At 65.9% G+C, this 115,343-nt stretch carries 96 protein-coding genes and 2 pseudogenes (1 of these 98 running past the window's edge); 52 read left to right on the forward strand and 46 right to left on the reverse strand.

What is annotated here, in order from left to right; all coding sequences use genetic code 11:
• On the forward strand, positions 1-580 hold a 580-nt coding region (locus tag BCO18175_RS13360; protein ID WP_254608059.1), incomplete at its 5' end, for a hypothetical protein.
• Positions 581-960: 380 nt separating this feature from the next.
• Here the strand turns inward: BCO18175_RS13360 and BCO18175_RS13365 are convergent.
• Positions 961-2,406, reverse strand: a complete 1,446-nt coding sequence (locus tag BCO18175_RS13365) for a DEAD/DEAH box helicase (protein WP_174981452.1) — start codon at positions 2,404-2,406, stop codon at positions 961-963.
• Between the two features lie 372 nt (positions 2,407-2,778).
• Here BCO18175_RS13365 and BCO18175_RS13370 point away from each other — a divergent pair, with 372 nt between their 5' ends.
• Positions 2,779-3,507 (forward strand): ABC transporter substrate-binding protein, encoded by a 729-nt coding sequence (locus tag BCO18175_RS13370; protein WP_174981455.1) that lies wholly within the window; start codon positions 2,779-2,781, stop codon positions 3,505-3,507.
• A 51-nt stretch (positions 3,508-3,558) separates the two neighbouring features.
• Here BCO18175_RS13370 and BCO18175_RS13375 read toward each other — a convergent pair whose 3' ends face one another.
• Positions 3,559-4,512: a LysR family transcriptional regulator gene (locus BCO18175_RS13375; protein ID WP_174981458.1), complete on the reverse strand. Its 954-nt coding sequence runs from the start codon at positions 4,510-4,512 to the stop codon at positions 3,559-3,561.
• Positions 4,513-4,664: 152 nt separating this feature from the next.
• Here BCO18175_RS13375 and BCO18175_RS13380 point away from each other — a divergent pair, with 152 nt between their 5' ends.
• Both BCO18175_RS13380 and BCO18175_RS13385 read left to right on the forward strand, forming a co-directional pair.
• Entirely contained in the window at positions 4,665-5,585 is a 921-nt protein-coding gene (locus tag BCO18175_RS13380; protein WP_174981460.1) for an alpha/beta hydrolase, read from the forward strand.
• A gap of 88 nt (positions 5,586-5,673) precedes the next feature.
• A complete protein-coding gene (locus BCO18175_RS13385; RefSeq protein WP_174981461.1) occupies positions 5,674-6,309 on the forward strand; it encodes an SDR family oxidoreductase in 636 nt (211 codons plus the stop codon).
• Positions 6,310-6,362: 53 nt separating this feature from the next.
• On the opposite strand, the gene BCO18175_RS13390 is transcribed toward BCO18175_RS13385, so the two are convergent.
• The 4 genes from BCO18175_RS13390 to BCO18175_RS13405 form a co-directional block, all read right to left on the reverse strand.
• A complete protein-coding gene (locus tag BCO18175_RS13390; RefSeq protein WP_174982219.1) occupies positions 6,363-7,280 on the reverse strand; it encodes a LysR family transcriptional regulator in 918 nt (305 codons plus the stop codon).
• Between the two features lie 217 nt (positions 7,281-7,497).
• Positions 7,498-8,811 carry an MFS transporter gene (locus BCO18175_RS13395; RefSeq protein ID WP_174981463.1) on the reverse strand — a complete coding sequence of 438 codons (1,314 nt, stop codon included), beginning with the start codon at positions 8,809-8,811 and terminating at the stop codon, positions 7,498-7,500.
• A 378-nt stretch (positions 8,812-9,189) separates the two neighbouring features.
• Positions 9,190-10,107 (reverse strand): LysR family transcriptional regulator, encoded by a 918-nt coding sequence (locus tag BCO18175_RS13400; RefSeq protein ID WP_174981465.1) that lies wholly within the window; start codon positions 10,105-10,107, stop codon positions 9,190-9,192.
• 166 nt (positions 10,108-10,273) lie between these two features.
• Entirely contained in the window at positions 10,274-11,527 is a 1,254-nt protein-coding gene (locus BCO18175_RS13405) for a CaiB/BaiF CoA transferase family protein (RefSeq protein WP_254608060.1), read from the reverse strand.
• 478 nt (positions 11,528-12,005) lie between these two features.
• On the opposite strand from BCO18175_RS13405, the gene BCO18175_RS13410 reads away from it, so the two are divergent.
• The 3 genes from BCO18175_RS13410 to BCO18175_RS13420 all read left to right on the forward strand — a co-directional run bounded on the left by BCO18175_RS13410 (position 12,006) and on the right by BCO18175_RS13420 (position 15,502).
• Entirely contained in the window at positions 12,006-12,806 is an 801-nt protein-coding gene (locus tag BCO18175_RS13410; protein WP_174981470.1) for an SDR family NAD(P)-dependent oxidoreductase, read from the forward strand.
• A gap of 114 nt (positions 12,807-12,920) precedes the next feature.
• Positions 12,921-13,976, forward strand: coding sequence for a zinc-dependent alcohol dehydrogenase family protein (locus BCO18175_RS13415; RefSeq protein ID WP_174981471.1), 1,056 nt, complete (start codon positions 12,921-12,923; stop codon positions 13,974-13,976).
• Positions 13,977-14,041: 65 nt separating this feature from the next.
• On the forward strand, positions 14,042-15,502 hold the full coding sequence (locus BCO18175_RS13420) for an aldehyde dehydrogenase (RefSeq protein ID WP_174981473.1): 1,461 nt from the start codon (positions 14,042-14,044) through the stop codon (positions 15,500-15,502).
• Between the two features lie 274 nt (positions 15,503-15,776).
• Here BCO18175_RS13420 and BCO18175_RS13425 read toward each other — a convergent pair whose 3' ends face one another.
• Positions 15,777-17,069, reverse strand: a complete 1,293-nt coding sequence (locus BCO18175_RS13425) for an acetyl-CoA hydrolase/transferase family protein (RefSeq protein ID WP_174981475.1) — start codon at positions 17,067-17,069, stop codon at positions 15,777-15,779.
• Positions 17,066-17,911 carry an enoyl-CoA hydratase/isomerase family protein gene (locus tag BCO18175_RS13430; protein ID WP_174949441.1) on the reverse strand — a complete coding sequence of 282 codons (846 nt, stop codon included), beginning with the start codon at positions 17,909-17,911 and terminating at the stop codon, positions 17,066-17,068. The genes BCO18175_RS13425 and BCO18175_RS13430 overlap by 4 nt, the downstream gene beginning before the upstream one ends.
• A gap of 119 nt (positions 17,912-18,030) precedes the next feature.
• Between BCO18175_RS13430 and BCO18175_RS40560 the strand changes: the two genes are divergently transcribed.
• Positions 18,031-18,681 carry a hypothetical protein gene (locus BCO18175_RS40560; RefSeq protein ID WP_254608061.1) on the forward strand — a complete coding sequence of 217 codons (651 nt, stop codon included), beginning with the start codon at positions 18,031-18,033 and terminating at the stop codon, positions 18,679-18,681.
• A 443-nt stretch (positions 18,682-19,124) separates the two neighbouring features.
• Entirely contained in the window at positions 19,125-20,306 is a 1,182-nt protein-coding gene (locus tag BCO18175_RS13440; RefSeq protein WP_174981477.1) for a porin, read from the forward strand.
• Positions 20,307-20,487: 181 nt separating this feature from the next.
• Here BCO18175_RS13440 and BCO18175_RS13445 read toward each other — a convergent pair whose 3' ends face one another.
• Complete coding sequence (locus BCO18175_RS13445; protein ID WP_174967008.1) at positions 20,488-21,132, reverse strand: carbonic anhydrase; 645 nt, start codon at positions 21,130-21,132, stop codon at positions 20,488-20,490.
• 363 nt (positions 21,133-21,495) lie between these two features.
• Between BCO18175_RS13445 and BCO18175_RS13450 the strand changes: the two genes are divergently transcribed.
• Positions 21,496-22,287, forward strand: coding sequence for an MHYT domain-containing protein (locus tag BCO18175_RS13450; RefSeq protein WP_174981479.1), 792 nt, complete (start codon positions 21,496-21,498; stop codon positions 22,285-22,287).
• Between the two features lie 161 nt (positions 22,288-22,448).
• Here BCO18175_RS13450 and BCO18175_RS13455 read toward each other — a convergent pair whose 3' ends face one another.
• Both BCO18175_RS13455 and BCO18175_RS13460 read right to left on the reverse strand, forming a co-directional pair.
• Complete coding sequence (locus BCO18175_RS13455; RefSeq protein WP_174981480.1) at positions 22,449-22,772, reverse strand: hypothetical protein; 324 nt, start codon at positions 22,770-22,772, stop codon at positions 22,449-22,451.
• Between the two features lie 120 nt (positions 22,773-22,892).
• Positions 22,893-24,047, reverse strand: coding sequence for an NADH-dependent flavin oxidoreductase (locus tag BCO18175_RS13460; protein ID WP_174981482.1), 1,155 nt, complete (start codon positions 24,045-24,047; stop codon positions 22,893-22,895).
• A 384-nt stretch (positions 24,048-24,431) separates the two neighbouring features.
• Between BCO18175_RS13460 and BCO18175_RS13465 the strand changes: the two genes are divergently transcribed.
• The 9 genes from BCO18175_RS13465 to BCO18175_RS13505 all read left to right on the forward strand — a co-directional run bounded on the left by BCO18175_RS13465 (position 24,432) and on the right by BCO18175_RS13505 (position 33,970).
• Complete coding sequence (locus BCO18175_RS13465) at positions 24,432-25,346, forward strand: alpha/beta hydrolase (protein ID WP_174981484.1); 915 nt, start codon at positions 24,432-24,434, stop codon at positions 25,344-25,346.
• A gap of 364 nt (positions 25,347-25,710) precedes the next feature.
• The gene (locus BCO18175_RS13470) at positions 25,711-26,598 is read left to right on the forward strand and encodes an HpcH/HpaI aldolase/citrate lyase family protein (RefSeq protein WP_174981486.1); all 888 of its coding nucleotides are present in this window, start codon (positions 25,711-25,713) and stop codon (positions 26,596-26,598) included.
• A 32-nt stretch (positions 26,599-26,630) separates the two neighbouring features.
• Entirely contained in the window at positions 26,631-27,092 is a 462-nt protein-coding gene (locus BCO18175_RS13475; RefSeq protein WP_174933234.1) for a MaoC family dehydratase, read from the forward strand.
• Between the two features lie 25 nt (positions 27,093-27,117).
• Positions 27,118-28,284, forward strand: a complete 1,167-nt coding sequence (locus tag BCO18175_RS13480; protein ID WP_174967014.1) for an acyl-CoA dehydrogenase family protein — start codon at positions 27,118-27,120, stop codon at positions 28,282-28,284.
• A 105-nt stretch (positions 28,285-28,389) separates the two neighbouring features.
• Positions 28,390-29,628, forward strand: coding sequence for a CaiB/BaiF CoA transferase family protein (locus BCO18175_RS13485; RefSeq protein WP_174981488.1), 1,239 nt, complete (start codon positions 28,390-28,392; stop codon positions 29,626-29,628).
• Positions 29,629-29,630: 2 nt separating this feature from the next.
• On the forward strand, positions 29,631-30,797 hold the full coding sequence (locus BCO18175_RS13490; RefSeq protein ID WP_174981490.1) for a CaiB/BaiF CoA transferase family protein: 1,167 nt from the start codon (positions 29,631-29,633) through the stop codon (positions 30,795-30,797).
• Between the two features lie 12 nt (positions 30,798-30,809).
• Positions 30,810-31,496, forward strand: a complete 687-nt coding sequence (locus BCO18175_RS13495; RefSeq protein ID WP_174981493.1) for a nitroreductase family protein — start codon at positions 30,810-30,812, stop codon at positions 31,494-31,496.
• 47 nt (positions 31,497-31,543) lie between these two features.
• A complete protein-coding gene (locus BCO18175_RS13500; protein WP_174981495.1) occupies positions 31,544-33,040 on the forward strand; it encodes a class I adenylate-forming enzyme family protein in 1,497 nt (498 codons plus the stop codon).
• 96 nt (positions 33,041-33,136) lie between these two features.
• The gene (locus BCO18175_RS13505; RefSeq protein WP_174981498.1) at positions 33,137-33,970 is read left to right on the forward strand and encodes an AraC family transcriptional regulator; all 834 of its coding nucleotides are present in this window, start codon (positions 33,137-33,139) and stop codon (positions 33,968-33,970) included.
• A 126-nt stretch (positions 33,971-34,096) separates the two neighbouring features.
• Here the strand turns inward: BCO18175_RS13505 and BCO18175_RS13510 are convergent, their stop codons facing one another.
• Complete coding sequence (locus tag BCO18175_RS13510) at positions 34,097-35,026, reverse strand: LysR family transcriptional regulator (protein WP_174933248.1); 930 nt, start codon at positions 35,024-35,026, stop codon at positions 34,097-34,099.
• Positions 35,027-35,138: 112 nt separating this feature from the next.
• Here BCO18175_RS13510 and BCO18175_RS13515 point away from each other — a divergent pair, with 112 nt between their 5' ends.
• The 6 genes from BCO18175_RS13515 (at position 35,139) to BCO18175_RS13540 (ending at position 41,020) form a co-directional block, all read left to right on the forward strand.
• Complete coding sequence (locus BCO18175_RS13515; RefSeq protein WP_011349984.1) at positions 35,139-36,311, forward strand: acyl-CoA dehydrogenase family protein; 1,173 nt, start codon at positions 35,139-35,141, stop codon at positions 36,309-36,311.
• Positions 36,312-36,331: 20 nt separating this feature from the next.
• Positions 36,332-37,081 (forward strand): electron transfer flavoprotein subunit beta/FixA family protein, encoded by a 750-nt coding sequence (locus BCO18175_RS13520; protein ID WP_174981501.1) that lies wholly within the window; start codon positions 36,332-36,334, stop codon positions 37,079-37,081.
• A 15-nt stretch (positions 37,082-37,096) separates the two neighbouring features.
• Positions 37,097-38,029, forward strand: a complete 933-nt coding sequence (locus tag BCO18175_RS13525; protein ID WP_174981504.1) for an electron transfer flavoprotein subunit alpha/FixB family protein — start codon at positions 37,097-37,099, stop codon at positions 38,027-38,029.
• Positions 38,030-38,106: 77 nt separating this feature from the next.
• Positions 38,107-38,964 carry an FAS1-like dehydratase domain-containing protein gene (locus BCO18175_RS13530; RefSeq protein WP_174981507.1) on the forward strand — a complete coding sequence of 286 codons (858 nt, stop codon included), beginning with the start codon at positions 38,107-38,109 and terminating at the stop codon, positions 38,962-38,964.
• A gap of 10 nt (positions 38,965-38,974) precedes the next feature.
• On the forward strand, positions 38,975-40,165 hold the full coding sequence (locus BCO18175_RS13535; RefSeq protein WP_174981510.1) for a CaiB/BaiF CoA transferase family protein: 1,191 nt from the start codon (positions 38,975-38,977) through the stop codon (positions 40,163-40,165).
• Positions 40,166-40,168: 3 nt separating this feature from the next.
• Positions 40,169-41,020: an HpcH/HpaI aldolase/citrate lyase family protein gene (locus BCO18175_RS13540; protein WP_174981513.1), complete on the forward strand. Its 852-nt coding sequence runs from the start codon at positions 40,169-40,171 to the stop codon at positions 41,018-41,020.
• 190 nt (positions 41,021-41,210) lie between these two features.
• On the opposite strand, the gene BCO18175_RS13545 is transcribed toward BCO18175_RS13540, so the two are convergent.
• The 3 genes from BCO18175_RS13545 to BCO18175_RS13555 all read right to left on the reverse strand — a co-directional run bounded on the left by BCO18175_RS13545 (position 41,211) and on the right by BCO18175_RS13555 (position 45,307).
• Positions 41,211-42,635: an MmgE/PrpD family protein gene (locus BCO18175_RS13545; RefSeq protein WP_174981516.1), complete on the reverse strand. Its 1,425-nt coding sequence runs from the start codon at positions 42,633-42,635 to the stop codon at positions 41,211-41,213.
• A gap of 80 nt (positions 42,636-42,715) precedes the next feature.
• A complete protein-coding gene (locus BCO18175_RS13550; protein WP_174981518.1) occupies positions 42,716-43,786 on the reverse strand; it encodes a zinc-dependent alcohol dehydrogenase family protein in 1,071 nt (356 codons plus the stop codon).
• Positions 43,787-43,837: 51 nt separating this feature from the next.
• Positions 43,838-45,307, reverse strand: coding sequence for an aldehyde dehydrogenase family protein (locus BCO18175_RS13555; RefSeq protein WP_254608062.1), 1,470 nt, complete (start codon positions 45,305-45,307; stop codon positions 43,838-43,840).
• A 457-nt stretch (positions 45,308-45,764) separates the two neighbouring features.
• On the opposite strand from BCO18175_RS13555, the gene BCO18175_RS13560 reads away from it, so the two are divergent.
• From BCO18175_RS13560 to BCO18175_RS13575, 4 genes are all read left to right on the forward strand, one after another.
• The gene (locus BCO18175_RS13560; protein WP_174981525.1) at positions 45,765-47,219 is read left to right on the forward strand and encodes an MmgE/PrpD family protein; all 1,455 of its coding nucleotides are present in this window, start codon (positions 45,765-45,767) and stop codon (positions 47,217-47,219) included.
• 358 nt (positions 47,220-47,577) lie between these two features.
• Entirely contained in the window at positions 47,578-47,820 is a 243-nt protein-coding gene (locus BCO18175_RS13565; protein ID WP_174981528.1) for a hypothetical protein, read from the forward strand.
• A 163-nt stretch (positions 47,821-47,983) separates the two neighbouring features.
• The gene (locus BCO18175_RS13570) at positions 47,984-49,093 is read left to right on the forward strand and encodes a porin (protein WP_174981532.1); all 1,110 of its coding nucleotides are present in this window, start codon (positions 47,984-47,986) and stop codon (positions 49,091-49,093) included.
• Between the two features lie 133 nt (positions 49,094-49,226).
• Complete coding sequence (locus BCO18175_RS13575; RefSeq protein ID WP_174981535.1) at positions 49,227-50,141, forward strand: alpha/beta fold hydrolase; 915 nt, start codon at positions 49,227-49,229, stop codon at positions 50,139-50,141.
• Positions 50,142-50,169: 28 nt separating this feature from the next.
• Here BCO18175_RS13575 and BCO18175_RS13580 read toward each other — a convergent pair whose 3' ends face one another.
• Both BCO18175_RS13580 and BCO18175_RS13585 read right to left on the reverse strand, forming a co-directional pair.
• Entirely contained in the window at positions 50,170-50,847 is a 678-nt protein-coding gene (locus BCO18175_RS13580; protein ID WP_302480651.1) for a TetR/AcrR family transcriptional regulator, read from the reverse strand.
• Between the two features lie 145 nt (positions 50,848-50,992).
• Entirely contained in the window at positions 50,993-51,307 is a 315-nt protein-coding gene (locus tag BCO18175_RS13585) for a hypothetical protein (RefSeq protein WP_174981538.1), read from the reverse strand.
• Positions 51,308-51,337: 30 nt separating this feature from the next.
• On the opposite strand from BCO18175_RS13585, the gene BCO18175_RS13590 reads away from it, so the two are divergent.
• On the forward strand, positions 51,338-52,213 hold the full coding sequence (locus BCO18175_RS13590) for an alpha/beta fold hydrolase (protein WP_174981540.1): 876 nt from the start codon (positions 51,338-51,340) through the stop codon (positions 52,211-52,213).
• A gap of 40 nt (positions 52,214-52,253) precedes the next feature.
• On the opposite strand, the gene BCO18175_RS13595 is transcribed toward BCO18175_RS13590, so the two are convergent.
• From BCO18175_RS13595 to BCO18175_RS13625, 7 genes are all read right to left on the reverse strand, one after another.
• Positions 52,254-52,667 (reverse strand): YybH family protein, encoded by a 414-nt coding sequence (locus BCO18175_RS13595; RefSeq protein ID WP_174967034.1) that lies wholly within the window; start codon positions 52,665-52,667, stop codon positions 52,254-52,256.
• 112 nt (positions 52,668-52,779) lie between these two features.
• Positions 52,780-53,568 (reverse strand): IclR family transcriptional regulator, encoded by a 789-nt coding sequence (locus BCO18175_RS13600; RefSeq protein WP_174981544.1) that lies wholly within the window; start codon positions 53,566-53,568, stop codon positions 52,780-52,782.
• 7 nt (positions 53,569-53,575) lie between these two features.
• Positions 53,576-54,412 (reverse strand): IclR family transcriptional regulator, encoded by an 837-nt coding sequence (locus tag BCO18175_RS13605; protein ID WP_041492639.1) that lies wholly within the window; start codon positions 54,410-54,412, stop codon positions 53,576-53,578.
• A 765-nt stretch (positions 54,413-55,177) separates the two neighbouring features.
• Positions 55,178-56,236 carry an LLM class flavin-dependent oxidoreductase gene (locus tag BCO18175_RS13610; RefSeq protein ID WP_217483915.1) on the reverse strand — a complete coding sequence of 353 codons (1,059 nt, stop codon included), beginning with the start codon at positions 56,234-56,236 and terminating at the stop codon, positions 55,178-55,180.
• Between the two features lie 606 nt (positions 56,237-56,842).
• On the reverse strand, positions 56,843-60,361 hold the full coding sequence (locus BCO18175_RS13615; RefSeq protein ID WP_174981547.1) for a pyruvate carboxylase: 3,519 nt from the start codon (positions 60,359-60,361) through the stop codon (positions 56,843-56,845).
• A 314-nt stretch (positions 60,362-60,675) separates the two neighbouring features.
• A complete protein-coding gene (locus BCO18175_RS13620; RefSeq protein ID WP_174981550.1) occupies positions 60,676-60,879 on the reverse strand; it encodes a hypothetical protein in 204 nt (67 codons plus the stop codon).
• A gap of 20 nt (positions 60,880-60,899) precedes the next feature.
• Complete coding sequence (locus BCO18175_RS13625) at positions 60,900-62,051, reverse strand: acyl-CoA dehydrogenase family protein (protein WP_011350016.1); 1,152 nt, start codon at positions 62,049-62,051, stop codon at positions 60,900-60,902.
• Between the two features lie 242 nt (positions 62,052-62,293).
• Between BCO18175_RS13625 and BCO18175_RS13630 the strand changes: the two genes are divergently transcribed.
• From BCO18175_RS13630 to BCO18175_RS13655, 6 genes are all read left to right on the forward strand, one after another.
• A complete protein-coding gene (locus tag BCO18175_RS13630) occupies positions 62,294-63,169 on the forward strand; it encodes a MaoC family dehydratase (protein ID WP_174981553.1) in 876 nt (291 codons plus the stop codon).
• Positions 63,170-63,193: 24 nt separating this feature from the next.
• Positions 63,194-63,943: an SDR family NAD(P)-dependent oxidoreductase gene (locus tag BCO18175_RS13635; protein ID WP_174981555.1), complete on the forward strand. Its 750-nt coding sequence runs from the start codon at positions 63,194-63,196 to the stop codon at positions 63,941-63,943.
• A gap of 92 nt (positions 63,944-64,035) precedes the next feature.
• On the forward strand, positions 64,036-65,241 hold the full coding sequence (locus tag BCO18175_RS13640) for an acetyl-CoA C-acetyltransferase (protein WP_174981559.1): 1,206 nt from the start codon (positions 64,036-64,038) through the stop codon (positions 65,239-65,241).
• A 15-nt stretch (positions 65,242-65,256) separates the two neighbouring features.
• On the forward strand, positions 65,257-67,209 hold the full coding sequence (locus BCO18175_RS13645; protein ID WP_174981562.1) for an AMP-binding protein: 1,953 nt from the start codon (positions 65,257-65,259) through the stop codon (positions 67,207-67,209).
• A gap of 148 nt (positions 67,210-67,357) precedes the next feature.
• A complete protein-coding gene (locus BCO18175_RS13650; protein WP_174981564.1) occupies positions 67,358-68,539 on the forward strand; it encodes a CaiB/BaiF CoA transferase family protein in 1,182 nt (393 codons plus the stop codon).
• A 477-nt stretch (positions 68,540-69,016) separates the two neighbouring features.
• Positions 69,017-70,000, forward strand: coding sequence for a LysR family transcriptional regulator (locus tag BCO18175_RS13655; protein ID WP_174981567.1), 984 nt, complete (start codon positions 69,017-69,019; stop codon positions 69,998-70,000).
• Positions 70,001-70,068: 68 nt separating this feature from the next.
• Here BCO18175_RS13655 and BCO18175_RS40990 read toward each other — a convergent pair.
• Positions 70,069-70,425: pseudogene (locus BCO18175_RS40990) on the reverse strand (enoyl-CoA hydratase/isomerase family protein); the annotation flags it as partial.
• Positions 70,426-70,819: 394 nt separating this feature from the next.
• Between BCO18175_RS40990 and BCO18175_RS13665 the strand changes: the two are divergent.
• The 3 genes from BCO18175_RS13665 to BCO18175_RS13675 are packed head-to-tail and all read left to right on the forward strand — an operon-like array spanning position 70,820 to position 74,866.
• Positions 70,820-71,713, forward strand: coding sequence for an MBL fold metallo-hydrolase (locus BCO18175_RS13665; RefSeq protein WP_174981570.1), 894 nt, complete (start codon positions 70,820-70,822; stop codon positions 71,711-71,713).
• A gap of 18 nt (positions 71,714-71,731) precedes the next feature.
• Positions 71,732-73,228: an aldehyde dehydrogenase family protein gene (locus tag BCO18175_RS13670; protein WP_174981573.1), complete on the forward strand. Its 1,497-nt coding sequence runs from the start codon at positions 71,732-71,734 to the stop codon at positions 73,226-73,228.
• Positions 73,229-73,231: 3 nt separating this feature from the next.
• Positions 73,232-74,866 carry a GMC family oxidoreductase gene (locus BCO18175_RS13675; RefSeq protein ID WP_174981576.1) on the forward strand — a complete coding sequence of 545 codons (1,635 nt, stop codon included), beginning with the start codon at positions 73,232-73,234 and terminating at the stop codon, positions 74,864-74,866.
• Between the two features lie 182 nt (positions 74,867-75,048).
• Here the strand turns inward: BCO18175_RS13675 and BCO18175_RS13680 are convergent, their stop codons facing one another.
• Positions 75,049-75,336: a DUF1330 domain-containing protein gene (locus BCO18175_RS13680; RefSeq protein ID WP_174981579.1), complete on the reverse strand. Its 288-nt coding sequence runs from the start codon at positions 75,334-75,336 to the stop codon at positions 75,049-75,051.
• Between the two features lie 566 nt (positions 75,337-75,902).
• Here BCO18175_RS13680 and BCO18175_RS13685 point away from each other — a divergent pair.
• Positions 75,903-77,285 (forward strand): spinster family MFS transporter, encoded by a 1,383-nt coding sequence (locus BCO18175_RS13685; RefSeq protein ID WP_254608064.1) that lies wholly within the window; start codon positions 75,903-75,905, stop codon positions 77,283-77,285.
• A gap of 226 nt (positions 77,286-77,511) precedes the next feature.
• On the opposite strand, the gene uvrA is transcribed toward BCO18175_RS13685, so the two are convergent.
• On the reverse strand, positions 77,512-83,415 hold the full coding sequence (gene uvrA, locus BCO18175_RS13690; protein ID WP_174981584.1) for an excinuclease ABC subunit UvrA: 5,904 nt from the start codon (positions 83,413-83,415) through the stop codon (positions 77,512-77,514).
• A gap of 158 nt (positions 83,416-83,573) precedes the next feature.
• Here uvrA and BCO18175_RS13695 point away from each other — a divergent pair, with 158 nt between their 5' ends.
• On the forward strand, positions 83,574-83,816 hold the full coding sequence (locus BCO18175_RS13695; protein WP_174981587.1) for a hypothetical protein: 243 nt from the start codon (positions 83,574-83,576) through the stop codon (positions 83,814-83,816).
• Between the two features lie 106 nt (positions 83,817-83,922).
• Here BCO18175_RS13695 and BCO18175_RS13700 read toward each other — a convergent pair whose 3' ends face one another.
• Genes BCO18175_RS13700 through BCO18175_RS13710 form a run of 3 tightly spaced genes read right to left on the reverse strand, consistent with a single transcriptional unit; the run spans position 83,923 to position 85,685 of the window.
• The gene (locus tag BCO18175_RS13700) at positions 83,923-84,108 is read right to left on the reverse strand and encodes a DUF1289 domain-containing protein (RefSeq protein ID WP_174981589.1); all 186 of its coding nucleotides are present in this window, start codon (positions 84,106-84,108) and stop codon (positions 83,923-83,925) included.
• 2 nt (positions 84,109-84,110) lie between these two features.
• Positions 84,111-85,400: a CDF family Co(II)/Ni(II) efflux transporter DmeF gene (gene dmeF / locus BCO18175_RS13705; protein WP_174981592.1), complete on the reverse strand. Its 1,290-nt coding sequence runs from the start codon at positions 85,398-85,400 to the stop codon at positions 84,111-84,113.
• Between the two features lie 12 nt (positions 85,401-85,412).
• Positions 85,413-85,685 carry a metal/formaldehyde-sensitive transcriptional repressor gene (locus tag BCO18175_RS13710; RefSeq protein WP_059573241.1) on the reverse strand — a complete coding sequence of 91 codons (273 nt, stop codon included), beginning with the start codon at positions 85,683-85,685 and terminating at the stop codon, positions 85,413-85,415.
• A gap of 384 nt (positions 85,686-86,069) precedes the next feature.
• On the opposite strand from BCO18175_RS13710, the gene BCO18175_RS13715 reads away from it, so the two are divergent.
• The 3 genes from BCO18175_RS13715 (at position 86,070) to BCO18175_RS13725 (ending at position 89,019) form a co-directional block, all read left to right on the forward strand.
• Entirely contained in the window at positions 86,070-86,486 is a 417-nt protein-coding gene (locus BCO18175_RS13715) for a plastocyanin/azurin family copper-binding protein (protein ID WP_174981595.1), read from the forward strand.
• A 380-nt stretch (positions 86,487-86,866) separates the two neighbouring features.
• Positions 86,867-87,844, forward strand: a complete 978-nt coding sequence (locus BCO18175_RS13720) for a chromate resistance protein ChrB domain-containing protein (protein ID WP_174982227.1) — start codon at positions 86,867-86,869, stop codon at positions 87,842-87,844.
• A complete protein-coding gene (locus BCO18175_RS13725; RefSeq protein WP_174981598.1) occupies positions 87,841-89,019 on the forward strand; it encodes a chromate transporter in 1,179 nt (392 codons plus the stop codon). Before BCO18175_RS13720 ends, BCO18175_RS13725 begins: the two co-directional genes overlap by 4 nt.
• A gap of 268 nt (positions 89,020-89,287) precedes the next feature.
• On the opposite strand, the gene BCO18175_RS13730 is transcribed toward BCO18175_RS13725, so the two are convergent.
• Positions 89,288-89,683 (reverse strand): winged helix-turn-helix transcriptional regulator, encoded by a 396-nt coding sequence (locus BCO18175_RS13730; protein ID WP_174981601.1) that lies wholly within the window; start codon positions 89,681-89,683, stop codon positions 89,288-89,290.
• A gap of 96 nt (positions 89,684-89,779) precedes the next feature.
• Here BCO18175_RS13730 and BCO18175_RS13735 point away from each other — a divergent pair, with 96 nt between their 5' ends.
• The 3 genes from BCO18175_RS13735 (at position 89,780) to BCO18175_RS13745 (ending at position 92,112) form a co-directional block, all read left to right on the forward strand.
• A complete protein-coding gene (locus BCO18175_RS13735) occupies positions 89,780-90,187 on the forward strand; it encodes a DoxX family protein (RefSeq protein ID WP_174981603.1) in 408 nt (135 codons plus the stop codon).
• 11 nt (positions 90,188-90,198) lie between these two features.
• Positions 90,199-90,942, forward strand: coding sequence for an SDR family NAD(P)-dependent oxidoreductase (locus BCO18175_RS13740; RefSeq protein ID WP_174981604.1), 744 nt, complete (start codon positions 90,199-90,201; stop codon positions 90,940-90,942).
• A 207-nt stretch (positions 90,943-91,149) separates the two neighbouring features.
• Positions 91,150-92,112, forward strand: coding sequence for a D-alanyl-D-alanine carboxypeptidase family protein (locus tag BCO18175_RS13745; protein WP_174981607.1), 963 nt, complete (start codon positions 91,150-91,152; stop codon positions 92,110-92,112).
• Positions 92,113-92,180: 68 nt separating this feature from the next.
• Here BCO18175_RS13745 and BCO18175_RS13750 read toward each other — a convergent pair whose 3' ends face one another.
• The 12 genes from BCO18175_RS13750 to BCO18175_RS13805 form a co-directional block, all read right to left on the reverse strand.
• Positions 92,181-93,638: an amino acid racemase gene (locus BCO18175_RS13750; RefSeq protein ID WP_174982229.1), complete on the reverse strand. Its 1,458-nt coding sequence runs from the start codon at positions 93,636-93,638 to the stop codon at positions 92,181-92,183.
• Positions 93,638-94,912 (reverse strand): dicarboxylate/amino acid:cation symporter, encoded by a 1,275-nt coding sequence (locus tag BCO18175_RS13755; protein ID WP_174981610.1) that lies wholly within the window; start codon positions 94,910-94,912, stop codon positions 93,638-93,640. Before BCO18175_RS13755 ends, BCO18175_RS13750 begins: the two co-directional genes overlap by 1 nt.
• Positions 94,913-95,096: 184 nt before the next feature.
• Positions 95,097-96,011 carry a LysR substrate-binding domain-containing protein gene (locus BCO18175_RS13760; RefSeq protein WP_174981613.1) on the reverse strand — a complete coding sequence of 305 codons (915 nt, stop codon included), beginning with the start codon at positions 96,009-96,011 and terminating at the stop codon, positions 95,097-95,099.
• A 242-nt stretch (positions 96,012-96,253) separates the two neighbouring features.
• Positions 96,254-96,574 carry a high-potential iron-sulfur protein gene (locus BCO18175_RS13765; RefSeq protein ID WP_174981616.1) on the reverse strand — a complete coding sequence of 107 codons (321 nt, stop codon included), beginning with the start codon at positions 96,572-96,574 and terminating at the stop codon, positions 96,254-96,256.
• Between the two features lie 74 nt (positions 96,575-96,648).
• Positions 96,649-96,990, reverse strand: coding sequence for a cytochrome C oxidase subunit IV family protein (locus tag BCO18175_RS13770; protein ID WP_174981618.1), 342 nt, complete (start codon positions 96,988-96,990; stop codon positions 96,649-96,651).
• Between the two features lie 7 nt (positions 96,991-96,997).
• A complete protein-coding gene (locus tag BCO18175_RS13775) occupies positions 96,998-97,717 on the reverse strand; it encodes a heme-copper oxidase subunit III family protein (RefSeq protein ID WP_174967069.1) in 720 nt (239 codons plus the stop codon).
• Entirely contained in the window at positions 97,714-98,325 is a 612-nt protein-coding gene (locus tag BCO18175_RS13780; protein ID WP_174981622.1) for a cytochrome c oxidase subunit 3, read from the reverse strand. Before BCO18175_RS13780 ends, BCO18175_RS13775 begins: the two co-directional genes overlap by 4 nt.
• Positions 98,322-100,082: a cytochrome c oxidase subunit I gene (gene ctaD, locus BCO18175_RS13785; RefSeq protein ID WP_174981625.1), complete on the reverse strand. Its 1,761-nt coding sequence runs from the start codon at positions 100,080-100,082 to the stop codon at positions 98,322-98,324. The genes BCO18175_RS13780 and ctaD overlap by 4 nt, the downstream gene beginning before the upstream one ends.
• Before the next feature lie 31 nt (positions 100,083-100,113).
• On the reverse strand, positions 100,114-101,262 hold the full coding sequence (locus BCO18175_RS13790) for a cytochrome c oxidase subunit II (protein ID WP_174981627.1): 1,149 nt from the start codon (positions 101,260-101,262) through the stop codon (positions 100,114-100,116).
• 104 nt (positions 101,263-101,366) lie between these two features.
• Complete coding sequence (locus BCO18175_RS13795; RefSeq protein ID WP_174981629.1) at positions 101,367-101,882, reverse strand: hypothetical protein; 516 nt, start codon at positions 101,880-101,882, stop codon at positions 101,367-101,369.
• Between the two features lie 216 nt (positions 101,883-102,098).
• A complete protein-coding gene (locus tag BCO18175_RS13800) occupies positions 102,099-102,608 on the reverse strand; it encodes a hypothetical protein (RefSeq protein WP_043184322.1) in 510 nt (169 codons plus the stop codon).
• Between the two features lie 216 nt (positions 102,609-102,824).
• Positions 102,825-103,040 carry a DUF3820 family protein gene (locus tag BCO18175_RS13805; protein ID WP_043184321.1) on the reverse strand — a complete coding sequence of 72 codons (216 nt, stop codon included), beginning with the start codon at positions 103,038-103,040 and terminating at the stop codon, positions 102,825-102,827.
• A 127-nt stretch (positions 103,041-103,167) separates the two neighbouring features.
• On the opposite strand from BCO18175_RS13805, the gene BCO18175_RS13810 reads away from it, so the two are divergent.
• Positions 103,168-103,356 (forward strand): hypothetical protein, encoded by a 189-nt coding sequence (locus BCO18175_RS13810; RefSeq protein ID WP_174982231.1) that lies wholly within the window; start codon positions 103,168-103,170, stop codon positions 103,354-103,356.
• Between the two features lie 287 nt (positions 103,357-103,643).
• On the opposite strand, the gene BCO18175_RS13815 is transcribed toward BCO18175_RS13810, so the two are convergent.
• On the reverse strand, positions 103,644-103,973 hold the full coding sequence (locus BCO18175_RS13815; RefSeq protein WP_174981631.1) for a hypothetical protein: 330 nt from the start codon (positions 103,971-103,973) through the stop codon (positions 103,644-103,646).
• Positions 103,974-104,447: 474 nt separating this feature from the next.
• Between BCO18175_RS13815 and BCO18175_RS13820 the strand changes: the two genes are divergently transcribed.
• From BCO18175_RS13820 to BCO18175_RS40570, 3 genes and pseudogenes are all read left to right on the forward strand, one after another.
• Positions 104,448-104,744, forward strand: coding sequence for a hypothetical protein (locus BCO18175_RS13820; protein ID WP_174981633.1), 297 nt, complete (start codon positions 104,448-104,450; stop codon positions 104,742-104,744).
• A gap of 425 nt (positions 104,745-105,169) precedes the next feature.
• Positions 105,170-106,894: an ABC-F family ATP-binding cassette domain-containing protein gene (locus tag BCO18175_RS13825; protein WP_174981635.1), complete on the forward strand. Its 1,725-nt coding sequence runs from the start codon at positions 105,170-105,172 to the stop codon at positions 106,892-106,894.
• Positions 106,895-107,113: 219 nt separating this feature from the next.
• Positions 107,114-107,296: pseudogene (locus BCO18175_RS40570) on the forward strand (IS5/IS1182 family transposase); the annotation flags it as partial.
• 423 nt (positions 107,297-107,719) lie between these two features.
• Here the strand turns inward: BCO18175_RS40570 and BCO18175_RS13835 are convergent.
• Entirely contained in the window at positions 107,720-108,379 is a 660-nt protein-coding gene (locus BCO18175_RS13835; RefSeq protein ID WP_174981639.1) for an OmpA family protein, read from the reverse strand.
• Positions 108,380-108,504: 125 nt separating this feature from the next.
• A complete protein-coding gene (locus tag BCO18175_RS40870; protein ID WP_174981641.1) occupies positions 108,505-113,328 on the reverse strand; it encodes a YadA-like family protein in 4,824 nt (1,607 codons plus the stop codon).
• Between the two features lie 1,445 nt (positions 113,329-114,773).
• Between BCO18175_RS40870 and BCO18175_RS13845 the strand changes: the two genes are divergently transcribed.
• Positions 114,774-115,343: the 5' portion of a response regulator transcription factor gene (locus BCO18175_RS13845; RefSeq protein ID WP_174967082.1), read on the forward strand. It continues 267 nt past the right edge of the window; the window shows 570 of its 837 coding nt (coding positions 1-570); it begins with the start codon at positions 114,774-114,776; the stop codon falls past the right edge of the window.

The raw sequence follows: 115,343 nt of genomic DNA on the forward strand, positions 1-115,343 counted from the left end.
GGCATTCAATCACGTGGGTCAAAATTCGATGAAAATTTTCAGCTCTAGTGGGTCAGTTCTGTGCGGACATCAACACTATTGCGGCTCGCGTCGTCGCAAACGCGCACATGCCATAATTCGCCTGTTCCTGAACTACCGAACACATCGTGTCATCCGCGAAATGATTTTGATCAGATCACTTGCCGCCTACCTGTTGCTTGCTGGATGTATTGCTACCGCGCACGCCGAAACGTATTCACCAGAAGTGTCGAGAAACATCGACAAGCTCCAGTCCAAATGTGCCCGCAAGTCCAGCGATCCCAAGGCGCCAGCCTGCATCGAATACAAGGCCACGTTAGCCCGCACCATTCCATCTGCCGTCCAGGCACTGATGCATCAGGAAGAAGTGGTCGATGCCAAATGCCGGAACGGCCCGGCACCGAAATTATTGCCTAGCGGCCAATACGCTCCGGGCAGCGCCTGCGCAGAACGCGAACAGGTGATGAAGACCATTCACCAGCACGACTGGTGCTGGGGTCATACGGACATGGATAGCTACCTTCCGGGTTGGGTGATCTGTCATCCCGGTGAATGGCAGTAAGGCCGCACCCATAGCAGGACAAGATTCCGCCAGGCTGCGAACGCGAATTGCCGCGGTTCAGATTCTGGCCTTCGCCGGCGATGCCCGCGCCCGCTGTTGCCGCAGCAAACAGTCGAACAGGTTTCCCGGCAATCCGTCCAGTCGCCCGATCTGTCCTGGCCGCGCTAACCCTGGCCGCCGCCCCGGCACCACCAGCAGGCTCGTGTCCAGGTGGACCTTCGTGAACTCGCGCTTTCAGCCTGACGGGGTGGTTCTGAAAATTGCGTCGACGGGCCGCTCGTGGCTGCAGATTCAACCCGTCGACGCAACACACTCGAGGCTGTCAGCAGCCCCCGAGCCGCCAGCCATGTTCGATGGCCGGCGCGCCTCATCCCCACCAATCAAGACGGGCGCTTTCCGCGGCCACCAGCAGGTTTGCCAGCCGGCTTGCGCGCTCCCGCAGCCGGCTTGCCGGCGGATTTTCCGCGCGGCTTCTGCACACTGAACGGACTACCACTGGACAAGCTCTTGCCCTGACCCGCAGCCCCGGCGCGCGGTGCCGCGGGCTTGCGCTTGTTCTCGCCATTTTGCGGACGCGGCTTTTTGCCCGGCGCAGGCATCGCACCGGCCACGGCTTGCGGCACTTTGGGTTTCTTCGGCTTTTTGGGCTTCTTGATGATCTGGCCCGTCGCGCTGGTTTCCGGCACACGGTGTTCGGCCTCGAAACCCGGCTCCTCTTCGCGCCGAAGCGTTTGCTTGATCAGCGCTTCGATCGCGGCCAGCTGCGGCGCTTCGTCGGCACACACCAGGGACACCGCCACACCGCTGGCGCCCGCGCGGCCGGTACGGCCGATACGGTGCACATAGTCTTGCGCCACGATCGGCAGATCCACGTTGATGACCAGCGGCAGATCGTCGATATCCAGCCCGCGCGCCGCCACGTCGGTCGCCACCAGCATCTGTACTTCACGCGACTTGAAGCGCTCCAGCGCACGCAGACGCGCGGGTTGCGGCTTGTCGCCGTGGATGGTATCGACCGCATAGCCCGCTTCGTCCAGCATGGCCGCCAGGTAATCCACGCCAATGCGCGTCTTGACGAACACCAGCGCATGCTCCCACTTGTTCTCGGCCACGAGGTGCATGAAAAGGTCGGGCTTGTTCCGCTTGTCGACCGTCACCACCCACTGCTTGATCTTGCTGGCCGTGGCATTGGGCGGACTGACGCTGATATTGACCGGCTCGCGCAGAATGCCCGCCGCCATCGCGCGGATATCGTCGGTAAACGTGGCGGAAAACAGCAATGTCTGGCGCTGGGTAGGCAGCGCGGCAAAGACGGCGTTGAGTTCGCGCGCAAAGCCGAGATCCAGCATGCGGTCGGCTTCGTCCAGCACCAGCGTTTGTACCTGATCGAACTGCACCGCGTTCTGGCGATTGAGATCCAGCAAACGGCCCGGCGTGGCCACGAGCACATCCACGCCCTTGCGCAGCTTCATCATCTGCGGGTTGATACTCACGCCGCCGTAAGCAGCCAGAAATCGCAGGTCGAGGCCCTTGCCGTAAGCGACGAAACTCTGCAGCACCTGTTCAGCCAGTTCGCGCGTAGGCACCAGCACCAGAACGCGCGCGCGGTTGCTGGACACCGCCGGGCCGTGCTGCACCAGCCGCTGCAACAGCGGCAGCGCAAAACCCGCCGTCTTGCCCGTGCCGGTCTGGGCGCCCGCCATCACGTCCTTGCCTCCAAGCACGGCAGGAATCGCCTTGGTCTGCACCGGCGTGGGGGTCTGATAATTGAGTTCCTGCAGATTACGCAGCAAGGGTTCGATCAGGCCGAGCGAGGCAAAAGACATGGACGTATTCCGGGCTAAAACCGCAATTCTAGCGGTTGCCGGGCGGATCAAGGCCCGCCGCTCCCGGCTGGACGCTGCCGGCGAGGAACGACGACACGGCCAACCGGTAGCCGCCGTTGGTGCGAAGCAGGCAAATCAAACCCCTGTCCCCGCATCAAATCGCGTCTCGCAGCCCCTTTGCCCGTCTATAAGTGTTCGGGCCACGAGATGAGGTGAAGGCACATATATCGCGTCTCCCGGTTGACGACGAAGGCAGGCTTGCGCCGCTCGACGCCGCTCCATGACAAAAGCCAGGTGATAAGCTCGATGCCAACACACCGTCGCGCATCGACGCGCCCCGAACCCCGACCCTACGACCGCAACGAGCCTGCCATGCCCCTCGCCCCCTCCGTCCTCTCCGCGTTCACGCCGACCGGCAAGCTGCGCGCGTCGATCAATCTCGGCAACCCGATCCTTGCGAACCGCGACCCAGCGACCGGCGAACCGTTCGGCGTGTCGATCGATCTCGCACGCGCGTTCGCCGAACGCCTGTCGGCCGAGCTGGAGCTCGTCGTATTCGACGCCGCCGGTAAATCGGTGCAGGCATTGACCGACGAGCGTGCCGATTTCGGCTTCTTCGCGGTGGATCCGCTGCGCGGCGAAACGGTCGCGTTCACGGCACCGTACGTGCTGATCGAGGGGTTCTATCTGGTACGCGACGCGTCGCCGATCCGCACGAACGCGGACGTCGACCAGCCCGACAACCGCGTGACCGTCGGCAAAGGCAGCGCGTACGACCTGTTCCTCACGCGCGAACTGAAGGCCGCGCAGATCGTGCGTGCGCCGACGTCGCAAACCGTCGTGCAGACCTTCATCGAACAGCAACTGGAAGTGGCGGCGGGCGTGAAGCAGCAGCTCGAGGCCGACGCTGCGAAAACGCCCGGCCTGCGCCTGCTCGACGAGCGGTTCATGGTGATCCGGCAGGCCATGGGTGTGCCGAAGAGCCGCGGCGAAGCGGCCGCGGCGGCGCTGAATGCGTTCGTCGACGAAATGAAGGCGTCGGGCTTCGTCGCGGATTCGTTGCGGCGGCATGGGATCACCGGCGCATCCGTCGCGCCGTAAGCGTGATTGCATGGGGCGTGACGCAGCGATCCAGGACTGCGATCGCCCCGCTTACCGGCCGCCCGGCTTCACACGGCCGCCTCGGGTGCGGGAAGCCACGATCGCTTCCCGCTTTTCCACCAGAAAATCGATCAGCGCCCTGATCTTCATCGGCATTTGCGCACGAGTCGGCGCGTACACGTAAAAGCCGGCGAACGGTTTGCACCACGGCTGCAACACCCGCACCAGCGCGCCGGAATCCAGATGCGGCTGCACAGCGATGTCGATGTGCTGGATCAGCCCGACGCCCTGCAATGCCGCGCGGATCATCCCGTCGTCGTCATTGGTGGTGATGCTGCCAAGCGGCTCCACCGTGAAGCCGTGCCCCGACGCGTCCGGCGACGCAAACTCCCACGGATGGATGGCCCCGCTGACCTGCCGGAATCGCAGGCAATTGTGCCGGGTCAGATCGGCCGGCGTCTCCGGCTTGCCGTGGCGCTTGAAGTAGGCCGGCGTGCCGACGACCGCCATTTCCAGCGACGGCGTAATCGGCACGGCCACCATGTGCGGCGCGAGGCTCTCGCCGATCCGGATGCCGACATCGCACCCGTCGGCCACGATGTTGGCCAGGCCGTCGTCCATCACCAATTCCAGGCCGAGCCCCGGAAAGCGGGTGCTGAACTCCTCCAGGTGCGGCTCGATCAGCGTCTTGGCGGCGACGCGCGACGTGTTCATGCGAATCAGCCCGGTCGGCTCGTCGCGCGCCTCGTGCAACGCGTCGACGGTCCGCTCGACGGCGACCAGCGCCGGATACCACACGTCGTAGAGCCGCTGCCCTTCCTCGGTCAGCGACATGTCGCGGGTCGTCCGGTACAGCAGCTTGACGTTCAGCCGGCGCTCGAGCGCCTTCACGTTCTGGGAAAGGTTCGCGCGAGAAACGCCCATCTCGGCGGCCGCCTTCGTGAAGCTCCGGTGATGAGCGACGTGGGCAAACCATGCGAGCGACGGAAGCAATGAAGGGTCCATGCCGATGTCATTGTCAATTTCAAAATACCACTGTAGTCCGGATTGCGATCTTTCGTAACGCCAATCGGCTCTCTATATTCGAGTCATTGCCCCGGTTGCCAAAGCGTCACCCGGCCCGGCGAACCTCGAACTGCCCCCTGATAGGAGCTGTCATGAAAAGTGTGAAGATCAAGAATCTGTACTGGGACATTGCCGCCAACGTCTACTTCCCGCCGAATTTCGATGAGGGCAAGCAGTACCCCGCCATCATCAGCGCGCATCCGATCGGCAGCTGCAAGGAGCAAACGTCCGGGAACGTATACGGCGAGGCGCTGGCGAAGGAAGGCTTCGTGGTCGTCGCATTCGACGCCAGCTTCCAGGGCGACAGCGGCGGCGAGCCGCGCTACATCGAAGATCCGACGGTGCGGGTCGAGGATTTCCGCGTCGTCTGCGACTACCTCGTGACGCTGCCGTACGTCGACGAAGCGCGCATCGGCGTGCTGGGTATCTGCGGCGGCGGCGGCTACTCGATCAATGCGGCGATGACCGAGCGTCGCATCAAGGCGGTGGCCACCGTGACGGGCGCCAACTACGGCCGCCTGATGCGCGAAGGGTTCAGCAACTACAACCCCATTGCCGCGCTCGAGGCCATGGCGAAGCAACGGACCGCGGAAGCGCGCGGCGCGGCGCTGCGCGTGGACGACCTGCTGCCGCCGTCGCCCGAAGCGGCCAGGGAAGCCGGCATCACGGAAGTCGACGTGTACGGCGCGACCGAGTACTACCGCTCGGATCGCGGCCGCGCGCCGAACGGCGTCAACCGCTCGCTGTTCTCGCACCAGGCCGTCGCCGTGGGCTGGGACGCGTTCCATCTGTGTGAAACGCTGCTCACCCAGCCGCTGATGGTGGTGGTGGGTGATCAGGTCGGTGCGTTCGGCGCTTATCGCGACGGTTGCGAAATCATCGGCCGCGCGGCATCGAAGCAGAAGGAACTGGTGGTGATCGAAGGCTGGTCGCACTACGACCTGTATGACAAGCCGGAGCCGGTCGGCAAGGCGCTCGCCAAGCTGATCCCCTTCTACAAGGAAAACCTGTAATCCCCGTTGCGGGGACCGCACCGGCCATCTCTTGCGCCGAGGAGCCCGTCCCGGGTTTCTCATTTTTTCGGAATCCAGAACAAACATCATGACCAACGTATTGATCCTCGGCGCCAGCGGGCAGATTGCCCGCTGGGTAGTGCAGATGCTGGGCGAGCACCAGGACGTCAGACAAACTCTGCTCGTGCGCAATCCTGCGAAGCTGGCCGGCAACGAACCCGCCAACGCGAGCGTGGTGATCGGCGACGTCCTGGACAAGAGACTCCTGCCCCGGATCATGGACGGGCAGGACATCGTCTATGCCAACCTGGCCGGAGACGTCGACGTGCAGACCGAACATGTGCTTGCCGCGATGAAGGCCGCGAACGTCAAGCGGCTGATCTTCGTCAATTCCCTCGGCATTTACGACGAGGTGCCCGGCAAGTTCGGCGACTGGAACCGCCGGGAAATCGGCCAGTACCTGCCGCCGTATCGCCGGTCCGCCGACCTGATCGAGGCATCCGATGCCGACTACACCATCCTTCGCGCCGCGTGGCTCCAGGACAAGGACGAGGTCAGCTACGAGATCACCGGTCGCGACGCGCCGTTCAAGGGCACCGAGGTTTCGCGCAAAAGCGTCGCCGCGCTGGTCACCGAGCTGGTCGCACATCCGGACAGGCTTGTTGACGCCAACGTCGGCGTCAACAAGCCGGGGACCGACGGCGATCGACCGGCTTTCGGCTGACGTTCCCGGGCAGTCATGCCGGGCGTCGGCAGGCCTGGCGCCCGATTCACCCGTCAGTCGCGCGGCCGGTCGAGCAGTTGCTTGACCAGCGCGCGCACGATCGGATTCTGTTCGCGACCGCGCGCCGTCGCGATATGAATGCGTCGCACCGCCCACGGTTCGGCCAGCTCCACCACGGCCACCCGGCTGAACAGCTCATGACTGACCAGGCATTCCGGCTGAATCGTCACACCCAGCCCGGCCTCGACGAGACTGACCGCGACGCCCGCACTCCGGACGCCGTAGCGTGGCTTGAATTCCTCCCCCAGACGCCGCGCGGCCGCACGCATCACGCCGACCATCGCCGTGACGGCAATGACGTTCTCCGGTAGAAGATCCTTGAAGGTCACGCTCGCGCGTCCGCTCAGGTGATGCTCTTTCGGGACGACTGCGATCAGCCGGTCCTCGCGGTACGGCGTGATGTCGACGCCGCCCAGGTCGATCTCGTGGGCGGCGGCAAATACGCCTACATCGGCTTCGCCGCGGGCCACCGCGTGCACGATCTCCGCGTTCTCCAGCTCCTGGACCACGAGATCCACGCGCGGATACTCGCGGCTGAACTCGCCGACTTCACGCGCGATGAACGGCACGATGATCGACCGTGCCGACGCGACGGTCAGCTCGCCCTGCATGCCCTCGGTAAAGGAAGCGATCTCGGATCGCATGTCGTCCAGATCGTCGAACATCTTGCGGATATAGCGCAGCAGGACTTCGCCCGCCGGGCTCGGCGACACGCCTTTCGGGCCGCGTTCGAGCAGCTTGACGCCGGCGATGTCCTCGAGATCCTGGATGCGCTTGGTCGCCGTTGACGCAGCGATATTCTCGCGGATCGCGGCCAGGCCGATCTGCTGCTCTTCAACCGCAGACACGAACAGTTTCAGCGTGAACAGATCGACCTGCCGAATCAGGTGCAATCGGTTGAATGTACTCATGTCTCCTCGCATGCACTTGTTCATGACGTTGTCGGGCGTCATGCCGCACGGTGCGCGGGTTCGTGCCCGCTCATCCCGCCATGGCAACGCGTCGAGCCAGTCCATGCCTGCTGCGGCAGCGATGCCGTGTTTCACCGGCGTGCGATGCCGCCCTCCGCGATCGTACACCTGTGCCCTGCCGCATGTTGTGCGAACGCACGATCTCGCCGACGGTACGTCACGCCTTCGCATACGACGCGTCGATGCGTGCCGCTTTAGGAATCCGCGTCACCACGATCGCGGCAATGACGGACGGTATCGCGAACACGTAGAAATTCCATTGATGCCCGAGGGTCGACCCGACGACCCATCCGCCGATCATCGGCCCCAGCACCGAGCCGATTCGCCCCAGACCCTGCGCCGTCCCGATGGCCGAGCCGCGACACGAAGCCGGGAAATACGCGGCGATGAAGCCGTACCCGAGCGTCGTCGATCCGATCGAACCGAGGCCCGCGCCGAACACCGCCAGCATCAGCCACGCGTAGCCGGGCTTCTGGCTCATGACCAGCAGCGAAAGCGCGCACACGAGAAAAAGTGAAATGAGGATTTTCCGGGCGCCCACGCGATCGGCAAGCCACGCCCCGATCAGGTTGCCGGCAACGGCACCGAACTGCATGACCAGCAGAAAGTGCAGCGACGATCCCAGCGGATAGCCGGCCTTGCGCATCAGCGTGGGCAGCCACACGTTCATTCCGTAGACGACGATCTGCCCGCAAAAGAACAGAACCGCAAACAGCAGCACCTTCGATCGCCAGTCGGCCGACATCGCGAGCCTGAAGCCGCGCGCATGGACCGACGCCGCATGGAGCTGCCGCTGGTGCGCGTGATCGGCCAGCACGCGATCGAGATCGATCGAATAACGGACCGCCAATTCGCGTGCCTCGTCCATCCGGTTGCGTTCGACGAGAAAACTGACCGATTCCGGCAGGAAGAAAACCATGACGGGCAGCATGAACACGTACAGCGCACCGGCGCCGTAGAGCACTCGCCAGCCATGGCTCTGCAGCAATGCGATGGCCAGCAGTGCACAGACCACGCCGCCTACCGCATAACCCGTGAGGGCAAGCGCGTTGTAGAGCTGCCGGCGATTTCTCGGCGCGTACTCGATCGTCAGCGCCACTGACGACGGCACCACGCTTCCGAGCCCGACGCCCGTGAGGAAACGGGCGATACCGAGTTGCGTCGGCGAATGGGCCAGTGCGCAAAGCAGCGAGCCGACGGAGAACCACAGCACGCCGGCCATGATCAGGTTGCGCCGGCCGATCCGGTCCGACAGCGATCCGGCACCGAACAGGCCCAGCATCAGGCCGGCCAGTGTCCAGCTTCCGATCATGCCGGCACCGCTTGCACTCAAGCCCCATCCGGGCTCTGCGAATAGCGCCGATACCGTTGCGCCGTACACGATGAGGTCGTAGCCGTCGACGGCAATCGTCATGAAACACAGTAGTACTACGAACAGGCTGCTGCGAGAGGGAATGGATGAATCGTTCACGTCGTCTCCTGGTTACTCGTGATCGCCCGTTGTCGAGCGGGCTTTTTTTATGTTCTCGCCCACTATAGGGAGGCGAAATTTTTCGACCAAGTGCCGGATTTCGAAACGACGTTTGACCAAATTCGAATCGCGCTTCGTGAGATAGAAACCCCCATTTTTACGAGGAAGGGAATGTGTTCGACGCACGTCGCCAAGCGCGCATTCGACCTTCGTTACTCGGGGGGTTCAGCGAGATTCGTCGTGCGGGAAGTCATGGCGGCACGGCCTCGACGAAGCGGCCGTATCGGGGGCGAACACATCGTTCGGCGAGATGGCGAAGACGCGACGTACGCGCCGCCCCGACCGAATGTCGAAGCCGCTGCGTCAGTGAGCGCGTTGCTAGTGATCAGTCAACTGCGCGACAAACGCCCTCGTTGCCGCGGTCAACGCGTCGCCGCGCCGCATACCGACGCACAGCCGGCGCAATGCCCACGGTTCGTCGAGCGACACCAGCGTTACCTTGTTGACGTCCTCGACCGGCAGCATGCTTTCGGGGTGGATCATCACACCCAGGCCGGCCTTGACCAGGCTGCGCGCCGCCTCGATCGAGCTGACCCGGTACTTGACGCGCAGCTCGCGCCCGAGGGCGGATGCCGCATCGTGCAGTTGCGTCATCAGCAAGGTCGTCGGCGCGAGGCCGATGATGTTCTCGTCGACGAGATCCTGAGTCGTGACGCTCGTGCGCGCGCCGAGACAGTGCCCGTGCGGCAAGACCGCAACCAGGCGATCGGTCCTGAACTCGATGATGTCGAGCGCGTCGCGGTCGACATCGGCGGTGGCATAGAACATCGCGACGTCGGCCTTGCCGGTCACGACCGCGCCGATCACGGCGGCATTGGTGTCCTCTTGCAGCTCGATCTCGACGAGCGGAAAGTCCCGCGTGAATTCGGCGATCTCCCGCGCGAGGAAATGGACGATGATCGTGCTCGTGGAACTGATGCGGATCTGCCCGCGCACACCCTCGGTGAATTCGGCGACCTCCCGGCGCATCACGTCGAGATTCTCGAACAGCAAACGCAAGTGGCGCGCCAGCACTTCGCCGGCCGGGCTCGGCACCATGCCGCCCGGCAACCGCTCGAACAGGTCGATTCCGGCAATCTCCTCGAGATCCTGAATGCGCCGCGTCGCGGCCGACGGCGTGATGTTTTCCCGCACCGCCGCGCGACGCATCTGCTGCTCCTCCACGACCGTGAGAAACAGCCTCAACGTGAACAGGTCGACGCGCCTCGTCAGATTGTGGAGACTGAGCCCCGCCATTTCTCCTCTCCTGTCTTCGTGCCCGGCCGGATCGCAAGCATGCGCGATAGAGACTAAGCCGGGGGTCGGCGTGCGTCAATCGGGAATCGAAGACAGGTCGACCGTGGCAGTCGCGGCGATGCCGCCCGCTTTGCGCAACGCGATCGCACACCGCGAACCGGCAGGTTCAGATCACGTTCAGGTCCCGCAATGTCGTGATCTCGCGTTCATCCAGCCCCAGCCATTCGTGCAGCACGTCCGCACTGTGCTCGCCAAGAACCGGCGGCGTCTTCGCGTCCGGTTCAGGCACGTCCGACATCTTCACCGGATTGCCCGCGACCTGAATGGGACCCCAGGCCGGATCGTCGAGCGTCATGAGCATCTTCCGGGCGGCAACGTGCGGGCATTCGAACAGGTCCGGTACGTCATTCACGTTCGAACACGGCACGCCGCCTGCGCGCAGCGCCGTCAGCGCCGCTTCGCGTGACCGGTCGCCGAGCCATGCGTCGATCTCGACGTTCAGCGCGTCCACATGCTGCTTGCGCAATATGCCGTCGGCGAATCGCGGATCGTCGGCCAGGCCCGGCCGGCCGATCACTTCCGCGAACCGCTTCCAGATGTGTTCGCCCAGCACCGCGATCACGATATAGCCGTCTTTCGCGCGATACGTGCCGAACGGCGCGGTGACGGCATGCACGCCGGGCGGCGACGTGCGTTTCGTCGCCGAGTACATCGCGACCGAGATTTCGTTGAGGATCAACGAGGCATCGACCATCGAAATATCGATCTTCTTGCCCTTGCCGGTCGTGTGCCGGTGCAGCAGCGCCAGCACGATGCCGTAGAGCGCCAGGATCCCGCATTCGATGTCGGCCAGCGAGAAGCCGAGATAGGTCGGACGATCGTCGCCGCGCTCGGGGCGGTACATCAGCCCGCTCATCGCCTGCCCCACGATGTCGAACGCGGGGAAGTCGCCGTACGGGCTCGGCAGGATGTCATCGTGGCCGAAACCGGAAATGGCGCCGTAAATCAGGCGCGGATTGATCCGGCTCAGATCCGCATAGCCGAGCCCCAGCCGGTCCATCACGTTCGGCCGCAGATTCTCGAGCACCACGTCGGCATGCGCGGCAAGCTCGGTGAAGATGCGCCGCCCCTCCGGGTGCTTGAGATCGAGCGTGACGCTCTTCTTGTTCCGATTCGTCCGCAGAAAGGCGAGCCCGCTCGGCCGGCCGTCAGCGCCCGGCCGGACCGGATCCGTACTCCGGGCATAATCGCCGCCTTCGCGCGCTTCGATCTTGACGACTTCCGCACCGGCATCCGCCAGCCACATCGAAGCAAACGGCGCCGCGATGAAATTCTCGACTGTCAGCACGCGAATACCGGCCAGCGGTCGTCCCGCGCCGATCGTCGTTCCGGCGCGCGACTCATGAAACACCTCCTTCATCTCCTCTCCTTTTCCGTCGTCTCCTGACACTGCGGTTCGCATGCGACGTTGCGCAGGCTTCGTGGCGATCCCGTCACGGGCAGCACCGGCGCCATGCACACGCGGGCCCCGGCTGCGCATTCACCGGAGCAACACCGACACGGCCCATGCTAGGTGCGCGGCTGGCGCCGTTCAATTGCCGATTCATGAACGCGGGATTGCGGTCTCGCGAACGTCGACATCGGTCCGCACACAGCCGGCACGCCAGGCCGCGCGACCATCACGCACCGATTCGAAAAACGTCAACCGGGCATTCGAGAAACGGCACTCGAATTGACGCCTTCGCGTCCCTACTATTAGCCGGACAGCGAGGCAGCGGCGCGTCCGTCATGCGCGATTCGCCAGCCCGGCCCACGCAATCAGCACGATCGGCACTGTCCCGCGCCACGCCAGGAACGCGAGTCCGACCGATTTTTTCAACGAACTGAAGGCATTTTCGATGAGCAGTCTTGAAGGGAAAGTAGCCATCGTCACCGGCGGCACCGGCGGGATCGGCAAAGGCATTGCATTGCAGCTCGCCGCGCGCGGCGCCACGGTCGTCGTCAGCGGGCGCAACGCGGCCAAGGCCGAATCGATCATCGCCGAACTGCGGCAAACCGGCGGCCAGGCGGACTTCCTGCCGGGTGACGTGCGGAACAAGGCCGACATGGACGCGCTGGCCGCGGAAACCGCCCGCCGCCACGGCGGCATCGACATCGTCGTCGCCAATGCCGGCGGCAACGACGACGAAGCGCGCTCGCCCGACGTGCGCGGCCCGTTTGCCAACATCGATCTCGCGCGTGTCGCGGCGGTGGTGGCGGAAAATACGGCCGCGAAACTCTTCCCGGTCCAGGCCGCGTTGCCCTACATGCGCCCTCGGGGCGGCGGCAGCGTGATCTTCGTGACGTCGGAGGGCGGCCGGGTGCCGACGCCCGGCCAGACCGCCGTATCGACGTTTGCCGGCGGCCTGATCCGCGCAAGCAAGGTGATCGCGAAGGAACTGGCGCGAGACAGGATCCGGGTCAATTGCGTGTGCGTAACGGTGGTGCGCGACAGCCCGTCATGGGAAGCCGTGTTCGGTGTCGACAGCCAGGTATCGACGCAGCATCGCAAACAGTACGAGAAGATCGTCGCCGGCTGCCCGCTCGGGGTGGCGGCCCCGCCCGACATCGGCCAGGTCGTCGCGTTCCTCGCATCGGACGAGTCGGCCTACCTGACCGGCGCCACGCTCAGTCCGACCGGCGGATTGACCATTCATTGACCACGCCGCGCGTGGTGCCCCGGCTCACCGCAACAGGATCGGCATCTCGTCGCCTTGCGCGCACGAGCTGAAACGCACACGCCGGCTCAAGAACACGCAGTCGGAGGAGATTTCATGCGCGGCATGGTCTTTCAAGGGGAGTGCAAGGTCGATGTGCTCGATTTCGACGATCCCGTTCCGGGATACGGCGAAGCCGTGATCGAGATGAAGGCATCGGGCATGTGCGGGACCGACCTTCACTATTACCGCCACGGCATGGCGGAATCGCTGAGCATGCTCGGCATGCGCGACCGGATGGAATCCGCACAGGTGATCGGCGGCCACGAGCCGTGCGGCGTCGTGGCCGCGCTGGGCCCCGGAGTCGATCCGAAATCGTTCCGGGTGGGCGATCGCGTCATGGTGTTTCACTACGCGGGTTGCAGTTGCTGCGACTCGTGCCGCACCGGCTGGACCCAGCTCTGCGATCACGGCGCGCGCATCTACGGCGTGTTGAGCCACGGCGGGCATGCGAACTACATGAAGGTGCCGGTCTCGTCGCTGGTCCACCTGCCGCAGGAAGTGTCGTTCAAGGGCGGCGCGGCCATCGCATGCGGCACCGGCACCGCGTACGGCGCGCTGCTGCGCCTCGATATCAGCGCGCGCGACACATTGGCCGTCTACGGTCTTGGCCCCGTCGGCCTGTCGACGGCCCAGCTCGCGGCCGCGATGGGTGTCGAGGTGATCGGTGTCGACATCAACCCGCACCGCGTCGAGCGCGCAAAGGCGTTCGGCGTGACGCACGGCATCGATGCCAGCCAGTGCGACCCGGTCGACGCGATCCACCGGCTGACCGGCGGCCAGGGCGTGTCCTGCGCGGTCGAATGTGCGGGCGGCGAATTGCCGCGTGCGCAAGCGATTCGCAGCACGAAGGTTTGGGGCCGTGTGGTGCTCGTCGCCGTCGGCGGCAACGTGACCATCGACGCGATGAAGGACCTGATCGGCAAGCAACGCACGCTGATCGGCTCCTTCACCTTCTCCGAGCCGGGCATGAAGGAGTGTGCCCACTTCATTGCCGATCACGGCGTCGAGGTCGACAGGCTGTTCACCGACGAATGGCGCCTCGAGCAAGCCGGTGACGCCTACGCTCACTTCAATCAGCAAACGAGCGGCAAGGGCGTCATCGTATTTTGACGGCACGCACGACGATGCCGTCCGGAATCTGGAAAGCGCCGTCAATGACGGCCATGGAGAATGACATGACCAAGAGAACGATCGAACTCAAGCATCCTCGAGAGTTCTACATCGGCGGACAGTGGGTCGCCCCGTCCACTCCGGAAACGTTCGACGTGCTCGATTGCGCGACGGAAGAAGTCGTGGCGACGGTGGCGAAAGCCGCGTCGGCCGACATGCAGCGCGCGATCGGCGCGGCGCGCGACGCCTTCGACAACGGCCCGTGGCCGCGCATGACGCCGCAGGAACGCGCGGGCTATCTGGAGAAGTTCGCGCAGCGCCTGGAAGCGCTGAATGACGATTTCGCGCGCATCTGGGCGATCGAGACCGGGATCGTCTACAAGGTCGCGCAACCCCGGATCGGGCTATTCATCAGCGGCGCATTCCGCCAGTATGCGGCGATGGCCGCGACGTTCCCGTTCGTCGAGGAACATCGATCGGTAACGGGCAATCTCGGCTATCGCGTCTACGAGCCGGTCGGCGTGGTCGGCGAGATCATCCCGTGGAACGGCCCCGCCGGCCTGATGGCGTACAAGACCGCACCGGCGCTGCTCGCGGGCTGCACGCTGGTCATCAAGTCGTCGCCCGAAGCGCCCTGCTCGGCCTACCTGTTCGCCGAGATCTGCGAGGAAATCGGTTTGCCGCCCGGCGTCGTCAATGTCGTGACGGCCGATCGCGACGTGTCCGAGGAACTGGTTCGCCATCCCGGCGTCGACAAGATCACGTTCACGGGATCGACGGGCGCCGGCCGCCGGATCGCATCGATCACCGGCGACCGGATCGCCCGCGTCACGCTCGAACTGGGCGGCAAGTCGCCCGCGGTCATCCTCGACGACTACGACATCGAAACCGCGGCGAACGTGCTGGGCCCGTCCTATTTCGGCTACAACACCGGGCAGATCTGCCATAGCCTGACGCGCGTGATCGTGCCGCGGGCCAAACACGATGCGATGGTCGAAGCGTTGTCGGCCATCGCGAAGCAGATCGTGGTCGGCGATCCGTTCGCACCGGAGACGACGTCCGGCCCGCTCGCGAGTGCACGGCAGCGCGAGACGGTCGAACGATTCGTCGCGACGGGCATCGCGGAAGGCGCGACGCTGGCCACCGGCGGCAAGCGGCCGGAGCAACTGTCGCGCGGGTTCTTCTTCGAGCCGACCGTATTCGGCAACGTCGACAACCGTTCGACGATCGCGCAGGACGAGATCTTCGGGCCGGTGCTGAGCGTCATTCCCGCCGACGACGAAGCCAGCGCGATACGGATGGCGAACGATACGCCGTTCGGGCTGAACGCGGCGGTCTTCACGAACGACCCCGCTCGCGCGTTGCACGTGGCGCGGCAGATCCGCTCGGGCACGGTCGGCCACAATGGCCCGCGCACCGATTTCTCGATCGGGTTCGGCGGCTTCAAGCAGTCCGGCATCGGCCGCGAAGGCGGTGTCGAAGGGCTGACCGCGTTCATGGAATCGAAGACGATCGTCATGGCCTGACGGTCGCGGGGCCTGGCGCTTCGCGTCGGGTCGAGTCGAAGAAGCGCCGACGTCGTGCCGGCGCTTCACTTTGCCCCCCGGCCATCGACGTCGACTCATGCCCCTTCGGCGGAACCGGAGAGTAGATGCTGGCGCGCCTCAACGGCGCGCTTGTCGGGCATGGCGTGCATCGGCATGCAAGCGTGCGGCGAGTTGCTACAGGGATTCCCGCATATCCGCGCCGGCATTCGCAGTCCGCTCCCGCACGATTGCGTAGCGGACGTGCGTTGCCCGCTCACCCGCCTCCTTTAAACTCCCGTTCCAGCTGCTCGCGATGATCCGGATGCGCAACGGCGATCATCCTCGGAATGCGCTGCGCAAGCGACAAGCCGCGCAGATCGGCGATCCCGTACTCGGTGACGATCACGCACGCATCGCTTCGCGGTATCGTGACGGGCCCCGACACGCGCGGGACGATACGACTGTGCCGGCCGGCAGTCGACGGCAACGCGACGACAGGCACACCGCCCCGGCTGGCCTGCGCCGCACGCAGGAAATCCCCCACGCCGCCGACCGCACCGACATACGTGCCGCCGATCGCCTCGGCGTTGATCTGCCCGGTCAGGTCGACCTCCACCGCCGAATTGATCGCGACGAAGCGGTCGATCCGGCGCAGCACGTACGGGTTGTGCGTGTACTCGGTGCCGCGCAGCTCGAGCGCGGGGTTGCGGTGCGCAAAGCGCCGCACGCGTTCGGAGCCGATGATCACGCCGCCAACTGTGACCCCCGCATCGATCGTCTTGCGTGCATTCGTCACGACGCCGGCTTCGCACAACGCCGCGATGCCGTCCCCGATGCTGCCGGTATGCACGCCGAGATCGCGCTTGTCGTGCAGTGCCGCCATCACCGCGTCCGGAATCGAACCGATGCCCGTCTGCAACGTCGCGCCATCCTCGACGAGCGACGCGACGTGCCGCCCGATCGCCAGCTCGACCGGCCCCGGCGCAGTAGCCGCGGCCTCGGGAAACGACGCATCCGATTCAACCAGCAGGTCGATGTCGGCCGCGCCGAGCGTCGGACTGCCGTAGGTCCACGGCACGTCCGGATGCACTTCGGCAACGATCGCACGCGCGTGCTTCACCGCTTCGACCAGGTATTCACGCGCCAGCCCGAGGCTGTAGCGGCCCTGTTCGTCCGGCGGCGACACCTGCAGCATCACGACGTCGATCCGCAGCCGGCCGTCGCGGATCAGCTCCGGCAGTTGCGAATAGTGCGCCGGAAGAATGTCGAGCACCCCGGCGCGTGCGAGCGCGCGATTCGATCCGCTGCCGCAGTAGGCGAGGAAGTCGAACGCATCGGCATGCTCGGGCGCAAGCACGTCGGCGAGACCGATCCCGAGGAAGATGCGGATCCGCTTCAGGTGCTCGCGCTGCGCGACGAGTGCGCGCATCAGCGTTACCGGCTCGGCGTGCGACTGGCCCCACATCACGGTATCGCCGGGGCGAATGAACGCGGCAAGATCGACGCTGCCGCCAGCCGCGCCGGCAGCGCACGCGCGGCCCGGAAGCTCCTGTGCGATGTCGCTCATGCAGATCGAGCCGGCGACACCGGCGTATCCACGGGAAACTCGGGTGCGCGCTTCTCACGGAACGATTTCACGCCTTCGCGCACCTCGGCCCCGCCGAAGCCGAACATCTCCAGTGCGAGCGACGCGTCGAACGTCGGCCCGGCCTGGCGCAGCCAGTTGTTGAGCGCGTACTTGGTCCAGCGCGTCGCCGACGGCGCGCCGTTCGCGAGCCGCACGGCGATCGACAGTGCGGTTTCCTGCACGTCCGCGTCGTCCACCGCGACGGAGACGAGGCCGATCTGCTCGGCCTTCTCGCCGTTCACCGGCTCGCACAGCATCAGGTGATACTTCGCCTTCGCCATCCCGCACAGCAGCGGCCAGATGATCGCCGCATGGTCGCCGGCGGCGACGCCGAGCCGCGTGTGGCCGTCGACCAGGCGCGCGGTCCGGCCGGCCACCGAAATGTCCGCGAGCAGCGCCGCCACCAGGCCGGCGCCGACGGCCGAGCCGTGGATCGCCGACACGATCGGCTTCGAGCAATTGATGATGTTGTAGACGAGATCCTTCGATTCGCGCCACACGCGCACGCGTGCATCGAACGAATCGATCATTTCCTCGACCATGTCGAAGTCGCCGCCGGCGGAAAACGCCTTGCCCGCGCCGCACAGGATCACGGCGGAGACGCTCGGATCCTCGTCGACTTCCCGCCATACGCGCGCCAGTTCGTCATGGCCGCGCGCATCGAGCGCATTGAGCCGCTCCGGCCGGTTGAGCGTGATGCGCAAGACGCCTTTCGCGGGGCGGTCGAACGCGAGGCTTGAATACGACGCGTAGTCGGACGCGTGCTGACTGCTTTCGGACATGATGCTTCCCTTTCCATGTTGGGCTCGCCGGGCGGCGTGGCGATCGTTCCGGACGCATCGGCCGGCCGGCGTCCGGGGACCTCCCTGAACGCAGCCGACGACATCGCGAAACCCGATCGGTGTCGATACCCATCGTGTGCGCCGCCGCTGAACGCGTCAATGCGCGCACGGGCGTTGTTCCGTACGTCGGAACGGCCGCATGCCGTGTGCTCGTCGGCCCATCGCGATCCGGCACGCGCGACGCGTTCCACTGGCTTCGCGCGCTTTTCAAAGTACGGAATCGTCGGGCACGCGGTCTTGACGTCACGACGGTCGAACCGACACTGTGGGTTCTCGCCGAGTGCCGCGGTTTTTTTGCGTGGCTGGCGGTGAGTGGTCGAATGGAAAGGAGACGCAGAATGAAGGTATCGCTCGCGATCGAACGTGTCGCAGACGCGAACGTCACGGCCGGCGCGGCCGACCGCAGGACGGACACCGTGCAGAAGCGGCGTGCGGAAAGCTGCGCACCGAACATGCGGGTCGCACGCGCGGCGGCACGCGACAGCGCCAACGCGGAAGACGCGGCGCTGTGGCGATGGTTTGCCGAACTGCTGGATGATCGGCGGATCCGCTGGTGCCACAGCGGTCGCGGCTGGCTGATCAGCGTGGATCATCGTCATGTTGCGACCGGTACGCAATTCGATCAGGCGATGCGCATCGCGAAGGCCAATGTCGAAGCCGACGACATCGCACACGTGGGCGCTGCCCGGAAGCGCAAGCGCATCCAGTAATCGGCCGCGATCTGCCTGCTGTACGGAACACGAATCAGCAATGCTTCAAGCGCGACAGGCCCATAAATAATCATGACAGGGCCGACCGCGAATGCGCCGATGCGCATGTCTCAGCCAGCCTCTGCGCCGCGAACGTCTCCGCTCGCCCTGCCCTCATGCGGCTTTACCCTTAAGGGTCTCCACGCTGATTTCCGCACCCGCGACGCCGTCGTTTTCAATGCACGGAATCTCTCGGCCCAAGCGGTTGACCGGCGACATTCGCCCCGAATCTAATCAACCAACGCTGCGATGGCATGACGTTCCGGGTTCGGTTGAATTGAGCAGGATGTGCGTTTCACCTGGCCTTCGATCCGATTCCATTGATCTGCTGTACTGATCAAATGTCAGACGACAAATCGCGGCGTCAGAAAACATGAATCGAGAAGAAACTTTGGAGACGTTCAATGAGAAAGACGATTGCGCTTTGCGCAGCAGCCGGGTTCGTCAGTGGGACAGCGCATGCGCAAAGCACCGTGCAGCTCTACGGCATTCTTGACGAAGGGGTCAACTACGTCAGCAACGCATCGGGCAACCACCAGTACGCGATGGCGAGCGGCGTGCTGAACGGCAGCCGCTGGGGGTTGCGCGTCAAGGAAGACCTCGGTGCGGGCTATGGTGTGGTCGCCGTGATGGAAAACGGCTTCGACGTCAATACCGGCAAGCTCGGCCAGGGCGGGCTCGGGTTCGGGCGGCAAGTCTATGTCGGCCTGTCCAGCCCTTACGGCACGATGACGCTCGGGCGCCAGTACGACTCCGTCGTCGATTCGCTCGGCCTGTTCGAGGCAGGCGATCAATGGGGCGGCTACCTGGCCGCCCATCCGTCCGACAACGACAACTTCAACAACACCAACCGCGTCAACAACGCGATCAAGTACACCAGCCCCGTCTTTCACGGCCTGACCGCGACTGCCCTCTACTCGTTGGGCGGCGTGCCGGGGCGCACCGGCCGCAACCAGATCTGGTCGGCCGGTGCCAGCTACACGAACGGCCCGCTCGCGCTGGCCGCGGGCTACCTCAATGTCCGGAATCCGAATACGTCGTTCTATGGTTCCGGCGGCACCGTCGCCGCGACCGTCAATGAAGTGCCCGGCTCGAACTTCGGCGCATCGCCGGTGATTTCGGGCTATGCATCGGCGCATACGCTGCAGGTCATCGGCACGGGCGCCGCGTACACGATCGGTGCGTTCACCGTGGGCGCGACCTATTCGAACACGCAGTTTCGCGGCCTCGGCGATACGACGACGGGCCCGGTACCGGCAGGCGGCATCGCCGGCACGGCGAAATTCAACAACGCCGAGCTGAACGTGAAGTATCAGGTCACGCCGGCCTTCCTCGTCGGCGCCGCGTATGTCTACACGAAGAACAGCGGTGCCGATGGCCAGAGCGGCGCGCACTACAACCAGGCATCGTTCGGGGCCGACTACTTCCTGTCGAAGCGTACCGACGTGTACTTCGTCGGCACGTATCAGCGCGCCAGCGGGCGGGATTCAACCGGCCGTATCGCGGTCGCGTCCATCAACCAGTTGACGCCGTCGACGTCCAATCACCAGACGGCGCTGCGCGTCGCCATTCGACACCGGTTCTGATCCGCCGCGATCGCGTCGATCGCGTCGATCAAGGTCCGGGCGCGCCGCAACGCGCTGCGAACCCGCTGGAGCGACATGATCCGGCGGGGGCGCGGCGGTTGCGATGCGCGCTCCGCCGCCCTGTCGGGACGCGCGCCCACTTTGCGGCTTGCGTCGACCTGCCGGAACAACATCCCGGCGCTCAGTACGACTTGACCGCCACCGTGGCAGGCGACTCGCTCAACGGGACGAACTGGCGCGTCGCCCCGTCGAGCGCGTCGATGCGCCCCATCTCGATGTCATAGACCCAACCGTGCAGATTCATTCGTCCTTGCTCGAGCGCGAGGGCGACCGACGGATGCGTGCGCAGGTTGGCGAGCTGCGCGATCACGTTCTCGCGCACCAGGCCGTCGAGCTTGGCCCGCGGGGAGTCGAACTGATGCGCGGCATTGATGGCTTTCGCGGCATCGGAATGGCGCAACCAGTTCGCCACAGCCGGCATATGGTCCAGGCACGTACACCGTGAGATCGCGCCCATCGCGCCGCAATCCGAGTGCCCGCAAATGACGATATCCCGCACACCGAGCACGGCGACCGCATACTCGACCGTGGCCGACACGCCCCCCGGTTCCGGTCCGTACGACGGGACGATGTTGCCCGCGTTGCGAATCACGAACAGTTCGCCCGGCTCGCGCTGCGTCAGCAGTTCCGGCACCACGCGGCTGTCCGAGCACGTCACGAACAGCGCCTTGGGATTCTGGGTGGTCGCGAGCTGCTTGAACAGCTCGATACGTTGCGGATAGACCTCGCGCTGAAAGCGCAGGAAGCCGTCGATGATGTCGCGCAAGGGACTCTCCTGATACGAATACACGGTGGGCGGCAACGCGATCGTACGCTGCGTCCGCCAAGGCGGGCGCCATTATCGCAGATCGACGGCGTCGTGATCCAGTTGGCGCGGACGTCGGCCGGCCGGACTACTTCGACGCGCCCTCATGCGCGCACCGCACATCCGGCCCGGTCTGCCCGCGACCGGAAACACCGCACGATACGGGGGCGTTCGTCGTATCGACGCACCACCCTAAGCCGGCAGCGGCACCCTTGATTCGATCCCGGGTTTCGGTATATTTGCGAGACACACGAGGGGGCGGCGCTCTCGCAAAGGAATGGCGCCGTCAAGACGACCAAAAACATATAACCGAGAAAAACGATCATGTCCGGCACCTACGACCCTACGCTTGTCGTACTTTCCTGCTTGCTTTCGATCCTCGCATCGTTCACGGCACTCAATATCTCCGATCGACTGAACCTCATCGGGAATCGTTCGATCTGGCCTTGGATCGTTTTCGGCGGGTGCATCATGGGGCTCGGCATCTGGTCGATGCATTTCGTCGCCATGCTGGCATTTCACCTGCCTGTCGCTGTTGGATACGATATTCCCACCACAATCGCCTCCTTGCTCATCGCGATTGCCGCTTCGGCGGTCGGCTTCATACCGCTCTCCCGCTTCGCCCTGCACTGGCCGCAACTCATTGCCAGCGCGATCGTCATGGGACTGGGCGTCGCCGGCATGCACTATCTTGGCATGCAGGCCATGAATATCTGCTCCGGCATTCGATACCAGCCCTGGCTGGTTGCGCTGTCCGTCGTCATCGCGATCCTGGCAAGTGGCGCCGCCTTATTGCTTGCCTTCGATCTGCGCCGTCCGAGCACATTCGGCAGAACGCGCCAGATCGGTTCGGCAATCGTCATGGGCGTTGCCGTGTGCGGGATGCATTATTGCGGCATGGCAGCGGCCAGTTTCGAACAAGGCAGCTACTCGACGGCCAACTTCTCCGATCTACCCGCACCGTGGCTGGCCGGTATCGTCGTGACTTTCAGTCTGGTGATTTTCGTGGTCACCACCGCGATCATGCTTCTGGATGCCAGAACCAACACCCAGGCGCGGGTACGCGCTCAGGCGACATTGAGCGCCCATCTCGATCAACGGAATCCCACTCGCTAACAGGGCGTGATCGATTTCATCCGAACACGTGAAACGTGATGTTCAAGCTGAATCCGGCGCATTTCGGCGGGTGGCAGCAGTTGCGCCCGAGTCAGCGTCCGGCGCCTGCCGGGCGGAGCGTTTGTCATTGAAGGGTGAAACAGGACGATCCGAGTTGCCGGTCAATGAGCGGTATCGGTTCCGCCCAGATCGAGCAAACCCGCTGCGCCGAATGCACTGCGGTACTCGACGAACGCACTCTCCACGCTTTCGATGGCAAGGAGATTGAGGATCACCGTTTCATGTTCGATGGTCGTCAATGTGACGGTCGCCAGAATCCCGGAGCCGACCTTCGCCCGGTCAAGAATACTGACGAGTCCGACGATGTTGCTGCCGCGCGGAAGGTGAACCTTGACAAGCCCGCCGAACAAATTGGACATCAACCGGTCGACGTGAGCAATTTCTTCGGGGGACGCTGCGACACGGCCGTTCAAATTTTCAGTCATTTATTTCCTTTCGACACGAGCGCGCCAACCTGTGTACACCATCGACTGTCGGCAGTGCGGGATGGCGCCAGCCAGCCTGCCTGCCGCCGCCTAAATCGACCGGCGGCGGCAGGGTCGCGCTCAAGCGGCCGCCGGTTCGTCGCGATGCACCGGGAACCAACCCTTCATCGCATCGATGACACCCCAGAGCTTGTCGGGAATGACAAGCTGCGGCACATCAACCGGATTCAGCTGCGTACGAATCGCCGCGGCGTCCCCACGCATTGCCTGCTCGACCCACGCGGGATTCATCACGAGCCCTTTCCCGACCGCCACCACCGACAGGCCGAGCGCGAGCGCAGCTTCCGCCTGAGCGGGCGTGCGGATCTGGCCGGCGGCGATCACCGGCACGCGCTGCTGCACGGCCTCCACCACACGCTCGATCGTGCGGCACTCGTCGGTCGAGTCGAGCGGCTTCGCGTCGAGCAGGTCGGTTAGCGACACATGGATGTAATCGATGCCCGCGACGATCAGCCGGTCGATCAGCGTCAGCGCATCGTCGACGCGCAGCCCGCCCGCATCGGGCTCTTCCGGCGAGATCCGGTAGCCGAGCAGGAACGGACGATCCGCATGCTGCGCGATCACGCGCCGGACTTCGGCGACCAGCGCGAGCGGAAAGCGCATCCGGTTCTCGAGCGAGCCGCCCCATGCATCGGTGCGCCGGTTGAACAGCGGCGAGAAGAAATTCTGGATCAGGAAGCCGTGTGCGCCGTGCAGCTCGATGCCATCGAAGCCCGCTTCGATCGCGCGGCGCGTGGTTTCGCCGAACGCGCGAATCATCTCGCCGACCTCGTCGTGCGTCAGCGCGCGGCTTTCGAGTTCGCCATTGTTGAACGGCCCCGGCGGCGCCTTCATCGCGCTCGCGCTGACGAGCACGCCGTCCGGCACGAGCGCCGGCACCGCCTTGCTCCCGGCATGGAAGATCTGCAGGATCGCCGGCGCTCCGCCGCTTTTCGCGGCCTGCGCCAGTGCGCGCAGGCTCGGCATGTAGCGATCGTCATGCGCGGCAAATTCGTCGGTAAAGCCGATGCCGTTTTCCGTCACGTGCGTGCATCCGGTCAGTACCGCGCCGACACCGTTCACGCGACGACGGTAGTACGCGAGTTCCTGATCGGACACCGTGCCGTCCGGATTGGACGACCACGTGGTCATCGGCGCCATCAGCACGCGGTTGCGCAGCGTGATGCCGTTCGGGAACGTGAACGGCTGAAACAGGGAAGCAAATTGCTGGGTCATGGGGATTCCTCGGGGGCCATCGCAACGGAACGCATCGCGTTCGCGGGACGGCACGTACATGAAAGGCGCGGCTCGGGGCCGCCATTGCATCGCGGTCGCTTCCGGCGGGCGGCGGGACGCCGCCGCGCACCGGTTCCTTCGCGAACCCTCCTATCGTAGGGCCCGATTTGCATTACTCAAGCGCACAAAACTGACAACAGTTGTATGCCGGCCTTAACAATCAACGCGTCATGCCGCGCTGCCGGCGCGCTCGCACGTCGCATCGATCTGTAAAGCATGGCTTAACACTGAAGTTGCCTTTAGGTGATATATCCGGATCAATTTCCTGCCTATGATGGTTTCGTACCGCTTCACTTGGGCCACCTACCACCGGAGTCATCGATCATGCAGAAAGTCAGCTTCAAGAACCTGAACGGCCAGGGCGTCACGATTGCCGCAGTCATCCACTTCCCGGAAGGTTTCGATCAAGGCAAGCGTTACCCGGCCGTGGTCGTCGCTCACCCGGGCGGCGGCGTGAAGGAGCAAACGGCCGGCCTGTACGCGAAGAAGCTGGCCGAGCACGGCCTCGTCGCGATCGCGTTCGACGCGTCGTACCAGGGCGAAAGCACCGGCGAGCCGCGCCAGCTCGAAAATCCGTATATCCGTACCGAAGACGTCAGCGCCGTGGTCGACTACCTGACCACGCTGCCGTCTGTCGATGTCGAACGGATCGGCGCGATGGGTATCTGCGCGGGCGGCGGCTATGCGGCCAACGCGGCCATCAACGACCGGCGCATCAAGGCGCTCGGCGCGGTCAGCGCGGTGAACATCGGCTCGATGTTTCGCAACGGCTGGGAAAACACCGTGAAGGATGCCGAAGCGATTCCGTACGTCGCGGCCGGTTCGCAGGCACGCACCAGCGATGCATCCGGCGCGCAACTCGCGACGCTGCCGCTCGCGCCGATGCGCAAGGAAGACTCGCCGAACAAGGAACTGGAAGAAGCATGGGAGTACTACCATACGCCGCGCTGCGAGCATCCGAACGCGCCCGGCTTCATGACCGCCCGCAGCCTCAACCAGATCATCACGTACGACGCATACAACAAGGCCGAAGCGTTCCTCACGCAGCCGCTGCAGATCGTGGCCGGCAGCGTCGCGGGCAGCAAATGGATGAGCGACGACCTGCTCGCCCGCGCGGCCAGCGCCGACAAGCACCTCCATGTGGTCGAAGGCGCGAACCACATGTCGCTGTACGACGTGCCGCAGTACGTCGACGAAGCGGTTTCCGTGCTTGCGCCGTTCTTCAACAGCAAGCTGTAACCCACGACTGCGCACGGCGCGGTACGCACCGTGCAACGTGAACGACGGCCGGCTCGCCTTTCCCGGGATGAGTCGGCCGTATGCGTTTGCACCGTCATGCTGGCGAATCGGCGTCGCGACAGACTCTACTTCGACATGCGTTCGCGGCAGCAACGTGCTTGACCACCTTCAATCCGCACGTTGCGGACAGCGCACGCAGCACGCGTCCTGCCCCCGTCTCACGCCACGCCCTGTCTTCCGCTCGCACAGCCCCCCGTATAAACCCCAATGACGGTCTCGCGATTTGAGCGCCAAACTAACTACCAGTTGTTAGGTTGATGCCTAACGATGAATCAGGCGACCCCTTCAACAGGCCGAAACCATCATGACGACGCAGATGAAACCGATCCGTTCCTTCCTCTTCGTTCCAGGCAACAAGCCGACCTGGATCGAAAAGTCCATTCAATCGAAAGCCGATGCGCTGATCCTCGATCTCGAGGACAGCGTGCCGCCCGCACAGAAAGTCGAGGCGCGCGAAATCGTCCGCTCGAAGCTCGCGTGGCTGGCCGAGCAGAAGCAGCGCATCTGGGTGCGCATCAACCGCAGCGCGCACCTGTACGACTTCGACGACATCCTCGCGATCGTGAACCCGGTGGTCGAAGGCATCGTGATTTCGAAGCCCTGCGGCCCGGAAGACATCCACACGGTAGCGTCGATGCTGGCCGAAGCCGAGTACCGCGCGGGCGTCCCGGTCGGTCACACGAAGGTGATTCCGCTGCTGGAAACCGCGCGCTCGCTGGAGCTCGCGTACGAGATCGCACAGCACGAGCGCGTGCCGGCGATCGTCGGCGCCACCGCGAAGAACGCCGACGTAGCCCGCGCACTGAAGACCGTGTGGTCGCTCGAAGGCCGCGAAACCCAGTACCTGAAATCGCGCATCGTGATGGCCGCGCGCGCGGCCGGCAAGCTGCCGATCGGCGGCGTCTGGCAGCAGGTGCATGACCTCGACGGGCTCAAGGTGTCGTCGGCGAACGACCGCCAGCTCGGCATGAGCGGCGAACTCGTGCTGCATCCGTCGAACGTCGAGATCGTCAACCGCACCTACAGCCCGACCGAAGAGGAAGTGGCGTTCTACCAGGGCATGATCGACGCGCTGGACAAGGCCCAGGCCGAAGGGCGCGCATCGTGCATCTATGACGGCGAGCACATCGACATCGCCCACGCGAAGACGGCGCGCGAAATCATCGAACTCGCGCAGTCGTTCAACCGCTGATCGCTTACCCGAACACCCCAGGAGACAGACAAATGGCAGGCCTTTACTTCGAAGAATTCAAGCCCGGCATGGTGATCGAGCATGCGATCCGCCGCACCGTGACCGAAACGGACAACGTGCTGTTCTCGGCGATGACCTACAACTGCGCGCCGCTGCACATCGATGCCGAATACAGCAAGAACACGATGTATGGCCAGCGTCTCGTGAACAGCATGTTCCTGCTCGCGCTGGTGGCCGGCATCACCGTGTACGAAACCACGCTCGGCACGACGCTGGGCAATCTCGGCTTCGGCGAAATCGCGTTCCCCAAGCCTACTTTTCACGGCGACACGATTCGCGTGGAAACCGAAATCGTCGACACGCGGCTGTCGAAGAGCCGCAACGATTCGGGCATCGTCACGTTCAAGCATGTGGCGAAGAACCAGCGCGACGAGATCGTGTGCACGGCCGTGCGCACGGGCCTGATGATGTTGCGCCCGGCCGGCAACGCGTGACGGCACCGCTGCAGGAGAATCGATCATGAACTACCAGCTCACAGCCGACCAGCAGGCGATCGTCGACGCCGCGCAAAAAATCTGTGCGGATTTTCCGCTCGAATACTGGCGCAAGAAAGACAAGCACCACGAGTTCCCGCATGAGTTCTTCGACGCGGTCGCGAGCGGCGGCTGGCTCGGCATCTGCATGCCGGAAGACGTCGGCGGCGCGAATCTCGGCGTGACGGAGGCCGCGCTCTTCATGCGCACGGTCGCCGAATGCGGCGGCCAGGCCGCGGCGTCCACCATCCACATGAACATCTTCGGCCTGCAGCCGGTCGTGCACTTCGGCTCGGACGCGCAGAAGAAAGCGTGGCTGCCGCCGTTCACCCGCGGCGAGCACAAGGCGTGCTTCGCCGTGACCGAGCCGGACACCGGCCTCGACACCACGAAGCTGAAGGTCGTCGCGAAGAAGCAGCCCGACGGCAACTACCTGATCTCGGGCAAGAAGGTCTTCATCTCGACCGCTCAAGTGGCTGATCACATGCTGATCCTCGCGCGCACCACGCCGATCGAGCAGGTGAAAAAACACAGCGAAGGGCTGAGCCTGTTCTACACGAAGCTCGACCGCAGGTATGTCGACATCCGCGAGATCGACAAGCTCGGTCGCGCCGCAGTCGATACGAACGAACTCTTCATCGACGACCTGCCGGTGTCGAAGGACGAGCTGATCGGCGAGGAAGGCAAGGGCCTGAGCTACATCTTCCACGGGATGAACGCCGAACGTGTGCTGGTGGCGGTCGAGCAGGTCGGCATCGGCCGCGCGGTGCTCAACCTCGCGACGCAGTACGCGAAGGAACGCGTGGTGTTCGGCCGCCCGATCGGCCAGAACCAGGGCGTCCAGCATCCGCTGGCCCGCAACTGGGCCGAGCTGGAAGCGGCGAACCATATGATCTTTGCGGCCGCCGACCTGTACGACCGCGGGCAGTCATGCGGCTCCGAGGCGAACGCCGCGAAGCTGCTCGCGTCCGAGGCGTGCATGAATGCATGCCAGACCGCGATCCTCACGCACGGCGGCTTCGGCTACGCGAAGGAGTATCACGTCGAACGGTTCATGCGGGAAGCGTGGATCGGCTACATTGCCCCTGTCACCCCGCAACTCATTCTGTCGAATATCGCTGAACGCAAGCTCGGATTGCCGAAGTCCTACTAAGCACGGCTTTCCGCCGACGGTTCCCGCACCGGGCATCGCCGGACCGCGGCCGGTGCCGGCCATGCAGGCCAGGCGCCGGCCGCACACAAGATTCAGGAGACAAGCATGTCAGTTGCAAGACCTCTGGACGGCATTCGCGTCCTCGATTTGACCGTGGCGTTGGCCGGCCCGTACGGATCGCTGTTGCTGGGTGGGATGGGCGCCGAAGTCATTCGTGTCGAGTCACCCGGCGGCGGCGATATTGCGCGCAACAATCCCCCTTACGTCGGCAAGGACGGCGTCCACTTCGGCGTGAAGGGCGACGACGAAGTGTCGCTGACCATCCTCAACCGCGCACGCAACAAGAAGAGCATCACGCTCGACCTGAAATCCGAACAGGGCCGCGCGCTGTTCATGGAGCTGGTCAAGGAATCCGACGTCGTCATCGAAAACGCGAGCGAAGGCGTCACGGCACGCCTGGGCGTGGACTACGAGAGCGTGCGCCACGTCAATCCGAAGATCGTCTATGCGTCGATCAAGGCGTTCGGCGAACCGAGCCCGTACAAGAACCTGAAAGGCATGGACATCATCGTCCAGGCGCTGTCGGGGATCATGGACGTGACCGGCTTCGCCGACGGACCGCCGACGCGCTCGGGCCTGCCGATCGCCGACCTGATCGCGCCGCTGTATGCGGTCAACGGCATCCTCGCGGCATTGATTCATCGAGGCCGGACGGGCGTCGGCCAGTGCGTGCAGGTATCGATGCTCGATTGCCTCGCATCGCTGGTGGCAGAGGAGCATTTCGACGTGTTCCTCGAGCACGGTTACGCGAAGCGCTCGGGCAATTTCCAGGATCGCCTGGTGCCGTTCGGCGTGTACGGCACGCGCGACGGCTACGTGGCGATGGTGGCTTTCCAGCCGGACTGGTTCCAGAACCTGATGGAAGCCGTGGGCCGGCCCGAGATCGCCACCGATCCGCGTTATGCAACGCGCGGCCCGCGCATGAAGCACGCGACCGAGATCAACGCGATCATCGAGGAATGGACACGCGGGCACAGCACGGAAGAAGTGATCGCAGAACTGCAGGTCAAGCGCGGCGTGCCGGCCGCCCCGGTGCGCTCGCCGCTCGACGTACTCAAGGATCCGGTGCTGCAGGCACGCGGCGCCGTGGTGCGGCTCGAGCACCCGGGCCTTGCCGGCGTCGATGCGATGGGCATGGGCCTGCCGATCAAGCTGTCGGGGACGCCCGTGCAGTTCGACCAGCCCGCGCAGGCACTCGGGGCCGCCAACGACGAGATCTACCAGGGGCTGCTCAAGCTGCCGGAGGATCGCCTGCAGCAACTGCGCGACGCGGGAGTGATCTGATCATGTCCGCCGCCCCCTCCCGTTGCGGCCCGCTCGCGGGCATCAAGATCGTCGAGATCGCGGGCATCGGCCCCGGGCCGCTGGCCGCGATGTTCCTCGCCGACCTCGGCGCGACCGTCATCCGTGTCGATCGCAAGGAGCCGTCCGGCCTCGGCGCGCCGCGCCCGGTGCAGTTCGATCTCGGGCTGCGCAACCGCAAGTCGATTCGCGTTGACCTGAAGGATCCGGCCGCCGTCGAGATGGTGCTCGACCTGATCGCCGAAGCCGACGCGCTGATCGAAGGGTTTCGCCCCGGCGTGATGGAGCGCCTCGGCCTCGGGCCCGAGCCCTGTCTCGCGCGCAACCCGCGCCTCGTCTACGGCCGCGTGACGGGCTGGGGGCAGGACGGCCCGCTGTCGCAGGTGGCCGGGCACGACCTGAACTACATCTCGATCACCGGCGCGCTGCATGCGATGGGCCGCGCCGGACAGGCGCCGACGCCGCCGCTCAACGTGCTCGGCGACTACGCGGGCGGCTCGCTGTACCTCGCGTTCGGGCTGCTCGCGGGCATCCTCGAAGCGCGTGGCTCCGGTAAGGGCCAGGTAGTGGACGCCGCGATGGTGGACGGCGTCGCGTCGATCATGACGGTGACGATGGGCCTGCATGCGGCCGGCATGCTCGACAAGGCACGCGGCACCAACCTGCTCGACACCGGCGCGCCGTTCTACGAGGTCTACGCCTGCGCCGACGGCAAGTACGTGAGCGTCGGCCCCATCGAGGGCAAGTTTTATCGGCTGCTGCTCGAACAGCTCGACCTGCAGGACCACCCGCTGCTGCAGGCGCAAATGGATCGCGCACAGTGGCCGCAGGGGAAGCAAGTGCTCGCCGAGAAATTCAGGGAGCGCACGCGCGACGAATGGGCGCAACGGCTCGGCCATCTCGACGTGTGCGTAGCGCCCGTGCTCGACTTCGACGAAGCGCCGAGCCATCCGCATATCCATGCGCGCGGCACGTTCGTCGACCTGGACGGCGTGACGCACCCGGCGCCCGGCCCGCGCTTTTCGCGCACGCCGGCCGCACGGCCCGAAGCGCCCGCGGCACCGACGACCGACAACGCGATCGCCGCGCTGCAGGGCTGGCTGCCCGACGCGCGGATCGAAGCCTGTCGTGCGCGAGGCACCTTCATCTGAGACCTGACTGACATGACAACCCCTACCCCCGAGCTCGCGGCGCTGGACCGCCTGACGAGCGGCCGCTCCACCTGTCGCGCATACCGGCACGAAGCGCTGGACCTCGACCTGATCCGCAGCATCGTCGCGATGGCCAGCCGCTCGGCATCGTGGTGCAACGTGCAACCGTGGCAACTCGTGATCACCGAAACCACGGAGAGCACCGAACGCTTTCGCGAAGCATTGATGCAGCGGGTCAAGGATCATCCGGAGAACGAATCGGACCTGCCGTTCCCGCCGAGCTACCAGGGCATCTACGGCGAGCGCCGGCGCGGCGCCGGCATCGCGCTCTATTCGTCGCTCGGAATCGGCCCGAAGGACAGCGAGCGCAGCGCCGAGCAGGCGTTCCGCAACTTCCGCATGTTCGACGCGCCGCACGTGGCGATCGTCACGGTGCCGGCGGAGCTGGGCCCGTATGCACTCGTCGATGCGGGCGGCTTCGTGTCGTCGTTCCTGCTCGCGGCCTATGCGCACGGCGTCGCCACCACGCCGCAGGGCGCGCTGGCCCGCCATGCGCATTTCGTCCGCGACTATTTCGGCATTCCCGATACGCAGCACATGATCTGCGCGATCTCGTTCGGTTACGCGCAAGACGAGCACCCGGTCAACCGGTTCCGCACCTCACGCGCCGGCGTGGACGATCTCGCGCGCTTCGCGTGAGCGTGGCACGCTGTGAACGATCGCGAACGACGCAAGGAGAATCGAGCGTGGCCGAACGCATTCACGAACTGCTGGATCGCTGGCTGACCGACGCCCCCGAGCGGCCGTTCATCCATCTCGCCGACCGCACGCTGAGCTATGCGGACGTCGGCGCGCTGGCCGATGCGCTCGCGTGCGAGTTGCGCGCCGACGGCGTGCGCGCAGGCGACCGCGTGCTGGTGGTGGCCGAGAACTGCCCCGAGCACGCGGCGCTGCTGATCGCATGCAGCCGTGTCGGCGCGTGGTCGTGCGGTGTCAATGCGCGCATGGCGCCGGGCGAGATCGATGCGTTCGCCGCGAAGGCCGACGCACGTGTGCTGTATTTCACGTCGGCGGTTTCGCCTGCCGCCAGCGCGCATGCCGCGCGGCACGATGCCTGCCCGTCCTGCGTGGGCGGCCTCGCGCGCAGCGCCGTGCGCGCCGCCGCGCAGGTCGAACCCGAACCGCTGGCGAGCGACGTCGCGGCGATCATCTTCACGTCCGGCACGACGGGCGCGCCCAAGGGCGTGATGATGACGCACCGCGGCGTGCTGCATTTCGCACAGGTCTCCGCGCAATCGCGCGCGCTGGGGCCCGGCGACAAGGTCTACGCGTATGCGCCGATGACGCACATCTTCGGGCTGGGCACGGTGCTGCTCGCGTCGCTGCATGCGGGCGCCGCGCTGGAGATGCGCTCGCGGTTCGAGCCGGCGGAGCTGTTCGACGCGCTCGCGCACCGACGCGTGAGCCAGGTGCAAGGCCCGCCGATGCTGTTTGCCCGCCTGCTTCAGCACACCGAGGAACACCACATCGCGCACCCCGACGCTCCGCACCTGCGCTACCTGTACGCCGGCGCCGGGCCGCTCGACAGCGCGCTCAAGCAGAAGGTCGAGGCAAAGTTCGGCCAGACCCTGCATCACGGCTACGGGCTGTCGGAATACGCCGGCTCGCTGCACGCGACGCGCCTGGGCGAAACGCGCCAGGACACCAGCGCGGGCTACGCGTTTCCGGGCGCCGAACTGCGCATCGTCGATCCGGCCAGCGGCCGCACGCTGCCGGCCGGCGAGCGCGGCGAAATCTGGCTGCGCGGCACGGGCCTGATGCCCGGCTATTTCCGCGACCCGGCCGCCACGGCCGACGTGATGCGCGACGGCGGCTGGTACGCGTCGGGCGACCTGGGCGAGCTGCACGACGACGGCGCGCTGTTCATCGTCGGGCGGCTCAAGGACATGATCATCCGCTCGGGATTCAACGTGTATCCGGGCGAAGTGGAACAGGCGCTCAACGGGTTCCCCGGCATCCGGAACTCGGCCGTGGTCGGCCAGAAGGAAGCGGACGGCAACGAGGCCGTCATCGCGTTCGTCGAGCTCGATCCCGCGCATCCGCTCGACGAAGCCGCGTTGCGCCGGTACTTGCGCGAACGGCTCGCCGCCTACAAGCACCCGGCGCGCATCATCCCCATCGACGCGCTACCGTTCAACGGTAACGGCAAGCTCATGCGGCGGGAATTGCTGGCGCGGCTGTAACGCGCGAAACGGTGCCGGCGCGGTTTCCCCTTCCCCGAAAAAACCGCAAAATCTGCAAACCCGCCGACCCTACATTGCTCCCCCAGGAGCCCGCAATTGAAAACCCGAACCCTGACCCAATACGCCCGGCGCATGGACCCCGTCCTGCGCTGGCTGGCAAGCCACCCCGACGCCGACCCGGATCTGTATCTGCTGGCCGACCTCGCGTGCTTGTCGCCGTATCACTTTCATCGCGTCTACCGCGCGATGCTCGGTGAGACGGTGAACGCCACCGTGCAGCGCATTCGCATGCACCGTGCGGCGGTCGCGTTGGGCGGGACCGGGCTGCCATTGCGCGATGTTGCGCAGCAAGCCGGCTATACGTCGGACGCTGCCTTCAACCGCGCGTTCGGCGCGACCTTCGGCATATCGCCGGGGCGCTACCGCGCGGCCCGCTCCGTTCCGTTCAATCCACAGGAGCTCGGCATGTATCCCGTTACCATCGAAACCTTCCCCGGCGCCGTACTGGCCGCATTGCCGCACCACGGCAGCTATCAGGAAATCGGCCCGGTCTTCACCCGGGCGTTCATGCTGGCCGCCGCCCGCGGGCTGGCGCGCCCCGAGGCGATCGGCTTCGGCGTGTATTTCGACGATCCCGAGCAGGTGCCGGCCGACCGGCTGCGCTCGATGGCCGGCATGTCCGTCGCGCCCGACGCCGAGGTGGGCGACGAGCTGCAACGCTTCGAGATCCCCGCCGGCCGCTGCGCGATCCTGACCTACACGGGGCCGTACAACGAAATGGACCGGCCGTATAACTGGATGTTCTCCGAATGGCTGCCCGCGAGCGGCATGGTGCCGGCCGACTTCCCGATGTTCGAGCAGTACCTGAACGACCCGCGCAGCACGCCGCCCGCGCAGTTGCAGACGCGCATCTGCATGCCGTTGAAGTAAGCGCCGCGCGGCCCCGGCCGATGCAGGCCGGGGCCTGCCGGCGTTGGCCTGTCCCGGCCGCGCACGCTCGCCGGGGCAGGCTGCGATCGCCCTGGCGCGTGTGCGCACCCACGGGATGGTCACACCCTAGCCCAGCCAACGCGCATCGGGCCAGTCGCCCTGGTCGAACGTCGCCTTCACGCAGTCGAGCAGCACGGCGACCACGCAGCGCACCGGCGCCGTGGCCTGCCGGCTGCTCGGCGCCGCGAGCACGATCGTGCGCCTGACGCCCGGCGACGCGAGCGGCGCCGCGGTCAGGATGCCGCGCTCGACCTCCTGCGTCACGCCGACGGCCGGCAGGATCGTCCAGCCGTGGCCTTGTGCGACCAGTTCCTTCTGCACGCTCAGCGCATTGGTTTCGGCGAAGACCTGCAGCGTCACGCCCGCCTCGGCCGCCGCATGCTCGATCGCGGCCCGCAGGCCCTGCGGCGCGGAAGGCAGGATGAACGGCTCGCGCGCGACCCGCTCGAGCGACAACGGCCGCTTGCGCGACAGCCCGGCCGACGGCGCCGCGACGGCCCACAGACTCTCGTCGATCAGCGCCTTCACGTGCAGCGCGGGCGTCTCCTTCTGCCCGTACAGCAGCGCCGCATCGACATCCCCCGCTTCGAGCCAGTCCTGCAGGTGGCCCGCATAGCCGATCGTGAGCCGCAGGCGGATATGCGGGTAGCGCCGCGCCACCTCGCCCGCCAGCCGCGTGGCCAGCAGATCCGACGTGCTGGCCAGCAGCCCGATGCTCACGATGCCCGCCACCGGCCCCTCGGTCGGCTGGATCTCAGCCTTGGCCCGCGCCACCTCGTTGAGGATGCGGCGCGCGTATTCGAGCATCGTCTTGCCCGACGGCGTGAGCTGCATGCCATGGCGGCTGCGGTCGAACAGTTCCGTCCCCATGTCCTCCTCGAGCAGGCGCAGCTGGCGTGACACGGCCGGCTGCACGAGATTCAACAGGCTCGACGCGCGAGTGACGTTGCCCGTTTCGGCCACGGTGACGAACGCGCGCAGTTGCTTGAGATCCATCGCGGGTACCTCGATGCCAAAAACTGATTTGGCGATCAGAAAATTCTATTGTTTAAGAAATCCATCAAAACTTATTATGGACTCAACCCATGCCAATGACGAGACACGATTCATGAGCGCCTCCGTTTTCTCCGCCCCCGACCAGTACCAGGAAATCCGCGACGCGGTACGCGGCCTGTGCAATCAGTATCCGGCCGAATATCACCGCAAGATCGACGAGGCGCGCGGCTACCCCGAAGCGTTCGTCACGGCCCTCACGCAGGCCGGCTGGCTGGCCGCGCTGATTCCGCAGGAATACGGCGGCCCGGGCCTGTCGATGGCCGAGGCGTCGGTCATCATGGAAGAGATCAACCGCTCCGGCGGCAATTCGGGCGCGTGCCACGGCCAGATGTACGTGATGAACACCATCGTGTTCAGCGGCACCGAAGCGCAGAAGCAGCGCTACCTGCCGCGCATCGCGGCCGGCGAACTGCGCGTGCAGTCGATGGGCGTGACCGAGCCGACCACCGGCAGCGACACCACCAAGCTCAAGACCACGGCCGTGAAGAAGGACGGCCGCTGGGTCATCAACGGCCAGAAGGTGTGGATCTCGCGGGTCCAGCACAGCGACCTGCTGATCCTGCTCGCGCGCACCACGCCGCTCGACCAGGTGCAGAAGAAGAGCGACGGGCTATCGTGCTTCATCGTCGAGCTGGACAAGGCGATCGGCAACGGCCTCACGGTGCGTCCGATCCTCAACATGGTCAACCACGAGACCAACGAGCTGTTCTTCGACAACCTGGAGCTGCCGGAAGACGCGCTGCTCGGCACCGAAGGCAAGGGGCTCAAGGTGATCTTCGACGGCCTGAACGCCGAGCGCACGCTGATCGCGGCCGAGTGCATCGGCGACGGCTACTGGTTCCTCGAGAAAGCGCGCGACTACGCGAGCGAGCGCAAGGTGTTCGGCCGCCCGATCGGGCAGAACCAGGGCATCCAGTTTCCGCTGGCCGAATCGTTCATCGAGCTGGAGGCCGCGAACCTGATGCGCTGGCGCGCCTGCGAGAAGATCGATGCGCGCCAGAACGCGGGGGTCGAGGCCAACATGGCCAAGTACCTGGCCGCGAAGGCAAGCTGGGAAGCGGCCAATGCGTGCCTGCAGACGCACGGCGGCTTCGGCTTCGCATGCGAATACGACGTGGAGCGCAAGTTCCGCGAAACGCGCCTGTACCAGGTCGCGCCGATCTCCACCAACATGATCCTGGGGCATGTGGCCGAGCACGTGCTGCAGCTCCCCCGTTCCTACTGATTTCGGAAGGATTCCTCCCCATGAAGATTCTCGTACCCGTCAAGCGCGTGGTGGACTACAACGTCAAGGTTCGCGTCAAGGGCGACGGCACCGGCGTCGATCTCTCGAACGTGAAGATGTCGATGAACCCGTTCGACGAAATCGCGGTTGAAGAAGCCGTGCGCCTGAAGGAAGCCGGCGCCGCGACCGAAGTGATCGCGGTGTCGGTCGGTGTCGCGCAGGCACAGGAAACGCTGCGCACGGCGCTGGCGATCGGCGCGGATCGCGCGATCCTCGTCGAGTCGACCGACGGCGTCGAGCCGCTCGCCGTCGCGAAGATCCTGAAGGCGCTGGTCGACAAGGAGCAGCCGCAGCTGGTGATCGCCGGCAAGCAGGCCATCGACGACGATTCGAACCAGACGGGCCAGATGCTGGCCGCGCTGGCCGGCCTGCCGCAAGCGACGTTCGCGTCGAAGGTCACGATCGCCGACGGCCGTGCAACGGTCGCACGTGAAGTCGACGGCGGCGCGGAAACGCTGTCGCTTCAACTGCCCGCAGTCGTCACGACCGACCTGCGCCTGAACGAGCCGCGCTACGTGACGCTGCCGAACATCATGAAGGCGAAGAAGAAGCCGCTGGAAACGGTGAAGCCGGAAGACCTCGGCGTGGACGTTACGCCGCGCCTGAAGACGCTGAAGGTGGTCGAGCCGCCGAAGCGCGCGGCCGGCGTGAAGGTGCCGGACGTGCAGACGCTGGTCGAGAAGCTGAAGACCGAAGCCAAGGTACTGTAAGAGGGAGCGGAAAAAATGACGATTCTGGTGATTGCAGAACACGACAACGCGTCGATCAAGGCCGCGACGCTGAATACGGTGGCGGCGGCAGCGAAGATTGGCGGCGACATTCACGTGCTGGTCGCGGGCCACAATGCGCAAGGCGCAGCCGATGCGGCAGCGAAGATCGCAGGTGTCGGCAAGGTGTTGCTGGCCGATGCGCCGCAGCTCGAAGCGGGCCTCGCGGAAAACGTCGAAGCGACCGCGCTGAACATTGCGAAGGATTACTCACACGTCCTCGTACCGGCCACCGCCTACGGCAAGAACGTCGCGCCGCGCATCGCCGCGAAGCTGGACGTCGCGCAGATCTCCGAGATCACGGCGGTGGTGTCGACCGACACGTTCGAACGCCCGATCTACGCGGGCAACGCGATCGCGACGGTGCAATCGGGCGACCCGATCAAGGTGATCACGGTGCGTGCGACCGGGTTCGATGCGGTGGCAGCGGAAGGCGGCAGCGCGGCGGTCGAGAAGATCGCAGCGGCGGCCGATGCCGGCAAGTCGCAGTTCGTGAGCCGTGAAGTGACGAAGCTTGACCGTCCGGAACTCACCAGCGCGAACATCATCGTGTCGGGCGGCCGTGGCCTCGGCAGCGGCGAGAACTTCGCGTTGGTGCTGGAGCCGCTGGCCGACAAGCTGAACGCCGCACTGGGCGCGTCGCGCGCCGCAGTCGACGCCGGCTACGTGCCGAACGACTACCAGGTCGGCCAGACCGGCAAGATCGTCGCGCCCCAGCTGTATATCGCGGTCGGTATCTCGGGTGCGATCCAGCATCTGGCCGGCATGAAGGATTCGAAGGTGATCGTCGCGATCAACAAGGATCCCGAAGCGCCGATCTTCAGCGTGGCGGACTACAGCCTCGAAGCCGACCTGTTCGCGGCCGTGCCCGAGCTGGTCAACGCACTCTGACGGCAATGGCAGCCGGCTGCCTGACATGCAGGCGCCGGCTGCCTGCCGGATGCTTCAATCATCGAGCACGAAACACCATGAGTGTCGAGCCTTCCGAATCCTTCGACGCGTGGGTCGGCCGGAGCGTTGACAGCGCGGACCGGATTACCCGGCCCCCCGTCCGTCTGCTGCAGGCGACACTGGACTACGCGAACCCATCCGAACTACCCGCGACGCTGCCGCCGCTGTGGCACTGGCTGTACTTCCTGCCGGGCGAGCGTCAGTCGAACATCGGCGTCGACGGTCATCCGCAGCGCGGCGGCTTCCTGCCGCCGGTCACGCTGCCGCGCCGCATGTGGGCGGGCGGACGGCTGCAGTTCCTGCGTCCGCTGGCCGTCGATGCGCCCGTGCAGCGCCGTTCCACGATCCTGAGCGTGCAGAGCAAATCCGGCCGCAGCGGCCAGCTGGTGTTCGTCACCGTGCTGCACGAAACGAGCGACGCCGAGGGCGTGGCGATCCGCGAGGAACAGGACATCGTGTATCGCGACGCGCCGCCTCCCGCCGCGGCCGTCGCGCCGGCACCGCAGCCGGCACCGGCGCCGACCGACGAGCAGTATTCGCGCGTCGTCACGCCCGATCCGGTGCTGCTGATGCGCTTTTCCGCCCTCACCTTCAACGGCCACCGGATCCACTACGACCGGCCCTACGCGATGCAGGAAGAAGGCTATCCGGGCCTCGTGGTGCACGGCCCGCTGATCGCGCTGCTGCTGCTGGAGGAACTGCGCCGCACGCACCCCGGCAAGACCGTACGCAGCTTCGAGTTCAAGGCCGTCAGCCCGCTGTTCGACACCGCGCCGTTCACGGTGAACGGAAAGCTCGAAGGACATGCCGCCCGCCTGTGGGCGCGCGGCCCGCAAGGGCAGCTGGCCATGCAGGCCAGCGCCGAACTGGAATAACGATCCGATCATGCAAGCTCGAAAAGGCCCCCTGAGCGGGATGACCGTCGTCACGCTCGAACACGCGATCGCCGCGCCGTTCTGCACGCGCCAGCTCGCCGACCTCGGCGCCCGCGTCATCAAGGTGGAACGCCCCGGCGTGGGCGATTTCGCGCGGGCGTACGATCACCGCACCCACGGTCTCGCATCGCATTTCGTGTGGACCAACCGGTCGAAGGAAAGCCTCACGCTGGACCTGAAGCAACCGGCCGCGCAGGACGTGCTGGGCGAACTCGTGGCCCAGGCCGACGTGCTGGTGCAGAACCTCGCGCCCGGCGCGGCCGCGCGCATGGGCCTGTCGTTCGACGCGCTACACGCGAAGTACCCGCGGCTGATCGTCTGCGACATCTCGGGCTATGGCGGCGACGGCCCCTATCGCGACAAGAAAGCCTACGATCTGCTGATCCAGAGCGAGGCGGCGTTCCTGTCGATCACGGGCACGGCCGACGAGCCGTGCAAGGCCGGCAACTCGATCGCCGACATCGCTGCGGGCATGTATGCGTACACGGGCATCCTCAGCGCACTCCTGCAGCGCGGCGTCACGGGTATCGGCTCGCACGTGGAAATTTCGATGCTCGAAGCGCTGGCCGAGTGGATGGGCTTCCCGATGTACTACGCGTACGACGGCCAGCAGCAGCCGGGCCGCAACGGCGCCGCGCACGCGACCATCTACCCGTACGGCCCGTTCACGGCCGGCGACGGACGCGTCGTAATGCTGGGCCTGCAGAACGAGCGCGAATGGAAAGCGTTCTGCGATGTCGTGCTGCGCGACCCGGCGCTCGCGACCGACCCGCGCTTCGACGCCAACGTGCGTCGCTCGGAACACCGCGCGGAACTGAAGGCCGTGATCGAGCAGGTGTTTTCCGCGCTCACCGCGCAGGACGTGATCGCGCGCCTCGACGAAGCGCAGATCGCGAACGCCGCCGTCAACCAGGTCGGCGATCTGTGGACGCATCCGCAACTGCACGCGCGCGAGCGCTTTCGCACCATCGACTCGCCGGCGGGCGAACTGCAGGCGCTGCTGCCGCCCGCCACGATCGACAGCTTCGACGTGCGCATGGATGCGGTGCCCGCGCTGGGCGAGCACAGCGCGGCCATCCTGCACGAACTCGGGCGCACCGACGCCGATATCGAACAACTGCGCGCCGCCGGCGTGATCTGAACCATGTCCAAGCCCGTCTCCCCCGTCCGTCACGCGCGCAGTCTCCTGTTCGTGCCGGCCACCCGCCCCGAGCGCTTTGTGAAGGCGCTCGACTCGGGCGCCGACTGCATCATCGTCGACCTCGAGGATGCCGTCGGCCCCGACAGCAAGGACGACGCACGCGCGCAACTCGCGCAGCACCTGCCGCTGCTGACGCCTGAGCAGCGATCGCGCACCGTCGTGCGCGTGAACGCGGTCGGCACGCCATGGCACGACGCGGACATCGCGCTGCTGCGCGACTGGGCCACGCAAGGCGTGGTCGTGATGCTGCCGAAGTCCGAAGACGCGGGCGCGCTGCGCCGCGTCGCGGAGCAGCTCGGCGAGCACGCGCAACTCGTGGCGCTGATCGAATCGCTGGCCGGGCTCGATGCGGCCGACGCGCTGGCGCGCGACCCGCAGGTCGTGCGCGTCGCGTTCGGGCATCTGGATTTCCAGCTCGATCTCGGCATGCGCGCGACGCCCGACGAGCCGGAGCTGGCCTTTGCGCGCAATGCGCTCGTCGCCGCATCGCGCCGCGCGCAGTTGCCCGCGCCGATCGACGGCGTGACCACGCGCACCGACGACGCCGAGCGCCTCGCGGCCGATGCCCGGCGCGCTCGCGCATTCGGTTTCAGCGGCAAGCTGTGCATCCACCCGGCCCAGGTCGCCGGCGTGAACGAAGCGATGGGCTATTCGCAAGACGAGCAGGCGTGGGCGCGCCGCGTGATCGACGAAGCCGCAAAGCACGGCGGCGCGGCATTCAGGCTGGACGGCCGCATGGTCGATCTCCCGGTGATCCGCGCAGCCGAGGCGATCGTCGCCGGCACGCGGAAATAATCAGGCGCGACGCGGCACGATCCGCGACTTCGACGGCCTGCCTCACACCAGGCAGGCCGGCCGTTCCGACAGGTAGCCGGATATGGGAAAAAGACATGGGCGGCGTCCGGCATCCGGACGCCGCCCATCTTTTTGAGCCGCCTTGAATCGGGAGACGCTTGCGCGCCTCCCGGCCAGGTTTCCGATCAGATCAGCGCTCGACGGCCCACATGCGGGTCAGCTCCGCGGCCTTCATCGCCGGGTTCAACTCGCGCAGCGCGGCCAGCAGTTGCCGGGCCCGTTCGGCGCTCAGCACGTCCCGGGTCAGGTCCATGAACTTCTCGTCCTGCTCGCGCTCGGGCATCGGATTCGTGTCGGTGCCGATCGGGTCGCCGACGAACACGTGCTCGGTGCGGCCGTCCTTGAACGTCACCGTCACGTCGGCCACGAACTTGCCGGGATACTGCTTTTCGAGCGCGGGCTCCTCGGTGATGCGGATGCTGCGCGCGATCTCGATGACCGGCGCCATGTCCACCTTGCCGGCAAGGTAGTCGCGATGGACCGGATAGCCGTTGCCGTGGCCCAGCAGCGTGAACGCCGCCTGGATCGGCAGGCTGAACTGCACGTGCTCGATGTTCTTCGGCTCGTAAGCGTTGGCGTTGGCCGTGCCGACGACGACGTTGAAATGCGGCGTGATCTTCAGGTGGATGTCGGCGATCTCGTCGCGGCGTGCCGCGAACGGCCGCAGCGCGTCGATGTACGCATGCGTGCAGTAGCACGCGCAGTACGCCTTCAGCCACACCGTGCCGATCTCGAACGGCCGGTCGATCACGAAGCGCCGTTCGGCCGCGTCGCCGGCCTGCCGCTGCAGCAACGTGCGGAAGAAGCCCTTGTTGCCGCTCAGGAACGCGCGCGGGCCCGTGATGCCGGCGCGGGCCATGTCGGCCGCCGCCATCCCGTTGCGCGTGCCGATGCCCGCATGGATCCGCTTGATGGAGCCGCCGGTGGACGTGTACTCCGTCGTGCCCGACACGTGGCTCAGCGCAATCGCCAGCGCGTGCAGCGTCGTTTCGGCATCGAAGCCGCGCAGCTTGGCCGCCACGGCCGCCGCGCCGAAATTGGACAGCGTGGCATGCGGATGGAAGCCGCGCTGCAGCAGCTCGGGGGCGGCCAGCATGCCAATGCGCGCGTACACCTCATAACCGGCTACCATCGCGACGATGATGTCCTCGAGCGACGAACCCAGCTCCTCGCCGATCGCGAGCGCGGCCGGAATCACGCAACTGCCGGGGTGACTGTAGCTGGGGCCGTGCGCGTCGTCGTACTCGAAGCCGTGGCCGTACGAACCGTTGACGAACGCCGCGTCCGCCGCGCTCATCGTCAGCGCCGACGCGCTCACGCGGCTGTTGCCCGGACGCTGCTGGGCCTTCGCATAGTCGAGCAGCTGTACCGACCACGGCAGCTTCGAGATGCCGACCTGCAATGCGATCTGGTCGCGCATCAGCCGGTTGATGCCGGCGTGCGCATGCGCGTCGAGATGCTCGTATTTCAGTTCCTGGATAAAGCGCACCACCGCTTGTTCGAGCGGCGGGCAGTTGTCCGGCACGACGGGCCGGGGCTCTTGGGAGATGGTCATGAATTGCTCCTGGATAGTCGAATTCGAAATGGGGTGTCCCGACACATGCCCGGGTATCAGGTTCCGGCCGGCGCGAGCGGTCAGAACAGGAACGCGCCCTTGCCGCCCGACTGCGCGTCGAACGTCCGATACGCTTCGTCGGCCTGGTCGAGCTTCCAGTAGTCGGTGAACAGCTTGTCGACGTCCACGCCGTGATCCGCGACGAAATGGATGCATTCCTTCATGCTGACTTCCGAGAACGTGTACGACCCGATGATGGTGCGCTGCTTGCCGATCACGTCCTTCATCCCGTCGACGTTGAGGTTGCCGCCCACGGCCACCAGCGCGATGCGGCCCCACGGGCGCGTGCTGCGCACCGCCTGCTGCCGCGGCACTTCGCCGCCCGCGCAGTCCATCGCGCAGGTCACGCCCAGGCCGCCGCTGAGCTTCTGGATCGCCTCGATCGGATCCTGCTTGCTGCCGTCGATCACGTGGGTTGCGCCGAATTCCGTGGCGCGCGCGACGCGATCGGCTGCGATGTCCACGCCGATGACTTCCACGCCCATTGCCGCGGCCAGCTGCACCGCGGACAAGCCGACCGGGCCCAGCCCGAACACCGCGAGCGTGTCGCGCGCGCTGATGTCGAGGCGCAGCAGCGCACCCCAGGCCGTCCCGGTGCCGCACGAAATGGCCGCGCCGGCGGCGAACGATACTTCGTCGGGCAAATGGACCAGCGACGTCGCGGGCACCTTCATGTAGTGCGCGTGGCCGCCGTGCTTGATCACGCCGTGAATGTCCGCGCCGTGGCTGCACATCTGCGTCCAGCCGGTACGGCAGTGGTCGCAATGCAGGCAGCCTTCGTAGTGGAACACCGCGACGCGATCGCCGACCTTGAACGCGCGTGGATCGACGCCCGCGCCGACCGCGACGATCTGGCCGCAAGGCTCGTGGCCGCCGATGACGGGCGTGTCCTCCGACATGCCGCGCGACGCGAGATCCTTGAAGCCCAGCGAGCGGATCACGTCGGCCGGCTTGTTGCGATAGAAATGCAGGTCGCTGCCGCACATGCCGGAGGCTTTCATCTCGATCACAGCCTCGCCGGGGCCGGGCACCGGGTCGTCGAAATCCAGAATCTCCAGCTTCCGTTCGCCTCTGAACACCACGCCTTTCATGTCCTTGTCTCCTGGTTGTCGTGCAACGGGGTCGAGCGCCTGCGCGCCGGCTCAGCCCAGGTTGATGTAGGTCGCCTTCGGGTACAGGAAGCTCTCGACGTGCTCCTTCCCGCCCTTCCATCCGTAGCCGCTCATCTTCGTGCCGCCGAAGCCCACGGCCGGATCGATCACGCCGTAGCAATTGACCCAGACCGTGCCCGAGCGAATGCCTTGCGAGACCTTGTGCGCGGTTGACAGGCTGCTGGTCCACACGCCGCCGGCCAGGCCGTACGGCGTGTCGTTCGCGAGCTGCAGCGCCTCCTCCATCGTGTCGAACGGGATCACCGACGCCACCGGCCCGAAGATTTCCTCCCGCGCGATGGTCATGTCGTTGCGCACGTTGGCGAACACCGTCGGCTCGACGAAATAGCCGCGCGCGAGCTCGCCGCCCGGGCGCTGGCCGCCGTGCACGAGCGTGGCTTCCTTGCCGCCGATGTCGACGTAGTGCATCACGCGCTCGAGCTGGCGCTGCGAAATCAGCGGGCCGATCTGCGTATCGGGTGCAAGGCCGTCGCCGATCCGGATCGTCTTCGCGAACGCGGCGATGCGTTGCACGAATTCGTCGTGGATCGCGCGCTGCACGAAGATCCGCGTGCCGGCCACGCACACCTGGCCGGTATTGGTGAACACGCCCATCGCCGCACCGGGCACGGCCTTGTCGAGATCGGCATCGGCGAACACGATGTCGGGCGACTTGCCGCCGAGTTCGAGCTGCAGGCGCTTCAGGTTGCCGGCCGACGCGCGCACGATCGCCTGCGCGGTGCCCACCGAACCGGTGAAGGCCACCCGGTCGACGTCCGGATGCTCGGCCAGCGCCTGGCCGACGTCCTTGCCGTAGCCGGTCACGACGTTGATCACGCCGTCGGGCACGCCGGCTTCCATCATCAGTTCGGACACGCGCAGCGACGACAGCGACGCATCCTCGGCCGGCTTGAGCACCGCCGTGCAGCCGGTGGCCAGCGCCGGGCCGTAGATCCACCACAACCCCATCAGCGGGCCGTTCCACGGGATGATCCCGCCGACCACGCCCACCGGCATCAGGTGCTTGAGCGCGGTGAAGCCGGGCGCGATCGACATCGGCGCGGCCTGCACGGTGCCGGCGCCGGTTTGCGACGCGTAGAACTGCAGCAGTTGCGACAGCCATTCCTTGTAGCCGCGCGTGCGCACCAGCGGCGCGCCCATGTCGAGCGTCTCGATCAGCGCGAGCTCGTCGAAGTGGTCGAGAATGACGCCGTGCACGCGCAGCAGCAGCTTGCGCCGCTCATGCGGCGTGAAGCGGCTCCACGATCCCTCGAACGCGCGGCGCGCGGCCGCGACCGCCCGCTCCACGTCCTGCGTGCCGCCCTTCGCGATGTGGCACAGCACCTCGCCGGTGGCCGGATTGATTGCCTCGATTTGCTCGCCGCCCACCGGCTCGACCCATTGGCCACCGATCAGCAGTTTCTTGTTGCCGTCGATGAAGCCCGGAATGTTTACGCTCACTGGCGTCTCCTTCGATTTCGTTCTGTTCTGGTTGGTGAAAATCACATGCGCAGCATGATCGACTTGGTCTGCGTGTACGCGTCGATCGATTCCTGACCGAACTCGCTCTCGGATTGCATGCGTGGCCCGGAATCGTGTTGAAGCGGCGGCGCTCATGCATCGAGCCCGCCGGAGGAAGAAATCCGTGTTGAAACGCAACGCCCGGAGCAATGCGAGAGCGCGTCGCCGTATTGCCTTACCTAACAAACAGTAGTTATTCTATTTTCCCGCGGCGCATTTCCCATCAGGGAATCCCCGTAGCCCGCACGTTGCACTGCATGAAATTTTCGAAGGATGGAACGCTTTGAATACGGACATTGCGAACGGCGACGCACACGCGACTAAATGATCCGAGCAAACGCACGACGCGCTGCGATCGCATCGCGCCTCACCGCTTCTCCCACAGGACCACCGCACCATGCCTGACACCATCATCCAGCAGCTCGCGGACTTCACCGCCGGCACCCGTTACGATCAGCTCCCCGCCCCCGTCGTCGACGCGTGCAAGCGCATCCTGCTCGACTCGATCGGCTGCGCGGTCGCCGCCGTCGACGAACCGAAGGGGCGCATCGGCATCGACTATGCGCGGCTGACGGGCGGCCACGGCGACGCGACCATCATCGGCACCGGCGAGCGCGTGTCGATGTCCGGCGCGGCATTCGCGAACGGCGAACTCATCAACGCGCTCGACATGGATGCCGTCGTGCCGCCCGGCCACGTGACGCCGTACGTGCTGCCCGGCGCGCTCGCCGTCGCGGAGACGTCGCACGCGAGCGGCCAGGCGCTGATCGAGGCGATCGCGCTGTCGCACGAAATGTCGTACCGGATCGGCAAGGCGATGGATTACCTGCGCGACACGCGCGACGGCAAGGTGGCGCCGCCGCCCGTGTACGGCTACAGCAGCACCGTGTTCGGCGCGACCGCCGCGATCGTCAGGCTGAAGGCGCTGGCGCCCGCCGTGCTGCCGAACGCGCTCGGCATCGCCGGCAGCATTGCGCCGGTGAACTCGCAGGTCGCGTGGTTTCAGCACGCACCGAGCTCGACGATCAAGTACCTGCTTGCGGGCGCGCTCACGCAGGCGGCGATGACGGCCGCGCACATGGCCGAACTCGGCCATCGCGGCGACACGCAGATCCTCGACGATCGCGAGTACGGCTTCCCGCGCTTCATCGGCACGCAACGCTGGGAGCCGCAGCACATCACCGACGCGCTGGGCACCGACTGGCGCTTTCCGTCCGAACAGGCGTTCAAGCCCTATCCGCATTGCCGCATTCTTCACGCACTGCTCGACGGCCTCACTGAAATCGTCGAAACGAACGACATCGCGCCGCATGAAATCACCGGCATCAAGGCGTGGGTCGAAGGTTTCGTCGAGCAGCCCGTGTGGCTCAACCGGAACATCGAACACGTTCACGACGCGCAGTTCAGCATCGCACACGGCCTCGCGCTCGGCGCGCATCGCCCGCCGCCCGGCAAGGCCTGGCAGGATCCCGCGCTCGTCTTCGGGCCGTCCGTGATGGCGCTGATGGACAAGGTCACGCACGAGGTGCATCCGAACTACGTCGAACTGCTGTCCGGCCACGCCGCCAGCCGGCCGGCGAAAATCGAAGTGTCCGCGCGCGGCCGGACGTTCGTCGACGAGCGGCGTTACCCGAAGGGCAGCCCGTCGCCCGACCCGGCGAGCCTGATGACCGACGACGAGCTGATCGCGAAGTTCCGCCGCAATGTCGAGGACGTGCTGCCCGCCGGCCGGATCGACGATGTGGTCGATGCGGTCTTCACGCTCGAGCGTGCGGACGACGTCGCATCGATCATGCGCATGCTCGGCCCCGATTCCGCCCGGGACGGCGCGCGGGCACGATCGGCCAGCTGAGCGTGCGCCTTTGCCGTTTCGGCATTTCGTAACACCAGGCCCATGCTGCCGATGAGCCGCGTGGGCCAACCGCACGAGGTCGCCTTCCTCAGCGCGATCCTGGCGTCACCGGCCGCCCTTTCCGGGGTGGCCATTCCACTTGCGCGTTCGATATGCGCAGCGCGCCTGTCGCGTTGCGCTCTTCGATTCCGCCTCGCCTCGCGAGGATGGATCGGCATCTTTCGCACGTCGCTCCCGCAAGACGCCGTCCGGCACCTTCCTCATCGACACCGCGAACAGGGCACTGTCGTGCCCGAACTCGTCCGTACGATCCGTGCAAGAAATATTCGGCAACACATTTTCAACCCGGATTCATGCCATGAATCCGATCAAGGCGCATTCGTCAGAATGTGTCGTTCCGTTCGACGAAACGCGACAACACGTCGTCACGCTCGGCTGCTCTCGAACGACATCGATCAAACCCCGCCTCCATCATCGATGCCGGATAAAAATTACTACGCATGGCGAATTATTTTCCGGATTTTTCCGTGCCAATCATGAATTGAAGTACGGAACACGTCGACTCACGCGTTCGATCGGGCGCGAATCCGATGCGGGTTAGACCCAATGGAGATTCAATGTTCCGACATTCACTCTACCAAACGTTAGATTAAATCCCACGCGATCCCGGCCACCGCCGCCGGAGGTTCGTACACGGTTCGAGGCAGCACCGATTGCACCAGAAGCGACTCCCTTCCAGTCACCCATTAGATTCGGATACCGAAATGAATGTTCGCCCCTTGCCCGGCCGCCTCAAGAAAAAGACGATCCTCGTGCTTGGCATCTCGATCCTGCCGGCCTGGACCTGGGCGCAAAGCAGCGTCACGCTCTACGGCACGCTGGATACGGGCTTCCTGTACACCAGCAAGACGCGCAATGCGGCGACCGGCGGCAACGGCGGCAAGCAGTTCGGGCTGATCAACGGCGGGCTGGAACCATCCAATTTCGGCCTGCTCGGGCAGGAAGACCTCGGCGGCGGGATGAAGCTGACCTTCAAGCTGGAAAACGGCTTCAGCGTGGCCAACGGCGGCTACGACAACAGCAACGGCAACTTCTTCGGGCGGCAGGCGTGGATCGCGCTCAGCGGCCGCTACGGCGAACTGAAGGCCGGCGTGCAGTATTCGCCGTTCGTGCTGGCGATCTACGAATCCGATCCGCGCAACGCCGGGCAGTTCGGCACCGCGTTCTCGGTCTATGCCGACCAGACGTTCGTGGGCACGTTCAATCCCAACGCGATCACCTATACGAGCCCGCAGATCGCGGGGTTTTCCGCCCGCGCGATGGTTGCGCCCGGCGGCGTCGCGGGTGACTTTCGCGCGGGGCAGCAATATTCGGTCGCCCTGCGCTACGCGTATCGCGGGCTCTTCATCAACGCGGCGATGTACGACTCGAGTTCGGGCAGGAGCACGCCGACGCTCACGACGTTCCAGCAGCCGTTCCTCGGGCGCATGATCGGCGCGGGCTACAACTTCGGCCCGATCACGGTGAAGGGGTCGTTCACCAGCTACAAGGTGCCCACGACGATCGTCGGCGGCGCCGTGAACGGCGGCACCAACAACGTGTGGAATCTCGGCTTCGACTACTACCCGGTTCCGCAGGTCGATATCAACTCGGGCGTGTGGTACATCCGCGACCCGCACGACTCGAACAATCGCTCGATCATGGGCGCACTGACGACCCGGTATTTCCTGTCGAAAGCGACGTCGCTGTACTGGGAGATCGGCGCGGCGAACAACCGCGGCACCGAGAAAACCGGGCTGTCGATCGACAACGCGATGTTCGGCGCGCGGGGCACGACCATCGGCAGCATCGTCGGGATCAACAAGAAGTTCTGATCGAGCGCAATTCGACCGGAGTACGGAACGTTTCGTCGATCCCGATTGACCCGGCCGCATGCGGCCGCGACCTTATGCGCATACGGGTGAATTTCAGCGCGGCGCGGCATCGCAACGCGGGAAGCAACGGATCATGAACACTTCGACGACGACGGGAACACGCGCGGCTTGCCTGACCGGCACGCCGCGTACGTGGCAGACCAGGGACGGCATTCAACTGGCGGGCAGTGCATGGGGCGACCCCGATGGCACGCCCGTCATCCTGCTGCACGGCAGCGGGCAGACGCGCCACGCGTGGGCCGGCATGGCCCGCTCGCTCGGTGCGGCAGGCTTTCATGCGATCGCGTTCGATGCACGGGGCCACGGGGATTCGGGCTGGTCGCTGACCGCCAACTACAGCCAGGGCGCGATGATCCGGGATCTCGAACGGGTGGTCGCCACGCTCGACGGCCGGCGGCCGATCCTCGTCGGCGCGGGGCTGGGCGGCGGCACGGCCCTGCTCGCCGTCGGCGAAGGGTATCTCGACGCGCAGGCGCTTGTGCTGGTGAACATCACGCCGCACATCGAACCCGACGGCGCGTCACGCCTGCATTCGTTCATGCGGCAGCCCGCGGAAGGCTTCGAGTCGCCCGACGAAGCGGCCGACGCGATCCGCCGCTACCGTTCGCTTCCGGCGCATGCGCTGTCGCAGGAAAGCGTGACCCGCAGCCTGCGCTACGACGACGGCAAATACCGGTGGCATTGGGACCCGCTCTTTCTCGCGTGGCCGCGCGACCTGACGCGCCGCCATGCACGCTTTTCGGCGAGCGCCCGCCGCCTGAAGCTGCCGACTTTGCTCGTGCGCGGCGAAGCGTCGGAGATCGTCAGCGAGCAAGGCGCGCGCGAATTCCTGAAGCTGTGCCCGCACGCGGAATATGCGGATGTGCAGGATGCCGGCCACACGGTCGCGGGAGAACACTACGACCTGTTCGCCCATGTCGTGCTGCGCTTTCTCGCGCACCAGGCCGCGCACGACCCGGCCATGCTGCTGATGAACGCGGCCGCCTGACACGTCGGCCGCTACCGCTGGCGCGAAGTCAGGATGCGGCGAGTTCCGTCTTGCGGCTGCCGCGCCGCGTTTTCGCGGCGGGCGCCTTCGAGGCAGGCGTTTTCGTGGCCGGCTGTACGCCTTCGAAGAACATCCTGACGAGCTGATCCGCGACATGGTCGAGCGACCCTTTCTTCGGATCGAACCAGGTCTGGACCGAGTTGATGCAGCCGAGCACGAAGACGCGGCACAGCGCATCATCGACGTCTTCGCGCAGCCACCCTTCGGCGCGCAGGTCGTCGAACACCGCGGTCCACAGCTGCTGATGCCGCTCGCGCCGCTTGACCTGGCGCTCCCGCACCTTGTCGGGCAGCTGCGTCAGGAGCCGGCTGTGCGCGAGCGCGTAGTCGCCGAACTTGATCAGCGCGCTCATCTGCCCGATCAGCGCCGCCTTGAAGCGCGCGTCGGCCGTCGCATCGGGCGGCAGCGCAGCGAAGTGCTCGTTGATGTGCTGCACGATGCTCTCCGCACCATGCTCCATCACGACGTCCACCAGTTCTTCCTTCGACGAGAAGTGATAGTAGATGCTGGCCGCCTCGATCCCCGCCTGGTCCGCGATGAAACGCATCGTCGTCGCTGCATAGCCCTGCGTCGCAAAGGAACGCGCGGCGAGCCGCAACAAGGTTTCCCGCGTATCCGCGCTGGGATTTACATTTTTCTTACGCACGTTCGTGTATCAGCCGTCTGTTATCAAGCATCTAGATGAATGAGGAAACCGCGTGCCGCGTCGGCGGAACCGGGGCCGGCGGCGGCGCGCGCCGTTTTCCCGCGATACTGCCTGATCCTCTTGCCCACCGCCATCCGGTACAAAACTAATGTTCGAGAGGGTAGCCGAATTTCACCAGGCGGACCAGCGCATCGGGTTGCCGTCGGCCGGCTCGCCGGGCGCGCGTCGTCATCGCCACGATTGCCTGAATCTCCTGAGCGAAGCGGAAACGCTCGACGTCTCGCGCGACGTCACCCTCGACATGCGCGCCGGGCCACATGCCGCGCGCAGCGTCACAGTACGGAACGGCGCACGTGCGCACGTTGACACTCGCGACCGCACCGGCGAAGTTTGAAGCATCGCCGGGCTGCCCGATCCGCCCGCCCTTCCTCTTCAGCCGCCCGTCGTCACGTCCATGCATCCATCGACCACCCCGTTCACCCCGGCCCCCATGAAATCCGGCAGCCGGCTTCCCGGCACCCCCGATCCGATGCACCTGTGGCAAGGCGCGGACGGCGTGCGGCTCGCCGGCGATACATGGGGGCACCCGGACGCGCCACCGGTCATCCTGCTGCACGGCGGCGGCCAGACGCGCCACGCATGGGGCGGCACGGGCGAACGTCTGGCCGACGCCGGCTACTTCGCGCTCGCGTACGACGCGCGAGGACACGGCGACTCGGACTGGAGCGCGAGCGGCGACTACGACCAGGATGCGTTCGTCCGCGACCTGCGCCAGATCGTCGCCACGCTCGGCGGACGTCGCCCCGCGCTGATCGGCGCATCGCTGGGCGGCGGCACGAGCCTCGTCGCGATCGGCGAGCGCCAGGTCGATGCGCGCGCGCTGATCCTCGTCGACATCGTGCCGTACACCGAGCCGACCGGCGTCGCACGCATCCGCACCTTCATGGCGCAGAACGCCGACGGGTTCGGCTCGCTCGACGAAGTCGCCGATGCGATCGGCCGCTACCGCTCGAACCGCTCGCGCCCGGGCAATCCGGCCGGCCTGTCGAAGAACGTCCGGCTCGGCGACGACGGCCGCTATCACTGGCACTGGGACCCGCGGTTCCTGGCCCGCACGATCGACCTGCCGGCGCGTCACGCCCGCTTCTCGGCCTGCGCACGCAACCTGACGCTGCCTGCGCTGCTGGTGCGCGGCGGCAGCTCGGACGTGGTCAGCGAAGCAGGCGTGCGCGAATTTCTCGACCTCTGCCCGCACGCGGAATACGTGAACGTCGCCGCCGCGGGCCACATGGTCGCCGGCGATCGCAACGACGTGTTCGGCGAGGCCGCCGAGGCGTTCCTGATGCGTCACGTTAGCGCCGCTTGAGTCCCGGCCGATGCGGCACGCGCCGCATCGGCGATGCACGTCAGATCGGCGGCGTCTCCGGCGACGCCGAGAAATGATGCTGGCGGATCTTCCATTCGCCCGCCTGCGACGCGATCACGAGCGTCGTGCGCAACCGCGAGCGCGACGTGTTGCCGTCGCCGAGCACGAACGCGAATTCGCCGTAGCCTTGCGCGAGAAAGCAGTCGTCGCCGAACCGGATGAAGTGTTGCTCCACCAGCTCCAGCGTCGCGGACCGGATCACGCCGGCGTACGACGCGAAGTACGCATGTATCGCGTCAGGCCCGGTCGAGTGGCCGGGCCGCCCGCCGAAGAACAGGGCGTCGGCCGTGTAGACCCCGGCCAGCGCGTCCGGATTCCAGTCTTGCGCAGCCGCGTTCCACGCGGCCTGCACGATCGCCAGCGCGGGGCCGGGAACGTCGTTCACTCCAACCATCGTCCACTTCTCCTCGTTTCGGAAACGCCGAATACGTCAAAGTAACTACCATTAGTTAGATGATTGCGCACCGTTGCGTATGCCGCCGGTGCACGACCTCATGACATGCGCATCAAGGCTCGCAGTCGATATCGCTCAGGATCACGGACAGCGTTTCCGCCGCCGTCTTCAGTTCGGGCACGACGCGCTGGCGGATCGCCGCCATGTCCGGCTCCAGTTCCACCGCGCCGCAATTCAGCGCCATCAGCGTGCGGGTACGGCCGACCACGATCGGCACCGCGACGCCATACGCATTGCGCTGATATTCGCCCACCGACATGCAGACGCCCGTCTGCCGCAGATCCTCGAACGCCGCCTCGAGGTTCTCGCGAACCGTGCCCGCGTCGTCGCCGGCCGCTTCGAGCAGCGCGGCGATCAGCGGCTCGCGCATCGCATCCGGCAGCGCGTACAGATATGCGCGCCCGACCGCGGTCGATGCCATCGGCAACAGCGAACCGACGCCCAGCCGCAGCGTGGCGATCCGGGCGCTCGCGCGCCATGCGATGTACACCATGTCGAGTCGATGCGGGACGGCCAGCGCCACCGACAGGTTCAGCTTGTCGGCGAGCTTCTGCATCACCGGCGTGACGAGACGCGTGACGGGATTCGCTTCGAGATACGCATGGCCGATGCTCAATGCACCGGCGCTGAGTTCGAACTGGCGCCCGCCGCCCACCCGACGCAGATAGCCGATCGAGATCAGCGTCGTCGTCAGGCGCGACACCGTGGCTTTCGGAAGACCGGTGCGCCGCACCAGCTCCGCGTTGGACAACGGCGCGCGGGCCGCACGAAATGCGTGGAGCACTTCGAGCCCGCGTTCGACGGTCAGTGTGACGCCCTGTTGTTTGTCGGTCGTGTTCATGTTCGCGTCAGTCGATCACGACTGCCTGCTCCTGCAAGTGCTGCGCGGCCGCGACGAGCCTCGGCCCGAGTTCCCGTTCGACCCGCGCGCGCCCCAGCCGCGCGCTGCGGCCGATGCAGGCCAGCACGAGCGGCGTGTGATCCTGGACGACCAGCGGCACGGCGAGAATCGTCAGGTCCGGCTCCCATTCGCCGAGCGACATGCAGTAGCCGACGTTGTGCACCTGGGAAATGCCTTCGCTGATGCGGCGGCGCAGATTGGGCCAGTCGCGCCCGGTCTTGCGTTCGATGTTGCCGAGCAGATAGAAGCGCTCGAGCTCCGGCAGCGCCGCCAGCAGCGCCCAGCCCATCGGCGACGACGCGATGCGCAGCCGCGTGCCCGCGTGCAGCTTGAGATCGACCGATGCGGGCTTGCCCGCGCACGTTTCCAGCACGATCACGTCGAGACGGTCGCGCGTGCCGAGCATCACATAGGTTTCGTTCGCGTTCGCGAACGCCTGCATTTCGAGGCGGGCGAGCAGTTGAACGTTGGAATGCGCGATCGCTGCATAGCCGAGCGACAGCACGGGTGCCGCCAGCCGGTACTTGCGGCGCTGTGGCGAATAGTGAAGGTAGCCGAGCGCGACGAGCGAGCGCACCATCCGCGACACCGTCGGGGCCGGAATGCCCGTTTCGCTCACGAGCTCCTGGTTGCCGAGCCACGGCGCGTGCGGCGAAAACGCGGCCAGTATCGCGAGGCTGCGCGCGAGCGGCACGACCATCGCGCGGGACGCGTGCCCGCCGTCCTGGCTCTCGCCGTCTCCGATCGACGCGTCGTGCCAATTCGCGTCTTCCTGCGCTGACATGCGCGGCGCTGCCCGGGTTGCCTGCGGCGACATCGATTGCTCCATTTGTCTCGATTCGGCTCTGAAAGCGGCCATGAACTGCGTGTACCGGTTGCCCGCAACGTGCGGCCATCCGATGTCTTGCATTACACGAGCCAACGGGAATCGAGTCAAATTGCAGCGACGATATGTTCCGTACTTTGGAATATCGACGGAAACGGTGATGGCGGGCTTTGGGTAAAGGATCGGGCGTGGGCGATCTGTTCGAGACGGAACGCATGCGCCGAATGCAATCGAAGTACGGAACATGACACCGATTCCGTCGGTGCCGGCAATCGATCGACGCCCTTTCGCGTCATTCGATTGGTTGAGCCCGCTCGCGCGATGGCAACGTGTGCAACGAAGTATCCGCGGATGCCCGATCGGATCGGCTACGTACCCCGGACGGGACGAATCAGGTCGGCCCTCCGATGACGACAGCGGAGCGCATGACGTGTTGCGCGTGTTCGAAATAGTCGCGCCGACCGGCTTCGCCCGGACGGCGTCGATGACGAATCCGCGCGCCTTGTCGAGCATGGAGATGGGTGTCCGGCAACCGCGTCGACACCCGCCTGCATTCGATTCGGCCCGTTCGCGCGCTAGTCCAAGAGCGATGCGTACCAGACGCCCGGTCAGCCGATGGCCACCGCGACCGACTCGCGCGACAGGACGTGGTGCGGCGCGAATGATGAAATCGATGCGGTCCGGCGCGGTGTTCGCCCCGCCGGTGCGCCTACGCGCGGTCGCTCAGGCCGCCGCCGGTTCGCGCCGATCGGCGGGGCGCCAGCCGAGTGCCGGTGCGATACGCGTCACGACATCATCGAGAATCTGCAGATAGTTCTCGAACGGCAGGTCGTAAGGCAACTCGACGCGCAGTTCCCGCACCTGCCCGACCACCGGATCGGCGAGCAGCCGCTCCAGGATTTCGTCCGAGGTGCCGACGAGATCCGGCGCGTACAGCGTGCGTCGCTCGCCCTGTGGCGCAAGCGTGCGGGCATGACGCGCGTCGGCGAACGCGCGATAGCGTTCGCGCTCTTTCGCGCTCGCGCTGTCCGTCGGGACGATCACACGCCCCAGCGAGATACGCGGTGCGTGGGCTTCATGCCAATGGTCGCGATACAGCTCCAGTTGCCGCAGCTGGGCGTCGAGATAACTGTCGGTGCCCTCGCCCGTGGTCACGTTGGCGATCAGCAGGTTGAATCCGTTCCGGCCGGCCCATTCGGCCGACCGCCTGGACCCTCCGCCGTACCAGAGCCGTCCCGTCAACCCGGGTGCGAAGGGGCTCACGCGCGGCCGGACCTTGCCCGCGGCCGATTCCACGAACGTGTCTTCGTCACCGAGCCAGTCGCCGGCGAGATTGCGGCGCAGCCGGGCCAGGCGTGCATGCGAGAAGTCGACAAGCTCCGGATCGGTGTCGAACAGGCGTTCGCCCAGCAGCGCCCCGTGAATCGGCGCGCCCGCACTGAGTCCGACATTGAGCCGCCCGCGCGAGAGCACGTCGACGGTGGCGAGATCCTCGGCCAGCCGGAACGGATTCTCGTAGCCCATCTGGATGACCGCCGTGCCCAATTCGATCCGGGTCGTGCGCTGGCTCGCCGCCGCGAGAAACGTGGTGGCCGACGAGACGGCGCGCTCGAGATGACGTTGCCGTATCCAGGCACCGTCGTAGCCGAGCGCCTCGCCCGCGCGGAACAGGTCGAGCGCCCGCTCGAATCCCTCCGCCGCGTCTTCGCCGGGGTAATTTCCCGCTGTCAGGAAGGCAATCTGATCAATGCGTACGTTGCTCACTTTCGTATCCTTCGTCATCGGTCGAAAATCGAAAGGAAATGAGACATCGAACTCGACCTCGCGAAAGGCCGGGCTCACCGGATTAAAGCTGTCATGAAGAAGTATCGAGCGGGCAGGCAATTTCACATGCGTCTTCGATTATGGAGAACGCACGACTGCCCCGTTGCAGTCATTTCTTCTATGGATATGACGCACGCATCAAAACGGATAGCGCGCACAAATAATGGAATTCGCGATGGATGCAGGGGTGGCCGCGCAGATGCGGACAACCGGATAAGCGGAGCGCCCGGTTCCCTGGCCGGCGATCGTGCCGACACAGCCATCGAGACGGTAATGAAGAGAACGCGATGGGCGCACGCTCAACGACGTTCAACGCGAAGGTGCGCTTGCAGCGGTTAAAGACGAGCGGGCGCTGGCCAGCCGCCGTGACTGGAGCAGGTAACAGCTCCACACGGGAGCCGTTACCACCTGGCTTGAGAGAAAGGAGCCGATCGAGGTGCCCGGCCCATGTCGCTACGTACCGGCACCGCTCCCCGGCCATTCGGGCATGCGTCACCGATCCGCGCAGCAGCGCACGGCACCCTTGCACGACATCAGCCAAATTCATCGTGCAGTCGGCACACCTCAGTCCCCTCCCTTCAACTCGATCAGCAGGTCCTTCGCCGCAACCCGCTCACCGGGCTTCACGTGCACGGCCGCGATTTCGCAGTCGCGCTCCGCCGCGATGTGCGTTTCCATCTTCATCGCCTCGAGCGCGATCAGCGTCGTGCCGGCCGTCACGCGCTGCCCCGGCTGCACGGCCACCGTCACCACCGAGCCCGGCATCGGCGCGGCAATATGCAGCGGATTGCCCGGATCGGCGCGCTGCAGCCCGTGGCGCTCCTTGCCCGCGTGCACGACCGTCTTCTGCTCGACGAGCGCGGAACGTGACTGGCCGTTCAGCTCGAACAGCACCTTCACGATGCCGTCCTGCGCATCCGCGTGCTGGCCCTGCAGCGATACCAGCAGCGTCTTGCCCGGCGAGATGTCGATCGCCACCTCCTCCTGCGGCTGCAGCCCGTACAGGAACGCGGGCGTCGGCACCACCGACGTGTCGCTGTAGGCGCGAACGTGCGCGTAGTAGTCGACGGTCTGCTTCGGATACATCAGGTACGACGCCAGTTGCCGATCGTCGAGCGGCTGCTCGCAAGCGGCCTCGGCCTGCGCGCGCGCCGCGTCGAGATCGACCGGCGGAATCTGGTCGCCCGGGCGATACGGCGCCGGCGGCTCGCCTTTGATCACCTTGCGCGACAGCGCCGCCGGGAAGCCGTCCGGCGGGAAGCCCAGCTCGCCCTTGAACAGCGACACGACCGACTCGGGGAACGCGATGTCCTTGTCCGGGTTGCGCACGTCGTCCACGCCGAGATCGTTCGCGACCATCATCAGCGCCAGGTCGCCGACCACCTTCGACGTCGGCGTGACCTTCACGATGTCGCCGAACAGCCGGTTCACGTCCGCGTAGGCACGCGACACCTCGGTCCAGCGATGATCGATGCCGAGCGAGCGCGCCTGCTCGCGCAGGTTCGTGTACTGGCCGCCGGGCATCTCGTGGCGATAGACGTCGGCCGTGCCCGCGCGGATCTCCGATTCGAACGGCGCGTAGTAGCGGCGCACGCCTTCCCAGTACATCGACGCTTCGTGCAGACGGTCGGCATTCAGGCCAGGATCGCGCTCGCTACCGGCCAGCGCCGCCGCGATGCTCGACAGGTTCGGCTGCGACGTGAGACCGCTCATCGCGTCGAGCGCGCCATCCACCGCGTCGCAGCCGGCTTCGACTGCCGCGAGCACCGACGCCGCGGCGATGCCGCTCGTATCGTGCGTGTGGAAATGCACGGGCAGCCCGGTTTCCTCCTTCAGCGCCTTCACGAGCGTCGCGACGGCCTGCGGGCGGCAGATGCCGGCCATGTCCTTGATGCCGAGCACATGCACGCCGGCTTTCTGCAGTTCGCGCGCGATGCCGACGTAGTACTTGAGGTCGTACTTCGAGCGCGACGTGTCGAACAGGTCGCCGGTGTAGCAGATCGCGCCTTCGCACAGCATCCCGCTCTCGCCCACCGCGTCGATCGCCACGCGCATGTTGCGCACCCAGTTCAGCGAATCGAACACGCGGAACACGTCGACGCCCGCGCTCGCGGCCTGCTGCACGAAGAAGCGCACGACGTTGTCCGCGTAGTTCGTATAGCCGACCGCGTTCGAGCCGCGCAGCAGCATCTGGAACAGGATGTTCGGCACGCGTTCGCGCAGCAGCGCGAGCCGCTCCCACGGGTCCTCCTTCAGGAACCGCAGCGCGACGTCGAAGGTCGCACCGCCCCAGCATTCGAGCGAGAACAGCTGCGGCAGCTCGCGTGCATAGAACGGCGCGATCGGCAGCATGTCGGCCGTACGCATGCGCGTCGCGAACAGCGACTGGTGCGCATCGCGCATCGTCGTGTCGGTCAGCAGCACCTGCTTCTGGTCGAGCATCCAGCGCGCGAATTTCTCCGGGCCCAGCTCGCTCAGGCGATCGCGCGTGCCGGCCGGGATCGCCGCCGCCGTATCGATCTTCGGCAGCACCGGCTTCTGCAGCGGCAGCGCCGGCAGCGTGCGGCCGCTCATCTCGGCGTTGCCGTTCACGTTCAGCTCGCCGAGATAGCGCAGCAGCTTCGTCGCGCGGTCGCCGCGCTTCGCGAATTCGAGCAGTTCAGGGGTCCTGTCGATGAAGCGCGTCGTCACCTCACCCGCGATGAACGCCGGATGGTTGATCACGTTCTCGAGGAACTGCAGGTTCGACGTGACGCCGCGAATCCGGAACTCGCGCAGCGCGCGGTCCATCCGGTGAATCGATTCGGCCGCGGTCGGCGCCCACGTCGTCACCTTCACGAGCAGCGAATCGTAGTACGGCGTGATCACCGCGCCGCCGTAGGCCGTGCCCGCATCGAGCCGCACGCCGAAGCCCGCCGCGCTGCGATACGCGGTGAGCCGCCCGTAATCGGGCAGGAAGTCGTTCTCCGGATCCTCGGTCGTGATCCGGCATTGCAGTGCATTGCCGTTCAGCGGAATCGCGTGCTGCTCCGGCACGCCGGCCGCGCGCGCGACGATCGTGCCGTCGCCATCGGTTGCATCCTCCGCCAGCCCGATCCGCCCGCCTTCCGTGATGCGGATCTGCGCCTTCACGATGTCGATGCCGGTAATCATCTCGGTCACCGTGTGCTCGACCTGGATGCGCGGGTTCACCTCGATGAAGTAGAACTGGCCGGTGTCCGCATCCATCAGGAACTCGACGGTGCCCGCATGCGTATAGCCAACGGCGCGCATCAGGCGCAGCGCGGACTCGCACAGCGCTTGCCGGCCGTCGCGATCGAGGTACGGCGCCGGCGCGCGCTCGACCACCTTCTGGTTGCGCCGCTGCACCGTGCAGTCACGCTCGTACAGGTGCACGACCGTGCCGTGCGTATCGCCGAGCACCTGCACCTCGACGTGGCGCGCATTGCGCACGAGCTTCTCGACATACACCTCGTCGTTGCCGAACGCGGCCAGCGCCTCGCGCCGCGCGACGGGCAGCAGCGTCTCGAGGTCGCGCTCGTTCTCGAGCACGCGCATCCCGCGCCCGCCGCCGCCCCAGCTCGCCTTCAGCATCAGCGGATAGCCGACTTCTTCAGCCAGCGCCTTGCACACGGCGAGATCGTCCGGCAGCGGCGCGGTCGCGGGCATCACCGGCACGCCGGCGGCGATCGCCGCGTTGCGCGCGGCCACCTTGTTGCCGAGCGTGCGCATCACGTCCGGCGACGGGCCGATCCAGCGGATGCCGGCATCGATCACGGCCTGCGCGAACTCCGGGTTCTCGGACAGGAAGCCGTAGCCGGGGTGGATCGCGTCGACGTTGGCCTGCCGCGCGACGCGCAGGATGTCGTCGATGTCGAGATACGCGGCGAGCGGCTTCTTGCCCTCGCCGATCAGGTAGCTCTCGTCCGCCTTGAAGCGATGCAGCGCCAGGCGGTCTTCCTTCGAATAGATCGCCACCGTGCGGATGTTCAGCTCGGCGGCGGCACGCATCACGCGAATCGAGATTTCCGAACGGTTCGCGATCAGGATGGACTGGATGGGGGTTGGAGTCACGGCAGCCATGAATCGTTGAAGGTTGAATGAAACCTGTCGACGCGATCCATCCGCCGCCAGATCGAGTTGCCGGTCGATGCGCGGAGCGCGCCGGCGTTCGTTCGCTTTGCATCGGGCCCGCTTGCGGCCACCTGCATTGTTGTCACACTTTCGGGCCGCCGCAATCGGCGTCGCGACGGCGAATGGTATTCAGACGACCGGCCGCGAGCCGGCGCGCGGGCGCGCCGGCGCGTGGGCCCGCCGGCCGGCGCCCGGCCGATGGGCGGCGAAACGGGCGGGAAAGCGTGCGACGAATAAAGGGCCTGAAACGGGCCCGATGGGGATCAGTCGCGATGATCGAAGAGCGGCGCGTGATCCATCCAGTCGTAGTGGGCGCTGCTGGTCGCCCACGCCCAGTTCACCTCGACGCGCCGCGGGCCGTTCGCACCCGATGCCTCGGGCGCGTGCCGGCTGTTCGCCGCATGGTCGTCCGGCGCGCGCGATGCACCGCACCGCCGCGCGTCGTTGCCGGTTCCGAAGCCGCTCACCGCATCAGTGCCCCGGCGCATCATTGTGCGTCGCGGATCATGTTGCGGGCGATCACCAGCTGCTGGATCTGGGTCGTGCCTTCGTAGATGCGGAACAGCCGCACGTCGCGATAGAACCGCTCGATGCCGTATTCGGCCATGTAGCCCGCACCGCCGAAAATCTGCACCGCGCGATCGGCCACGCGCCCGCACATCTCGGACGCGAACAGCTTCGCGCACGACGCCTCGGTGCTCACCGGCAGCTTCGCGTCACGCCGGCGCGCGGCGTCCACCACCATGCAGCGCGCCGCATAGATTTCGGCCTTGCTGTCGGCGAGCATCGCCTGCACGAGCTGAAAATCGGCGATGGGCTTGCCGAACTGCTTGCGCTCCATCGCATACGACAACGCCATCGACAGCATGCGCTCGGCCACGGCCACGCAGACCGCGGCGATGTGGATACGCCCCTTGTCGAGCACCTTCATCGCCGTCTTGAAACCCTGCCCCTCTTTCCCGCCGATCAGGTTGGCCGCCGGCACGCGCACGTTGTCGAAGATCACATCGCAAGTATGCGCGCCCTTCTGCCCCATTTTCTTGTCGCGCTTGCCGAAGCTGATGCCCGGCGTCTTCGCGTCGACGATGAACGCCGAGATGCCGCCCGAGCCCTTGTCCTCCGGATTGGTGCGCGCCATCAGCGTGAAGATGCCCGCATGCGGCGCGTTCGTGATGAAGCGCTTGGTGCCGTTGACCACGTAGTCGTCGCCGTCCCGGATGGCCGTGGTGCGCAGCGACGCCGCGTCGGAGCCGGACTCCGGCTCGGTCAGCGCGAACGACGCGATCAGCTCGCCGGTCGCGAGACGCGGCAGGTAGCGCTCCTGCTGCTCGGGCGTGCCGTCGAACAGGATGCCCTGCGAACCGATACCCACGGTGGTGCCCAGCAGCGAGCGAAACACCGGCGACGCCTGGCACAGCTCGAACACCGCGAGCACCTCTTCCTCCATCGTCAGTTCCAGCCCGCCGAAGCGCTCCGGAATGGTGAGGCCGAACAGGCCCATCGCCTTCATGTCGGCGACGATGTCCTCGGGAATTTCGTCGGTTTCGGCCACCTGCTCCTCGTTGGGCACGAGACGCTCGCGCACGAAGCGGGCAATGGAGTCGAGCAGGCCGTTGAGCGTTTCTTGATCGCGAATCATGTCGGTACGCCTGAAAAAAGGTGAAGAAAACGTCGAAATGCTGCGCCGAGCGCCGGCACGAAACAATTGCGCCGCCGGAAACGTTCCGGGAAATGAAATCGCGTCGTCAAGGCGGGGATTGGGGCCGGCGACCCTGAGCGCCGGGCATCTGCCAAGGTACGGAACAAACTTCGCCGATGCGTTGACCGGTGATCGGCACGGTTCCATCGTAGGGACTCGAATCAACCGCCACGCCATTCACCATGCCGCTCCAGCCCGATCACCTGCTGTCCCGCCGCTTTCCGCCCATCGAGCATGCGTACTCGCTGCACGATACCCAGCTCTACGCACTCGGCCTCGGGCTCGGCGCCGATCCGCTCGACGCCGGGCAATTGCGCTACGTGTACGAAGGCAAGGAAGGCGAATCGCTGCGCGCGCTGCCGACGATGGCGAACGTGCTCGCGTACCCGGGCTTCTGGGCACGCGAACCGGACACCGGCATCACCTGGCAAAAGCTGCTGCACGCCGAACAGGAAATCCGGATTCACGCGCCGCTGCCGGCGAGCGGCCGCGTCACGGGCACGACGCGCATCTCCGGCCTGTGGGACAAGGGCGAAAACAAGGGCGCGTTCCTGCAGCAGACGCGCGACATCACGGATGCCGATACCGGCCGCCTGCTCGCGACCGTGGTGCAACTGAGCCTGTTGCGCGGCGACGGCGGTTTCGGCGAAGGCGGCAGCACCGACGCACTGCCGACGCCGCACACGATGCCCGACGGCGCGCCCGACCACGTGTGCGAACTGGCCACGCCCGCGCAGCTGGCGCTGATCTATCGCCTGAGCGGCGACCTGAATCCGTTGCACGCCGATCCCTCGGTAGCGTCCGCGGCCGGCTTTCCGCGCCCGATCCTGCACGGCATGGCGCTGATGGGCGTGGCCGCGCATGCGGTGCTGCGCACGGTGCTCGATTACGACAACACGCGCTTCGCGGGCATGCGCGTGCGCTTCACCGCGCCGGCGTGGCCCGGCGACACGCTGCGCACCGAGATGTGGGTGCGCGGTGAAACGGTTTCGCTGCGCGTCACGGCCGTGGAGCGCAACGTAGTGGTATTGACCAACGCGCGGGTCGACCTGCGCTGAATCGCAATTCTTCAGGAGACACACATGGATCTGGGTTTGACCGGCAAAGTCGCCATCGTCACCGGCTCGGCACGTGGCCTGGGCGCCGCCACGGCGCGCCGGCTCGCGCAGGAAGGCGCGAGCGTCGTCATCACCGACATCAACGCCGAGCTGGCGCAGGCCACCGCGAAGGCACTGCGGGACGAAGGGCTGGCCGCGCACTGCATCGTGGGCGACATCACCCGCGAAGCCGACGTGCAGCGCCTCGTCGATGAAACCGTCGCGCATTTCGGCGGCGTGCACATCCTGGTGAACAACGCCGGCGCGCCGCGCGACAAGTACCTGGTGAAGATGAGCGCGGACGACTGGGATTTCGTGATGAACGTGATGCTCAAGGGCGCGTTCCTGGCCGCGCGGGCCGTCATGCCGCACTTCATCGAGCAGGGCTGGGGCCGGCTGATCAACATCAGTTCGCGCGCGCACCTGGGCAACCCGACGCAGGCCAACTACTCCGCCGCGAAGGCCGGCCTGATCGGCATGGCCAAGGCGCTGTCGATGGAAGAAGGCCGCTACGGCATCACCGCGAACTGCGTGGCGCCCGGCTTCATGGAAACGGAAATGGTGCAGGCGCTGCCGACCTACGAAACGATCAAGGAGCGCGCGGTGGCGGCCCAGCCGATCAAGCGCGTCGGCCGCCCGGACGACATCGCCGACGCGGTGGCGTTCCTCGCCAGCGAGCGCGCCGGCTTCATCAGCGGCGAAGTGCTGCACGTCACCGGCGGACGCTACGGCTGATCGCACGACGGCGGACCACGAACAATGGCGGCCAGCGCGTGACAGACGCGCGCTGGAGGCGGAACATTCATGACATTCAAGAGGCAATCCAGATGAAACGAGCAGCCATCGTCGCCCCGCTGCGCACCCCCGTCGGTGCATTCGGCGGCGCGTTGAAGGGTATTCCCGTCGAGGAACTCGGCGCCACCGTCGCGCGTGCGGTCGTGGAGCGCACCGGGCTGGACCCCGCGCGCATCGACGACGTCGTGTTCGCGCAAAGCTACGCGAGCGGCGAGACGCCGTGCACCGGGCGCTGGGTCGCGCTGCAGGCCGGCTTCCCGATCGAAGTAGCCGGCATGCAGCTCGACCGCCGCTGCGGCGGCGGCGTGCAGGCGCTGGCCACCGCGGCGATGATGGTGCAGACCGGCGCGGCCGACGTGGTGATGGCCGGCGGCGTCGAAAGCATGAGCAACGTCGAGTTCTATACGACCGACATGCGCTGGGGCAAGCGCGCGGGCTCGGTCACGATGCATGACCGGCTCGATCGCGGCCGCGAGCGCTCGCAGCCGGAAAGCCGCTTCGGCCGCATCAGCGGCATGATCGAGACGGCCGAGACGCTGGCACGCGAATACGACATCACGCGCGAAGCGTCCGACCGCTTCGCCGCGCGCAGCCACCAGCGCGCCGCCGCCGCGCAGCAGGCCGGGCATTTCGACGCGGAGATCGTCCCTGTCGCCGTGCCGCAGCGCAAGGGCGATGCGCTGATCGTCAGGCAGGATGAAGGCGTGCGCGGCGAAACCACGCTGGAAAGCCTCGCGAAGCTGCGCACGATCATGAAGGACGGTGTCGTCACGGCCGGCAACGCGTGCCAGCAGAACGATGCCGCGGCCGCATGCCTGATCGTCGCCGAGGACAAGCTCGACGAGCTGGGCCTCACGCCGATCGGCTGGCTGGTCGGCTGGGCAGCCGCCGGTTGCGACCCGGCGCGCATGGGCATCGGCCCCGTGCCGGCCGTGCAGAAGGTGCTGGCGCGCACCGGCCTCACGTTCGACCAGATGGACCTGATCGAGCTGAACGAAGCATTCGCATGCCAGGCGCTGGCCTGCGTGAAGGGCTGGGGCAGCTCGATGGCGGAGCTGGAAGACAAGCTCAACGTGAACGGCTCGGGCATTTCGCTGGGCCACCCGGTGGGTGCGACGGGCGGGCGCATCATGACCACGCTGCTGCATGAAATGCAGCGCCGCCAGGCCCGCTACGGCCTGGAAACGATGTGCATCGGCGGCGGCCAGGGCATCGCGATGATCGTCGAACGCGCATAAGGCAGGAGACCAACCATGAGCAACCCTGAATCCGGCCAGACCTGGCAACCGGGCCAGCGCGAGCTGCAGAACGCCGGCATCGTGAAGCTGATGCGCGCGCTGGAGGTGCCGTCGTATGACGAACTGATGCGCGTGTCGATCGCCGAGCCCGAACGCTACTGGCAAACCGTGATGCGCGAATGCGCGATCGCGTGGGACGTGCCGCCGACCGGCTACGTCGACCTGTCGCGCGGCCCGCAGTTTCCGAGCTGGTTCCCCGGCGGCAGGCTCAACTGGGTCAACACGATCTACGCGTGGGCACGGCAGCCCGCCACGGCGCAGCAAAAGGCCGTGGTGGCCGAACGCGAGGACGGTGGCGTCAGCACGCTGACCTTCGCGGAACTGGAACAGCGCGTGCAGGATTTCGCCGCGGGGCTCGTGCGCCACGGCGTCAAGCAGGGCGACCGCGTCGGCCTGCTGATGGAAAACGGCGTCGAAGCCACGATCTCGCTGCTGGCGATCGTGCATCTCGGCGCGCTGGTCGTGCCGCTGTTCAGCGGCTTCGGCGTCGACGCGATCGTCGCCCGCCTCTCCGCCGCCGAAGCGCGCATCGTGATCGCATCCACCGGCTTCTCGCGCCGCACCAAGCGCGTGGACGTGCAAGGCGCGCTGCGCGACGCATGGCGCCAGTTGCCGCTGCTCGAACACGTGATCTGGAAGCGCGGCGAAGGCGACACCGCGCAGGACGCACGCGACCTCGACTGGCAAGAGACCGCGGCCGCCGCACCGGAACAACGCAGCGCCGCCGTGTCGGTCACGCCCGACACGCCGTTCATGGTGATCTACACGTCGGGCACCACGGGCAAGCCCAAGGGCGTCGTGCATACGCACGGCAGCTTCCCGATCAAGATCGCGCACGATTCGCTGATCCACTTCGACGTGCAGCCCGGCGACGTCTATTGCTGGCCCGCCGACATGGGCTGGATCGCCGGCACGCTGGTGCTCGGCTGCGCGCTGCTGCGCGGCGCGACGCTGGTGTGCTACGACGGCGCGCCCGACTACCCCGACTGGTCGCGCATGTCGCGCGTGGTCGAGCGTCATCGCGTCACGCACTTCGGCTCGGCACCGACGCTGATCCGAGGGATGGCGAGCCACGAGGCACTGGCGCTCGCGGGCGACCGCTCCACCGTGCGGCTGCTGATCACGGCCGGCGAAGGCATCGCGCCCGAACATTTCAACTGGTTCCTGCAGCGCTTCGGCGACGGCACCGCGCCCGTCATCAACTACACGGGCGGCACCGAGGCATCGGGCGCGCTGCTCGCGAGCGTGCCGATCCGGCCGATTCCACCGAGCGGCTTCAACACCGTGTCGCCGGGCGTGGCGGCCGACGTCGTCAACGCGGACGGCCAGAGCGTGACCGGCGAAGTCGGCGAGCTGGCGATCCGCGCGCCGTTCGTCGGCATGACGCACTCGTTCTGGCGCGACGACGAGCGCTACCTGGAAACCTACTGGCAGACCATTCCAGGAATCTGGGTGCATGGCGACCTGGCACTGCGCACGCCCGACGGCAACTACTTCATGATGGGCCGCTCCGACGACACGCTGAAGGTCGCCGGCAAGCGGCTCGGGCCGGCCGAGGTCGAGGAAGTCGTGCTGGAGCTGCATGACGTGGCCGAAGCGGCCGCGATCGGCGTAGCCGATGCCGACAAGGGCCAGAAACTGGTGGTCTTCATCGTGCCCAAGCCCGGCACGGCCGTCACGGCCGCCGAACTGGAAGCCGTCGTGTCCGGTCACGTCGACAAGCGGCTGGGCCGCCCGTTCCGGCCCGGCCACGTGCACGTGGTCGCGCAACTGCCGAAGACGCGCAGCTCCAAGATCATGCGCCGCGTGATCCGCAGCGTGTACTGCGGGCAGCCGCCGGGCGACCTGTCGTCGCTGGACAATCCCGCCGCGCTCGACGAAGTGCGCGCGGCCTCGACCGTCTGCTGATCCGCGCGACGTCCGGCTCCGGGCCGCGCCCGGGCCGCCCCGCACCGGGTCGAGCCATGCGATGCGTGCACTCGCATGAAGCGCAACCGGCCTGGCCGCCTGGCCGATCCCCGATCGTTCAGGCGGCCGACTTAACCGCAAACGAAACATGAAAGTACTCGAAGGCATCAAGGTCCTCGATTTCGGCCGCTTCATCGCCGGGCCGTTCTGCTCGGCGCTGCTCGCCGACTACGGCGCCGACGTCATCCGCATCGACCGCGTCGGCGGCGGCGAGGATCGCTTCATCGTGCCCGTCACCGAGCACGGCGAAGGCGCGCTGTTCCTGCAGGTCAACCGCAACAAGCGCTCGATGACGCTCGACCTCGACAGCCCGGAGGGGCGCGAGATCGTGCGCAAGCTCGTCGCGGATGCCGACGTGGTGATCGCCAACATGCCGCCGCGCACGCTCAAGAGCCTCGGCCTCGACTACGAGAGCCTGTGCGCGATCAAGCCCGACGTGATCCTCGTCGCGTCCAATGCGTTCGGCAACAGCGAGGCGGTGCGCGACCGCGTGGGCTTCGACGGCGTGGGCCAGGCGCTGAGCGGCGCCGTGCACATCGCGGGCACGCCCGACCGGCCGCAGAAGGCGATGGTGCCGGTGGTCGACTTCGCGACCGCGTTTTCCTGCGCGCTCGGCGTCATGCTGGCGCTCTACGAACGCCAGCGCAGCGGCATGGGCCAGGAAGTCAGCGCATCGCTGCTGTGCACGGGCCTGAACATGGCCAGCGGCGCGCTGATCGAGGAAGCGCTGCTCGGCCTCGATCGTCACGCGACGCTGAACCGCGCGTCCGGCTATGCGCCGTCCGACATCTTCAAGGCCGCCGACGGCTGGTTCATCACGCAGGTCATCGGCCGCCCGATGTTCAAGCGCTGGACGCAGCTCGTGGGCCGGCCGGAACTGCTCGACGATCCGCGCTTCGCCGACGATACGCTGCGCGGCGAGCACGGCGAATTCCTGAGCGACATCATGAGCGCATGGTGCGCGGACAAGACGCTGGCCGGCGCGCTGGCCGATCTCGAAAAGGCGCGCATCCCGGCCAGCCCGGTCAACTCGCCGCGTCAGGCGCTGGAAGACGAAACCGTCAAGGCCGCCGACGTGATCCGGTGGATGGACTACCCCGGCGCGCCGAAGCAGGTGCCGATCTTCGCGACGCCGGTGACGCTGTCGCGCACGCCGCCGGAAATCCATACGCGGCCGCCGCTGACCGGTGAGCATACGGATGAAATCCTGGCGGGGATCGGCCTCGATGCGGGGACGGTTGCGGATCTGAGGGCGCGGAAGATCGTTTGAGCCGAGCGGCACGCGGCGTCTTCGTCCTCGTCCTCGTCCTCGTCCTCGTCTTTGGCGCTGGCGTTGGCGTTGGCGTTGCGTACGAGCCGGACGTTACGCGCCGACTCGCCGCCGGACTGGCTGTGATCAACAGTCCGGCGTGCGGGCCTCCAACGGTTCTCTGGTTGCACTCTTCAACCGCGCCCTTCCGCCGCTTTCCCTCGCGGCCTTCTCCTGCCGCTTTCTCGCGTTTTCTCCCGCTGCTGCCACCTGCTGCCTCTTCGCGCCGCTTTCTCCCTCAGCTTTCCCCGCTCCCCGTTCCGTACGTCGCCACGGCACGGCCGCACGTACCGGCCTCTCGCGGTCGCCAAGTCGATCCCGACCATCCCGCTCTATCGTCACCGGCCGCCGCCGTCGCACGTCCGGCGCCCGATCAATATGGACACCCGACAAGTACAATCCGCACTACCGTCGTAAGACAAACTTGACAATCGAACCATGGACCCGTCCCAGCTCCCTTCCCTCGCATGGTTCGTGCATATCGCCCACCATCTCAGCTTCACCCGGGCCGCGGCCGAGATGGGCGTGTCGCGTGCGGCGCTGTCGCAGAACCTGAAGGCGCTCGAACAGCAGTTGAACGTGAAGCTGCTGTACCGGACGACGCGCGACATGTCGCTCACCGAGGACGGGCAACGGCTGTACGACACGCTGCGGCCGGCGTTCGGTTCGATCGAGCAGGCGATCAGCAGCCTCCACGAAGGCCGGAACGCGCCGTCGGGGCTGTTGCGCGTCAATACGTCCCGGATCGCCGCGCGACACCTGCTCGAGCCGCACCTCGGCGAATTCATGACGCGCTACCCGCTTCTGCGGGTGGAGCTCGTGATGAACGACGGGCTGTCGAACATCATCGCCGACGGCTGCGATGCGGGTATTCGTCTCGGCGAAAGCCTGGCGGAACACATGGTCGCCGTGCCGATCACGCCGATGCTCGAAATGGCGGTGGCCGGCTCGCCCGACTACTTCGCGCGGCACGGCAAGCCGGCCTCGCCCGCCGACCTGATCGCGCACAACTGCCTGTGCTATCGCCAGACAACGAGCGGTGCCATCTATCGATGGGAGTTCACGTCGTCCGACATCGAGGGCCATGCATTCGAGGTCGAGCCGAAGGGCAGCGTGGTGACGAACGACGACGACGGGATGATTCGTGTCGCGCTGCAGGGCGTCGGCCTGATCCAGCACCAGGACATCGCGCTGCGCGAGCATCTGGTCGCCGGCACGCTGGTGCGCGTGCTCGACGCGTGGTGCAAGCCGTTTCCCGGCTACTACCTGTACACGCCGTCGCGTGAGCAGATGCCCGCGAAAGTGCGCGCGCTGATGGATTTCCTCGTCGAGAAACGCGAACACCTTGCCGCCGATAGGGCCATGCGTGCACCTCGTCCCGCCGCGCCGAAGCGCCGCAAGGCGCCGACGCGGCGCGCGTGAGCGACTGAGAATCGCGACGCAGCTCGCGCCGCCCCGTTCAGCCCGTGTTGCGCTGCGCGAACGCTTGGCGCGAGTTCGAAGCCGCCGGCCACCGCATAGCCGTTGACCGACGCGATCACGATCTGCCGCGCGCCCTCCATCGCGGCAAACGTGTCCTGCATCAGGTCCTGGTGGCGCATGTGCGCGGCAGGATCCGCGAGCACGCCGCTCGCGAGCCATTTCAGGTCGTTGCCCGCGCAAAACGCGCGGCCCGTACCGCGAATCACGATCACACGGATATCGCGCGCCGGATCGGCGGCCGTCCGCACGGCATCGTTCAGCGCCGCGAGCGTCGGGCCGTCGAGCGCATTCATCCGCTCGGGGCGATTCAGCGTGACGACGCGCACGCCGGGCTGCGTATCGTCGATCAGGAGTGAGTGCGTCATCGGCCGGTACCTTGAAATGCACGGCGCGCGATGCGGGACCACGTTGCTTCGTTGCTCATGCTGTCTCCTTGTCGTACGGGCCGGGCCGTATCGGTTCGCGGTGTCGTGACACGCCGGCCCCTGCCCGCATTAAAGGCCCGCGCCGCCGATCTTCGCAACGCGGCACCCGCGTCGTTCCGCAGGTTGAAAGCGAACGCGAGGCGGAATATCGCGGCACGTTCCGAAGTACGAAACAGTGCAGACGAAAACGCTCGACAGGGGCACGCGGTGTGATGCAATCGAAGCCCAACGTACGGACAGCACCGGCCGCCCGTCTCGCGCGCGGCCGGTGTTCGATCCGCCAGGGCACAGCTCGGCCGGGCAGTCCGTCGAACAAATTCCGAGGAGACACGCCATGCCGTTGCTGCATACCATTCGCTCGCGGATCGGCCATGCGGAAGTCGTGCAGATCGTCGAAATGGACATCAGCCGGATTCTGGAAACCTTGCTGCCCGACGCCACGCCCAACCTGCTGAAAACCATTCCGTGGATGAAGCCGCCGTACGTGGACGACGATCACGGCATGCGCGCCGTCAGCCAGTGTTTCATCGTCAGGACCGGCGCCCGCTTGCTGGTGGTGGACACCTGCGTCGGGAACGACAAGAACACCGCCGGCTTCGACGCGTTCGCCGACCTGAAGCTCGAATTCCTGGCAACGCTCGAGCAGGCGGGCATCGATCGTCATGCAGTCACCGACGTGCTGTGCACACACCTGCATTTCGATCACGTGGGCTGGAACACGTACAAGCAGGACGGCCGGTGGCTGCCCACCTTCCCCAACGCGAAATACCACTTCGGCAAGCAGGAGTTCGACGCCGCGCAACAGGGCAACCCGGACGACGCGATGTACCACGCGCAGGACCTGTCGTTCCACGAATCCATCCAGCCCGTCGTCGATGCGGGCCTCGCGCACTTCATCGATCGCGACACCGACCTCGGCGACGGGATCTCGGTGTTCTCCGCGCCGGGACACACCATCGGCCACATCGCGATCGAGATCGACGCCGGCACCGAGACCTTCATCATCGCCGGCGACGCCATGCATCACCCGGTGCAGGTTGCCAGGCCGGACATGGCGCAGATCCTCGACTACGACCACGCGCAATCGTCGGCCACGCGGCACGCGTTGCTGTCGCGCCTCGACGGCAGCAAGACGCTGTTCACCTGCACGCATTTCTGTTCACCGTCGTTCGGGCGGATTACCCGCGCCCCGGAAGGCGACTACGTGTTCACCGGCGTGCCCAAGTAACGCTTAATTTCCGACACCATGCTCAGTCTCGCTTCCCATCTCGACCGGTTGAACGTCCGCCCCGGGCGCCTTTTCATCGATGGCCAATGGCTGGACTGGCCCGACGCGCGTTTCGACCAGCTCAACCCCTGCACGAACGAAGTCATGACCAGCTTCGCCGACGCCGGCGCGCAAGGCGTGGAGCTGGCCGTGGCCGCGGCGCGCAAGGCATTCGACGAAGGTCCGTGGCCGCGCATGCGCGCGCAGGACCGCAAGCGCCTGCTGCAGCCGATCGTCGAGCGCCTGTATGCGGCCGAGGAAGAAATCGCGCGGCTGCAAACGCTCGACAACGGCATTCCGTACGCATTCAGCCGAAATTCGCGCGTCTCCGCCAAGTCGGCCGCCGACGTCTTCGATCACTTCCTCGGCTGGATCGACAAAATCAACGGCGACACGCTGCCGATCTTCTCCGATGCGTCGAACATGCAGTACATGACCTTTCGCGACCCGGTCGGCGTGGTCGCGGCCGTGCTGCCGTACAACGGCCCCGTGCTGACATTCGCGATGAAGGTGGCGCCGGCGCTGGCCTGCGGCTGCACCGTGATCGTCAAGTCGTCGGAGCTCACCAACCTCGCCGTGGCCCGGCTCGCGCAGATCATCGCCGACAGCGACTTGCCACCCGGCGTGTTCAACTTCGTGACCGGCGGCGTCGAAACGGGTAGCGCCCTCACCTCGCACGCCGGCGTCGACAAGGTGACCTTCACCGGCAGCCCGGCCGTCGGCGAAAAAATCATGATCGCAAGTGCGCCGACGATGAAACGCCTGTCACTGGAACTGGGCGGCAAGAGCGCGGCGCTCGTCTTTCCCGACACGCGCAGCGTGCAGACCACCGCGCACGCGCTGATGGGGCTGTGCTCCACGTTCCTGTCGGGACAGGTCTGCTCCACGCCGTCGCGCGCGGTCGTGCATCGCTCGATCATGGACGAGTTCCTGCACCACGCGCAGGAACAACTGCAGAAGGTGCGGTTCGGCGATCCGTTCGACGCGGCCACCACGTCGGCGCCGATGATTTCCCGGCGCCACCAGGCGCGCGTGCTCGACTACGTCGAAAGCGGCCGCCAGCAAGGCGCGACGCTGCTGGCCGGCGGCCGCGCGCCGGGCGGCGAATTCCGCGACGGCAACTGGGTCGAGCCTGCACTCTTCGCCCACGTGCGCAACGACATGACGATCGCGCAGGAGGAAATCTTCGGCCCCGTGCTGTCGGTGATTCCGTTCGACACCGAGGAGGAAGCGATCCGCATCGCCAACGACAGCGCGTACGGGCTGGCGGGCTGCGTGTACACCACGGACGTGAGCCGCGCGTTCCGCGTCGCGCGCGCGGTCAAGAGCGGCGCGATCGGCGTCAACGGCTTTGCCAGCATTCCGAACGCGCCGTTCGGCGGCATCAAGCGCTCCGGCGTCGGGCGCGAAGGCGGCTGGTCGACCATCGAGGCGTTTACCGAACTGAAGACCGTCAACTTCAATCTGGATGCCTGATCGATGACCGAGACCTTCGACTATGTGGTGGTCGGCGCAGGTAGCGGCGGCAGCGTGGTGGCCGCGCGCCTGGCGGAAGCCGGCCATACGGTGTGCGTGCTCGAAGCCGGCCCGCCCGATACCAACCCGTTCATTCACATCCCGGCCGGCTACATCAAGAACCTGTTCAACGACAAGCTCGTGTGGCGCTTTCGCAGCGGCCCGATCGCGGGCACCGACGGACGCACGATCGAGCTGACGCAGGGCAAGGTCGTCGGCGGCTCGGGTTCGATCAACGGGATGGTCTACAACCGCGGCCAGCACGCCGATTTCGACGACTGGGCCGCACTGGGCAATCCGGGCTGGGGTTACGACGACGTGCTGCCGTTCTTCAAAAAGGCGGAAACGCGGATCGGGCCCGGCGACGACCGCTATCGCGGCCGCAACGGGCCGCTGATCGTGACCGACCCGATCATGCCGGCCCCGTTGTGCGACCTGTTCATTGAGGCCGTCAAGAGCCTCGGCTACCCGTATGTCGCCGATTCCAACGCGCAAGCGCAGGACGGCGTCGGCCCGTGGCATTTCATGATCGACACGCGAGGCCATACGCCGCGACGCAGGAGCGCCGCGCGCGCCTATCTGCATCCGGCCATCAGAAGCGGCCGCGTGACGCTGCGCACCGGCAGCCCCGCGACCCGCGTGCTGCTGGACGGCCGTCGCGCCACCGGCGTGCGCTACCGTGCTGGCGGCACCGGCGCACCCGAGCGCGAAGTGCGCGCGAACCGCGAAGTCATCGTCGCCGCCGGCGCGCTGAACACGCCCCGCCTGTTGCAGATCTCGGGCATCGGCGACAGCGCGCATCTGCGCGCCATCGGCGTGCAGACACGGGTCGACCTGCCCGGCGTCGGCGCCAACCTGGTCGATCACTTCAACCTGCGCGTGGCCGTCCGGGTCAAGGACGTCGCCACCCTCAACGAACGCGGACGCGGCCTGCCGCTCGCGAGGGAAATCGCGAAGTACTTCCTCGGCCGGCCCAGCATCCTGAGCATGGGCCCCGTGCCGATGCGCTTCTTCTTTCGCTCCGAACCGGCGTTGTCGCGGCCCGACCTGCAGGTGTCGTTCACGCCGGGCAGCTATCAGGAAGGGCTGCCCGGCCTGCTCGACCACTATCCGGGCATGACGCTCGGCGGCCACAAGCAGCGCCCCGACAGCCGCGGCTGGGTCAAGGCGCGCTCCGCCAGCATCGACGAACTGCCCGAGGTGCAGCCCAACTACCTGACCGACGAATCGGACCAGCGCGCGATGGTGGCGGTGGTGAAGATGGCGCGCGCTGTGCTGCAGGCCAAACCGTTCGCGCCGTACTACGTCGACGAAATGTTCCCCGGCAACGACGTGCGCACCGACGACGAGATCCTCGCGTTCGCGCGCCAGCGCGGCGGCACCGTCTATCACCACAACGGCACCGCGCGCATGGGGCCGGACGGCGACCCGATGGCCGTGGTCGACGCGCGGCTGCGCGTGCGCGGCGTGCAGGGCCTGCGGGTGGCCGACGCGTCGGTCATGCCGTCGCCGATCTCGGGCGCGACCAACGCGGCCACCATCATGATCGGCGAGAAGGCCGCCGACATGCTGGTGCAGGATTCGAAAGCGAAGGGTTAGGCCCGCGTTCGAAGGCTGCCGCCCTCTCCAACGCGCACGAGCGCGCGGCACCGGGCTCGCGGACGCTGCGCGGCGGTCATGCGGTCACCGCTTAAGGACTGCCGTATCACCGTTGCATGAGCGACGCGTTTCCGCCAAGGGCGGGCGCGTCGCGACGGTCGACGAAGCGCTCGCGCCTCCAATCAAACGCCTTCGACCAGCACGGCCCGAAAACGTCCGCCCTTGAAACGATGCTGAACGACGGTCTGGTATGCGGGGCTGTCATACCACGCGTGCGCAGCGCCCCTGGACGGAAACTCGACGATCACCACGCCTTCCGGGCCGTCGCCCTCGAGCGTTTCCTGCGGGCCATACGCGGCCAGCACCTTCAACGGGTGGCCGGCGAGCGTCGCGCCGACCTTGTTCTGGTAGAGGTCGAGTTCCTGCTGATCCTGCGTGCTTTCACGCGTGAAGACGATATAGGTCGCCAAGATTGCACTCCTGATGTGGTTCGAGAATGATGGGGCGATCCGGAGATCGTCCGTCGGACAACGGCATTCATCCTAACCATCGGGCGCGCTTTCTCTTATCCCCCTGCTTCCAACTCTCTATTCGAGCCGACTTAACAATGGGCGCACGCAAACGGTCGGGCGCGTGTCGCAGCTGCCGCGATCGCCGGCAGGCGCGATCGGCTCGCCAGCGCACATTTCACGGTCGCGGCCGATGACCACCTGACAACCTGCCCGAGCCCGTGGCGGCACGGCGGCCCGCTTTCCTCGACGTGAATGAACGGCTTCGCGCTCGTCGACATGCCAACCGCGCTTAATGGATAACACGCATGGCACATCACTTTCGATCCCGCCAAACTACCTAACGATAGTTTGATAAAAGAGCGCTGACGCATATCGCGGCCGACCGCCCCGACCGGGCGGCGACGTACCGTGCAGGCGCCTGATCGACGCGATTCAGCGCTGCACGCGCCGCGCGCGGCGACGTATTCGTCGAATGATTTTCACAGCAACCGAACGATCGCATTGGAGAAATGATGAGGAATGCCATGAATGAAACCCCGCCCGCCGGCGGCCTGAGCACCGCGCTAGCGGGACGCACCGCCGTCCAGACCGGGCATGACAGCCTCCGGTCGTGGTACATCCTGGTCATTCTCACGCTCGCATATTCGCTCGCGTATATCGACCGCCAGCTCCTCAACCTGCTCGTCGACCCGATCCGTCATTCGCTCGCCATCTCCGACACCCAGCTCAGCCTCGTCCAGGGCGTCGCGTTCATTTCCGCGTACCTGATCGCATCGCCGCTGTTCGGCCGGCTCGTCGACGTGACCAACCGGCGCAACATCCTGCTGGTCGGCATCTGCCTGTGGTGCATCTTCACCGCACTGTGCGGCAAGGCCACGACGTTCCAGGGATTGTTCCTCGCGCGCTTCGGCGTCGGCGCCAGCGAAGCGTGCGTGTTTCCGATCGCGCTGTCGATGATCGCCGACTGCTTTTCGGCGAAACAGATGCCGCGCGCGATGAGCGTCTTCATCCTCGGCCCGATGCTCGGCGGCGGCCTTTCGCTCGTCGCCGGCGGCCTCGTCATCTCGTTCGCGCGCGACGTCCATCAGCAGTTCCCGATGCTCGCCGGCTTCGAGACCTGGCAGCTCGCGTTCGTGCTGATCGGGTTGCCGGGCATCCTGTTCGCGTTGCTGGTGTGGCTGACGGTACGCGAGCCCGTGCGCAGCAAGGTCAGCAGCGGCAGCGCGGACGAGCGGCAGTACTCGACCCGCGATTCGGTCGCATTTCTGTGGGCGCGGCGCGGGTTCTACGCACGGATCCTGTTCGGCGTCGGCACGCTCGCGATCGTCGTGCTCGGCATGCCCGCGTGGCTGCCGACCTACCTGATCCGCGCACACGGGATGCCGGCCGCGCTGGTCGGCTTCCGCTTCGGCGCGCTGGTGGTCTGCTGCGGGATGGCCGGCGCGCTGTCCGGGCCGTGGGTCGTGCGCTGGTTCGAGCGACGCGGCTACGAAGATGCGTCGCTGCGCACCGCCGCGTTCGCGATGATTCCGATGCTGCTCAGCTGCGCGAGCATTCCGTTCGCGCCGGGCGCGATCGGCACGCTGGCCGCGGCCGCCGTCACCGTCTTTTTCTTCACGCTGCCGACCGCGTGCATGGCCGCGTCGCTGCAGCTCGTCGCGCCCAGCCGCATGCGCGGCCTCGTCGGGGCGCTCTACTCGTTCTTCGCGCAACTGATCGGCTTCGGGCTCGGCCCGACGTTGATTGCGCTCGTCACCGACCGTGTGTTCGGCAACCCGAAGATGGTCGGCGATTCGATCGGCATCGTCTGCACGCTGGCAGCGGCGCTGGCTACGTGGCTGCTGTTCACGTCGCTGCCGCACTATCGCCGCTTGCTGGCGGAGGAGCGTGGCGCGAACGCTGGATGAAGGCGCGGGATGCCGGCCAGGTCGGTCGTCGTGTCGATCTGTCGGCCTGGGACGGATCGCATGCCCCGCGATCACGGCGGCTGCATCTGGCGTCGAGAGTCACCCCAAAAGAAAACACCCCTCAAAGAGGGGTGCATGGGCCGGATCGCGGTGCTCCCCTCAGCCACTTTCTGCTAGCTGTGGGGGCACCACTCGGCACCGGGGCCGTCGATACGAAGCGTCACGCTCAACCTACCCGCGCTTCTCCCTCACGTTCGGCTTCCCCCTCGTCCGTACCCGTTCGCGCCAGCACCGGCTTGAGCGCCTGCCCGGTGTGGCTGGCGCTCACCTGCACGAGCGCTTCCGGCGACGCCGCCGCGACGATCGTGCCGCCGCCCACGCCGCCTTCCGGCCCGAGATCGATGATCCAGTCAGCTTCAGCGATCACGTCGAGGTCATGCTCGATCACGACGACGCTGTGCCCCGCATCGACGAGCCGGTGCAGCACGCGGATCAGCTTCGCGACGTCCGCCATGTGCAGGCCGACCGTCGGTTCGTCGAGCACGTACAGCGTGTGCGGCGCCTTCTGGCCGCGCCGCGTGATGTCGTCGCGCACCTTCGTCAGCTCGGTGACGAGCTTGATGCGCTGCGCCTCGCCGCCCGACAGCGTGGGCGACGGCTGGCCGAGCGTCAGGTAGCCGAGGCCGACATCCTTCATCAACTGCAGCGGATGCGCGATGTTCGAGATCGGCGCGAAGAACTCCACCGCCTCGTCGATCTCCATCGTCAGCACGTCGCCGATGTTCCGGCCTCGCCACGTGACGGCGAGCGTCTCCGGGTTGAAGCGCTGCCCGTGACACACGTCACACGGCACCTTCACGTCGGGCAGGAAGCTCATCCCGATCGTGCGCACGCCTTGCCCTTCGCAGGCGGGGCAGCGCCCGTCGCCGGTATTGAACGAGAAACGCGACGCCGTGTAGCCGCGCGCACGCGCTTCCAGCGTATCGGCGAACAGCTTGCGGATCGTGTCCCACACGCCGATATAGGTGGCCGGACACGAACGCGGCGTCTTGCCGATCGGCGTCTGGTCGACTTCCAGCACGCGATCGATCTGCTCCCAGCCGCTCAGCGACTCGCAGCCCTGCCACGCATGCGTGACATTCAGCGACGGCCGCGGCGCAGTGCGCGCCAACACGCTCGAACGGCGGTTGGTGGCCGGCGCATCCTGCTGCGCGGCCTTGCGCGCGCGCCGCGTGGCCGGCGACGACAGCACCGAGCGGCCGACCGCGTCGAGCAGGTTCGTCATCAGCACGTCTCGTGCGAGCGTCGACTTGCCCGAGCCGCTCACGCCCGTCACCGCGACGAGCCGCGCGAGCGGAATGCCGACCGTGACGTCGCGCAGGTTGTGCAGCCGTGCGCCATGCACGGTCAGCCAGGCTTCCGGCACCGCGGCGCCGCCCTTCTTGCCCGGCAAGCTTACGCTGCGGCGCGGCTGCAGCGGGTGCGTCATCGGCTGTGCAAGCAAGCGCCCCGTGACCGAATCGGACTGCGCGGCCAGATCCGCGACCGCGCCCTGCGCGACCAGCGTGCCGCCGCGCTTGCCGGCGCCCGGGCCGACGTCGATGATGTGATCGGCGCGGCGGATCGTGTCCTCGTCATGCTCGACGACGACGAGCGTGTTGCCCTTGTCGCCGAGCTTGCGCAGCGCATCCAGCAGGATCTGGTTGTCGCGCGGATGCAGGCCGATCGTCGGTTCGTCGAGCACGTAGCAGACGCCCTGCAGGTTGCTGCCGAGCTGCGCGGCGAGCCGGATACGCTGCGCTTCGCCGCCCGACAGGCTCGGCGCCGCGCGATCGAGGCTCAGGTAGCCGAGCCCGACTTCCTCGAGAAACGCGAGGCGGCTGCCGATCTCGCTGACGATGTCGCGCGCGATCTGCGCGTCGCGCCCCGTCAGTTCCAGTCCGTCGATCCAGCGGCGCGTGTCGGACACCGTCCACTGCGCGACCTCGACGATCGGATGCGCGTCGAACGTGACCGCACGTGCGGACGGGTTCAGCCGCGTGCCGTTGCAATCCGGGCACGGCTCGTTGCCGACGCCTTCCGGTTCCTGCTCGTCGGAAGGCAGCGTCTGCTCGCGGCCGCGATCGTCGCCTGCGAGCACCGTATCGTCGTACGCCGCGCGCTGTTCGCGCGTGAGCGTGACGCCGGTGCCGACGCAGGTCGTGCACCAGCCGTGCTTGCTGTTGTACGAGAACATCCGCGGGTCCAGCTCCGGGTAGCTCGTGCCGCACACCGGGCACGCGCGCTTGACCGACAGCACCTTGACCGTGCCAACGCGCGCGGTCGAATGCTCGTTCTGCATCGCATGGTGCAGCCCGTCGAGCGGCGCGAGCAGATGCATCACGCCCTTGCCGAGTTCCAGCGTCTCGTCGAGCACGCGCCGCAGTTCGGCCTCGTTGTCCGGCGACACGACGATATCGGCCACCGGCAGCTCGATCGTGTGCTCGCGGAAGCGGTCGAGCTTCGGCCACGGATCGACCGGCACGAATTCGCCGTCGACGCGCAGATGCGTGCTGCCGCGCGCCTTCGCCCACTTCGCGAGATCGGTATACACACCCTTGCGGTTGACGACGAGCGGCGCGAGCAGCCCGACGTGCTCGCCGCGATGATCGCGCAGCAACTGCGCGGCGATCGATTCGACGGACTGCGACGTGACCGGCGTGCCGTCGTGGATGCAATGCTGCAGGCCGAGCTTCACGTACAGCAGCCGCAGGAAGTGCCAGACCTCGGACGTGGTCGCGACCGTACTCTTGCGCCCGCCGCGCGACAGCCGCTGCTCGATCGCGACGGTCGGCGGAATGCCGTACACCGCATCGACTTCGGGGCGGCCGGCCGGCTGCACGATCGAGCGCGCGTACGCGTTCAGCGATTCGAGGTAACGGCGCTGGCCTTCGTGGAACAGGATGTCGAATGCGAGCGTCGACTTGCCCGAGCCCGACACGCCGGTGATCACGTTGAACTTGCCGTGCGGGATGTCGACGTCGAGCGCCTTCAGGTTGTGCTCGCGCGCGTTGACGATCCGCACGACGTCTTCGCCTTCGATCGCACGCCGCTCGCGCGCCGCGTTCAGCACGGCCTGCAGCGGCTTGCCTTCGTCGGCGAGCGCCAGTTCGGCATCCATCGCGCGGTCGTATTGCAGCAGCGCCACGCCCGTATGCGATTCGGCGCAGGCCTTCACGTCGTCGGGCGTACCCGCGCACAGCACGAGGCCGCCGCCGTCGCCGCCTTCCGGGCCGAGGTCGATCAGCCAGTCGGCCGCGCGGATCACGTCGAGGTTGTGCTCGATCACGATCAGCGAATGGCCTGCCGCGAGCAGCTTGCCAAATGCCTGCATCAGCTTCGCGATGTCGTCGAAGTGCAGCCCGGTGGTCGGCTCGTCGAACATGAACAGCTTCGCCCGCGCGATGCGCGCCTCTTCCGTCGCGACCCGACGCCCGTTGGCAGCCGCCGCCGATTCGGCGAGGAAGCCGGCCAGCTTCAGCCGCTGCGCTTCGCCGCCCGACAGCGTCGGCACCGGCTGGCCAAGCTTCACGTATTCGAGGCCGACGTCGACGATCGGCTGCAGCACGCGCAGCACCTCGGCGTCGGTCGCAAAGAACGCGGCCGCTTCGCTGACGGTGAGGTCGAGCACGTCGGCGATGCTCAGCGCACGGCCGTTGCGCTCGATCCGCACTTCGAGAATCTCGGCGCGGTAACGGCTGCCGTCGCAGTCCGGGCAGCGCAGGTAGACGTCGCTCAGGAACTGCATCTCGATGTGCTCGAAGCCCGAGCCGCCGCAGGTCGGGCACCGGCCGTCGCCCGAGTTGAAGCTGAACGTGCCGGCGCCGTAGCCGCGTTGCAGCGCGAGCGGCGCCTTCGCGAACAGCTTGCGGATTTCGTCGAACGCGCCGACGTAGCTCGCCGGGTTCGAACGCGTGGTCTTGCCGATCGGCGACTGGTCGACGAACACGACGTCGCCCACCTGGTCGGCGCCCGTGAGATTGCGGTACGCGCCCGGCGACTCGGTCGCCTTGCCGTGGTGCCGTGCCATCGCCGGATAGAGCACGTCCTGCAGCAGCGTGGATTTGCCGGACCCCGACACGCCCGTCACGCAGACGAGACGCTGCAGCGGAATCTCGACCGTCACGTCGCGCAGGTTGTGTTCGCTCGCGCCTTCGAGCACGATGCGCGGCGTGTTCGCATCGACCACGCGACGCGCCCAGTTCGACGCGTGCGCGACATGCTTGCGGCCGCCGAGATACTCGCCCGTCAGCGTGCGCGCGGAGCGGATATCGCCCGGCGTGCCGTCGTAGACGATCGTGCCACCGCGCTCACCCGGGCCGGGCCCCATGTCGATCAGCCGGTCGGCCGCAAGCATCACCGACGGATCGTGTTCGACCACGACCAGCGTATTGCCCGCGTCGCGCAGCCGCTGCATCGCCTCGACGATCCGCGTGAGATCGCGCGGATGCAGCCCGATGCTCGGTTCGTCGAGCACGAACAGGGTTTTCGTGAGCGACGTGCCGAGCGCCGTCGTCAGGTTGATCCGCTGCACCTCGCCGCCCGACAGCGTGCGGCTCTGCCGGTCGAGCGTCAGGTAGCCGAGCCCCACGTCGCACAGGTATTTCAGGCGCGTGCGCACCTCGGCGAGCAGCAGCTTCAGCGCATCGTCGAGCAGTGCGCTCGGCAGGGTGATTTCATCGAAGAAGCGGCGGATGCGCTCGATTGGCAGCAGCATCAGGTCGTGCACGGTCAGGCCCGGCAGCGCTTCGAGCTGCGCGCGGCTCCAGTCGACACCGCGCGGCATGAAGCGGCCGCCCGGCGCGAGCACGCCGTCGGCGTTTTCCTTCGAGCCGAGGCGCCATTGCAGCGACTCCGTCTTCAGGCGCGCGCCGCCACACACGTCGCACGGCGTATAGCTGCGGTATTTCGACAGCAGCACGCGGATATGCATCTTGTACGCTTTCGACTCGAGATAGCCGAAGAAGCGCTTCACGCCGTACCACTGGCTCTGCCACTTGCCGTTCCAGTCGGGCGAACCGTTGACGACCCAGTCGCGCTCGGCGTCCGACAGCTCGGCCCACGGCGTGTCGCGCGGGATGCCGGCCTTAGCCGCGTAACGCATCAGGTCGTCCTGACACTCCTTCCACGCGGGCGTCTGCATCGGCTTGATCGCGCCGCCGCGCAGCGTCTTGCGCGCGTCGGGAATCACGAGGCCGAGGTCGACGCCGATCACGCGGCCAAAGCCGCGGCAGGTTTCGCACGCGCCGTACGCCGAGTTGAACGAGAACATCGCGGCCTGCGGCTCCGCGTAGCGCAAATCGCTGTCGGGATCATGCAGCCCGGTGGAAAAGCGCCACACCTGCGGCTCCGCGGCCACGGCGACTGCGTTCTCCGGCTCAGGCGCGAGCACGTACACGTTCACGCGCCCGCCGCCGCGCTTCAGCGACGCCTCGATCGCCTCGACGACGCGCACCTTGTCGGCCTGCTGCACGCGGAAGCGGTCGGCCACCACATCGAGCACCTTGCGCGGCCCGGTGGGCGACGCGACCTCGCGCTGCGCCTGCACGCGCGTGTAGCCGCTCGCGGACAGCCACTGCGCGATTTCTTCGTCGGACACCGTTTCCGGCAATTCGACCGGGAACGTGACGACGACGCGCGGATCGTCCGGCTGCGTGCGCGCGACGAGATCCGAGTAGATCGTCTCCGGCGTGTCGTGCCGCACCTGCCGCGCGGTCTTGCGGTCGAACAGCTCGGCCGCGCGCGCGTACAGCAGCTTCAGGTGATCGTTCAGCTCGGTCATCGTGCCGACCGTCGAGCGCGAACTGCGGACCGGGTTGGTCTGGTCGATCGCGATCGCGGGCGGCACGCCGTCGACGCGCTCGACCTGCGGCCGGTCCATCCGGTCGAGGAACTGGCGTGCGTACGCGCTGAAGGTTTCGACGTAGCGCCGCTGGCCTTCCGCGTACAGCGTGTCGAACACGAGACTCGACTTGCCGGAGCCCGACGGGCCGGTGACGACCGTCATCTCGCCGGTGCGCAGGTCGAGATCAAGATTCTTGAGGTTGTGCTGACGTGCTCCGCGAATGCGGATCAGATTGCTGGATGACAATTTGCCTGCCCGTCTGAATGAGTTAGCCAGAGTTCACGGTGCCGGAACGCTGCGGCGGATGCCCACAGGCGCGGCGCACGGGCCGCAAGGATTGCATGGGTTGCACCTGTGCGGCTCGATTTTGACGGACACTATACTGTATATTCATACAGTTTTCCATGACGACCCTGGGGGCGTCATGGGCAGGCGGCTGGCGAGGGGGCGAGATGCAAGCCGGAAGGAATGGCGTGGTGCCGACCGGAACGGCATGGCGCGATGCGGGCATCACGAAATCACAGATCGACCGGATTCCGCTATCGGTCGCCGCCGGCCAGTCCGATGCAGGCCGGCACCGAGTCGGGCAAATTCAACCGGGGCCTATCGCCCATTACGATGCCGGCGTCGCCGGTCATTTTCGCTGACGTCAGCTGACCGATCAGGTCTCGACCGACACAAGAATCAGCGGCATCGGCCACGATACGCCGCGCCATCCCCAAACATGCCCGGCGCGCCGCCGACGAACGCCGGTCAGCCGACGGGCTCGCGAGTCAGCTTTGCCTCCCGCCGGGCCCGGTCGTTCACGATCTGGTGACGCCGATGATCCGTCATCTTCTTCCACCCACGGGCCTCGTCCCGCGTGCGCAGGCACGCCACGCAGTAGCCGGTCCTGCCATCGAACGCGCACACTTCGACGCAAGGCGATTTGACCGCCATCGTCAGTGCCCCCTCGCGGCGGGCACGACCTCGACGGTCACGTGCGAGAGATCCTTGAAGCGCTGCAGCAGGCCGTGATAGAAGCGTGAATCCCGTGCCGTGTCGTCGGTCGAGACGGAGACGACCGCACTCATGTGCCCCGGCCCGAGGCGCCAGACGTGCAGATCGTTGATCCTGTCGCCGCTGCCTTCGATCGCGGTGCGCACGTTGTCCGCCAGCCGGCGATCCGGATTCATGTCGAGCAGAATACCGCCCGTGTCGCGCATCAGGCCGTACGACCAGTTCGCAATCACCAGCGCGCCGATAATGCCTGCGACCGGATCCATCCAGACCCACCCGAACGCACGCGCGAGCAGCAGGCCGATGATCGTCAGGACGGAAACTGCCGCATCGGCAATCACGTGAATGTAGGCGGAGCGGATATTGTGATCGCGTGTTGCCGAGGCGGACGCTCCGTGATCATGTTCTTCGAACCCGAGTTCATGCTCGTGGTCGTTCAACCGAACGATGGCCTTGAATTCGTGAGGTTCAGGGATCTCGTCGACCGACTCCAGATAACCGCCCCGGTTTTCCATCGCGAACGCTTGCCGGGTACCGTCGGGACGGATCGTCGTCACCGACACGGCCTTCGCATCGACGAGCTTCGTATCGCTCGTGGCAGGCGCCACGCGGAACACGGGCGGGACGCCATCCTCGAACACCGACACGAGGAATACGCCCTGCTGATCGAAGATCTTGTGCACTTCCTCTTCGTGCGCATGATCGTCGTGGCCGCCATGAGCATGCCCGTGATGATGGCCGTGACCATGCCCGTGGCTATGGCCATGGTGATCGCCGCTCAGCAGCCAGACGCTCGCGATGTTGACGAGCAAGCCCGCAACCGCAATCGGAATCGCCTCGCCGAAATGAATCGGCACCGGGGCGAGCAAGCGCGCGACCGCCTCATACCCGATCAGCAACGCAATCATCGCGAGCACGATTGCACTCGTGAAGCCGGCCAGGTCGCCGAGCTTGCCCGTGCCGAATACGAAGCGCGGGTCGCTCGCATGCTTGCGCGCATAGGTGTATGCCAGCGCGGCAATCAGCATTGCGCCCGCGTGCGTCGACATGTGCAGCCCGTCCGCGATGAGCGCCAGCGAGCCGAAGATCGAACCACCGACAATCTCGGCCACCATCATCGCCGCGCACAGACCGATCACCATCCAGGTCCTGCGCTCGTTCTCCTCGTGCGCGGCACCCAGAAAAATGTGATCGTGCCCCGCACCGAAAGCGGCATCCTTGAATTCACTCATCTCTGCACCTGATTACTTGAAATAGCTGTGAACGACTTCGATCAGCTGTTCGGTCGCACTGCCTTCGTCTTCGTGCCCTTCGGCATCGACGAAATGGCTGCGAATGTGATCCTCGAGCACGACCGCGAGCAGTCCGTTCATCGCGCCGCGGCTGCTCGTGATGCGCTGCAGGATTTCGTTGCAGCCGCGCTCTTCTTCCAGCGCGCGTTCGATGGCTTCGACCTGCCCCTTGATGCGGCGAACGCGATTCAGCAGCTTCTGCTTTTCCTTGACGGTGTGACTCATGATGGCTCCTTCATATAGCGGGGGGGAGTATATTTCAATTCCCGATTCCATATAGGGAGGAGGGGTATCCGTAGGGATATCGCAAGGATGGTGCCGAGAGACCGGATCGGCAGCCGACGAACACCGTTGCAGCAGAGACCGCGTAGCGCAAGCCGCGCGTGCACGATCTGCCGGCGACGTTCCTGCGTTGCACGAACGACCCGTGCAAGGGACGCTGGCCGACCCCAGGAATAAACGCGTCGCCGTGCACGTTTACAGCACGTACCGCCCCAAGCAAGCGTTCATGCCGTCGCACTGGCAGGGGTATCTGCGTGCGCGGCGTATCGAATGCGGAAGTCACCGGACGCTTGGCAGGTGCGGTGTTTCGTTGCAAAGGGAGCTGTCATGGACGCCATTTACCGCATCGCCATCCTCGCCGGCGTGACTGCGCTCGGCATGACCTCGCCTGCGAGCCGGGCAGAGCAAACCGTCAACGCGACGTTGCTGTCGAACTCGATCCAGCTCGAGCCACACAACGTGAAAGCGGGCCGCGTCACGCTTGATGTCAAGAACGCCGCGGACAACAACATGGAGCACGAACTCGTCCTGCTCAGGACCGATCTCGCGGATGACGCACTACCTGTCCGCAAGGGCCTGGTGCTGGAGCACAAGTTGAAAAAGATCGGCGAAGTCGAAGACATCGCACCGGGCAAGAGCAAACGCGCGTCATTCAAGCTCATGCCCGGACGCTACGCGCTGATCTGCAACAAGCCGGGACACTATGCTGCCGGTATGCATACCGTGCTTGTCGTGACGCCGTGAATCGCCTGGCCGATCGCACGGCGCCGGATACCGACGCCGTACGATCGGAATAGCAGACTTCGCCACGTCGCGCGGCGTGTGCGTCGTCAACCTCGACGCCTCTTCAGTTCGTCCGTCGTGCGGCACCTCTGCTGCGTCACGCCGACGGATGACCCTATCCCGATTCCCCCTTCCCGACGTTTCGCTTGCGCGACGGATCCGTCCTGAAAGACGACCCGCGGCATGCCGGTTCGCTGCGGCGTGGGGCGCGCCCCGCCAACCATTCGAATCCCCCCGAGGGCTGTTACGCGTCGCCTGGGGATGACGGGTGCAGCACCACCGCATGCATCACCCGAAAAGTTAACTTGTAGATGTTGTAACGCATGAGTAGTATCCGCTACATGGACACTATCTCGACTTGGTCACTCCTCGTTCTGACCCTTCCAACCGAAAACGCGACGGCCCGCATGCGGTTCTGGCGCGCGCTCAAATCAAAGGGTTGCGCGGTGCTCCGCGACGGCATCTACCTGCTGCCGTACACCGACGAGCATGAGCAGACCCTGCGCGAGCTCGCGGACGCGATCGCCGAGAGCGGCGGCACGGCCTACCTGCTGCGCGCGCCCAGTCTCGACGCGTCACAGGAACAGGAATTCCGCGCGCTGTTCGACCGCGACGACGACTACGCGACTTTCACGCGAGCGCTCACCGACGCGCGCAAGACACTGGCCCGGCAGTCCCCCACGGAGCTCACGCGCCTGCTGCGTCGCTTGCGCAAGGATTTCGACGCCATCCGGGCGATCGACTATTTCCCGCGCGATTCGGCAACCCGCGCCGAAGTCGCGCTGCAGGATTTCGTCGCGCTGGTCGACACCGTGCTGTCGCCGGGCGAGCCGCACGCCGCGGACCGCCCTGTCCGTCCGCTGGCGATCGACGAATATCAAGGTCGAACCTGGGCGACACGGCAACGCATGTGGGTCGATCGCGTCGCCAGCGCGTGGCTGATCCGCCGCTTCATCGACGCGCATGCCCGCTTCATCTGGCTTGCGTCGCCGGCGGATTGTCCGGCTGACGCGCTCGGCTTCGATTTCGACGGTGCGACGTTCACGCACGCGGGCGAACGCGTGACGTTCGAGGTATTGCTCGCCAGCTTCGGGCTCGACACGGACGCGGCGCTGATGCGGCTCGGCGAGATCGTGCACGCACTCGACGTGGGCGGCCCTGCCGCGCCTGAAGCAGTCGGCTTCGAGGCCGTGATGGCCGGCACGCGCCAGCGGGCCGAGAACGACGATCAGTTGCTCGAGCAGATGGGCGCCGTACTCGACTCCCTGTACGTGCACTTCACGTCGAACGGCAAGAACGAAACCGCGGCCAGATCATGACCACCGCCATCGCCACGACCGAACCGACCTATTCGCTTGGCGAGCTGGTCGCCTACATGCTGCGTCTCGGCACGTTCGGTTTCGGCGGACCGGTGGCGTTGGCAGGCTACATGCGTCGCGACCTGGTCGAGCGTCGCGGCTGGATCACGGAAGCCGACTACAAGGAAGGGCTCACGCTGGCCCAGCTTGCCCCGGGGCCGATGGCAGCCCAGCTCGCGATCTATCTCGGCTTCGTCCACTACCGCATCCTGGGCGCGACGCTGGTGGGCTTCGCATTCGTGCTGCCGTCGTTCCTGATGGTGCTCGCACTCGGGTTCGCGTACGCGCATTTCGGCGGGCTGTCCTGGATGCAGGCCGTCTTCTACGGCGTCGGCGCCGCGGTAGTCGGCATCATCGCGATGAGCGCGTACAAGCTCACGACGAAAACCGTCGGTCACGACCGGCTCTTGTGGGCAATCTTCCTGACGCTGGCCGCCGTGACCTTCATCACGGAATCGGAAATCGCGTGGCTGTTCATCGTCGCCGGGCTGATCGGCTGGCTGTGGCGTGCGCCACCCAAGTGGCTGCACAAAGGCGGGCTGAATGCAGTCGCTGCCGCCCATCTGCCGGCAGCCAGCGGGCTGCTGAGCGGCATCGATTTGCCGCAGCTCGTTCAGATCGGCACGTTCTTCATGAAGGCAGGCGCGTTCGTGTTCGGCTCCGGGCTCGCGATCGTGCCATTCCTCTACGGCGGCGTCGTCACCGAACATCACTGGCTGAACGACAAGCAATTCGTCGACGCGGTCGCGGTCGCGATGATCACGCCGGGTCCCGTCGTGATCACCGTTGGCTTCATCGGGTATCTCGTGGCGGGCTTTCCCGGTGCGTGCGTCGCGGCGCTCGGCACGTTCCTGCCTTGCTATCTGTTCACGGTCATTCCGGCGCCTTACGTGAAGAAATACGGACATCGGCCGGGCGTCAAGGCGTTCGTGGACGGAATCACGGCCGCAGCGGTCGGTGCGATCACGGGCTCCGTCCTCGTCATCGCGAAGCGGTCGATCGTCGACATCCCGACTGCACTGCTCGCCGTCGCAACCGTACTGCTGCTGTGGCGTTTCAGGAAGTTGCAGGAACCGGTGATCGTGATCGCGGCCGCCGTCATCGGACTCGTGGCTTTCCCGCTGCTCCATCATTGACTTGCGTCGCCGGAAGACGAACGTGACGTAGCAGATCAAGGCGTTGGCATGCGATCGTCATTCACATGCCCCGGGAATCGACGTGAGCAACTTGACGAGGCGCGAGTGATGCGAAGGTTTTTGCGGGATCATGCCTGTCACGATGGCACTTGCTCCGACCGTTGCGCTGCCCGGTAGCAACAGAAGCGAGCCCGATGAGCGTACCGGCGAGATCAGGATTCTTGCGGTTGTGCCGGCGTGCTCCGCGAATGCCGGAAAACGCGCCGGATCACCCCGGCTTCGCCTTGGCGGGACTGGTCTTGCGTCCACGCCCCGGCGGCTTGACCGGTACGGTGCGCCCGTACTCGTTCCACCACGCCGTCAGCGCCTCCATGGTCGGCCCGAGACCGCGCGCCTTTTCGGTGATTTCGTATTCGACGCGCGGCGGCACTTCCGCAAACACCGTGCGGGTAATCAAGCCGTCCGCTTCCAGCTCGCGCAACTGCGCCGTCAGCATGTGCTGCGTGATGCCGGGAATCGATTTTCGTAGTTCACCGAATCGATAGACGCGCTGGTTGAGCAACCACATGATCTCCAGCTTCCACTTTCCGGAAAGCAGCGCGAATGCGCGCCGCATTTCGTCGTGCATGTTCACTTCGTCGGCGTCGTTAGTCATCTTTTCCATACCGGCAGACAGAAAATCATCCTACTTGCGGGCTTTCATCTTAGACGACATTCTTGTGCCAAGTCGATATCGACGAAACTCAGGAACCCGCAACAAATGGCTGAAAATTTCGCATACTGGATCAGCACCGCATTGCTGTCGCTGCTCTATCTCACGTCCGCGACGCTCTACATCGTCAAGCGGGACCGGGTCCGCAAAATCCTCGTCGGACTCGGCTATCCCGCGTATCTCGTGCCGCTCCTGACCGTCGCGAAGGTCGGCGCCGTAGCGGCCATCCTGACCCGTGTCGGCGTACCGCTCAGCGATCTCGCGTACGCGGGCGTCTTCTATCACCTGCTGCTTTCCGGACTGGCGCACATCGGTGTTCGCAAGCCGCGCGACGCACTGCCGGCAGCGGTCGCCCTCGTCTGTCTCGTCGTTTCATTCACCACGCAGAACGCAGCGCGCGACATTCCGTCACCGTATGGCATCGCCGCGACAGTGGGTCACGCAATCATCACCTGAAGGAGAACACCATGGCCCGACTCAGCGGGAAAATTGCCATCGTCACGGGCGCCGGCCGGGGAATCGGACGTGCCACCGCGAAACGGTTCGCCGCCGAAGGCGCAACGGTAGCGGTCGTGTCGCTCACGCCGGCCAACGTCGATGCGGTCGTCGCCGACATCGAGGCCGCCGGCGGCCACGCGCTCGGCATCCCTTGCGATCTCGGCAGCGCCGACCAGATCAACGCGGCCGTCAACAAGGTTGCCACGACCTGCGGCGGCATCGACATCCTCGTGAACAATGCGTTCGATCCGTCCGCGCCGTTTTCGTCGATCGCCGATTTGTCGGTGGAGAAGCTGCAACGCAACTTCGATCTCGGGCCCATCGCGTACCTGAGGATGATGCAGGCGGCCTACCCGCACCTGAAAGCGAGCGGCGAAGGCCGCGTGATCAACTTCGGCTCGATGGCCGGCGTCATGGGTCTCGCGGGATACGGACCGTACAACATGGCGAAGGAAGCGGTGCGTGCGCTGACGAGAACCGCCGCGCGCGAATGGGCCGCCGACCGGATCACGGTCAACAACGTGCTGCCGTTGGCGCAAACGTGGGGCGAGAACGCCAACGTGCCGCCGCCGGCCAACCCGCTGGGTCGCTTCGGCGAACCCGACGACGACATCGCGCCCGTCGTCCTGTTCCTCGCCAGCAAGGACGCCCGGTTCCTGACGGGCTACAGCCTCACGCCGGACGGCGGTTCGATCATCGACAGCGCACGCTGAACGACACTCGGCGGGTGCGCGTCGCAACAGCGCGCGCCCGCACATTCGAGCTGGTATGCCGTGCACGCATCGCGCAATGCCGACACGGCATCGCACGCGTCGCGTCATCGCTTATGATCGGCGTCCGCGAATCCTGTCGCGCTACGTCGCGCCAGACGCTTCCCGGTCGAAATTCGACCCGCTCTTCCCGTCACGACTCACGTCCCCATGCAGGTTATGCGGCATACACCCCAACGATTCCATTCCCTCTTCCGCTTACCCATCCTGCTGGCCGGCATTACCACCTGGTTGACAGCAGCAGCAGCCGAAGCCGCGCCCGCACCACCCGACATTCAAGCCGCGTCATGGCTCGTCGTCGACGGCGAATCCGGGCAGATCCTGGCCGAGCACAACGCGGACGCGGAGCGTCAGCCCGCCTCGCTCACCAAGCTCATGACCGCGTACGTCGTCCTCCGTGCATTGCGCAACGGAACACTTGGCTGGGACGAGAAGGTGACGGTCCGCGCGTCCGATGTGGCGGAAGTCGGCAACGACGAAGCCCGGATGTATCTGGTCCCCGGGCACCGCGTCACGGTCCGAAACCTGGTCCAGGGCCTGATCGTCGCGTCGGCGAACGATGCGGCGCTGGTTCTGGCCGAGCGGGTCGGCGGCTCGCTGTCCGGCTTCGAGCAGTTGATGAACGACACCGCGCGGCAGATCGGCATGCAGCACACGCGTTTTACGACGCCATCGGGCATCACGACGCCGGGCAACCATTCGACCGCTCGCGATCTGTCCACGCTGGCACTCCGCGTCACCCGGGACTTCCCGGAATACTACGGATACTCGTCCGAGCAGCACTTCTCCTACGGAAAATTCGAGAAGCGCAACAAGAACTGGCTGCTGGGTATGGATCCATCCGTGGACGGCCTGAAGACGGGGCACACCGCGGCCGCCGGATACTGCATCGTCGCGACCGCGAGCCGGCCGCAGCAAGCCCCGGCGATGAAGCGCCGCGTGTTCGCGGTGGTCCTCGGTGCGCCCACTGCGGCTGCACGAATATCTGGCGCGGCGCAGTTACTGAACTACGCCTTTTCCTCGTACAAGGATTACGCCGCGGCGCCCCCATCGGGAAACCCGTTCATCACGCGCGCGGCCGGGCCGGGCGCCGGCGACGCGGGTAGAACCTGACCTCGTGCCGAGGCGCACGAACGGCGCCTCGACCACGTCATCGACGCTCGCCTCAAGCAGGCCCCCAATCAGCCGCCGGCCGCCGTCGCATAGGCAATGCACTGCCGGGCGAGTACGTCGGTCGGATCGACGAGCGTCGCCCGGCTCCCGTCCTGCGCGACATATTCGCCACCCGGCAGCAGGATCGGCAGTTCGGTACAGCCGAGCACGATCACGCTCACGCCCTCGGCAATCAATCCCTCGATGGCAGCGCCGATATCCTCCTCGCACTGTCCGGTCGTGAAGCCGGCCTTGACGCCCCGTGTTCCGTAGATCGATTCCATCACGCGTGCCTGCAGCGCCGGCCCCGGCGCCACTTGCCGGAGTCCTTGCGATTCCAGCGCCTTCCGGTAGACCCCACTTTCGATCGTGCCCGACGTCGCCAGCACGCCGACCTCCCGCAGCGCCGGGTAGGTATCACGCAGGTGGGCGACCGTGACGGTCAGCATGTTGACGATCGGAATGCCGAGGTAAGGCTGGATCCGCTCGACGAACGCATGCGCGGTGTTGCACGGGATCGCGATAACGTCGGCATCGCCGTCCTCGAGCTTCTTGCAGGTCGCGTACAGCGAGATCGTCGGATCCGCACCGGCACTCACCAGATTCTCGGTTCGGTCGGGAATCTGCGGATTCTGTTCGACCAGCAGCTTGATATGGTCCTGATCGCGCGACGCCGGCGTGTTGCGCACGATCTTGTCCAGGAAATCGACCGTCGCGGCCGGACCCACGCCGCCGACCACGCCGATCTTGAACGTCGCCGCACGCGAGCCCGGCTGCGCGGTCACCGCATACTGCGCGTAAGCCAGATTCGAATCCACGAGCGGCACGCGTTGCGGGCCGATCTCGTCCGCGACCAGCGCGATCTCGGTCAGCCCCGGCACGATGACCTGCACGCCCTGATCGGCCAGGTCCTCGCATGCGCGGCGTAACAACGCGACCGGCCGGTCGCGAAGATTGCCGCGCTTGATGCCGTCGGAGCCGTAGATGGCCTCCGTTACGAGGTCGATACCCTCGTGTGCCCGCGGATAAACGACTTCGAATTGCGGTGCCGGGAAATACGCTTCGAAGAGTCGCTTGCCCCGTACGTAGTCCGAAGCCAGCACGCCGATGCGCGTCGCGTCGGGGTATCTGCGCCGCACGTGGTTGCGAACGGCTTCGACGATATCCACGATCGGCAGGCGCGTATTCGCCTTCAGCTCGTCGATGAACGTATGGCTCAGGAAACACGGCAGCACGACCGTCGTCACGCCACGCTTCTCGAACGCCCGGATCATGTCGAAGACGTACAGCTTGCGTTCGACGGTCGCCGCACTGCCCGACCCCGAACCCTTGAACGGATATTGTTCGAAGACCATCTCGACGTGTTCCTCGTCGGACGACGCGGGCGTCGCCTTCACCATCTTGAAGAACACGTCGGCGCTCCCCAGCGGCCCGAGACCGCCGACCACACCGAATTTCTGCCGGGCATTCACGCTATCCGTACGCATCATGCGTTCAGCTCCGGCTGGTCGAATGCGGCGTCTTGCGGCTTCGCGGCACGCCGGCTTTCCCATTTCGCGATCACCGCGGTCGCCACGCTGTTGCCGATCACGTTCGTCATCGTGCGGCCCATGTCGAGAATCTGGTCGATCGCCAGGACCATCGCGACGCCGGCCGCCGGAAGATGGAACATCGGCGCAACCGCCGCGACCACCACCACCGAGCCGCGCGGCACGCCTGCCATGCCCTTGCTGCTCAACATCAGCACCAGCAGCATGAAGACCTGCTGCGACAGCGGCATGTGCACGCCGAACGCCTGTGCGATGAAGATCGCGGCGAACGCCTGATACATCATCGAACCGTCGAGGTTGAACGCGTAACCCAGCGGCAGCGTGAAGCCCACGACCTTCTTGTCGACGCCGAACTTCTCGAGCTGCTCGGCCAGGCGCGGATAGGCGGCCTCGCTGCTCGCGGTCGAGAACGCGATCAGCGCGGGTTCGCGCATGGCCTTCAGCAGGCTCCCGACGCGCCGCCCGAGAAACACGTAGCCCACGCCGACCAGGATCGTCCAGAGCACGAGCAAGCCGAGATAGAACGCGCCGATCAGCCTGCCATACGTGTAGATCACGTCGAGCCCGCGCAGCGTGACCGACGACGCGATCGCACCGAATACGCCGAGCGGCGCCGCGCGCATCACGTAGTTCGTCAGGCGCAGCATCACCGGCACCATCCCGTCGATCGACTGGATCACGACGCCGACCCGCTTGTCGTGCTTCAGCGCACTCAGCGCGACGCCGAGAAAGACCGAGAACACCAGGATCTGCAGGATGTCGTTGCGCGCCATCGCGTCGAGCAGGCTGGTCGGGAACGCATGCGTGATCACGTCCCGGGCGTTCAGTGCGGCCGTATTCAGCCCGGTGTTCACCTCGCCGGCGGTTTCCGTGAGGTGCAGGCCGGCGCCCGGCTGCAGCGCATTGGCCATGACGAGCCCGAGACTCAACGAAATCAGCGACGCGCAGATGAACCAGCCGATCGACCGCGCACCGATGCGCCCGACGTCTTCGCCGCCGTCCATGCCGGCCAGGCCCGACACGAGCGTCACGAACACCAGCGGCGCAATGATCATCTTGATCAGGCGCAGGAAGATGTCGGTGACGATCGAGAAATAGCCGGCGACCGCTTTGAGCGTGGCCGGGTCCGCTATGTTCGCGTGGCATGCGTAACCGGCAACGACACCGAGGATCATGCCGATTGCAATGCTCAGGGTAAGGCGATTTTTCATGTCCATCCGTCCTTGGGTGGCACCCGGCCGCCGGAAGGCGGGCGAGCGCTGCGAAGAAGGCCGCGCGACGCCGGTCACGCGTCACCTTTGCCGCTGGAACGAATGGTAGGGACGGTCAATAAGTCCGTGATGCCGGTACAACATGCCGGTATGCGAGTTGCGCATAAGCCGGGAAAACCCTCGCTTACCCCAGCCGGGAAGGTGCCGCGCGCAGATGCTGCCAGAGCGTGTCCAGGAATTCGCTGCGGTTCGACACGTCGCGATACACGCGCAGTTCGACTTCCAGGTTCCACGCCGCCGGCCCCGCCGGCACGAGTTCGCCGGCCGCGAGTTCGGCCGCGATCGCGCTCCGGGGCAGCCATGCGACACCCTCGCCTTCCATCACGAGCTTTTTCAGCACTTCGGCCATGTCGGACTCGTAGTGCAGCTGCAACGCCGGCACGTCCGACGCACGGTCGAGAAGCAGCGCGAGACACCGGCCGAAATAGCTGGTTTCCGTATACGAAATCAGCGGCAGCGGATGCTGCTTCGTTCCGGGAAGGCGAAACGCGGGCGCCGATCGCCGGTTCGGCCGGCATGCCGGCATCAACGTGTCGAGGCCCACGGTCAGGTGCTCGTACTTCGCCGGGTCGAGATGCAGCGGCAGCTCCGGATGGTGATAGGCAAACATCAGCTCGCAGTTGCCGTTGACGAGCATCAGGATCGAGTCGTGGACATTGGTCGGAACGACGCGCGCCCGCACTTCGCCGAAATGCGGCGCGAGCGCCTTGAGCCAGGCCGGCAGGAAACTCAGCGCGATCGTGTGGCCCGCGGCGATCTGCAGGCTCTTGCCGGCGATCCGCTGCTCGGTGCGGATGATGGCACGCGTGTCGAACAGGCGGCTGAGCACGTCTTCGGCCGTCTCGCGAAACAGGCGCCCCGCCGGCGTCAGCACCGGCGGAAAACTGCTGCGGTCGATCAGTTCGGCGCCGATCCACTGTTCGAGCGACTGAATGCGACGGCTGAAGCCCGATTGTGTGACGTTGCGAAATTCAGCCGCACGGGAAAAGCTTTGATATTGAGCGAGCGCGAGGAAATCCTCGATCCATTTGATTTCCATGTTGGCCTTGGAGGGTCGCGAGTGGATCGGCCGGTGCGTCGTCCAGGCAATCCGGGTGACGCGCCGGCCGGCGGACGCTCCATTGTAGGTGCTCGCCCCCGTGCATCGCGTTGGTGCTCACCGCGGCGCCGATGGCCGATCCGAATGTCGTCTTGGGGCATCGTCGGTGACGGGACGATATTCGCCGCGCCTCATCGACAACGACGATTCGGCGGCACGGCCGCCACGCCATCCCTGCCGTGCTACGCCTTTTTCGAATAAGCGCTGCACCAGCCTTTCGCATTGACCTGCTTGCCGCCGAAAATGGCGCACGGCGCCGTCGCGGCACCGGGCTTGCCCTGGAAGAACTGGCAATTCGCACAAGCCTCGCCCGCCTGGAATTTCGGGTACTTCGCATGGTCGACCCGGCCGGCATCCGTCCTGTAGCCGAGGGCCTGGGCGTTTGCGTCGGATTCCTGCACGGCGCCGGCTCCGGCATCCGTCGCCGCCGCGCGGCGTCCAAAGGCGAGCGCAGATGCCAGGACGGTGGCGGTTGAGATAAAACGTCGACGTGAAAATTGCATGACGTCCTCCTCTATGTTTGCGTAAACCGATGTCCGCAAAGCGTTCATCGCCCGTGAATCAGCCGGCGACGGCATCAGCGAAAGAACAGCTCCCGCATCCCGAACGTGTGATGCGCTTCGGCCGCCATCAGCACCATGAGCACCAGCAGGCACAGCGGCGGGATCAGGATCGCGTACACGAGCGCCAGCCGCTCCCACATCATGTGCATGAAGATCGACACGATCAGCCCGGCCTTGGCGATCATCAGCACGACGATCAGCAACCAGCGCATCAGGCCCTGCACGTTGAAGTAGTCGACCAGGTACGACAGCGTGCTCAGCACGAACAGCAGGCCCCAGATCTTCAGGTAGAGGCCGATCGGATGCTGCTGGCCGTGCGCGGCGTCGGGCCGGTCGGCGGGATCGGTGTGGTCCATGGCTGCCTCACCACAAATAGAACAGCGCGAAGATGAACACCCACACCAGGTCGACGAAGTGCCAGTACAGGCCGGCGATCTCGACGATCTGGAAGTTGCCGTGTTCGGTGAACCCCGGCTGCCGGATCTTGCGCGCGATCAGCAGCAGGTAGATCACGCCGCAGGTCACGTGAAAGCCGTGGAACCCGGTGATCGTGAAGAAGCACGCGCCGAACTGCGCCGCGCCCAGCGGGTTGCCCCAGGGCCGGATACCTTCGTGGACGATCAGCTTGGTCCATTCGAGGGCCTGCATCGATACGAAGCTCGCGCCCAGCAGCGCGGTCGCGAGCAGCAGCGCGCCGGCGCGCCGGGCGTTGCGCCGGTAGCCGAAGTTGACCGCCATCGCCATGGTGCCGCTGCTGGTGATCAGGATGAACGTCATGATGGCAATCAGCAGCAACGGCACATCCAGGCCACCCACCGTGAGTCCGAACACCTTCGACGTGTCGGGCCACGGCGCCGTGGTCGACATGCGCACCGTCATGTAGCCGATCAGGAAGCTGCTGAACACGAAGGTGTCCGACAGCAGGAAGATCCACATCATCGCCTTGCCCCACGGCACCCTGAAGGCTTCGCGGTCGGACGACCAGTCCGTGACGATGCCGCGCCAGCCGTCGGGCCGCGCGTCGGCGGACGGGGCCGCAGGCGCTTCGGCCGCGGATTCGGTGTGGGCCGTGGGCGAGGTCATGGCGCGGCTCCATACAGCGGCCCGCAGATCGCGGCGACGATCCCGGGCGTCAGCCACCACATCGCCGCCAGCAGCACGAGCCAGACGGCGAGCAGGAAATGCCAGTAGAGCGCGCACAGCCCGATGGCCCGCTGGGCCCGGAACGGGTCCACGCGCCGGAGCTGCACGATCGTCACGGCCCACGCCGCGAGCCCACCCAGTACATGAACGCCATGCAGGCCGGTGAGCAGGTAGAGGAAGCTGTTGGACGGATTGACGGTGACGGTCTGCCCGGCCGCCGACAGCATGTGCCACGCGGTCAGTTGCCCGATCACGAACACGGCCGCCAGCGCGCCGCCGCCCACCAGCCACGCCGTACGGTGCGCGGTCAGTTGCCTGGCACGCTGCATCGCGACGCTGGCCAGCGCCAGCGCGCCGGTGTTCCACCATAGCAGCGCCGGATGCGGGATCGGCTGCCAGTCGGATTCACGCATGCGCATCGCATAGGCGAGCAGCAGCAGCGAAAACAACGTCGTCGCAACCGCCATGAAGACGGCCAGGCCGGTGCGCCCCGCATTCGGCAAGCCGGGTGGCGCGTCGGGAACGAAGGGGCGTGGCAGCGTGGTCATTCGCGGGCCTCGCCGGGGTGAAGCGTCGGATGGGCCGCTTCAGGTTCAGGCGCCGTCGCCGGCGGCTGGTTTTGCGGCACGAAGTCTTCCTCTTGTCCCGGCGGACTGTATTCGTACGCCCAACGATAGACGACGGGAAGCGTCGCGCCCCAGTTGCCGTGCACGGGCGGCGTTTGCGGTGTCTGCCATTCGAGCGTGGTGGCCCGCCACGGGTTGCCGTCGGCCCGCCGGCCGCGCACGAGGCTCCACGCCAGGTTGAACAGGAACAGCAACTGCGCCGCCGCGACGATCAGCGCGACGATCGTGATGAACGTGTTGAGCGTCTGCGCCGAATCTGGAATGAAGCTGTAGCCCTGATACGCGTAATACCGTCGCGGCATGCCGAGGATGCCGAGATAGTGCATCGGGAAATAGATCGCATAGGTGCCGACGAAGGTGATCCAGAAGTGCGCGCGGCCGAGCGTGTCGTCGAGCATGCGGCCCGTCACCTTCGGGTACCAGTGGTAGAGGCCGCCGAACACCACCAGGATCGGCGACACGGCCATCACCATATGGAAGTGCGCGACCACGAAGTACGTGTTCGACAGCGGGATGTCCACGCTCACGTTGCCGAGGTAGAGCCCGGTCAGCCCGCCCAGCACGAAGGTGCTGATGAAGCCGATGGCGAACAGCATCGGCACGGTCAGGTGGATATCGCCGCGCCACAGCGTCAGCACCCAGTTGTAGACCTTGAGGGCGGTCGGGACCGCGATGATGAGCGTGGTGGTGGCGAAGAAGAAGCCGAAGTACGGATTCATGCCGGCGATGAACATGTGGTGCGCCCAGACCACGAAGCTCAGCGCGCCGATGATGACGATGGCCCACACCATCATCCGGTAGCCGAAGATGCTCTTGCGCGCGTGCGTGCTGATGAGATCCGACGCGATGCCGAAGGCCGGCAGCGCGACGATGTAGACCTCCGGATGCCCGAAGAACCAGAACAGGTGCTGGAACAGCAGCGGGCTGCCGCCGGCATGCTTGAGCGTCTGCCCCATCGACACCACGGCCGGGATGAAGAAACTGGTGCCGAGCGTCCGGTCGAACAGCATCATCACCGCCGACACGAACAGCGCCGGAAACGCCAGCAGCGCCATGATGGTCGCGATGAAGATGCCCCACACCGTGAGCGGCATGCGCATCAGCGTCATGCCGCGCGTGCGCGCCTGCAGCGTGGTGGTCACGTAGTTCAGGCCGCCCATCGTGGCGGCGACGATGAAGATAGCCAGCGACACGAGCATCAGCACGATGCCCCACTCCACGCCCGGCGTGCCCGGCAGGATCGCCTGCGGCGGATACAGCGTCCAGCCCGCGCCGGTCGGCCCGCCCGGCACGAAGAAGCTCGCCACCAGCACCAGCACGGCCAGCAGGTAGACCCAGTAGCTCAGCATGTTGAGAAACGGGAACACCATGTCGCGCGCGCCGAGCATCAGCGGGATCAGGTAGTTGCCGAAGCCGCCGAGGAACAACGCCGTCAGCAGGTAGATCACCATGATCATCCCGTGCATCGTGACGAACTGGTAGTAGTGGTTCGCGTCGATGAAAGCGAACTTGCCCGGAAAGCCGAGCTGCAGCCGCATCAGGTCCGACAAGACGAGGCCGACCAGGCCGATGGCGATGGCCGTCAGCGCGTACTGCACGGCGATGACCTTGTGGTCCTGGCTCCACACGTAGCGGGTCCAGAAGCTGTGCGGGACGTGGTCGGTGTGCGCATAGGTCATGGCATCTGCTCCGTCTACTCCGTCTGCTCCGCTACGGCTGGGCCGCGGTGCTGGCGGGCGTCCCGCCTTGCGCCTTGATATACGCCACCAGCGCGTCCAGTTCCTGCTCGCTCAGGTCGAAGTGCGGCATGATCGGCGAGAAGCCCTTCACGACACGGGCCGTCGGATTGCGGATGAATGCGCGCAGGTAGGCTTCGTCCACCTTCGCGGTGCTGCCGTCGGCCATCGTTTCGGTCTTGCCGTACAGGCCCTTCCAGGTCGGGCCCACGAGCGGGCTGCCGTCCACGGTATGACAGGCAACGCAGCCCTTGGCCGCCGCGAGCGTCTTGCCCAGGTTGGCAAGCGCCTGCGCGCTGCCGCCCGCCGCGGCGGGTGCGGCCTGCACGTGGGCCATCTGCTGCTGCGCGAACGTGGTCTGCTGCGCCAGCCAGCGCGAGAACGCGGCTTCGTCTTCCACCACCACCACGCCGCGCATGCCGGCGTGCCCGATCCCGCAGAGCTGCGCGCACAGGATGTCGTAGCGCCCTGCCTTGGTCGGCGTGAACCAGAAGGTGGTCACCATCCCCGGCACCATGTTCATCCGCGCGCGGAACGGCGGGACGTAGAAGTCGTGCAGCACGTCGCGCGACCGTGTCAGGACCTGGATCGGCCGGTTGAGCGGCAGGTGCACCTCGGGGCGCTCGATCAGGTAGTTGTCGCGGCCGTTGGGGTCGGCGGGATTCAGGCCGAACGGGTTGTCGCTGCTGATGTAGCGCACGTCGGTCGTGCCCAGCTTGCCGCCGGGGCCGGCAAAGCGGAAACGCCATTGCCATTGCTGGCCGAGCACTTCCATCTGCAGCACGTTGCGCGGCGGCCGGACGTAGTCCGCGTAGACGAACAGCCCCGGCGCCAGCAGCGCCGCCACGCCGACGCCAGTCAGGCCGATCAGCCACCATTCCAGCTTCCGGTTGTGCGGTTCGTAGGCCGCGCGATGCCCGCTGCGGTGGCGATAGCGCACCAGGGCGACCACGATGAACAGGTTGATGGCGATGAAGAGTGCGCCGGTGATGACGAGCGTGATCGTCAGCATGTCGTCCATGCGCACCCAGTTCGACGCGATGGGCGTGATCCACCACGGACTGGCAAAGTGAAACCCCACCGCCAGGATGATGATCAGGACCAAGGCAATCGCAAGGGCCATAGGCCGCCTCGCTGCGTGTCACTCACCGGTGCCGCCGACACCGGGTTCCGTGTCTCCCGCGGGCGCCGCGTGCTCAAGGTCGGCGCGACGGGAAACGCGATGTGTCAGTCGTCCGCGTTCCGCCTGCGCAATCGTTCCAGCCTGCCGTAGGTGATGGCCGCAACCACGCCGAACAACAGGTTGGCCAGCAAGGGCCCGGAACCCCGCTCGGAGACGAACCACGGGAACACGGCCGTCATCACGTAGAAGTTCCACCCATACGCGACGATCCCAAACGCCAGCCCGATGGCGGCTTCCATGCCCACGCTCGAATCGAGGCGGAAAGGCGCCATGATCGCGGCGAGCATCATCCCCATGATCGCGCCGAGCACGTAGTGCAGCAGCAGCGCCATCGCGACGATTTCAAGGTTGAATTGCGTCATCTGGCCAAGCGCGCTGCGGCCCATCACCATCGCCGCGATCTTGTGGGTCGGTTGCCACGGGCTTGAGCCGAGCACGAGGGTCGACCAGACGAATTCCAACGCGATCACCAGCGCACCGCCCGCGAGACCTGCCACGGCAGCGGAGATCCAGTCGGGCGTACGACGCTCCCAATGGTGCGATTGAATGTGCAGTTCCATACGACCTCCTTGCCGACGGTTCGACGTCGGCGCTGCGGTTCCGAAGGCGTCACGCGCGTCGGGCCTGCGTCTCTCGCGCGATTCGGAATGGCGGCCAAGGTTGCCTGCGCAACGTGCGAACGACCCGCTCCGCGCGCGGCCCGCGGTCGCGGTCGTGCGCTCGACGAGACGCGTCGATGAACCCGGGTGCCGGGCAGGCCGGCTTGCTATCGCGCGTCAGGGGAAGATCGGTGTCGTAGGCTCGGCGCCTTCCAGGTCCGCCTTTGGAAAATGCTGGGCGACCATCTCTTCGATTTCCTGCTCTCGCAATGCCGGCACGTCGGCCATGATCAGGATCTGGCCTTCCTGAATGGCCTCGCGAAATCGCTGGAGTCGCGCGTTCGGCTCGGCGATGCCGATCATCGCGGCGGTCCACGCCCCGAAACCCGCTCCGGCCAACGTCAACCCGACGACGGCGCCGCCCGCGATCACGAGCTCCGCCGGCGGAAATACGAGCGCGACGAGGCCGATCAGCGCACCGGCCGCGCCGCCGAGCGCGACGCCGCGCTCGAGCGCATGCACGACATCGCTGCTTTGCAGCAACGATGCTTCGGGTAACTGATCGAGTGTGACGCTGTGGTCGGCGAGAACGTGGATATGGCGCCAGATGATGCGTGCGCGCAATAGATCGTCGACGATGGCCTTCGCCATCTGCGTATCGGGTACGAGGAAATAAAGGCGTCTCATGTCGGCACCCCTTCTCTTGCCATCAACTCGTCCTCAAGGGACTGTTTTTATTCTATGTCAGCATCGGCGGCGCGCTAGGTGCGCGCGGGCCACTGTCGGGGTCGCATGCGTGCATTCGGCACGCGTAGCAGGTGTGGCCGGCGAAGGGTGGTGGTCGATCACGGTCGATCGATGCCGGGCGGCGTGGCACGCGGAGGCATTCGCCCCCGATTGGCGCTATCCGCGTTTTCGCAACGGCTCCAGCAAGTCCCGCAGGCCGTTGTGATCGATCTCGTGCATCAGCGCGAGCTGCCGACCGATTTCGCCGCGCGGGAACCCTTCGCGCGCCAGCCAGTTGAGGTAAGGCCCGGGCAGGTCGGCAATCAGCCGGCCCTTGTATTTCCCAAAGGGCATGGTGACGGTGACGAGGTGTTCGAGGTCTGGATTTTGCATGCGGGTATTGTGCACGGCTTTTCGGTCCTGTCGCAGACCTCACGGAAAGGACGCTGCAAACCGCCTGCGCCCCGTTTCTGGCCTGCTAGACTGGAATTCCCCCCTGCAAACGATGGAGGGAATCATGATGATGTCCACCTACGTCGTGAAGACTGGCGAACAGTTCCTCTGCACCGCCGAGGATGGCGATATCGGCATGGCACCGGCGGTTGAGGATGCCACGTCGTTTGGTTCGTATGAGGAAGCGGAAAAGGCGGCGCACGTGCATGCCGACCCCGGATACGAAATCGTGGCCGTCTGCGTGATCAGACACTGACATGGCGCCCGCTGTCAGGCGCCCGGCGACGAGATGCGGCTCGCAGTTGCGTTGGTGCCATGCAGCATGGATGGCGCGGTTGGCTGCGCCCGAAATTATCTGCGAATGGTCGGATTGCGGGTCGGGGTTCTCACGATGGGAGCACCCGGTGCGTCGGTAGTCTCGCCGTGTACGCTGCGACGCAGCGCACGCGCAACGCGGACCGTGCCTTCGTTGAAACGCTTGGCATCAGGCGCGCACCTCTGTGTGCCGCGCTGCCAGGAATCGGAGCGTCATTGCCTCCGCTTTTATCGTCTGGGCCCTTTCATGCCCTCCGACTCCATGGCCGCATTCCACTCCTCATTCGCCTCGATGGGGTCCATCGCCTCGTCAATCGAAGCGTTCGCGCGCTCGGCGGCCGCTCTGGTTTCGTCTGCCTCGGAGGCAGCATCACCGTCGCCATCACCGTCGCCGTCGCCCGGGGGATGCAGCATGTCCTTGAGCATCGCGCTCAACTCCGACGTGTCCCATGGCAGCCCGCGCCGAGTCCGGTCCTTGATGTAGTGCCGAACTTCCGCGTCCTGCTCCACGGTCAGCGGCAGCCCTCGGAAGGTACTTTGGGGGCCAGCGTCGATCATCGCATTCTCCTGTTTCTACGGCATGTTCAGTGTACTCGCCATTGCGAACGTGTGAGCCGCGATTGCGGTGCGCTTGCGGCGGATCAAACGTGTGGGCTCGACAGGCAAGCGGCGGCCACGAGCAGTCACTGAGAAGTATGCGATCCACGAACGACGTCTCCAGAGTAAATCGGTGGAGCGCTTTGAGGTCGGTGACCCGGTTTCTTGGTAGGCTTCATTTCGGCGGTTCTCCTGTCTGGGAGTTTGGTCTTGGAAACCCGATTTTCTCGGATTCCCACGGGAACCACCGCTTTCAAACTTCAACTATTTTCGGGACTCCGCCCAATGTCAGACGCCGAATCGATACACGCGTACCCAGGGGACGAATCCACTTTCAATTGTACGTGCTGTGGTCACGAGACGAGGAGAATCACGGGTGAACTGCACCAAGACGATTCGGTTGTTGGTGTCTACTTTGTCCAATGGGCGATCGGAATGCCGGACCATCCACCGACCATTAACCTTGTGTTAGGCGACTGGGGGGAAAGCGCCGGGCCTGCTGACCGCGTCCTGGTTTCCTTGATCTATCTGCCGCGCAAGAAAGGTGGTGCTGTCTCTATCGTGAACGCCGCGGACCGGGGCGTCAATATTTCCGCCTTGTTTGAATTCGCGCTTGCCCGCGAGCAGGTCATCGGTACGCCGCTGGCCCCGTTGGTGTTTCAGATTATCGATGCGCTCTGGATCACCGAGCCACGAATCGCAGAGGTCAAAGCACTAGACGACATCGTGTAGATCAACCTCGAGCGTTTCATCAGGAGCCGGAAGCCGTTCCCGTCCCGGTCGATGATTTTGATCCGATCACGACATCGATCGCCGAACCCGTAGAGCTATTTGTCGTGGAGCATTCTGCGATCCCTCTCGGAACAAATTGGGAGCGGCAACGCCAGCCGCTTGTATAAATGACGAGAGCCGAGATAAACTCCGCCGCTACATCCAACTCTTTTTAAAAAGGAGGTAAATATGGTTTTTCTGGTGCGCCCGCTGATGCTGGCACATTTGTACAGCACATTCGCCTGCTCTTGCCTGAGTTCCATCGCGCTGCGATAACCCGGCCAGAGCAAAGCCCTCTCCTCCCGAGTCCTTTCTCGACTCCAAGGTTGTCGCCAGCGCTCCTGTTGACAGGGACAAACACGTCCCGAAAAAACGAGAGCAAGAGCATGACCACCCTGATTTCCGCACTTACCTTGCGACTGGAAACCGGCCATGGCCCGCTATTCCAGGATCTTTCCTTTACTGTAAAACTTGGCGACCGCATCGGCCTGATCGGCCACAACGGCTGCGGCAAGAGCAGTCTGCTTGATGTATTGGCGGGCAGCCGCGAACCCAGTGCCGGTAGCGTGCACTATGCGGCAATGTGCCGCCTTCAACACGTCGAGCAGCATCTACCGCAAAGACTTGCCGACCTTACGACGCGAGAGGCGTTGCTGGAGAGCGTCGGCGAGCAACGGGCAGAGCATTGGCGGGTAGACAGTCTACTGGACGATCTAGAGCTAGCCTCTGCGGCGGATACACCCGTTTCCGACCTGAGCGGCGGCCAGCACACTCGTTTGCTGTTGGGACGTGCAGTTCTTGCGCAGCCGAATCTGCTGTTGCTTGATGAACCCAGCAATCACCTGGATCTACCCTCGTTATTGTGGCTGGAAGATTTCCTGCGCCGCTGGCAGGGTGGCTTCATCCTGGTATCGCACGATCCGCGACTTCTAGACACGCTCAGCGCCAAAAGCTGGATTCTGCGCGATCAGCGCTTGTACAGTTTCGATATGCCATGCAGCCGGGCCTTGGCCGCGTTGGCCAATGCCGACGCAACGGCACAAGCGCGTCATGCAGGTGAGCAAAACGAGATAGACCGGCTAGCCGCCAGCAGCAAACGTCTGGCCATCTGGGGGCGCGAGCACGACAATGAGAAACTGTCGCGCCAAGCCAAGTCCATGCAAAGGCGCGTCGAAAAACTAAAGGAAGACCAGACCTTTGTTGGTCGTGGCAACCCTTGGCGCTTGAAACTATCAGGAACACGATTGGTGGCGGACCGTCTGCTGGCGTTCGAAGGCCTGCATGTACGCGCTCAGGCGGAAGAGCCGATCCTGTTCGAGGCTCACGATTTGTGGTTGCGGCCAGGCGACAAGATCGCACTCCTGGGCAGCAATGGCACGGGCAAATCCTCGTTGCTGCGCCAGTGCTGGAGCGATCTGCGGCAGGGAGAAGCGCCCATGGGTTGGCGTTATCATCCGGCGGCGCGCATCGCCTACTACGATCAGTCATTGCATCAACTGGCCGACGACGCCACTTTGTCTGACGCGCTGTATAAATTTGCGCCAGTCGGCGACAAAGAGCGAAGGCAGGCTTTGATTTCCGCCGGGTTTCCGTATGTACGCCATGGTCAGACCGTAGCCACTCTGAGTGGCGGCGAGCGGGCCCGCCTGCTGTTTCTTGCGCTGTCCATGGCCAGCTACCACCTGTTGTGGCTTGACGAACCGACCAATCACCTGGATATGGAAGGCAAGCGCGAACTTGCCACTGCGCTGGCGGCGTTCGATGGCGGTTTTATCCTGGTTTCGCACGATCGCGAATTGATCGAGCACAGTTGTAATCGCTTCTGGGCAATCCATGACGGGCGCTTGCAAGAATTGCCGGATGCTGAAAGCGCGTATCGAATTTTGTTCACATCTCGTGATTCCGCTGCACCCGAGCAGATCCCGACCACACGGAACCACACCGGCGTTCAATCCGCCGGCAGTGACGTCGAGGCACAGTGGCAACGTTGGTGTCAGTTGGAGACGTTGCTGGCGACAGAGCTCGCACGCAAACCGAAACATCAAAAGCCGCAACTGCAGGAACAGTGGCGGGAAGAAATGCGGCGACTGGAACAGGAGCTTGGGCTTTAACGCGTATATGACGGGTGCGGTTCGCAGCGGCGCGGCGACGTCTGAGTGGCTGAATGCAGATGCCGCCTGCCGCCAATATCCCGCGATTCCACGCCCGCTTCACTTTCTGATCGAACGAATGGCCGATATCAAAAAGCTCGAGTATCCCTCCCGGGTCGAGGCTGTGTGAAAACGCGTTGATCGCCTAGACTGAATCAACGCATTCAGGATGGGTTGCCCATGAAGCGATTCGTTGAAGGCGATGACCGCAAGCAGGTAGAGCCATTGCCCGAATGCCTGGACGATTTCGTTGCCGAGGATAACCCGGTCAGGATCGTCGAGGCCTTTGTCGAGGAGCTTGATCTGCACACACTCGACTTCACCAGTGTTAGGCCTTCGACGACAGGCCTCCCCTCCTACCATCGGCGATGCGGCTGGTGGGTGCGTGAAACACTCTAGGGTGCACTTACATGCCGAGGGACGACAGCAACTCGGCATTGAAGCTATGGCGGCACTCTTCGTTCACTTGAAGGCTGCGAAAATGCGGCACGGGATCTGCTCCCGCCGACGCTGAGTTACGTGTTTCCACACAGCCTCGGTCGTTTTCCGCCCTTCGTGCCTGTCGACCCACGCAGCAGCACCGGGCATCTCTTACGCCCCGCGCAGCAACGCTTAGCAGGCCCACAGGCCGCCGTTCCGCATCGTCGTCCAGGCGGCAGCGCCACCGCACACGCCCGTCGCGACGCATTCCCTGACTCGACCGCCTGCGTCCCCGGACGGCACCGCTCCCGCAAGCGAGCCGTCCGGTTGCGACGGCCACACCTGCGGCAACCCGTTGCCCACGTCTTACTTCTGCAGCGAGATTTCCACCCGGCGATTGCGCGCCCGCCCTTCAGCGGTTTCGTTCGACGCCGCCGGATTGGTTTCTCCATGCCCCGCCGCCGCGAACGATTCCGCCTTCAGCCCGTGTTCGCGCAGATACCCCGCGACCGCATCGGCGCGGCGCTTCGACAGCGCCTGGTTGTGTGCATCCGAGCCGGTCGCGTCGGTATAACCGTCCACTTCCACGCGTGAAAAATGCTTGTCGCCCTGCTGATTCAGCAGCGTGTCGAGCGCGGCGGTGGCGGCGGACATCAGCACCGCGGAGTCGGTCGCGAAGTACGCATCGCCGGTCAGGCTCACCTTCTCGACCGCGGCGGGCGCCGGCGCAGCCGCCGCAGCCGGCGCGGGTGCCGCACCGCACTGGAACACCATCGAGTGCGGATCGGCGCCGTCGCGGTACGGCGTCGTGGAATCGATCGTGCGCACGGCCTCGTTGCCGCACATGCGCGTCGCGACCTTCATGCAAGTATTGGCGCTCGACAGGATGCCGTGGCAGTCGACGCGGAAGGTCCGGATACCGTCGCGGGGCTGAAGCTCGTAGGCGTTGAACGTCGGTCCCGACGCGCTCGAACAGGCCGCGAGGGAAACGACGGACGCCAGCAGTGCAAGATGGATGTTTTTCACTTGATTACTCCGAAAATGCGATGGGCGCAGCGCATGCGGCGCAATGGCGCAGCCGCATCCGCGTGCGTTTGCGTTCGGCGCGGTCCGCTCCGGCAGTGCGTGCCGGAACGAACCGCGACGCGCGATCACTTCCACTGATACAGCATGCCCGCGCCGACGACGCGCTGGCTGCCGGCGAAGCCGCCGTTCAGCGTCGCCTTCAGGTTCTCCGTGACGCGCGCCTGCACGCCGACCGCCATGGCCTTCTGCCCCTGGAACGTCGCCGTACCGACCCCCATCGCGAAGTTCGAGTCGCGGTCCATGTGCGGGATCGACGCCATCGCGGCGGTTGCCGCGATCCCCTCACGTGCCATCGAATCGGTCTGCTGGATCTGCTGCTGCATCTGCGTGAGCTGGTTGTTGACCGTGTTCAGCGACTGCGTGAACTGGTTCGACACCGCATTCAGCTGGTTCACGTTCACCGCATCCGTACCCTGCGTGCCGGCCGCGACGTTGACGACCTGGCGCGCCGATTCCGTCGAACCGACCGCGACGACGTTCGACCGCCCGCCGTCGTTGCTGCCCGTGCCGATCGCGGCCGAATTGCTGCCCGTCGCCGTCGAGCCGACACCGATCGCGGTCGACCCGTTGCCGGACGCCAGCGACCCGTTGCCGACCGCCGTGCTGTTCGAGCCCGATGCCACCGAACCCGAGCCGCCCGCAGACGAGTTCGCCCCCGTCGAGCCCGGCGCCACGTTCGTACCGGTCGGATTCGTCGTGTACGAGCCGCCGAGGTTGGACGTGCGCTGGGTGATCAGCGTCGTCAACTGATTGGCGACCGAGTCGAGCTGCGACACGTTCACCGCGTCGGTGCCGTTCTTGCCGGCCGCGAGGCCGGTGATCTGCCGGTTGCCGACGTTGACCTCGCCGGCCGACGACTGCGGGCTGCTCAAGCCGTACGCGATGTAGTTCGTCTGCGCGCCGACCGTCGTCAGCGACCCCGCGCCCAACGCCACGCTATTCGCGAACGTCGCGGACGCACCGGCGCCGAGCGCGAGCGCATCGGTCGCGTTGCCGAGCGCGCCGGAACCCAGCGCGACGCTGCCCACGCTGACCGCCTTCGCCTTTGCGCCTTGCGCGACCGACTGTGCGCCCAATGCCGTCGCACCGCTGCCGAGCGCGATCGCGTCGGCCTGCGCGGAACTCGCCGCCTGCCCGATCGCGACGCCGCCAGGGGCGGTCTGGTCGACGATCGCGCCGTTGCCGATGCCCACGCCGTTATCGCCGTTGACGACCGTCGTCGGCCCCACCGCGACCGATTCCGCGCCCACCGCGAGCGAATCCACGGCCGTCGAGTTCGCGTGGAAATACTTCTGGCTCGTGACCGCGAACGACTGCAGCGCGCCGGCCAGCTGCCGCACGGTCACCGCATCCTGCTGGCCGGTGCCGTCCGCGACGTTGGTGATCTGGCGATACGTCTTGCTGGTCGCGTCGCCAACCGACACCGCGCCGAGCAGCGTCTGGTCCGTCGTGTTGAACGGGATCGATGCGGTGCCGTTGCGGATGATGCCCGACGCCGGCGTCGTCGCTCGGTCGGACACCGAACCCGAACCAAGCGCAATGCTGCCGTCCACCTTCGAGATCGCATTCGGGCCGATCGCGACGCTGTCGAGCCCGACCGCCTGGCTGTCCGGTGCGGTCGAGTTCGCGTGGAAATACTTGATGCCGTGCGCGTTGATGTTGTCGATCGCCGAGCCGACGTTGTTGTTGATCGTCGTCGAACCGTCGCTGTTGTACGTCACGTACGACGGCGCGGAAATCTTTCCGGTCGTCGGATCGTAGGTGGCCCCGCCGCCGATCGCGCCCGCCGTACTGTTGCCGAGATTGCTGTTGTTCGACGCGATCGAGCTGAGGCCGGTCGACAGCGAGCCGATGCCCGTCGACGTCGCGGTGGACAGCGACGTCAGGTTGCTGTTCGTGCTCGACAAACCGGTGGACAGCGAGCCGACGGTCGTCGAGGTCGACGTCGACAGCGACGAGATCGAGCTCGTGGTCGAACTGAGCCCGGTCGACAGTGAACCGATGCTCGTCGAGGTCGCGGTCGACAGCGATGTGACGTTGCTGTTCGTCGTGCTCAGGCCGGTGGACAGCGACGCGACGCCGGTGGACAGCGACCCGACGATCGTCGACGTCGACGTCGACAACGACGAGATCGCGCTGGTCGTCGAGCTCAGGCCGGTGGACAGGGAACTGATGCCGGTCGATGTCGACGTCGAAAGCGACGTGACCGTGCTGTTCGTCGAGCTCAGGCCCGTGGACAACGAGCCGACGGCCGTCGAGGTCGACGTCGACAACGATGTGACCGAACTGTTGGTCGAGCTCAGGCCGGTGGACAATGAGCCGACGATCGTCGACGTGGACGTCGACAGCGACGTCACCGTGCTGTTGGTCGAGCTCAGGCCGGTGGACAACGAACCGACGATCGTCGAGGTCGACGTCGACAGCGACGTCACCGCGCTGTTCGTCGAACTCAGGCCGGTGGACAGCGAACTGATGCCGGTCGACGTCGAAGTCGACAGCGACGCCACCGAGCTGTTGGTCGAGCTCAGGCCCGTCGACGTCGACGTGGACAGCGATGCGATCGAACTGTTGGCCGACGACAGGCCGGTCGACGTGGACGTCGACAAGGACGTCACCGAGCTGTTGGTCGAGCTCAAGCCCGTCGACAGCGAACTGATGCCGGTCGAGGTGGACGTGGAAAGCGACGTGATCGCGCTATTGGCCGACGACAGGCCGGTCGACGTGGAGGTCGACAACGAAGTCACCGAACTGTTGGTCGAGCTCAACCCCGTCGACAACGAGCTGATACCAGTCGACGTCGACGTGGAAAGCGACGTGATCGCGCTGTTGGCCGACGACAGACCCGTCGACGTCGAAGTCGACAGTGAAGTCACCGAACTGTTGGTCGAACTCAACCCCGTCGACAACGAGCTGATACCAGTCGAGGTGGACGTGGAAAGCGACGTGATCGCGCTATTGGCCGACGACAGACCCGTCGACGTCGAGGTCGACAATGAAGTGACCGAACTATTGGTCGAGCTCAACCCCGTCGACAACGAGCTGATACCGGTCGAAGTCGACGTGGAAAGCGACGTGATCGCGCTATTGGCCGACGACAATCCGGTCGACAACGACGACACCCCCGTCGACAAGGAACTGACGCTCGACGCCGTCGAAGTCGACAGCGAATTCACCGCCTGATTCGTCGCATCGAGCTGCGACCCGTTGATCGCATCCGTGCTCGCGGAACTGATGCGCCCGGCAGCAACATTGGTGATCTGCCGCTCGGTACCCGCTGCGCCGACGCTGACGACGCTGACCGGATTCGTCCCTTTGAAGTTGTACGTCACGCCGCCGATCGTCGCGCTTGCGGTCGGATTCGGCGCGGCCGTCGTCGAACCCGAGCCGAGCGCGACATCGCCTGCATTGTTCGCCACGGCCGACGCACCGAACGCCAGCGCACCGGCCGCCGCGGCCGTCGACGTGTTGCCGAGCGCGAGCGAGCCGGTGCCCTGCGCGGTGTTTGAATTGCCGATGGCGACCGCGCCGTCGCCGTTCGCCGTGTTGTTCGCCCCAGCGGTGACCGCGCCGGTGCCGATCGCGGTGCTCGGGTCACCGATCGCCACCGCACCGTTGCCGCTGACCGTCTGGCCCAGACCCAGCGCGACCGCGCCGGTGCCGCTCAGCACTTTCGAGCTGTTGCCGCCGGCAATCGAGCCCGCACCCGCCGCGGCCGCGACCGAGTTGCTGTCGCCGATCGCCACGGTGGAACCCGCCGCCGCGACGCTGTTGATGCCGACTGCCGTCGCATTCGTGGCGGACGCCGTCGCGCCCGGCCCCAAGGCGCTCGTCGACACGCCGGACGCAAGTGCGAGATTACCGATCGCGGTACCGAACTGCTGCGTCGCGGACGCCTGTACGCCCATCGCAATCGAACTGACGCCCGATGCATTGGCGTTCAGGCCGAACGCCATCGCGGTATCGGCGCCGGCCGTCGTGGCCGAGCCCAGCGCGATCGAACTAGTGCCGAGCGACTGCGTGCCCGAGCCCGGTACGCCGGCCGTCCCACCCCAGCCGATCGCGATCGACGTCACGCCCTTCGCGCCGCTGTTGATGCCCATCGCGATGCTGGAATTCCCTGTCACCAACGAGCCGCTCCCCACGGCGACACCGGAGGCACCCGTACTCGTCGCCTGATTGCCGATCGCGACGTTGCCCGTACCGGTCGCGTGCGTCGCGTAGCCGAGCGCGACGCTTTGCGCGCCGACCGCGCTCGCCCCGAGCCCGAGCGCGGCCGAGTACTGACCGGAAGCCAGCGCATTGTTGCCAAGCCCGATGGACGACACACCGGTCGCAGCCGCGCCGCTGCCCATCGCCGTCGCCCCGCTTTGCGTCGCACTGGCGAGGTTGCCGATGGCAACCGAGTAGTCGCCCGACCCGATCGCCTGCACACCCATCGACGCGCTGTTGACGCCGGTCGCCTGCGCGTTGATGCCGACAGCCGTCGACGCGTCACCCATCGCATGCGCGCCCGGGCCGAGCGCCGTGGCCGACACGCCCTGCGCCGTCGCCAGATTGCCCAATGCGGTGGAATTCGTCTGCGCGGCGCTCGAGCCGACGCCGATCGAGATCGACGAGATGCCGCCGGTGGCCGATCCGCCGTCCGGCTGGTACTGCGCGTGCGCGCCGGCATGGAACAGCGCGAGATACGCGGACGCCATCAGCACGGTGAGCCGCCTGAGCGACGGAGCCGAAGGCGTGCCCGCGCGTGCCGCGGCTCCTCCGTCCACGGCACGCTCCGGCGTGCCACGCGACGACGCGACGCGCTTTCCGCGCGCGCGATCAAGCTCCGAAGCCGCAACCCAGGCTCCCAATGCTTCGTTCCAGATCGACTTGAACGACTTGTTCATCTTGTCTTCCCTCGGTTCTCATGTGCTGGATGACGCAACCGCGAACGCGACGGCCGGCGAGAACACCCCTGCACATTCCCGTCCGCCTCGCGACGCCCCGCGCTTCACTTTGGATCACTAACTAAAAAGCTGAGTAACGCTGCACGACACTCGCGATGGACATCGCGATCACACGACCGCACGCCGCCCGTGCCCATCGGCACGATACGAGGCGACGATCGCCGGTTATCGACTCATGGAAGTCGACGCTGCGGATCCGGCGGCGGCACGATCCACGACGCATCGCTCATCCGCGCGCGCGAACGCCGTCGCGCCGAACCCGCGACGATCTTGAATCTCATGGGAAAGCGTCATTCAGACGCCGGATAGGCGGAAGCCGGCCCGCACCCGGGGGCGGCCCGCCCTGTTTCATTCAGGAGGAGGAGGACGCCGTGCGATCCCCGGGACTGAAGCATGCGCCGCCGGTTCGTGCGAACCGGTGCGTTGGCCTGTCATGCCTGTTGTGCTCATCTTTTTCGTGTCCGCCTGATTCGAAAGCGCACCGCGCGCGGCCGTCGCCCGACGGATCGAACCCTCGGACGGCCCACGCGCAGCCACTCACCCTTTCCGTCCGGCGTTCAAACGCATTTTCCGGATTTCCGGAACAGCATCGACGACTTGCCGGACGACCCCTGCACCGAATTAATCGAGCGAATTTCCTTGACGATTTCGTCTCGACCGGCGCCCCACACCCAACCACATTTCAAGATTTGCCGATTTCTCTTATATAGCGACGTATTCGGAAAATTATGAAATTTGCATTACCCTCGTGCCAGTTATTCGTTCGTTGCCGCGATCCCAAATCATGAGATCTCGCATCGTTCAATGTCTCATTGGTATCGCATACGTCGGGATGAAACTTCGGCATGCGATCCGCGCGATACCGGTCGTTTGAAAGAACCGATTCCAGCCGCGCCGGGTCTAGTGTGCGGGCATCCGTCCGAACGAACCTTTTCCCGAGCGGAAAATTCCTTTTCCCGAGCGGACGGCATTTACATTCATACATTCCGATGCGAAATACGATTTCACGACTAACATGATTTCCACCTTCCATCTGGAAAAAATAAATCAGGCGACCCGCACGCTCTTCATTCTATTTACATAGAAGACGTCGACTTCCAGATGTCCGCCAGACTGATTCTCCGCCCCTTCCAATTCTAATTCGTCGAAATAAATCCGGAAATAAAGACCGATTATTAAAATCCGGTTCGGCATGTTTTTCCACTTCCGTTTCTTTCAGCCGGATGCCGGCCTGACAAACCCGCAACACCTTGTCGCACAAGCCCCCACGGGCCGCACGGAATCCTCACAGTCGGCGCTGTTGTCGGCATATAATTTTTCGCAACAATCGTGCAGACCGCGATGCCCTTCATCTGACCGGCCACCCTTCCAACGCATTCGCAACCATGTCATCCCGCTCGTCCAGTCCGGCATCGCCTCGTCCCACGCCGGATCTCGCTGACGCACATATTCTTGTCGTCGACGATCGCCCGAACGACCTGCGGCTCCTGACCGAAATCCTGCGTGCCGCACGGTGCCGGATCAGCGTCGCGTTCGACGGGCTGCAGGCCTATCACCGTGCCCAGGCGATCGCGCCCGACCTGATCCTGATGGATGTCCGCATGCCGCGCATGGACGGCTTCGCCGCGTGCCGGCTGCTGGCGTCGACGCCTGCGACGCAATCGATCCCGGTCATCATCCTGACGGCCGCGGGCGATCTCGAGGATCGCATCGCCGGGCTCGAGACCGGCGCGATCGACTACATCATCAAGCCGTTCGAGCCAACCGAAGTGCTGGCCCGGATCCGCAACCACCTGAAGCGGGCACGGCGCAGCCAGCCGTTCGCGCATCTGCCCGAGCTGCCCGACAACCCGGATGCGGCGCTCGTGCGTGCGGCGTCCGAGGTCCTGCTGCGCGACCTGCGCCATCCGCCGGCGCTCGAGGAGCTCGCGAGGCAGGTCGGCACGCACGAAAAG

This window comes from Burkholderia lata, from assembly GCF_902499335.1.
In the GTDB taxonomy this organism is placed as follows: Bacteria; Pseudomonadota; Gammaproteobacteria; order Burkholderiales; family Burkholderiaceae; genus Burkholderia; species Burkholderia lata_B.

Bases quoted from the DNA above. Each gene is read 5' to 3' on its own strand.
- BCO18175_RS13365 (WP_174981452.1), bottom strand. From the start codon at position 2,406: ATGTCTTTTGCCTCGCTCGGCCTGATCGAACCCTTGCTGCGTAATCTG.
- BCO18175_RS13370 (WP_174981455.1), top strand. From the start codon at position 2,779: ATGCCCCTCGCCCCCTCCGTCCTCTCCGCGTTCACGCCGACCGGCAAG.
- BCO18175_RS13375 (WP_174981458.1), bottom strand. From the start codon at position 4,512: ATGGACCCTTCATTGCTTCCGTCGCTCGCATGGTTTGCCCACGTCGCT.
- BCO18175_RS13380 (WP_174981460.1), top strand. From the start codon at position 4,665: ATGAAAAGTGTGAAGATCAAGAATCTGTACTGGGACATTGCCGCCAAC.
- BCO18175_RS13385 (WP_174981461.1), top strand. From the start codon at position 5,674: ATGACCAACGTATTGATCCTCGGCGCCAGCGGGCAGATTGCCCGCTGG.
- BCO18175_RS13390 (WP_174982219.1), bottom strand. From the start codon at position 7,280: ATGAGTACATTCAACCGATTGCACCTGATTCGGCAGGTCGATCTGTTC.
- BCO18175_RS13400 (WP_174981465.1), bottom strand. From the start codon at position 10,107: ATGGCGGGGCTCAGTCTCCACAATCTGACGAGGCGCGTCGACCTGTTC.
- BCO18175_RS13405 (WP_254608060.1), bottom strand. From the start codon at position 11,527: ATGAAGGAGGTGTTTCATGAGTCGCGCGCCGGAACGACGATCGGCGCG.
- BCO18175_RS13410 (WP_174981470.1), top strand. From the start codon at position 12,006: ATGAGCAGTCTTGAAGGGAAAGTAGCCATCGTCACCGGCGGCACCGGC.
- BCO18175_RS13415 (WP_174981471.1), top strand. From the start codon at position 12,921: ATGCGCGGCATGGTCTTTCAAGGGGAGTGCAAGGTCGATGTGCTCGAT.
- BCO18175_RS13420 (WP_174981473.1), top strand. From the start codon at position 14,042: ATGACCAAGAGAACGATCGAACTCAAGCATCCTCGAGAGTTCTACATC.
- BCO18175_RS13425 (WP_174981475.1), bottom strand. From the start codon at position 17,069: ATGAGCGACATCGCACAGGAGCTTCCGGGCCGCGCGTGCGCTGCCGGC.
- BCO18175_RS13430 (WP_174949441.1), bottom strand. From the start codon at position 17,911: ATGTCCGAAAGCAGTCAGCACGCGTCCGACTACGCGTCGTATTCAAGC.
- BCO18175_RS13440 (WP_174981477.1), top strand. From the start codon at position 19,125: ATGAGAAAGACGATTGCGCTTTGCGCAGCAGCCGGGTTCGTCAGTGGG.
- BCO18175_RS13450 (WP_174981479.1), top strand. From the start codon at position 21,496: ATGTCCGGCACCTACGACCCTACGCTTGTCGTACTTTCCTGCTTGCTT.
- BCO18175_RS13455 (WP_174981480.1), bottom strand. From the start codon at position 22,772: ATGACTGAAAATTTGAACGGCCGTGTCGCAGCGTCCCCCGAAGAAATT.
- BCO18175_RS13460 (WP_174981482.1), bottom strand. From the start codon at position 24,047: ATGACCCAGCAATTTGCTTCCCTGTTTCAGCCGTTCACGTTCCCGAAC.
- BCO18175_RS13465 (WP_174981484.1), top strand. From the start codon at position 24,432: ATGCAGAAAGTCAGCTTCAAGAACCTGAACGGCCAGGGCGTCACGATT.
- BCO18175_RS13470 (WP_174981486.1), top strand. From the start codon at position 25,711: ATGACGACGCAGATGAAACCGATCCGTTCCTTCCTCTTCGTTCCAGGC.
- BCO18175_RS13475 (WP_174933234.1), top strand. From the start codon at position 26,631: ATGGCAGGCCTTTACTTCGAAGAATTCAAGCCCGGCATGGTGATCGAG.
- BCO18175_RS13480 (WP_174967014.1), top strand. From the start codon at position 27,118: ATGAACTACCAGCTCACAGCCGACCAGCAGGCGATCGTCGACGCCGCG.
- BCO18175_RS13485 (WP_174981488.1), top strand. From the start codon at position 28,390: ATGTCAGTTGCAAGACCTCTGGACGGCATTCGCGTCCTCGATTTGACC.
- BCO18175_RS13490 (WP_174981490.1), top strand. From the start codon at position 29,631: ATGTCCGCCGCCCCCTCCCGTTGCGGCCCGCTCGCGGGCATCAAGATC.
- BCO18175_RS13495 (WP_174981493.1), top strand. From the start codon at position 30,810: ATGACAACCCCTACCCCCGAGCTCGCGGCGCTGGACCGCCTGACGAGC.
- BCO18175_RS13510 (WP_174933248.1), bottom strand. From the start codon at position 35,026: ATGGATCTCAAGCAACTGCGCGCGTTCGTCACCGTGGCCGAAACGGGC.
- BCO18175_RS13515 (WP_011349984.1), top strand. From the start codon at position 35,139: ATGAGCGCCTCCGTTTTCTCCGCCCCCGACCAGTACCAGGAAATCCGC.
- BCO18175_RS13520 (WP_174981501.1), top strand. From the start codon at position 36,332: ATGAAGATTCTCGTACCCGTCAAGCGCGTGGTGGACTACAACGTCAAG.
- BCO18175_RS13525 (WP_174981504.1), top strand. From the start codon at position 37,097: ATGACGATTCTGGTGATTGCAGAACACGACAACGCGTCGATCAAGGCC.
- BCO18175_RS13530 (WP_174981507.1), top strand. From the start codon at position 38,107: ATGAGTGTCGAGCCTTCCGAATCCTTCGACGCGTGGGTCGGCCGGAGC.
- BCO18175_RS13535 (WP_174981510.1), top strand. From the start codon at position 38,975: ATGCAAGCTCGAAAAGGCCCCCTGAGCGGGATGACCGTCGTCACGCTC.
- BCO18175_RS13540 (WP_174981513.1), top strand. From the start codon at position 40,169: ATGTCCAAGCCCGTCTCCCCCGTCCGTCACGCGCGCAGTCTCCTGTTC.
- BCO18175_RS13545 (WP_174981516.1), bottom strand. From the start codon at position 42,635: ATGACCATCTCCCAAGAGCCCCGGCCCGTCGTGCCGGACAACTGCCCG.
- BCO18175_RS13550 (WP_174981518.1), bottom strand. From the start codon at position 43,786: ATGAAAGGCGTGGTGTTCAGAGGCGAACGGAAGCTGGAGATTCTGGAT.
- BCO18175_RS13560 (WP_174981525.1), top strand. From the start codon at position 45,765: ATGCCTGACACCATCATCCAGCAGCTCGCGGACTTCACCGCCGGCACC.
- BCO18175_RS13565 (WP_174981528.1), top strand. From the start codon at position 47,578: ATGAATCCGATCAAGGCGCATTCGTCAGAATGTGTCGTTCCGTTCGAC.
- BCO18175_RS13570 (WP_174981532.1), top strand. From the start codon at position 47,984: ATGAATGTTCGCCCCTTGCCCGGCCGCCTCAAGAAAAAGACGATCCTC.
- BCO18175_RS13575 (WP_174981535.1), top strand. From the start codon at position 49,227: ATGAACACTTCGACGACGACGGGAACACGCGCGGCTTGCCTGACCGGC.
- BCO18175_RS13585 (WP_174981538.1), bottom strand. From the start codon at position 51,307: ATGCATGGACGTGACGACGGGCGGCTGAAGAGGAAGGGCGGGCGGATC.
- BCO18175_RS13590 (WP_174981540.1), top strand. From the start codon at position 51,338: ATGAAATCCGGCAGCCGGCTTCCCGGCACCCCCGATCCGATGCACCTG.
- BCO18175_RS13595 (WP_174967034.1), bottom strand. From the start codon at position 52,667: ATGGTTGGAGTGAACGACGTTCCCGGCCCCGCGCTGGCGATCGTGCAG.
- BCO18175_RS13600 (WP_174981544.1), bottom strand. From the start codon at position 53,568: ATGAACACGACCGACAAACAACAGGGCGTCACACTGACCGTCGAACGC.
- BCO18175_RS13605 (WP_041492639.1), bottom strand. From the start codon at position 54,412: ATGTCAGCGCAGGAAGACGCGAATTGGCACGACGCGTCGATCGGAGAC.
- BCO18175_RS13610 (WP_217483915.1), bottom strand. From the start codon at position 56,236: ATGACGAAGGATACGAAAGTGAGCAACGTACGCATTGATCAGATTGCC.
- BCO18175_RS13615 (WP_174981547.1), bottom strand. From the start codon at position 60,361: ATGGCTGCCGTGACTCCAACCCCCATCCAGTCCATCCTGATCGCGAAC.
- BCO18175_RS13625 (WP_011350016.1), bottom strand. From the start codon at position 62,051: ATGATTCGCGATCAAGAAACGCTCAACGGCCTGCTCGACTCCATTGCC.
- BCO18175_RS13630 (WP_174981553.1), top strand. From the start codon at position 62,294: ATGCCGCTCCAGCCCGATCACCTGCTGTCCCGCCGCTTTCCGCCCATC.
- BCO18175_RS13635 (WP_174981555.1), top strand. From the start codon at position 63,194: ATGGATCTGGGTTTGACCGGCAAAGTCGCCATCGTCACCGGCTCGGCA.
- BCO18175_RS13640 (WP_174981559.1), top strand. From the start codon at position 64,036: ATGAAACGAGCAGCCATCGTCGCCCCGCTGCGCACCCCCGTCGGTGCA.
- BCO18175_RS13645 (WP_174981562.1), top strand. From the start codon at position 65,257: ATGAGCAACCCTGAATCCGGCCAGACCTGGCAACCGGGCCAGCGCGAG.
- BCO18175_RS13650 (WP_174981564.1), top strand. From the start codon at position 67,358: ATGAAAGTACTCGAAGGCATCAAGGTCCTCGATTTCGGCCGCTTCATC.
- BCO18175_RS13655 (WP_174981567.1), top strand. From the start codon at position 69,017: ATGGACCCGTCCCAGCTCCCTTCCCTCGCATGGTTCGTGCATATCGCC.
- BCO18175_RS13665 (WP_174981570.1), top strand. From the start codon at position 70,820: ATGCCGTTGCTGCATACCATTCGCTCGCGGATCGGCCATGCGGAAGTC.
- BCO18175_RS13670 (WP_174981573.1), top strand. From the start codon at position 71,732: ATGCTCAGTCTCGCTTCCCATCTCGACCGGTTGAACGTCCGCCCCGGG.
- BCO18175_RS13675 (WP_174981576.1), top strand. From the start codon at position 73,232: ATGACCGAGACCTTCGACTATGTGGTGGTCGGCGCAGGTAGCGGCGGC.
- BCO18175_RS13685 (WP_254608064.1), top strand. From the start codon at position 75,903: ATGAATGAAACCCCGCCCGCCGGCGGCCTGAGCACCGCGCTAGCGGGA.
- BCO18175_RS13695 (WP_174981587.1), top strand. From the start codon at position 83,574: ATGACGACCCTGGGGGCGTCATGGGCAGGCGGCTGGCGAGGGGGCGAG.
- BCO18175_RS13700 (WP_174981589.1), bottom strand. From the start codon at position 84,108: ATGGCGGTCAAATCGCCTTGCGTCGAAGTGTGCGCGTTCGATGGCAGG.
- dmeF (WP_174981592.1), bottom strand. From the start codon at position 85,400: ATGAGTGAATTCAAGGATGCCGCTTTCGGTGCGGGGCACGATCACATT.
- BCO18175_RS13710 (WP_059573241.1), bottom strand. From the start codon at position 85,685: ATGAGTCACACCGTCAAGGAAAAGCAGAAGCTGCTGAATCGCGTTCGC.
- BCO18175_RS13715 (WP_174981595.1), top strand. From the start codon at position 86,070: ATGGACGCCATTTACCGCATCGCCATCCTCGCCGGCGTGACTGCGCTC.
- BCO18175_RS13720 (WP_174982227.1), top strand. From the start codon at position 86,867: ATGGACACTATCTCGACTTGGTCACTCCTCGTTCTGACCCTTCCAACC.
- BCO18175_RS13725 (WP_174981598.1), top strand. From the start codon at position 87,841: ATGACCACCGCCATCGCCACGACCGAACCGACCTATTCGCTTGGCGAG.
- BCO18175_RS13730 (WP_174981601.1), bottom strand. From the start codon at position 89,683: ATGGAAAAGATGACTAACGACGCCGACGAAGTGAACATGCACGACGAA.
- BCO18175_RS13735 (WP_174981603.1), top strand. From the start codon at position 89,780: ATGGCTGAAAATTTCGCATACTGGATCAGCACCGCATTGCTGTCGCTG.
- BCO18175_RS13740 (WP_174981604.1), top strand. From the start codon at position 90,199: ATGGCCCGACTCAGCGGGAAAATTGCCATCGTCACGGGCGCCGGCCGG.
- BCO18175_RS13745 (WP_174981607.1), top strand. From the start codon at position 91,150: ATGCAGGTTATGCGGCATACACCCCAACGATTCCATTCCCTCTTCCGC.
- BCO18175_RS13750 (WP_174982229.1), bottom strand. From the start codon at position 93,638: ATGCGTACGGATAGCGTGAATGCCCGGCAGAAATTCGGTGTGGTCGGC.
- BCO18175_RS13755 (WP_174981610.1), bottom strand. From the start codon at position 94,912: ATGAAAAATCGCCTTACCCTGAGCATTGCAATCGGCATGATCCTCGGT.
- BCO18175_RS13760 (WP_174981613.1), bottom strand. From the start codon at position 96,011: ATGGAAATCAAATGGATCGAGGATTTCCTCGCGCTCGCTCAATATCAA.
- BCO18175_RS13765 (WP_174981616.1), bottom strand. From the start codon at position 96,574: ATGCAATTTTCACGTCGACGTTTTATCTCAACCGCCACCGTCCTGGCA.
- BCO18175_RS13770 (WP_174981618.1), bottom strand. From the start codon at position 96,990: ATGGACCACACCGATCCCGCCGACCGGCCCGACGCCGCGCACGGCCAG.
- BCO18175_RS13775 (WP_174967069.1), bottom strand. From the start codon at position 97,717: ATGACCTCGCCCACGGCCCACACCGAATCCGCGGCCGAAGCGCCTGCG.
- BCO18175_RS13780 (WP_174981622.1), bottom strand. From the start codon at position 98,325: ATGACCACGCTGCCACGCCCCTTCGTTCCCGACGCGCCACCCGGCTTG.
- ctaD (WP_174981625.1), bottom strand. From the start codon at position 100,082: ATGACCTATGCGCACACCGACCACGTCCCGCACAGCTTCTGGACCCGC.
- BCO18175_RS13790 (WP_174981627.1), bottom strand. From the start codon at position 101,262: ATGGCCCTTGCGATTGCCTTGGTCCTGATCATCATCCTGGCGGTGGGG.
- BCO18175_RS13795 (WP_174981629.1), bottom strand. From the start codon at position 101,882: ATGGAACTGCACATTCAATCGCACCATTGGGAGCGTCGTACGCCCGAC.
- BCO18175_RS13800 (WP_043184322.1), bottom strand. From the start codon at position 102,608: ATGAGACGCCTTTATTTCCTCGTACCCGATACGCAGATGGCGAAGGCC.
- BCO18175_RS13805 (WP_043184321.1), bottom strand. From the start codon at position 103,040: ATGCAAAATCCAGACCTCGAACACCTCGTCACCGTCACCATGCCCTTT.
- BCO18175_RS13810 (WP_174982231.1), top strand. From the start codon at position 103,168: ATGATGTCCACCTACGTCGTGAAGACTGGCGAACAGTTCCTCTGCACC.
- BCO18175_RS13815 (WP_174981631.1), bottom strand. From the start codon at position 103,973: ATGATCGACGCTGGCCCCCAAAGTACCTTCCGAGGGCTGCCGCTGACC.
- BCO18175_RS13820 (WP_174981633.1), top strand. From the start codon at position 104,448: ATGCCGGACCATCCACCGACCATTAACCTTGTGTTAGGCGACTGGGGG.
- BCO18175_RS13825 (WP_174981635.1), top strand. From the start codon at position 105,170: ATGACCACCCTGATTTCCGCACTTACCTTGCGACTGGAAACCGGCCAT.
- BCO18175_RS40870 (WP_174981641.1), bottom strand. From the start codon at position 113,328: ATGAACAAGTCGTTCAAGTCGATCTGGAACGAAGCATTGGGAGCCTGG.